General features: G+C 55.6%; 88 protein-coding genes, 1 tRNA gene and 1 pseudogene (1 of these 90 cut by a window edge). 33 read left to right on the top strand and 57 right to left on the bottom strand.

Going from position 1 to position 115,343, the window contains the following annotated elements:
- Window positions 1–26 precede the first annotated feature (26 nt).
- Window positions 27–1,256 carry an acyl-CoA dehydrogenase gene (locus tag PMYSY11_RS10870; protein WP_069900347.1) on the top strand — a complete coding sequence of 410 codons (1,230 nt, stop codon included), beginning with the start codon at window positions 27–29 and terminating at the stop codon, window positions 1,254–1,256.
- Window positions 1,257–1,313: 57 nt separating this feature from the next.
- Here the strand turns inward: PMYSY11_RS10870 and PMYSY11_RS10865 are convergent, their stop codons facing one another.
- From PMYSY11_RS10865 to xthA, 3 genes are all read right to left on the bottom strand, one after another.
- Window positions 1,314–1,499 (bottom strand): hypothetical protein, encoded by a 186-nt coding sequence (locus PMYSY11_RS10865; protein WP_150549189.1) that lies wholly within the window; start codon window positions 1,497–1,499, stop codon window positions 1,314–1,316.
- Between the two features lie 103 nt (window positions 1,500–1,602).
- Window positions 1,603–2,976: a phosphate ABC transporter substrate-binding/OmpA family protein gene (locus PMYSY11_RS10860; protein WP_150549188.1), complete on the bottom strand. Its 1,374-nt coding sequence runs from the start codon at window positions 2,974–2,976 to the stop codon at window positions 1,603–1,605.
- Window positions 2,977–3,189: 213 nt separating this feature from the next.
- Entirely contained in the window at window positions 3,190–4,002 is an 813-nt protein-coding gene (gene xthA, locus PMYSY11_RS10855) for an exodeoxyribonuclease III (protein ID WP_150549187.1), read from the bottom strand.
- A 197-nt stretch (window positions 4,003–4,199) separates the two neighbouring features.
- Here xthA and PMYSY11_RS10850 point away from each other — a divergent pair, with 197 nt between their 5' ends.
- From PMYSY11_RS10850 to tpx, 6 genes are all read left to right on the top strand, one after another.
- Window positions 4,200–4,841 carry a GNAT family N-acetyltransferase gene (locus PMYSY11_RS10850; protein ID WP_069900351.1) on the top strand — a complete coding sequence of 214 codons (642 nt, stop codon included), beginning with the start codon at window positions 4,200–4,202 and terminating at the stop codon, window positions 4,839–4,841.
- Between the two features lie 140 nt (window positions 4,842–4,981).
- On the top strand, window positions 4,982–6,712 hold the full coding sequence (locus PMYSY11_RS10845; protein WP_150549186.1) for an autotransporter assembly complex protein TamA: 1,731 nt from the start codon (window positions 4,982–4,984) through the stop codon (window positions 6,710–6,712).
- Complete coding sequence (locus PMYSY11_RS10840) at window positions 6,709–10,374, top strand: translocation/assembly module TamB domain-containing protein (protein WP_150549185.1); 3,666 nt, start codon at window positions 6,709–6,711, stop codon at window positions 10,372–10,374. Before PMYSY11_RS10845 ends, PMYSY11_RS10840 begins: the two co-directional genes overlap by 4 nt.
- 226 nt (window positions 10,375–10,600) lie before the next feature.
- The gene (locus tag PMYSY11_RS10835) at window positions 10,601–11,941 is read left to right on the top strand and encodes an alanine/glycine:cation symporter family protein (protein WP_150549184.1); all 1,341 of its coding nucleotides are present in this window, start codon (window positions 10,601–10,603) and stop codon (window positions 11,939–11,941) included.
- 125 nt (window positions 11,942–12,066) lie between these two features.
- Window positions 12,067–13,398 carry an IS4 family transposase gene (locus PMYSY11_RS10830; RefSeq protein ID WP_150547251.1) on the top strand — a complete coding sequence of 444 codons (1,332 nt, stop codon included), beginning with the start codon at window positions 12,067–12,069 and terminating at the stop codon, window positions 13,396–13,398.
- A gap of 98 nt (window positions 13,399–13,496) precedes the next feature.
- Window positions 13,497–13,994 carry a thiol peroxidase gene (tpx, locus tag PMYSY11_RS10825; protein WP_069900355.1) on the top strand — a complete coding sequence of 166 codons (498 nt, stop codon included), beginning with the start codon at window positions 13,497–13,499 and terminating at the stop codon, window positions 13,992–13,994.
- Between the two features lie 568 nt (window positions 13,995–14,562).
- Here the strand turns inward: tpx and PMYSY11_RS10820 are convergent.
- Window positions 14,563–15,558, bottom strand: coding sequence for an aldo/keto reductase (locus PMYSY11_RS10820; protein WP_150549183.1), 996 nt, complete (start codon window positions 15,556–15,558; stop codon window positions 14,563–14,565).
- A 114-nt stretch (window positions 15,559–15,672) separates the two neighbouring features.
- On the opposite strand from PMYSY11_RS10820, the gene PMYSY11_RS10815 reads away from it, so the two are divergent.
- From PMYSY11_RS10815 to PMYSY11_RS10790, 6 genes are all read left to right on the top strand, one after another.
- The gene (locus tag PMYSY11_RS10815) at window positions 15,673–16,587 is read left to right on the top strand and encodes a LysR family transcriptional regulator (protein WP_150549182.1); all 915 of its coding nucleotides are present in this window, start codon (window positions 15,673–15,675) and stop codon (window positions 16,585–16,587) included.
- 182 nt (window positions 16,588–16,769) lie between these two features.
- On the top strand, window positions 16,770–18,032 hold the full coding sequence (locus PMYSY11_RS10810) for an MdtA/MuxA family multidrug efflux RND transporter periplasmic adaptor subunit (RefSeq protein ID WP_069900358.1): 1,263 nt from the start codon (window positions 16,770–16,772) through the stop codon (window positions 18,030–18,032).
- On the top strand, window positions 18,029–21,127 hold the full coding sequence (locus PMYSY11_RS10805; protein ID WP_150549181.1) for an MdtB/MuxB family multidrug efflux RND transporter permease subunit: 3,099 nt from the start codon (window positions 18,029–18,031) through the stop codon (window positions 21,125–21,127). The genes PMYSY11_RS10810 and PMYSY11_RS10805 overlap by 4 nt, the downstream gene beginning before the upstream one ends.
- Window positions 21,124–24,231 carry an efflux RND transporter permease subunit gene (locus PMYSY11_RS10800; protein ID WP_150549180.1) on the top strand — a complete coding sequence of 1,036 codons (3,108 nt, stop codon included), beginning with the start codon at window positions 21,124–21,126 and terminating at the stop codon, window positions 24,229–24,231. Before PMYSY11_RS10805 ends, PMYSY11_RS10800 begins: the two co-directional genes overlap by 4 nt.
- The gene (locus tag PMYSY11_RS10795) at window positions 24,228–25,721 is read left to right on the top strand and encodes an efflux transporter outer membrane subunit (RefSeq protein WP_150549179.1); all 1,494 of its coding nucleotides are present in this window, start codon (window positions 24,228–24,230) and stop codon (window positions 25,719–25,721) included. Before PMYSY11_RS10800 ends, PMYSY11_RS10795 begins: the two co-directional genes overlap by 4 nt.
- Before the next feature lie 214 nt (window positions 25,722–25,935).
- Window positions 25,936–26,670, top strand: coding sequence for an SDR family oxidoreductase (locus PMYSY11_RS10790; protein WP_150549178.1), 735 nt, complete (start codon window positions 25,936–25,938; stop codon window positions 26,668–26,670).
- A gap of 5 nt (window positions 26,671–26,675) precedes the next feature.
- On the opposite strand, the gene PMYSY11_RS10785 is transcribed toward PMYSY11_RS10790, so the two are convergent.
- Window positions 26,676–27,608: a YeeE/YedE thiosulfate transporter family protein gene (locus PMYSY11_RS10785; protein ID WP_239655573.1), complete on the bottom strand. Its 933-nt coding sequence runs from the start codon at window positions 27,606–27,608 to the stop codon at window positions 26,676–26,678.
- A gap of 211 nt (window positions 27,609–27,819) precedes the next feature.
- On the bottom strand, window positions 27,820–28,743 hold the full coding sequence (locus PMYSY11_RS10780) for a LysR family transcriptional regulator (protein ID WP_069900364.1): 924 nt from the start codon (window positions 28,741–28,743) through the stop codon (window positions 27,820–27,822).
- A gap of 475 nt (window positions 28,744–29,218) precedes the next feature.
- Here PMYSY11_RS10780 and galU point away from each other — a divergent pair, with 475 nt between their 5' ends.
- Window positions 29,219–30,058, top strand: coding sequence for a UTP--glucose-1-phosphate uridylyltransferase GalU (galU, locus tag PMYSY11_RS10775; protein WP_069900365.1), 840 nt, complete (start codon window positions 29,219–29,221; stop codon window positions 30,056–30,058).
- 74 nt (window positions 30,059–30,132) lie between these two features.
- Here galU and PMYSY11_RS10770 read toward each other — a convergent pair whose 3' ends face one another.
- Window positions 30,133–31,092: a hypothetical protein gene (locus tag PMYSY11_RS10770; protein WP_150549176.1), complete on the bottom strand. Its 960-nt coding sequence runs from the start codon at window positions 31,090–31,092 to the stop codon at window positions 30,133–30,135.
- 288 nt (window positions 31,093–31,380) lie between these two features.
- Between PMYSY11_RS10770 and gorA the strand changes: the two genes are divergently transcribed.
- Genes gorA through PMYSY11_RS10755 form a run of 3 tightly spaced genes read left to right on the top strand, consistent with a single transcriptional unit; the run spans window position 31,381 to window position 33,770 of the window.
- On the top strand, window positions 31,381–32,739 hold the full coding sequence (gene gorA, locus PMYSY11_RS10765) for a glutathione-disulfide reductase (protein ID WP_150549175.1): 1,359 nt from the start codon (window positions 31,381–31,383) through the stop codon (window positions 32,737–32,739).
- A gap of 7 nt (window positions 32,740–32,746) precedes the next feature.
- Window positions 32,747–33,370, top strand: a complete 624-nt coding sequence (locus tag PMYSY11_RS10760; protein ID WP_069900368.1) for a trimeric intracellular cation channel family protein — start codon at window positions 32,747–32,749, stop codon at window positions 33,368–33,370.
- A 22-nt stretch (window positions 33,371–33,392) separates the two neighbouring features.
- The gene (locus tag PMYSY11_RS10755) at window positions 33,393–33,770 is read left to right on the top strand and encodes a VOC family protein (RefSeq protein WP_150549174.1); all 378 of its coding nucleotides are present in this window, start codon (window positions 33,393–33,395) and stop codon (window positions 33,768–33,770) included.
- A gap of 72 nt (window positions 33,771–33,842) precedes the next feature.
- Here the strand turns inward: PMYSY11_RS10755 and PMYSY11_RS10750 are convergent, their stop codons facing one another.
- Entirely contained in the window at window positions 33,843–45,326 is an 11,484-nt protein-coding gene (locus PMYSY11_RS10750) for a VCBS domain-containing protein (RefSeq protein WP_150549173.1), read from the bottom strand.
- 218 nt (window positions 45,327–45,544) lie between these two features.
- The gene (locus PMYSY11_RS10745) at window positions 45,545–45,775 is read right to left on the bottom strand and encodes a hypothetical protein (protein WP_150549172.1); all 231 of its coding nucleotides are present in this window, start codon (window positions 45,773–45,775) and stop codon (window positions 45,545–45,547) included.
- 637 nt (window positions 45,776–46,412) lie between these two features.
- Between PMYSY11_RS10745 and PMYSY11_RS10740 the strand changes: the two genes are divergently transcribed.
- Both PMYSY11_RS10740 and tyrS read left to right on the top strand, forming a co-directional pair.
- Window positions 46,413–47,027: a TetR/AcrR family transcriptional regulator gene (locus PMYSY11_RS10740; RefSeq protein ID WP_150549171.1), complete on the top strand. Its 615-nt coding sequence runs from the start codon at window positions 46,413–46,415 to the stop codon at window positions 47,025–47,027.
- 94 nt (window positions 47,028–47,121) lie between these two features.
- Window positions 47,122–48,357 carry a tyrosine--tRNA ligase gene (tyrS, locus tag PMYSY11_RS10735; RefSeq protein WP_150549170.1) on the top strand — a complete coding sequence of 412 codons (1,236 nt, stop codon included), beginning with the start codon at window positions 47,122–47,124 and terminating at the stop codon, window positions 48,355–48,357.
- Between the two features lie 199 nt (window positions 48,358–48,556).
- On the opposite strand, the gene PMYSY11_RS10730 is transcribed toward tyrS, so the two are convergent.
- The 16 genes from PMYSY11_RS10730 to PMYSY11_RS10655 all read right to left on the bottom strand — a co-directional run bounded on the left by PMYSY11_RS10730 (window position 48,557) and on the right by PMYSY11_RS10655 (window position 64,348).
- Window positions 48,557–49,147: a hypothetical protein gene (locus PMYSY11_RS10730; RefSeq protein ID WP_150549169.1), complete on the bottom strand. Its 591-nt coding sequence runs from the start codon at window positions 49,145–49,147 to the stop codon at window positions 48,557–48,559.
- A 224-nt stretch (window positions 49,148–49,371) separates the two neighbouring features.
- Window positions 49,372–50,094 carry an LrgB family protein gene (locus PMYSY11_RS10725; RefSeq protein WP_150549168.1) on the bottom strand — a complete coding sequence of 241 codons (723 nt, stop codon included), beginning with the start codon at window positions 50,092–50,094 and terminating at the stop codon, window positions 49,372–49,374.
- Window positions 50,081–50,449 carry a CidA/LrgA family protein gene (locus PMYSY11_RS10720; RefSeq protein WP_090515931.1) on the bottom strand — a complete coding sequence of 123 codons (369 nt, stop codon included), beginning with the start codon at window positions 50,447–50,449 and terminating at the stop codon, window positions 50,081–50,083. The genes PMYSY11_RS10725 and PMYSY11_RS10720 overlap by 14 nt, the downstream gene beginning before the upstream one ends.
- A 105-nt stretch (window positions 50,450–50,554) precedes the next feature.
- Window positions 50,555–51,577: a hypothetical protein gene (locus PMYSY11_RS10715; protein WP_150549167.1), complete on the bottom strand. Its 1,023-nt coding sequence runs from the start codon at window positions 51,575–51,577 to the stop codon at window positions 50,555–50,557.
- 34 nt (window positions 51,578–51,611) lie between these two features.
- A complete protein-coding gene (locus tag PMYSY11_RS10710; RefSeq protein WP_239655572.1) occupies window positions 51,612–54,149 on the bottom strand; it encodes a fimbria/pilus outer membrane usher protein in 2,538 nt (845 codons plus the stop codon).
- Between the two features lie 132 nt (window positions 54,150–54,281).
- The gene (locus PMYSY11_RS10705; RefSeq protein ID WP_150549166.1) at window positions 54,282–55,019 is read right to left on the bottom strand and encodes a fimbrial biogenesis chaperone; all 738 of its coding nucleotides are present in this window, start codon (window positions 55,017–55,019) and stop codon (window positions 54,282–54,284) included.
- A 37-nt stretch (window positions 55,020–55,056) separates the two neighbouring features.
- Window positions 55,057–55,596 (bottom strand): fimbrial protein, encoded by a 540-nt coding sequence (locus PMYSY11_RS10700; protein ID WP_150549165.1) that lies wholly within the window; start codon window positions 55,594–55,596, stop codon window positions 55,057–55,059.
- Window positions 55,597–55,885: 289 nt separating this feature from the next.
- On the bottom strand, window positions 55,886–56,416 hold the full coding sequence (locus PMYSY11_RS10695) for a fimbrial protein (RefSeq protein ID WP_172970684.1): 531 nt from the start codon (window positions 56,414–56,416) through the stop codon (window positions 55,886–55,888).
- Window positions 56,417–56,610: 194 nt separating this feature from the next.
- The gene (locus PMYSY11_RS10690; protein WP_150549163.1) at window positions 56,611–57,363 is read right to left on the bottom strand and encodes a fimbria/pilus periplasmic chaperone; all 753 of its coding nucleotides are present in this window, start codon (window positions 57,361–57,363) and stop codon (window positions 56,611–56,613) included.
- Between the two features lie 66 nt (window positions 57,364–57,429).
- A complete protein-coding gene (locus PMYSY11_RS10685; protein WP_150549162.1) occupies window positions 57,430–57,972 on the bottom strand; it encodes a fimbrial protein in 543 nt (180 codons plus the stop codon).
- A 161-nt stretch (window positions 57,973–58,133) separates the two neighbouring features.
- Complete coding sequence (locus PMYSY11_RS10680; protein WP_150549161.1) at window positions 58,134–58,685, bottom strand: fimbrial protein; 552 nt, start codon at window positions 58,683–58,685, stop codon at window positions 58,134–58,136.
- Between the two features lie 60 nt (window positions 58,686–58,745).
- Entirely contained in the window at window positions 58,746–59,303 is a 558-nt protein-coding gene (locus PMYSY11_RS10675; protein ID WP_150549160.1) for a fimbrial protein, read from the bottom strand.
- 366 nt (window positions 59,304–59,669) lie between these two features.
- Entirely contained in the window at window positions 59,670–61,325 is a 1,656-nt protein-coding gene (locus PMYSY11_RS10670) for a UvrD-helicase domain-containing protein (protein ID WP_338051128.1), read from the bottom strand.
- A 402-nt stretch (window positions 61,326–61,727) separates the two neighbouring features.
- Window positions 61,728–62,909, bottom strand: a complete 1,182-nt coding sequence (locus PMYSY11_RS10665) for an acetyl-CoA C-acetyltransferase (RefSeq protein WP_150549704.1) — start codon at window positions 62,907–62,909, stop codon at window positions 61,728–61,730.
- Window positions 62,910–62,942: 33 nt separating this feature from the next.
- Window positions 62,943–63,602 (bottom strand): CoA transferase subunit B, encoded by a 660-nt coding sequence (locus PMYSY11_RS10660; RefSeq protein WP_069899727.1) that lies wholly within the window; start codon window positions 63,600–63,602, stop codon window positions 62,943–62,945.
- A gap of 47 nt (window positions 63,603–63,649) precedes the next feature.
- The gene (locus PMYSY11_RS10655; protein WP_150549158.1) at window positions 63,650–64,348 is read right to left on the bottom strand and encodes a CoA transferase subunit A; all 699 of its coding nucleotides are present in this window, start codon (window positions 64,346–64,348) and stop codon (window positions 63,650–63,652) included.
- Window positions 64,349–64,487: 139 nt separating this feature from the next.
- Here PMYSY11_RS10655 and PMYSY11_RS10650 point away from each other — a divergent pair, with 139 nt between their 5' ends.
- Complete coding sequence (locus PMYSY11_RS10650; protein WP_150549157.1) at window positions 64,488–65,372, top strand: LysR family transcriptional regulator; 885 nt, start codon at window positions 64,488–64,490, stop codon at window positions 65,370–65,372.
- A gap of 66 nt (window positions 65,373–65,438) precedes the next feature.
- On the opposite strand, the gene PMYSY11_RS10645 is transcribed toward PMYSY11_RS10650, so the two are convergent.
- The 5 genes from PMYSY11_RS10645 to PMYSY11_RS10625 form a co-directional block, all read right to left on the bottom strand.
- Window positions 65,439–66,194, bottom strand: a complete 756-nt coding sequence (locus tag PMYSY11_RS10645; protein WP_079235560.1) for a MipA/OmpV family protein — start codon at window positions 66,192–66,194, stop codon at window positions 65,439–65,441.
- Window positions 66,195–66,496: 302 nt separating this feature from the next.
- Entirely contained in the window at window positions 66,497–67,432 is a 936-nt protein-coding gene (locus PMYSY11_RS10640; protein WP_090511735.1) for an autotransporter outer membrane beta-barrel domain-containing protein, read from the bottom strand.
- A 143-nt stretch (window positions 67,433–67,575) separates the two neighbouring features.
- Window positions 67,576–68,997: an MATE family efflux transporter gene (locus PMYSY11_RS10635; protein WP_150549156.1), complete on the bottom strand. Its 1,422-nt coding sequence runs from the start codon at window positions 68,995–68,997 to the stop codon at window positions 67,576–67,578.
- A 195-nt stretch (window positions 68,998–69,192) separates the two neighbouring features.
- The gene (locus PMYSY11_RS10630; protein ID WP_150549155.1) at window positions 69,193–69,846 is read right to left on the bottom strand and encodes a DsbA family oxidoreductase; all 654 of its coding nucleotides are present in this window, start codon (window positions 69,844–69,846) and stop codon (window positions 69,193–69,195) included.
- Between the two features lie 204 nt (window positions 69,847–70,050).
- Window positions 70,051–71,175 (bottom strand): HDOD domain-containing protein, encoded by a 1,125-nt coding sequence (locus PMYSY11_RS10625; RefSeq protein WP_150549154.1) that lies wholly within the window; start codon window positions 71,173–71,175, stop codon window positions 70,051–70,053.
- Between the two features lie 642 nt (window positions 71,176–71,817).
- Here PMYSY11_RS10625 and PMYSY11_RS10620 point away from each other — a divergent pair.
- Entirely contained in the window at window positions 71,818–72,600 is a 783-nt protein-coding gene (locus PMYSY11_RS10620) for a LexA family transcriptional regulator (RefSeq protein ID WP_150549153.1), read from the top strand.
- Window positions 72,601–72,902: 302 nt separating this feature from the next.
- Here the strand turns inward: PMYSY11_RS10620 and PMYSY11_RS10615 are convergent.
- The 3 genes from PMYSY11_RS10615 to PMYSY11_RS10605 form a co-directional block, all read right to left on the bottom strand.
- A tRNA-Leu gene (locus PMYSY11_RS10615) sits at window positions 72,903–72,989 on the bottom strand.
- Window positions 72,990–73,262: 273 nt separating this feature from the next.
- On the bottom strand, window positions 73,263–73,952 hold the full coding sequence (locus PMYSY11_RS10610) for a GNAT family N-acetyltransferase (protein WP_150549152.1): 690 nt from the start codon (window positions 73,950–73,952) through the stop codon (window positions 73,263–73,265).
- A gap of 140 nt (window positions 73,953–74,092) precedes the next feature.
- Entirely contained in the window at window positions 74,093–74,590 is a 498-nt protein-coding gene (locus tag PMYSY11_RS10605; protein ID WP_150549702.1) for a hypothetical protein, read from the bottom strand.
- A 386-nt stretch (window positions 74,591–74,976) separates the two neighbouring features.
- On the opposite strand from PMYSY11_RS10605, the gene PMYSY11_RS10600 reads away from it, so the two are divergent.
- Window positions 74,977–77,529: a bifunctional diguanylate cyclase/phosphodiesterase gene (locus tag PMYSY11_RS10600; protein WP_150549151.1), complete on the top strand. Its 2,553-nt coding sequence runs from the start codon at window positions 74,977–74,979 to the stop codon at window positions 77,527–77,529.
- A 100-nt stretch (window positions 77,530–77,629) separates the two neighbouring features.
- On the opposite strand, the gene PMYSY11_RS10595 is transcribed toward PMYSY11_RS10600, so the two are convergent.
- Window positions 77,630–78,394 carry an SDR family oxidoreductase gene (locus PMYSY11_RS10595; protein WP_150549150.1) on the bottom strand — a complete coding sequence of 255 codons (765 nt, stop codon included), beginning with the start codon at window positions 78,392–78,394 and terminating at the stop codon, window positions 77,630–77,632.
- A 163-nt stretch (window positions 78,395–78,557) separates the two neighbouring features.
- On the opposite strand from PMYSY11_RS10595, the gene PMYSY11_RS10590 reads away from it, so the two are divergent.
- Window positions 78,558–79,463 carry a LysR family transcriptional regulator gene (locus PMYSY11_RS10590; protein ID WP_150549149.1) on the top strand — a complete coding sequence of 302 codons (906 nt, stop codon included), beginning with the start codon at window positions 78,558–78,560 and terminating at the stop codon, window positions 79,461–79,463.
- A gap of 98 nt (window positions 79,464–79,561) precedes the next feature.
- Here the strand turns inward: PMYSY11_RS10590 and pcaC are convergent, their stop codons facing one another.
- The 6 genes from pcaC to PMYSY11_RS10560 all read right to left on the bottom strand — a co-directional run bounded on the left by pcaC (window position 79,562) and on the right by PMYSY11_RS10560 (window position 85,081).
- On the bottom strand, window positions 79,562–79,957 hold the full coding sequence (pcaC, locus tag PMYSY11_RS10585; RefSeq protein ID WP_150549148.1) for a 4-carboxymuconolactone decarboxylase: 396 nt from the start codon (window positions 79,955–79,957) through the stop codon (window positions 79,562–79,564).
- A gap of 15 nt (window positions 79,958–79,972) precedes the next feature.
- A complete protein-coding gene (gene pcaD / locus PMYSY11_RS10580; protein WP_150549147.1) occupies window positions 79,973–80,761 on the bottom strand; it encodes a 3-oxoadipate enol-lactonase in 789 nt (262 codons plus the stop codon).
- A gap of 9 nt (window positions 80,762–80,770) precedes the next feature.
- On the bottom strand, window positions 80,771–82,132 hold the full coding sequence (locus tag PMYSY11_RS10575; protein ID WP_150549146.1) for a 3-carboxy-cis,cis-muconate cycloisomerase: 1,362 nt from the start codon (window positions 82,130–82,132) through the stop codon (window positions 80,771–80,773).
- Window positions 82,133–82,248: 116 nt separating this feature from the next.
- Complete coding sequence (gene pcaF / locus PMYSY11_RS10570) at window positions 82,249–83,454, bottom strand: 3-oxoadipyl-CoA thiolase (protein ID WP_150549145.1); 1,206 nt, start codon at window positions 83,452–83,454, stop codon at window positions 82,249–82,251.
- On the bottom strand, window positions 83,451–84,233 hold the full coding sequence (locus PMYSY11_RS10565; protein WP_069899743.1) for a CoA-transferase subunit beta: 783 nt from the start codon (window positions 84,231–84,233) through the stop codon (window positions 83,451–83,453). The genes pcaF and PMYSY11_RS10565 overlap by 4 nt, the downstream gene beginning before the upstream one ends.
- Window positions 84,233–85,081: a CoA transferase subunit A gene (locus PMYSY11_RS10560; protein ID WP_069899744.1), complete on the bottom strand. Its 849-nt coding sequence runs from the start codon at window positions 85,079–85,081 to the stop codon at window positions 84,233–84,235. Before PMYSY11_RS10560 ends, PMYSY11_RS10565 begins: the two co-directional genes overlap by 1 nt.
- A gap of 414 nt (window positions 85,082–85,495) precedes the next feature.
- Here PMYSY11_RS10560 and PMYSY11_RS10555 point away from each other — a divergent pair, with 414 nt between their 5' ends.
- Together PMYSY11_RS10555 and PMYSY11_RS10550 are read left to right on the top strand one after the other, a co-directional pair.
- Complete coding sequence (locus tag PMYSY11_RS10555) at window positions 85,496–86,431, top strand: LysR family transcriptional regulator (RefSeq protein WP_150549144.1); 936 nt, start codon at window positions 85,496–85,498, stop codon at window positions 86,429–86,431.
- Between the two features lie 125 nt (window positions 86,432–86,556).
- Complete coding sequence (locus PMYSY11_RS10550; protein ID WP_150549143.1) at window positions 86,557–86,817, top strand: DUF2790 domain-containing protein; 261 nt, start codon at window positions 86,557–86,559, stop codon at window positions 86,815–86,817.
- A 236-nt stretch (window positions 86,818–87,053) separates the two neighbouring features.
- On the opposite strand, the gene PMYSY11_RS10545 is transcribed toward PMYSY11_RS10550, so the two are convergent.
- From PMYSY11_RS10545 to pcaH, 4 genes are all read right to left on the bottom strand, one after another.
- Window positions 87,054–87,896 (bottom strand): IclR family transcriptional regulator domain-containing protein, encoded by an 843-nt coding sequence (locus PMYSY11_RS10545; RefSeq protein ID WP_090511690.1) that lies wholly within the window; start codon window positions 87,894–87,896, stop codon window positions 87,054–87,056.
- Window positions 87,897–88,104: 208 nt separating this feature from the next.
- The gene (zapE, locus tag PMYSY11_RS10540) at window positions 88,105–89,265 is read right to left on the bottom strand and encodes a cell division protein ZapE (RefSeq protein WP_150549142.1); all 1,161 of its coding nucleotides are present in this window, start codon (window positions 89,263–89,265) and stop codon (window positions 88,105–88,107) included.
- Window positions 89,195–89,800 carry a protocatechuate 3,4-dioxygenase subunit alpha gene (gene pcaG, locus PMYSY11_RS10535; protein ID WP_090511685.1) on the bottom strand — a complete coding sequence of 202 codons (606 nt, stop codon included), beginning with the start codon at window positions 89,798–89,800 and terminating at the stop codon, window positions 89,195–89,197. Before pcaG ends, zapE begins: the two co-directional genes overlap by 71 nt.
- Window positions 89,801–89,812: 12 nt before the next feature.
- Window positions 89,813–90,529: a protocatechuate 3,4-dioxygenase subunit beta gene (gene pcaH, locus PMYSY11_RS10530; protein WP_069899761.1), complete on the bottom strand. Its 717-nt coding sequence runs from the start codon at window positions 90,527–90,529 to the stop codon at window positions 89,813–89,815.
- A gap of 484 nt (window positions 90,530–91,013) precedes the next feature.
- Here pcaH and aroQ point away from each other — a divergent pair, with 484 nt between their 5' ends.
- Together aroQ and PMYSY11_RS10520 are read left to right on the top strand one after the other, a co-directional pair.
- Entirely contained in the window at window positions 91,014–91,454 is a 441-nt protein-coding gene (gene aroQ / locus PMYSY11_RS10525; RefSeq protein ID WP_150549141.1) for a type II 3-dehydroquinate dehydratase, read from the top strand.
- Between the two features lie 5 nt (window positions 91,455–91,459).
- Window positions 91,460–92,317 (top strand): shikimate dehydrogenase, encoded by an 858-nt coding sequence (locus PMYSY11_RS10520; protein ID WP_150549140.1) that lies wholly within the window; start codon window positions 91,460–91,462, stop codon window positions 92,315–92,317.
- Window positions 92,318–92,381: 64 nt separating this feature from the next.
- On the opposite strand, the gene PMYSY11_RS10515 is transcribed toward PMYSY11_RS10520, so the two are convergent.
- From PMYSY11_RS10515 to PMYSY11_RS10505, 3 genes are all read right to left on the bottom strand, one after another.
- Window positions 92,382–93,053, bottom strand: a complete 672-nt coding sequence (locus PMYSY11_RS10515) for a TetR/AcrR family transcriptional regulator (protein ID WP_150549139.1) — start codon at window positions 93,051–93,053, stop codon at window positions 92,382–92,384.
- A 106-nt stretch (window positions 93,054–93,159) separates the two neighbouring features.
- On the bottom strand, window positions 93,160–95,073 hold the full coding sequence (gene quiC, locus PMYSY11_RS10510) for a 3-dehydroshikimate dehydratase QuiC (protein WP_150549138.1): 1,914 nt from the start codon (window positions 95,071–95,073) through the stop codon (window positions 93,160–93,162).
- Between the two features lie 149 nt (window positions 95,074–95,222).
- Window positions 95,223–95,471 (bottom strand): hypothetical protein, encoded by a 249-nt coding sequence (locus PMYSY11_RS10505; protein ID WP_150549137.1) that lies wholly within the window; start codon window positions 95,469–95,471, stop codon window positions 95,223–95,225.
- A gap of 184 nt (window positions 95,472–95,655) precedes the next feature.
- Here PMYSY11_RS10505 and PMYSY11_RS10500 point away from each other — a divergent pair, with 184 nt between their 5' ends.
- Window positions 95,656–96,999 (top strand): MFS transporter, encoded by a 1,344-nt coding sequence (locus PMYSY11_RS10500; RefSeq protein ID WP_150549136.1) that lies wholly within the window; start codon window positions 95,656–95,658, stop codon window positions 96,997–96,999.
- A gap of 350 nt (window positions 97,000–97,349) precedes the next feature.
- Here PMYSY11_RS10500 and PMYSY11_RS10495 read toward each other — a convergent pair whose 3' ends face one another.
- From PMYSY11_RS10495 to PMYSY11_RS10485, 3 genes are all read right to left on the bottom strand, one after another.
- Complete coding sequence (locus tag PMYSY11_RS10495; protein ID WP_150549135.1) at window positions 97,350–98,165, bottom strand: sugar phosphate isomerase/epimerase family protein; 816 nt, start codon at window positions 98,163–98,165, stop codon at window positions 97,350–97,352.
- Window positions 98,166–98,202: 37 nt separating this feature from the next.
- On the bottom strand, window positions 98,203–99,252 hold the full coding sequence (locus PMYSY11_RS10490; RefSeq protein ID WP_150549134.1) for a Gfo/Idh/MocA family protein: 1,050 nt from the start codon (window positions 99,250–99,252) through the stop codon (window positions 98,203–98,205).
- A 179-nt stretch (window positions 99,253–99,431) separates the two neighbouring features.
- Window positions 99,432–100,211, bottom strand: a complete 780-nt coding sequence (locus PMYSY11_RS10485; protein WP_150549133.1) for an IclR family transcriptional regulator — start codon at window positions 100,209–100,211, stop codon at window positions 99,432–99,434.
- Between the two features lie 475 nt (window positions 100,212–100,686).
- On the opposite strand from PMYSY11_RS10485, the gene PMYSY11_RS10480 reads away from it, so the two are divergent.
- The 3 genes and pseudogenes from PMYSY11_RS10480 to PMYSY11_RS10470 all read left to right on the top strand — a co-directional run bounded on the left by PMYSY11_RS10480 (window position 100,687) and on the right by PMYSY11_RS10470 (window position 104,773).
- Window positions 100,687–101,937, top strand: a complete 1,251-nt coding sequence (locus PMYSY11_RS10480; protein WP_150549132.1) for an OprD family porin — start codon at window positions 100,687–100,689, stop codon at window positions 101,935–101,937.
- A 245-nt stretch (window positions 101,938–102,182) separates the two neighbouring features.
- Window positions 102,183–103,919 carry an FAD-dependent oxidoreductase gene (locus PMYSY11_RS10475; RefSeq protein ID WP_150549131.1) on the top strand — a complete coding sequence of 579 codons (1,737 nt, stop codon included), beginning with the start codon at window positions 102,183–102,185 and terminating at the stop codon, window positions 103,917–103,919.
- Window positions 103,920–103,942: 23 nt separating this feature from the next.
- Window positions 103,943–104,773: pseudogene (locus PMYSY11_RS10470) on the top strand (aldo/keto reductase).
- A gap of 160 nt (window positions 104,774–104,933) precedes the next feature.
- Here the strand turns inward: PMYSY11_RS10470 and PMYSY11_RS10465 are convergent.
- The 5 genes from PMYSY11_RS10465 to PMYSY11_RS10445 form a co-directional block, all read right to left on the bottom strand.
- Window positions 104,934–106,442, bottom strand: a complete 1,509-nt coding sequence (locus PMYSY11_RS10465) for a tripartite tricarboxylate transporter permease (RefSeq protein ID WP_150549130.1) — start codon at window positions 106,440–106,442, stop codon at window positions 104,934–104,936.
- Between the two features lie 15 nt (window positions 106,443–106,457).
- Window positions 106,458–106,934, bottom strand: a complete 477-nt coding sequence (locus tag PMYSY11_RS10460) for a tripartite tricarboxylate transporter TctB family protein (protein ID WP_150549129.1) — start codon at window positions 106,932–106,934, stop codon at window positions 106,458–106,460.
- A 62-nt stretch (window positions 106,935–106,996) separates the two neighbouring features.
- Window positions 106,997–107,998: a tripartite tricarboxylate transporter substrate binding protein gene (locus PMYSY11_RS10455; protein WP_150549128.1), complete on the bottom strand. Its 1,002-nt coding sequence runs from the start codon at window positions 107,996–107,998 to the stop codon at window positions 106,997–106,999.
- Window positions 107,999–108,238: 240 nt separating this feature from the next.
- Window positions 108,239–109,171 carry a pca operon transcription factor PcaQ gene (gene pcaQ, locus PMYSY11_RS10450; protein ID WP_150549127.1) on the bottom strand — a complete coding sequence of 311 codons (933 nt, stop codon included), beginning with the start codon at window positions 109,169–109,171 and terminating at the stop codon, window positions 108,239–108,241.
- A gap of 12 nt (window positions 109,172–109,183) precedes the next feature.
- Window positions 109,184–110,053 (bottom strand): helix-turn-helix domain-containing protein, encoded by an 870-nt coding sequence (locus PMYSY11_RS10445; RefSeq protein ID WP_069899763.1) that lies wholly within the window; start codon window positions 110,051–110,053, stop codon window positions 109,184–109,186.
- A gap of 140 nt (window positions 110,054–110,193) precedes the next feature.
- Between PMYSY11_RS10445 and pobA the strand changes: the two genes are divergently transcribed.
- Together pobA and PMYSY11_RS10435 are read left to right on the top strand one after the other, a co-directional pair.
- On the top strand, window positions 110,194–111,378 hold the full coding sequence (gene pobA / locus PMYSY11_RS10440; RefSeq protein WP_150549126.1) for a 4-hydroxybenzoate 3-monooxygenase: 1,185 nt from the start codon (window positions 110,194–110,196) through the stop codon (window positions 111,376–111,378).
- Between the two features lie 341 nt (window positions 111,379–111,719).
- Window positions 111,720–113,177 (top strand): MDR family MFS transporter, encoded by a 1,458-nt coding sequence (locus tag PMYSY11_RS10435; RefSeq protein ID WP_150549125.1) that lies wholly within the window; start codon window positions 111,720–111,722, stop codon window positions 113,175–113,177.
- Between the two features lie 228 nt (window positions 113,178–113,405).
- On the opposite strand, the gene PMYSY11_RS10430 is transcribed toward PMYSY11_RS10435, so the two are convergent.
- Together PMYSY11_RS10430 and PMYSY11_RS10425 are read right to left on the bottom strand one after the other, a co-directional pair.
- Window positions 113,406–114,263, bottom strand: coding sequence for a cache domain-containing protein (locus tag PMYSY11_RS10430; RefSeq protein ID WP_150549124.1), 858 nt, complete (start codon window positions 114,261–114,263; stop codon window positions 113,406–113,408).
- Between the two features lie 75 nt (window positions 114,264–114,338).
- On the bottom strand, window positions 114,339–115,343 hold the 3' portion of the coding sequence (locus PMYSY11_RS10425) for an arylsulfatase (protein ID WP_150549123.1). 648 nt of this gene lie beyond the right edge of the window; only the last 1,005 of its 1,653 coding nucleotides appear in the window; its start codon lies beyond the right edge, outside the window; its stop codon occupies window positions 114,339–114,341.

Here is a 115,343-nt window from a genome sequence, read left to right as displayed (position 1 = left end):
CACACACTCGTCAGAAGGTAGTCTCTATGGATTTCGCCTACTCCCCAAAGGTTCAGGAATTACGTGAACGTGTAACGGCGTTCATGGAAGCACACGTTTATCCCGCTGAAGCCGTGTTCGAGCAGCAAGTGAATGAGGGCGATCGTTGGCAGCCAACCGCCATCATGGAAGAGCTGAAGCAAAAGGCCAAAGCCGAGGGTTTGTGGAACCTGTTCCTGCCGGAGTCTGAGCTGGGTGCTGGCCTGACCAATACCGAGTATGCGCCGCTGGCAGAAATCATGGGCAGCTCGCTGATTGGCCCAGAGCCATTCAACTGCGCCGCGCCGGATACCGGCAACATGGAAGTGCTGGTGCGTTATGCCAACGAAGAACAAAAGCAGCAGTGGCTGATGCCGTTGCTGAGCGGCGAAATCCGTTCTGCCTTCGCCATGACCGAGCCGCAGGTCGCGTCTTCCGATGCCACCAATATGCAGGCAACGGCGGTACGCGAGGGTGATGAGTGGGTGATCAATGGCCGCAAATGGTGGACTTCGGGCGCTTGTGATCCGCGCTGCAAAATCCTCGTGTTCATGGGCCTGACCAATCCTGACGGTCCGCGCCATCAGCAGCATTCGATGATTCTGGTGCCGATGGACACGCCTGGGGTCAAGGTGATTCGTCCGCTGCCGGTATTCGGTTACGACGATGCGCCGCACGGCCACGCCGAGATGGTATTTGAAAATGTTCGCGTGCCTTACGAGAACGTATTGCTGGGTGAGGGTCGCGGTTTCGAGATCGCTCAGGGCCGTCTGGGACCAGGCCGTATCCACCACTGCATGCGCTCTATCGGCATGGCAGAACGCGCGCTTAAGTTGATGTGCGAACGCTCCATTGAGCGCACTGCATTCGGCAAACCTCTGGCACGTTTGGGCGGCAACGTCGACCTGATCGCCGACTCGCGCATGGAAATCAATATGGCGCGATTGCTGACCCTCAACGCGGCCTACATGATGGACACCGTTGGCAACAAGGTAGCCCGTAGCGAAATCGCCCAGATCAAGGTTGTGGCACCGAATGTGGCCTTGAAGGTCATCGACCGTGCGATCCAGATGCACGGCGGCGGCGGTGTTTCCAACGACTTCCCGCTGGCTTACTGGTACGCCATGCAGCGCACATTGCGCCTGGCCGATGGCCCGGATGAAGTGCACCGCGCGGCAATCGGCAAGTTCGAGATTGGCAAGTACATCTCGCGCGAGCAGATGAAGGCTTCACGCTAATCAGCCTGTAGAACGCACAAGGCCCGCTAAATGCGGGCCTTGTGCGTTATCAAGTGACTATTCTGATTCAGGGTTCAGCGCGGCTTGTTGTTGCAGCCAGACACGGCGCATATGCAATTGATTGGCAAAGGTGCGCGCCGCCAGTTCTTCATGAAAGGTCAGGGCACGACGGCCCAGACGCACGCGCCAGAGCGTTTGACGATTACGCTCGATGGTTTCGATCTGGATGACAGCAGGTTTCAAAACGGAGTTCCTTGCTACATATTGGCAATGTGCCACTATCGCTAAGGTTACGCTATTCAACCTCCGTCGTGAATATCCGCGTGCGCATCACTGAGCATTTCACTCAGTTATAAACCCAGACCTCAACCCGCCGATTCTTGATTCGGCCCTCATCCATATCATTGGCCGCGATGGGCAGTTGTTCACCCATGCCAAGAATATCGGCGAATGATACCTTGCCTCTGGCCAACTCCCTGCGCACGGCCATTGCACGCAGCTTGGAGAGTAACTCGGCGCGTGCCGGGTCTGCTTTGGGGTCGCCAAAGCCTACCAGTACCGCCTTGCGGTTCATTTTGTCCTGCGTTTGCAGGTAGTCGAGTACCCGTTGCAGATCGCGCTGAGCCTTGTTGTCGAGAGTGGCGCTGCCTTGTTCGAAGCGAAAATTCACCGATAAGCGTTGCGCCTGTTTGGCCAGTTGCTGATACGGCTCGGGCATATTTGGGTTAGGTGTCACCTTGACCGCTTGTACGGTCTGCGCGATGAAACCGTTTTGCGCCACAACCTGCTGGCCTTCTTCGCTGTGCGCAAACGCCAGCAGTTGCCTGGCCCAGTTGTTTTCGAGGGTGGGCGGCGCGTAGATGAACAGCCGGCGCGACAACGGATAGTCTTCGGTGGCAATCAGCGTGCGGCTTGGCAGCATGGGTTGTGAATCACCGGCGGCGATGGCTAATGCCTTGGCCTTGAGGATGTATGGCAAACCAATGAAGCCGATACCTTGCGGATCGTCACTGACAAGTTGCGAGAGCTTGTTGCTGTCTTCATAACGCTTGGCAGCGCTACTCAGGCTTTTACCGTTGGCGGCTAACACCAATTCCTTGAAGGTGTCGTAGGTGCCCGAATTGTCATCACGTGCATACAGATTGATCGGGCCAGGCTTGCCGCCGACATCGGCCCAGTTGCGGATTTCCCCGGCGTAGATTGCTGCCAGTTGATCGGTGCGCAGCGCGGAAATCGGGTTTTGCGGATTGATGATAATCGCGAGTCCGTCGATGGCGATGATCTGTTCGGCAGCCGGGCTTTTCATGTCGCCGCGACTGGCCAGCGCGCTGACCTCACTGGACTTGATCGGCCGTGACGCCGCTGCAAGATCGGCCGTGCCATCGAGTAATGCTGTAAAGCCGGTGCTGGAGCCATGCGCGGCCAGGTCGAAGTGCACGGTTTTGCCGTTGGCCGTGGTGGCGCTGATTTGTTGCTCGTTTTCGATAGCACCCGGCGTGCTGCGGATATTGCTCAGGCCTTGTTGTGCAAGCAAGCCCTTGATCAATGCAGGACCGAGCGCAGCACCGATGGTGTTCGAGCCCTGAATGCGCAATTGCGGGTTATCCGCATCGGCGGCGAATACCGACCAGGGCAGGGCATAACAGATGAATCCCAATACCAGCAGGGATGTAGTACGACTCCAGACTTCGCGTTCACTATCGAACAGGGAGCGAGACATTCAGCAGACACCTTGAATAGACCAGTTTGGGTGCCGCGACGATAAGACAATCAGATGACTGCAATATGACAAGCAGTAGGAAGGTTGGGGTGAGTGCAAAAACCTGTGCAGCCGTTCACGTGAGCGGGCGCAGTGCACGCCGGGCTCAGCGCTGTGTGCATATAGCTTCAGCAATAAGCCCGGAGTAGCAAGACTTGTGGCCGTTCGGTGGGTCTAGTCCAGTTTCAGCCAGATAGGCGCGTGGTCGGAGGGTTTTTCCAGTGCGCGCAGTTCATAGTCGATACCCGCATCAGCGATGCGTGACTGCAGGGCTTGCGAGGCCAGGATTACGTCAATGCGCAGGCCGCGCTTGGGTTCGTCCTCAAAGCCGCGGCTGCGGTAGTCGAACCAGCTGAAACGATCATTAATTTCGGGGTGCAAATGACGGAAGCTGTCGACAAGGCCCCAGCCTTTCAGGGTCGCGAGCCACTCGCGTTCTTCCGGCAGGAAGCTGCACTTGCCGGTTTTCAGCCAGCGCTTGCGATTGACTTCGCCGATGCCGATATCCTGATCTTCTGGCGAGATATTGATATCACCCATCACGACAACCGCTTGCTCAGGGGTAAAACGCTCGAGCAACAGCTGTTGCAGGTCCGCATAGAAGCGCTGCTTGGCCGGGAACTTGGTGGGATGGTCGCGGCTTTCACCTTGCGGGAAGTAGCCGTTCATGACGGTCACTGGCTGGCCATTTGCATCGGCGAAGGTGGCGTAGATGAAGCGCCGTTGCGACTCTTCGCTATCGCCCGGGAAACCTTTATGCACTTCTAATGGTTCCTGACGCGACAGGATGGCAACGCCATAGTGGCCTTTTTGGCCGTGGTAATGCACGTGATAACCCAGTGCGCGAATATCGGCTTCGGGAAATTGTTCGTCGGCTACTTTGGTTTCCTGCAGGCCGATAACATCCGGCTGATGTTTCTCGATCAATGCGGCCAGCTGATGAGGGCGTGCGCGCAGGCCATTGATATTGAAGGAGACAATCTTCATGACAGGCTGTCCTGGATTTTTGGCTAGATGAAGCGCAGATGCTAGCTGATCTGGCGGGCGCACGGCCAGCAATCTAGCGATTGCACTGCAGCGGTGCTAGTGTGAGGACAGGTGTTACCGATTAGCTGCAAGCCTGCCCGACGCCTTATTGACCCGCATGCAATTTCGACCCATGAGATAACTAAAGGTCATCGATTATGCCGAACAGTCCTGCTGAAATTCGTTTACTAGACCACGGCTACTCGCGCGAAGCGCGCTCCTTGTTGTATCAAGCCTATCGGCATGATCCAACATTCGCCCATATATTCGAGGCGGATCGTCCCGGATTCGATCAGCGGGTTCGCGCCACTATTCGCGAGCTGATTCATCAGCACTTTAATGAAGAGCTGCCAGCGCTCGGGTTGTTGATTGAGGATCGGCTCATTGGCATGGTGCTGATCGCGCCGCCGCAACGTCGGTTCGACCTGACAGAAAGTTGGGCCTGGCGCATGCGCATGCTGCTCACCACCGGTTTTCGCTGCACTCGGCGTTACCTTGAATACCACGACGCCGTCATGGCTTGCCTGCCCTCAGACAACTACCACGTGCTGCCTTTAATCGGCATACACCCCGAGTTTCAAGGCCAGCATCTGGGTGAGCAACTGCTCGAAGCCTTGCATGACTGGTGCGCCGAAGATCCGCACTCGAAAGGCATTGTGCTCGATACCGGCAACCCGCATTACCTGAGCTTTTATAAGCGCAAAGGTTATGAGGAAATCGGTGAAGTGGCGGTAGGCCCGATTATCGAGCATGTGTTTTTTCACCCCAATCCTCAGGTCAGTGTCAAAGCCAGCGCTTGAATCGCGCTGCGAAACCCCCGCTGAGTCTGCAAAGGAGTTGAGGTTTATTGCCTGACGCACGGATTTGCATTCATCCAAATGCATCGGCTGTACCCACTGTCAATGCTGAACGTCTACCTGCTCGTGCTAGCATCCGCTCTATGACAGTGGTTTTTAAGTATTTAACCTCCTTTTTGCTCGCACTCTTCAGCTCGGTTCTGCTGGCGGAAGAGCGCTTGGTGGTAAACATAGAGCCGGCCAACAAAGCGCTGAAAGCCAACGTGGAAGGCTACGTCGGCGATCTTGGCGAGCGCGATGAAAAAGCCCTGTTGCGCTTTAGTCACATTGCTTCCGGTCAGGCCGAGAAAGCGCTGCAGGCCCTTGGCTACTACCAGAGCACGATCAACACCGAGGTCACTGACGACTCGCCGGCCAAGCTGATTATCAATATTGAGCCCGGTGAACCGGTGCACTTGCGCAATGTGCTAGTACGGGTTGAAGGCCCGGCCGCCGCGATGACAGCGTTTCGCCCGCCAAAGAGTGCGCGCCTGCAAACCGGCGACGTGCTCAATCACGGCACCTACGAGGCGGCCAAGCGCCACATCGAGAACCAGGCATCGCGTTACGGTTTCTTCTCCGGCAAGTTCACCGAACAAAGCCTTGAGATAAACCCCGAAACCGGCACGGCTGATATCAGGCTGATTTACAGCAGTGGAGAGCGCTATCAGTTGGGCGCAGTGACCTTCAGCGGTGAAACCATTCTCGATGAAGATTTGCTGCGCCGGATGATCCCGTTCGAGGCAGATTCTGAGTACGACTCAGACAAGATCGCCCAGTTGTATCAGGCATTGCGCTCCAGCGGCTACTTCGAAAACGTGCAGGTTGATGCCAATCCCGCGCAAGCCAATGATCTGACCATTCCGGTCAATGTCGGGCTGGATATGCGCAAACCGCGCAGCGTGGGGTTTGGTCTTGGCTTCTCAACAGACGTCGGGCCACGCGGCAAGGCCAACTGGACACGGCATTGGGCCAACTCCAAAGGCCACAGCTATGGCACCGAGATGGAATTGTCGGCACCGCGTCAGAACGTCGGCCTGTTCTATGACGTGCCGCTTGATCCGCCGCTGACGGACAAATTCCGCTTTGCCGGTGGTTACCAGTACGAAGAGTTGGCCGATACCGACACCCTCAGTAAGCTGCTCACGGTGGGCCCGGAATGGCACCGCCAACTCGACAGTGGCTGGCAACGGGTGATTTCCCTCAAGTACCAGCACGAGGAATATCGCCTGGGTGATGATGAAGGCCTGAGCACGCTGCTCATGCCCGGCATCAGCTTTGCCTACCTGAAAAGCGACAGCAAGATCGACCCCAATCAAGGTTATCGCCTGCAGTTGGATGTGTCCGCTGCCAAGGAAGGGCTGCTCTCCGACTCCGACGTGGTGCACGTTAATGCCTTGGCCAAGGGTTTATACACACTGGCTCAACGTCACCGTTTTCTGGGCCGCATACAGCTTGGCGCGACCGAGTCGAACGGTTTCGGCAATGTGCCGCCATCGCTGCGTTTCTTTGCCGGTGGCGACCAGAGTGTCAGGGGCTACGACTATCAGACGTTGTCACCGGAGAACTCCGATGGCGACAAGATTGGCGGCAAGTACATGGTCAGCGGCACCGCTGAATACCAATACAGCGTCGCCGATAAATGGCGGATTGCCGGCTTCTATGACGCCGGTAATGCGTTCAACAATCTCGATCTGCCGAGCCTGAAAAGCTCCGTCGGTTTTGGCCTGCGCTGGGTATCACCCGTCGGGCCGTTGCGCTTTGATTTGGCCTTCCCGTTGAACGATGACGATTCTGGCGTGCACTTCCATTTCTCGATGGGGCCAGAACTATGAAACGGGTATTACGCTGGGCGCTGGGCGTGATTGTTGTGTTGCTCCTGCTCATTGCGCTGGCCGTTCTTGGACTGTTGGGGACTCAAGGGGGCAGCCGCTGGATATTGCAGCAAGTGCCCGGCCTAATTGTCAGCAACTACAGCGGTCGGCTGGGCGGTCAGTGGCAGGCAGATGAAATTGTCTGGCAGCAGGATGCCACCAAGGCGGTGGTAACGCGCCCGGCCTTCAACTGGTCGCCCGGCTGTTTGCTAAAGATGACGCTGTGCATCAAACAACTGCATGTCGACAACATTGTTCTGGAATTGCCGCCATCCACCGAGACCAGCAGCGAGCCGTTCAGCTTGCCCGATGTGCAACTGCCGATAGACCTGCAAGTTGAAGACGTGCGCATCGGCGCGCTCGAGCTCAATGGCGCGCAGCAACTGAAAAGCCTCAATCTCAATGCCCACTGGGCCAATCAGGGGCTGCAGATTGATAGCCTGGAGGTGCTGCGCGAAGATTTAAGCCTCAATCTCACCGGCCATTTGCAACCCAGTGGCAATTGGCCGTTAACGCTCAGCGGTGATGCAACCTTGCCTGCGCCAGATAAACAGCCTTGGGCTGTGCAGATAAAGGTTGGCGGTGAACTGCTTAACAGCCTCAACCTGGACATCGCCAGCAGCGGTTATCTCAATGCGCAACTGACCGGAGCGGTACAGGCATTGGCCGAAGACTTGCCGCTGCAGGCACAAATCAAGGCCGATGGCTTTAAAGCCACTGCGGATCTGCCAAACACGCTGACGCTTAACCAGTTAGTGCTCGACGCCAAGGGCGACCTCAAGTCGGGCTACACCATTACCGGTAATGCTCAGCTGCCGGGTGAAGAAGGCCCAGTGGCACTGTTGCTCAATGCGTTGGTAGACGCCAGTGGTGCGCAGATCAGCACCTTGCGCCTTGAAGATGAAAAAAAGCAGCATCTGCAACTGAGTGCGGATCTGGACTGGAGCGATGAGTTCAGCGCCGACAGCAAGGTCGAGTGGGACAACTTCCCGTGGCATTCGCTGTATCCGGCGGTCGATGAGCCACCGGTCAAGCTCAACAAACTCTCCGCTGAGGTCAGCTACAGCAAGGAGCATTATCTGGGCTCGCTCGACGCGGCGCTCAATGGTCCGGCAGGCGCTTTCACGGTGGTCACGCCATTCAGTGGCGACTTGCAGCAAGTGTTTCTGCCGCAGTTGCAGGTCGATGCCGGTCAGGGCAGTGTCTCTGGCGGAGTCAAAGTCGGCTTTGCAAGCGGTGTGACGTGGGATGCCCAGCTTGAGCTGAAGCAGTTTGATCCGGCGTTTTGGGTCGCCGAGTTGCCGGGTTCACTTGGCGGGCCCGTGCGTACCACCGGCAGCTTTATCGATGACAAGCTCAAGCTGGACAGTGATATCAAGATAACCGGTCGATTACGCGGGCAACCTGCGCTCATCAGCGCCAAAGCCCAAGGCGAGGGCGAGCAGTGGCGCGTCAATGATATTGAGTTGGGGCTCGGCGATAACCGCATCAAGGGCAATGGCAGCCTGAACAAAACGCTGGCGGGGCAGCTCAATTTGAATCTGCCAAAACTTGGCCAACTGTGGCCGGGCTTGCAGGGCCAGGTTCAGGGCAACGTTGCTGTTTCCGGCACCCTCCAAGCGCCGCAAGGCACGCTCAAGCTCGACGGCAAGGCGCTGGCTTTTCAGGACAATCGCGTACAAAGCTTGCAGGCAAATGCCCGACTGGATGCTAATCAGCAGGCCAAAATTGATCTCTTGCTGAACAAGATCATGAGCGGTGGCAACGTCATCGGTGATCTGGCGGTCGCGGGCAGCGGCGATATCAAGCGTCAGCAAGCGACCATCGACCTCAAAGGCCCGCAACTCAATACCCAGATTGCCGCGGATGGCACGCTCAACCAAGGTGCATGGCGCGGACGTTTGGCCAAGTTGGGTATTCAAGCGGGCGGGCAGGATTGGAAGTTACGCGCACCGGCGAGCGTAGAGCGCCTTGCCGATGGCAAGATCACCCTGGGCGAGCATTGTCTGGTATCGCAGGGAGCAAGCCTGTGCGGCGACAAGCAACGGCTGATCCCCGATACACAGGTGCGCTACAAGCTGCGCAACTTCCCGATGGACAGCCTCAAGCCCTGGCTGCCTGACGACTTTGAGTGGCAAGGCGAACTCAGCGCGGACATAAACCTTGATCTGCCTGCCAGCGGCCCGAAAGGCAAAATCAGCATTGATGCGGGGCAGGGCGTCTGGAAGGTCAGGGATAATCAGCAATGGGTAGATTTCAACTACCAGCGCCTGCGCCTAGATACTGATATTGGTGCCAAACAAATCAGTACGAGACTGGACCTGCAAGGCCCGAAAATCGGCCAGCTCAATGTGCAGGCCGCGTTTGATCCAAGGCCTGGCAGTCGGCCATTGTCCGGCACGTTCAGGCTCGCGGGCGTTGACCTCTCGGCCGCACGGCCTTTTGTGCCAATGGTCGACCAGTTGCAGGGCCAACTCAATGGTAGCGGCAGCATCAGCGGCACCTTGCTCAAACCACTGGTTAACGGCCAGGTACAGCTTAAGGATGGCCACATCGCCGGCGGGCAATTACCGACCAATATCGAAGCGTTGCAGCTACAGGCACTGATCAACGGCGAAAGCATGACACTCAGCGGTGACTGGCGCAGCGGAGAAACCGGCAGCGGCAAGATTAATGGCAATCTGGCCTGGGGCGGCCCGCTGGCCGGACAAGTCAAACTGCAAGGTACGCGCCTGCCCATTGCAGTTGAACCCTTTGCCGAGATCGAAGTTGAGCCGGACCTGACGTTGGTAGTCGGCAACGAGGCTATGTCGATCAAAGGCCGGGTGGCGGTGCCGCGCGGCAAGATCGAGATTCGCGAAATTCCGCCGTCAACCGTACGGGTATCCGAAGATGCGCGCATTGTCGGTGCCAAGGAAGAGGCCAAGCAGCCTGTGGCCATCGCCATGGATATTGATGTGGTTGTTGGCGAAGACAAACTCACTTTCAAAGGCTTCGGGCTGCGGGCCAACATTGCCGGCAAGGTGCATATCGGCAACGACCTCGATACGCGCGGGGTGCTTGATCTGAAAGACGGGAAATTCAGCAAGTTTGGTCAGAAGCTGACCATCCGCCGCGCGCGCGTGCTGTTTGCCGGGCCGATTGACCAGCCGTACATCGATGTCGAGGCCATACGCGAAGTGGACGACGTTACCGCCGGTATCCGCTTGTCCGGGCATGCCGAGCAGCCGACGACTGAGGTTTTCTCTGAGCCGGCCATGAGCCAGAGCCAGGCGCTGTCCTATTTGCTGTTGGGCCGACCACTGGGTGAGGAGGGCGACAGCAATCTGGTCGGTCAGGCCGTTCTGGCCCTTGGTCTGGCCGGTGGCTCTCCGATGGCGAGCAATGTTGCCAGCAAACTCGGCATCAGTGATTTCCAACTCGACAGCGAAGGCAGCGGTAGTAACACCAGCCTGGTGGCGAGTGGCAAACTCACCGATCGCCTGAGCCTGCGCTACGGCGTGGGGGTGTTCGAGCCAGTCAATACTGTTGCCTTGCGCTATATTTTGACCAAACGCATCTACCTTGAGGCGGCCAGCGGACTGGCCAGTTCTCTGGATATTTTCTATACCCGTGAGTTCTAGTCGAGCAAATACCCATCGTTATGGCTGTAAATGACGCTGCCAGTTGAAAAAAGACCGTGGTAGCATCCACCGCCGCTGGCGACTTTGTTGCCAGATGCTTCTGGAAATCTGTATGGCGCTACCCGACACACAGATCAAAAGTCCGCAATACAGAACTGTTATCGCAGTTCGACCCTAATCAACGGCCCGGTCACGATCCGGCTGTAAAAATAATAAGGAGCTACAGATGGAATTCATCAACACGCTGGTTAACCAGATAAACGGGCTCGTCTGGGGACCGCCCATGTTGGTGCTGATTCTGGGTACGGGCCTGTTCCTGATGCTGCGGCTGAAGTTCATGCCGCTGACCCATATTGCTGCAGGTTTCCGTTTGATGTGGCAAGGCCGCGTCAAGGGCGACAACGAAAGCGGCGAGATCACACCGTTCCAGGCACTGATGACCACACTGGCGGCCACCGTCGGTACCGGTAACATTGCCGGTGTTGCCACCGCCATCTTCCTCGGTGGCCCGGGCGCGTTGTTCTGGATGTGGTGCACGGCACTCGTCGGCATGGCCACCAAATACTGCGAAGTGGTCTTGGCTGTTCACTACCGTGAAAAAGACGCCAATGGCGAGCACGTTGGTGGCCCGATGTACGCGATCAAAAATGGTCTGGGCAAGAAGTGGGCTTGGCTGGGCACAGCATTCGCCATCTTCGGCGGCTTGGCCGGTTTCGGTATCGGCAACATGGTCCAGGTCAACAGCATGGCTGGCGCTCTGGAAGAAACCTTCGGCGTGACCCCGTTGATCACCGGTGCCGTCAGCATGGTGCTGGTGGGCATGGTAATTCTTGGTGGTATCCGCCGCATTGGTAAGGTTGCCGCCTCGCTGGTTCCTTTCATGTGTGTGGCCTACATCATCGCGGCCATCGTGGTTCTGGTGGTAAACGCTGCGCAGATTCCAGCGGCATTCAACCTGATCTTCACCCACGCGTTCAGCCCGATTGCAGCCACTGGCGGTTTCGCCGGCGCGGCAGTCATTGCTGCGATTCGTTTCGGTGTTGCGCGCGGTATTTTCTCCAACGAAGCCGGTCTGGGTACTGCGGGTATCGCACAGGCGGCTGGCACCACTGATAGCCCAATTCGCTCCGGCATGATCGGTATGCTCGGGACGTTTATCGACACATTGGTTATCTGTACCATGACGGGTCTGGTGATCATCTGCTCCGGTGTATGGACCAGTGGCACCAGTGGCGCGGCGTTGTCTGCTGCTGCGTTCGACTCGGCGATGCCTGGTATTGGTGGCCCGATTCTGACTATCGCGCTGGTGGTGTTCGCCTTCACCACCATTCTGGGTTGGAGCTACTATGGCGAGAAGTGCTGGGAATACATGGTTGGCACCAAGTCGAACATGCCGTTCCGGATCGTCTGGGTATTGGCTGTACCGTTTGGTGCAATGGCCCACCTGGACTTCGCATGGCTGGTCGCTGATACGCTTAACGGCCTGATGGCGATTCCAAACCTGCTGTCGCTGCTGCTGCTTAGCCCGGTGGTGATCAAGCTGACCAAAGACCATTTCGCCAAGTAACCGGCAAAGTGTCGATGGTTAAAAAAGCTCCCGTTTAGGGTAATGCCAGTCAGTTAAGCGCTACAGCTTGACCTTCTGCGTGCTGAAACGAAAATCCGATGCTTGTTTTGAGCATCGGATTTTTTATGCGACTTTCCCGCGCCTTGGCACTGACTCACGAAGCGGCTTCTGCCACCCACTCCCTTGACGAGCTGGGGGCGCTGCTTGATCCAGACCTAGTTAGCACCGCACTGGAAACGGCGGGAGTGGCGACCCTGCGTAAGCGACGTCTCCCTCTTGAAGCCATGATCTGGTGCGTGATCGCCATGGCGTTGTTTCGCCGGATGTCGGCCTGGGATGCCGCGAGCCGTATGGGCATCATGCTGCCTGGGCAGAAGCCATTGGTAGCACCCAGTGCAATCGTGCAAGGTCGCCAGCGTTTGGGCAGCGCTGCGGTGCGAGAAGTCTTTTCCCTGACTCAACAACGCTGGCATGCCAGCGCCAATCACCCCACTTGGGCCGGTTTGCGCCTGCTCAGTGTCGATGGCGTGGTCTGGCGCACGCCGGATACGGACGACAACCGCAAGCACTATGGCAGCGCCAGTAATCAGCATGGCGATACCGGCTATCCCCAGGTTCGCATGGTCTGCCAGATGGAGCTGACCAGCCACATGCTGGTGAATAGTGCTTTTGCCGGCTACCACAGCAACGAGATGAAACTGGCCGAACAACTGATCGACAGTACACCCGATCACTCGCTGACCTTGTTCGACCGTGGCTTCTATTCACTGGGGTTACTTTATCGCTGGCAACAGACAGGCACTCAGCGCCATTGGTTACTGCCGCTGCGCAAGGATGCTCAATACGAGGTGCTGCGTAAGTTAGGGCGCCACGATGCCATCGTCTCGCTAAAGACCTCGCCGCAGGCGCGTAAACAATGGCCCGACCTGCCAGACACGCTACAGGCTCGGTTATTAAGCAAGACCATCAAGGGCAAAGTGCGGCAGGTACTGACCTCAATGATCGATCCTCTGCGCTTCCCTCCAGACGAAATCGTGGATCTGTACAGCCAGCGTTGGGAAATCGAGCTGGGCTATCGAGAAATGAAGCAAGGCATGCTCGCGGGGCACTACACACTGCGTAGTAAAACGCCGGAGATGATTGAACAAGAACTGTGGGGCGTACTACTGGGGTACAACCTGCTGCGTTATCAAATGTTGGAAATGAGTCGCCACTGCCCTGGCATCTACCCCTGCGAAATGAGTTTTACCGCTTGCACCTGGGCGATTCTGGGCTTCTTGAACGGGGTCTCTTTGAATCATCCAGGCAACATCCCTCGCTACCTGGCCGAACTACAGGCCTCGGCCATGCACTACGTCCTACCTCATCGCCGTGAGGATCGCAGTTATCCGCGAGCGGTCAAACCCAAGCCGTCCAAGTATCCGACCAGAAATAAAAATGCCAGTCAGCTTAACTGACTGGCATTACCCGTTTAGGGAGCTTTTTTTTGCGTAGCCTGTTTAAATCAGGCAACGCTTGAAGATGTACACACTCACTCAGTAAAGAGGTTATTTCCATGGCTCAAGTAACTCTGCGTGGCAACCCGGTAACAGTTGATGGCCAGCTGCCACAAGTCGGTCAGCAAGCGCCTGCGTTCCAGCTGGTCGGCACTGACTTGTCTGACATCAGCCTGAGCAGCATGGCTGGCAAGCGTAAAGTACTGAACATTTTCCCAAGTGTTGATACCCCGACCTGCGCGACTTCGGTACGTAAATTCAACACCGAAGCCAGCGGCCTGGATAACACGGTGGTGCTGTGCATCTCGGCTGACCTGCCATTCGCCCAAGCCCGCTTCTGCGGCGCTGAAGGTCTGGAAAACGTGGTGAGCCTGTCGACCATGCGCGGCACCGAGTTCCTCAAGAACTACGGCGTTGCTCTGGTAGACGGCCCATTGGCGGGCGTTGCAGCTCGCGCCGTTGTCGTACTCGATGAAAACGACAAAGTCCTGCACAGCGAACTGGTAGCTGAAATCGGCACCGAGCCGGACTACAGCGCCGCCCTCGCAGCCCTGTAACAGCGCTTCTTGCTCAACGCATAACGGCCTCTTAATGAGGCCGTTATTCGTTACGCCGCCAGATTGTAGGCAGCCGCAAAATCGCAATGACGGATTTTGATTTATCCGGTGCTCGCAAATCCCAACCGGAGGATGGATAGCCCCGGGGGCAATCCGTCATAACGCAATCACGCCGAACGAATCACCGCCGGATTACAAACTCAACACCGCCATCGACCCGAACGTTATCTCGGAAATCGCAATGACGGATTAACCTGCGGTTTATCCATCCTCCGTGTGGGTTTTGTATATCCGGTGTCCGCCAAACCCAACCGGAGGATGGATAGCCCCGGCGGGGCAATCCGTCATAACGCAATCACGCCGAACGAATCACCGCCGGATTACAAACTCAACATCGCCATCGATTCGTGGGTTATCCCGGAAATCGCGATGACGGATTAACCTGCGGTTTATCCATCCTCCGTGTGGGTTTTGTATATCCGGTGTCCGCAAATCCCAACTGGAGGATGGATAGCCCCAACGGCGCAATCCGTCATGACGTAATCACGCCGAACGAATCACCGCCGAATCACAAACTCAACATCGCCATCGACTCGGCGCTGTATCGATCTCCGGCCACGGCGTCGGCGGGGAAGATGGCGTTTATCGCCGATAGCTCATCTGCGCTCAGGGAAATATCCAGCGCCGCACAATTGGCTTGCAGATAACGCCGGCGCTTGGTTCCGGGGATCGGCACGATGTCATCGCCTTGAGCAAGCACCCAGGCCAATGCCAGCTGGGAAGGTTGCACGCCTTTATCCGCCGCCATTTCCTCGATTTGCGCCACTAATTGCAGATTTCGCTGGAAGTTCTCGCCTTGAAACCGCGGCGTAAAACGCCGGTAATCGTCTTCAGCAAAGTCTTCCGGTGATTTAAGTGCGCCGGTTAAAAAGCCACGCCCCAACGGGCTGTAGGGAACAAAGCCAACGCCCAATTCCCGGCATTTTGCCAAAACCCCATTACTCTCGGGATCGCGCGTCCACAGTGAATATTCACTCTGCACGGCGGTAATCGGGTGCACCTTGTGCGCCCGCGCAAGCGTTGCAGGGGCAACCTCACTCAGGCCGATGTAACGCACCTTGCCTTCACTGACGAGTTGCGCCATTGCACTGACGGATTCTTCAATCGGCACTTCGGGATCAATCCGGTGCTGGTAATACAGATCTATATAGTCAGTGCCAAGACGCTGCAGGCTGCCTTCGATCGCTTTACGAATATATTCGGGACGACCACTGACGCCGCGCTTATGCGGGTTTTCAGCATCGCGCAGCAAGCCGAACTTGGTGGCGATAAAGGCTTGCTCACGCTTGCCTTTGAGGGCTTTGCCCAGCAGCAGCTCATTAGTATGTGGGCCATACGCATCAGCGGTGTCGAGCAGGTTGATGCCCATTTCAAGCGCCAGATGCAACGTGGCGATCGACTCCTGTTCATCCAGGCCTGTGACATAGAAATCGCTCATGCCCATGCAACCCAAACCCAGCGCCGAGACCAGCGGACCGTTGCTACCCAATTGTCGTTGTTTCATCAGAGACTCCAGTGGTTGGATGCGATGGAGTCAGTTTCAGTGTTTTCATAAGCAGGATAAACCCGCAAAAATTACATACACTGTTTGCCATTATTGAATAATAGGTAGTCCGCTGTGGACCGCTTTCAAGCCATGCAAGTGTTTACCCGCATCGTTCAGGTTGGCGGATTCGGCAAAGCGGCTGACAGCCTTGGGTTGCCGCGAGCCACAGTCACGCAGTTGATCAAACAACTGGAGAGGCACCTCGGCGTTCAGTTGCTGCAACGCACCACTCGCCAGGTCAGCACCACGGCCGATGGGCAGGCGTATTACGAACACTGCATCCGGCTGCTGGCCGACCTGGAAGACACCGAAAACTGTTTCGCCCACGCCCGCAGTCATCCGCAGGGCAAGTTGCGGGTGGATCTTCCCGCGTCAGTTGGCCACCGGATTGTGATTCCGCGGTTGGGTGATTTTTGTCAGCGCTATCCGCAGATCGAGCTGGAGATCGGCACTGGTGATCGCCCGGTCGATCTGGTCCGCGAGGGCATCGATTGCGTGGTGCGCGCCGGTAACGTACACGACATCAATCTGGTCTCGCGCCCTTTGGCGCAGTTACCGCAAATCACCTGCGCCAGTGCCGACTACATTGAGCGCTACGGAGAACCGCTGGACCTCGCACAACTGGCTGGTCATCAGGCTGTAAACTTCTACTCGGCATTGAACGGCAAAACCTTTGCTTTCGAATTCACTGAGGCTGGGGAGATCAACGAGCGGTACCTGCCGGGTGCAGTGAGTGTGAACAATGCTGAAGCTTATGTGGCCGCCAGTGTTGCAGGGCTGGGGATTATTCAGGCGCCTTACTATCACCTGCACCAACATGTGCAAGCAGGCAGGCTGCGTGAAATTCTGCCCGAATACCGGCCGCCAGCCATGCCTCTGACTGCGCTTTACCCTGCGCAACGCCAGTTATCGCGACGGGTTCGGGTCTGGGTAGACTGGCTGGTAGAAGTCTTTACCGATGCCGAGCTGTATCAACCGAAAATCTAGAAACCTGTTTACCCCGTTCTGCGACATGATCTGTAACCTTGTCAGAAACGGCCTGCGGGCTTTTTTTCGCGCTGTCTCATAGGCTTAGCGAATGATGGCAAAGGTAAATCTCCGGTAAAGAGACTTTCCAATATTAGTGATAGTGCTTATCGTTCAGCATCTTCATGGAAGCGACCTGACTTATGTCCGATACAAATTTGACCACCCGTTCCTCTAATCAACGCAGGCAATGGCTGATTGGTGTTGTTTTACTGGTGGCAATCATTGCCCTTATCTGGTGGTTCTGGCCGGCTAAACCGGCTGCCAAAGGCGGCGGCGGTCGCTTTGGTGATATGGGCCCGGTGCCGGTTCGCGTGGCGACAGTCGAGCAGGGCGACTACCCGGTAGAACTCAAAGCGCTGGGCACGGTGACGGCCTACAACACGGTCAACGTCAAAAGCCAGGTTGACGGGCAACTGGTCAAACTGCTGTTCAGCGATGGGCAAAAGGTCAAGCAGGGCGATGTGCTCGCGGTGATCGATCCGCGCAGCTACGAAGTGGCGCTGCAACAAGCTCAGGGCGCCCAGCAGGAGAATCAGGCGCTACTGAAGAATGCGCAGATCGATCTGTCCCGCTACACCGGCCTTTATGCAGAAGACTCGATTGCCAAGCAAACCCTCGACACCCAGCAAGCGCTGGTCAATCAGTATCGTGGCACGCTAAAGACCAATCAGGCCGCTGTCGCTCAGGCCAAGCTGGATCTCAGTTTCACTCAGGTACGTGCGCCGATTTCCGGTCGTTTGGGCTTGCGTCAGGTCGACGTCGGGAATTTGATTACCTCGGGCGACACCACGCCGATTGTGGTGATTACCGAAACCACGCCGATAGCCGTGGTGTTCACCTTGCCCGAAGGCGATCTGCCAGCCGTGCTCAAACCTTACCGTGCCGGTCAGCAGCTGATGGTCGAGGCCTGGGACAGAAGCGAGAAGACCTTGCTGGCCGAAGGCAAGCTCGAAAGCCTGGATAACCTGATTGATACCACCACGGGCACGGTGAAACTCAAGGCGCGCTTTACCAATGCTGACGAGATGCTGTTCCCCAATCAGTTCGTCAACGTGCGTTTGCGCGTCGATACCCGCAAGCAGGCCACGCTGATTCCAGCAGCCGCGTTGCAGTTTGGCTCAAAAGGCCCGTTTGTTTACGTGGTCGATGGCGAAGACAAGATTCAGATTCGTCCAGTTCAGGAAGGCCCGAGCAATGGCGAAATCACCCTGATCGAGAGCGGTGTCAAAGCCGGTGAGCGTTTGGTGGTAGAAGGCACCGATCGCTTGCGCGAAGGCAATGTGGTTGAGGTGATCAGCGATGATCCTCAAGCCGCTGCCGCCCAACCCAAGGCCGATGTGCCACGCAATAAAGCGCGGCGTGACGGCGAAGAACGTGGCAATCGGCAGAAGAAAGACGCATGAATACCTCGCGCCTGTTTATCCTCAGGCCGGTCGCCACCACGCTGATCATGCTGGCGATTTTCCTCAGTGGCCTGATCGCCTATCGCTTGCTGCCGGTGTCCGCACTGCCGGAAGTGGATTACCCGACTATTCGGGTGATCACCCTGTATCCGGGCGCCAGCCCCGATGTGATGACCAGCGCCGTGACCGCGCCGCTTGAACGCCAGTTCGGGCAAATGGCCGGGCTCAAGCAGATGTCTTCGACCAGTTCGGGCGGCGCCTCGGTGATTGCCTTGCGCTTCAACCTTGAGATTAAGCTCGATGTGGCCGAGCAAGAAGTGCAGGCCGCGATCAATGCGGCCACCAACTTGCTGCCGAATGATCTGCCGGCACCGCCGGTGTACAACAAGGTGAACCCGGCCGATACGCCGGTGATGACGCTGGCAATCAGCTCGAAAACCATGCCGCTGACCGAGGTCAACGACCTGGTTGATACGCGCCTCGCGCAAAAGCTCGCACAAACCACAGGGGTTGGCCTGGTCTCGATGGCAGGCGGCCAGCGCCCGGCGGTACGGATTCGGGTGAACCCCGAAGCGCTGGCGTCTTACGGCCTGAACTTATCGGATATCCGTTCGCTGATTACCGCCAGTAACGTCAATCAGCCCAAGGGCAACTTCGATGGTCCTACCCGCGTTTCGCAGCTTGATGCCAACGATCAACTGATCTCGGTAGACCAGTACCGTAACCTGATTCTGACCTACGCCGACGGTGCAACGCTGCGCCTCAAAGATGTCGCCTCGATTGTCGACGGTGCCGAGAACCAGCGTTTGGCGGCGTGGGCCAACCTGAACAAGACCATTCTGCTCAACGTGCAACGCCAACCCGGCGCTAACGTGATTGATGTGGTCGACCGCATTCAGAAGCTGCTGCCCAACCTCACAGAAGGGTTGCCGGCCAGTGTCGATGTGCAGGTGCTGACTGACCGAACGCAAACCATCCGCGCAGCTGTTACCGACGTTCAGCACGAGATGTTCCTGGCCATCATGTTGGTGGTGCTGGTTACATTCCTGTTCCTGCGCAAATTATCGGCCACCATTATTCCGTCGATAGTGGTGCCGCTGTCGTTGATCGGCAGTTTTGGCGTGATGTACCTGGCCGGTTTCACCATCAACAACCTGACGCTGATGGCGCTGACCATTGCCACGGGTTTCGTGGTTGATGACGCCATCGTCATGCTCGAAAACATTGCCCGTCACCTGGAGGCGGGCGAGACGCCGCTGAATGCCGCGCTGAAAGGGGCCAAGCAAATTGGTTTTACCCTGATATCACTGACCATCTCGCTGATTGCAGTGCTGATCCCGCTGCTGTTTATGGCCGATGTGGTCGGGCGTTTGTTCCGTGAGTTTGCCATCACCCTGGCGGTGGCCATTCTGATCTCGTTGGTGATCTCGCTGACGCTGACGCCGATGATGTGCGCGCGCCTGCTTAAACATGAGCCAGAGGAGAAGCAGGGGCGTTTCTACAAGGCCAGCGGCCAGTTCATCGACACGTTGATCGCGCATTACGGGCGTGGCCTGCAATGGGTGCTCAAGCATCAGGCGCTGACGTTGCTGGTGGCGATTGGCACCCTGGTGTTGACCGTGTTGTTGTATCTGGCAGTGCCTAAAGGTTTCTTCCCGGTACAGGACACTGGCGTCATCCAGGGAATTTCCGAGGCGCCACAAGCGGTTTCATTCAGCGCCATGAGTGAACGTCAACAGCGTTTGGCTGCGGTGATTCTGGAAGATCCGGCGGTCAGCAGCTTGTCTTCTTATATCGGTGTGGACGGTGACAACCCGACGCTGAACAGCGGTCGCATGTTGATCAACCTGAAACCGCACGGCGAGCGCGATCTCACGGCCAGCCAGGTCATCAACCGCCTGCGTCCCGAGCTTGCGAAAGTGCCGGGCATTGAGCTGTATCTGCAGCCGGTGCAGGATCTGACCATCGAAGATCGCATCAGCCGTACGCAGTATCAGTTCAGCATGGAGTCTCCGGATCTGGCCCTGCTTGAAGAGTGGGTGCCGAAACTGGTGAGCGCGCTGCGCGAACAGCCTGAGTTGGCAGATGTTGCCAGTGACCTGCAAAACCGTGGCCTGCAAGTCTACGTCGATATCGACCGCGATATAGCCGGACGCCTCGGCGTCAGCGTGGCCGACATCGACGATGCTCTCTACGACGCCTTCGGCCAGCGCCAGATCTCGACCATCTATACCCAGGCCAGCCAATACCGCGTGGTGCTCGAAAGTGCCAACGCCGGCAGTATCGGCCCAGCCGCGTTACGCGAGATTCATGTGGCGACGAGCGATGGCCAGCAGATTCCGCTGTCATCACTGGCACACATCGAGCAGCGCGCCACCAGCTTGCTGATCAACCACATAGGCCAATTCCCGGCGGCTACTCTGTCGTTCAACCTTGCTGAAGGCGTTGCCCTTGGCGATGCGGTGAAAGTGATCGAGCAGGTCAAAGCCGATATTGGTGTCCCGGCTGGCGTGCAGATCGAGTTTCAGGGCGCTGCGCAGGCATTCCAGGCGTCGCTTTCGAGCACCTTGCTGCTGATTCTGGCGGCAGTGGTAACCATGTACATCGTGCTTGGCGTGCTCTACGAGAGTTATATCCACCCGATCACGATTCTCTCGACATTGCCATCGGCCGGCGTGGGCGCGTTGTTGGCGCTGCTATTAACCGGCAATGACCTGGGCCTTATCGCGATTATCGGCATCATTTTGCTGATTGGTATCGTCAAGAAGAACGCGATCATGATGATCGACTTCGCCCTCGATGCAGAGCGCAATCAGGGCATGGGGCCGGAGGAGGCGATCTATCAAGCCGCTTTGCTGCGTTTCCGGCCGATTCTGATGACAACCTTGGCGGCGCTGTTTGGTGCTGTTCCGCTGATGTTGGCCACAGGGTCCGGTGCAGAACTGCGTCAGCCACTCGGGCTGGTGATGGTCGGTGGTTTGCTCCTGAGCCAGATACTGACGCTGTTTACCACGCCGGTTATTTACCTGTACTTCGACCGGATGGCCCGACGCTTTACCGGTCGTAGCGCTGCCGGAGCGCCGGCGGCACTATGAATCTATCGGCCCCGTTCATTCGCCGCCCCGTGGCGACCATGTTGCTCAGCCTGGCAATCATCCTGCTCGGCGGCGTCTGCTATGGCCTGTTGGCTGTAGCGCCACTGCCGGACATGGATTTCCCGGTGATTACCGTCGACGCCACATTGCCAGGCGCCAGCCCGCAAATCATGGCATCAACCGTGGCCACACCGCTTGAGCGTTCGCTGGGTACGATTGCCGGCATCAGCCAGATGAACAGCCGCAGCAGCCAGGGCAGCACGCGGATCATGATTCAGTTCGATCTGGGCCGCGACATCAACGCTGCCGCGCGTGAAGTGCAGGCGGCAATCAATGCTGCGCGTGACCTCTTGCCAAGCGGGATGCGCAGCATGCCGACGTACCGCAAGATCAATCCGTCGCAAGCGCCGATCATGGTTTTGGCGTTATCGTCGGATGTGCTCAGCAAAGGCCAGTTGTATGACGTAGCGTCCACCGTGATCGCGCAAAAGCTCGCGCAGGTTATCGGCGTCGGTGAAGTGCAGATTGGCGGCAGCTCCTTGCCGGCAGTACGGGTATCACTGGAGCCACGCCTGCTCGATCAGTACGGCCTGGCACTGGATGATGTGCGCACTGCAATCACCAGCGCCAACGCCAAACGGCCCAAAGGCTCGGTTGAGGATGCAGACAAGCACTGGCAGATCAAGGCCAGCGATCAGCTCGAAAAGGCTGCTGATTACGTGCCAACCATTATCCGTTATCAAGACGGTGCCGCAGTGCGTTTGGGTGACGTTGCGACCATCAAGGATGACGTCGAAGACCGCTACAACAGCGGCTTTTACAATGATCAAAGCGCGGTGTTGCTGGTGGTCAATCGCCAGACGGGCGCTAACATCATCGAAACCATCGAAGGCATACGCAGTGAATTACCCGGCTTGCGCGCGATCATTCCGGCCAGCGTTGATCTGCAGGTCGCGATGGATCGCTCGCCAGTCATTCGCGCCACCTTGCACGAAGCTGAACGCACGCTGCTGATCGCCGTGGCGCTGGTGATCATGGTGGTTTACTGCTTCCTCGGGCGGTGGCGCGCGTCGCTGATTCCGGCGCTGGCTGTACCGGTTTCACTGGTTGGCACATTTGCCGCGATGTACCTGCTTGGCTTCTCGCTGAACAACCTGTCGTTGATGGCGCTGATTCTGGCCACGGGGCTGGTGGTGGATGATGCCATCGTGGTGCTGGAGAATATTTCCCGGCATATCGAAGCGGGCGAAAAGCCTATGGCCGCTGCGTTCAAGGGCGCGCGTGAAGTCGGCTTCACCTTGCTGTCGATGAACCTGTCGCTGGTGGCGGTGTTTATTTCGATCTTGTTCATGGGCGGTCTGGTCGAGAGCCTGTTCCGCGAGTTCTCGATCACACTGGCGGTGGCGATTGTCATCTCCCTGATCGTCTCGCTGACACTGACGCCAATGCTCTGTGCCCGTTGGCTGCGCGCCGAAGACACCGAGCCAAACAACGGCCCGTTGCAACGTATGTTCGAGCACTTCGGCGCTTGGATATTGGCCATTTATCAGCGCAGTCTCGACTGGGCGCTGCGCCATTCGCTGCTGATGCTGTTCAGTTTGTTTGCCACCATCGCCCTGAATATTTTCCTGTTTGTCAGCGTGCCGAAAACCTTTCTGCCTCAGCAGGATACCGGCCAGTTGATCGGCTTTATCCGCGGTGATGACGGCCTGTCGTTTCAGGTCATGCAGCCGAAGATGGAAGTTTATCGCCGGGCGATTCTCAAAGACCCGGCTGTCGACAGCGTTGCGGGTTTTATCGGCGGTTCGGGTGGCATCAACAACGCCTTTATCATCGTGCGCCTGAAGCCGGTAAAAGAGCGCAAGATCTCCTCGCAAGCGGTGATCAACCGGCTGCGCAAGGATGTGCCGAAAATTGCCGGTGGCCGCCTGTTCCTGATGCCGGATCAGGATTTGCAGATTGGCGGGCGTCAGGGCCGTAGCTCGGATAACGAGTACATGCTGCTCTCGGGTGATTTGGATCAACTGCGTACCTGGATGCCAAAAGTGCGAGACTCCTTGCGTGCCTTGCCCGAACTGACCGACATCGACGCCAAAGAGAACGAAGGCGCGCAGCAAATTCGTCTGGTGGTGGATCGCGACATGGCCAAACGCCTTGGCATCGACATGAGCCTGATTACCAGCGTTCTGAACAACTCGTTCAGCCAACGCCAGGTTTCGACCATCTACGACAGCCTCAACCAGTACAGCGTGGTGATGGAAGTCAAACCGCAATATGCCCAGCATCCCGAAGCGCTGGATCAGGTCAAGCTGATAACCAGTGACGGCCAGCGAGTTCCGCTTTCGGCTGTAGCTCGCTGGGAGCGCAGCCTGGAGGAAGATCGGGTAAACCATCAAGGCCAGTTCGCCTCGGAGAATATCGGTTTCTCGCTCGCAGAAGGCGTGACGCTTGAGCAGGCAACAGTTGCGATAGACAGAGCCGTCTCGCGGCTGAACTTGCCGACAGAAGTACAGGGCATGCTTAGCGGGACGGGCGCAGCGTTTCAGGAGACGCAGAAGAATCAGCCGCTGATGATTCTGTTGGCGCTGGGCGTGGTCTATATCATTCTCGGCGTGCTCTACGAGAGCTATGTGCACCCATTGACCATCCTTTCGACGTTGCCGTCGGCGGGAGTCGGCGCGCTGTTGGCGCTGGAGTTGCTGAATACTGAATTCAGCCTGATCTCGCTGTTAGGCCTGTTCCTGCTGATTGGTGTGGTCAAGAAGAACGCGATTCTGATGATCGACATGGCGCTGCAACTGGAGCGCCAGAATAACCTGAGCCCTTACGAGTCGATCCGCCGCGCCTGTTTGCTGCGCTTTCGGCCAATCATGATGACCACGCTCGCGGCGATCCTCGGCGCTTTACCGCTGGTAATGAGCAGCGCCGAAGGATCCGAATTGCGCAAGCCGCTCGGGATTACCATCGTCGGTGGCCTGATTCTCAGCCAACTGCTGACGCTGTACACCACGCCGGTCGTATACCTTTATTTTGATCGTCTGCGTCACCGGGTTAACCGCTGGCGGGGCGTGAAGACAGATGCTGCCTTGGAAACACCACTATGAGCCTGTTGCTGAACACTTGCCCCGCATTGCCGCGCGCCCTGAGCTTACTCACACTGAGCCTTGCATTGAGTGCGTGCGCCATTGGCCCGGACTATGAACGCCCGGAAATCAACACGCCTGCTCAGTTCAAGCAAGCCGTTGGCTGGAAGGCCGCGACGCCGAGTGATGCCTACAGTCGTGGTGAGTGGTGGCAGATTTATGGTGATGCAGAGCTGAACCAGTTGGTGGGTCGGCTGAACGTGTCGAACCAGAATCTGGCGGCCTCAGAGGCGCAGTATCGTCAGTCCCAGGCTTTGGTGCGCGGTGCGCGTGCCTCGTTCTACCCAACCATTGGTGCCGGCGTTGGGCTTACGCGTGCGGGGCAGGGCGGCGGCGACAGCGCGCTGAGCACATCCGACGGCATCAGTGTCAGCGGCGGCAATGCTGCCACCATTTCGAAAACCCATAGCGCCACCTTGAATGCTGCCTGGGAACTGGATATCTGGGGCAAGCTGCGCCGCCAACTGGAGTCGAGCAAGGCTGGTTTTGAAGCCAGCGCCGCCGATTTGGCCGCGCTGAAACTCAGCCTGCAAGCCGAACTGGTGCAAACCTACCTGCAAATGCGGGTACTGGATGAGCAGCAGCGTTTGCTTGATCAGACCGTGAGCGCTTATGCCCGCGCGCTCAAGCTCACGCAAAACCAGTACAACGCCGGGATTGTGCCGAAATCGGATGTCAGCCAGGCACTGACCCAGCTGAAAAGTACAGAGGCGCAAGCCATCGACTTGAAGTGGCAACGTGCTCAGCTTGAGCATGCCATTGCGGTGTTGGTAGGCGTTACCCCGAGCGAGTTGAGCATCGCCAGCCGTGAGAATGCGGTGCCGCAATTGCCGATGGTGCCAACAGTGATGCCTTCACAGTTGCTTGAACGGCGCCCGGATGTAGCCGCTTCTGAACGCCGGGTCATGTCGGCCAATGCCGACATTGGCGTAGCCGAAGCGGCGTGGTTTCCTGATCTGACAATCTCGGGATCTGGCGGTTATCGCAGCAGCAGCTATGCCGACTGGTTCACCATGCCCAACCGCTTCTGGTCGATTGGGCCGCAACTGGCGGTGACCTTGTTTGATGCCGGCGCTCGCAGCGCCGAGGTGGATCGCAGTGAAGCGGTGTATGACCAGACTGTGGCGCAATACCGGCAAACCGTACTCGACAGTTTCCGCGAGGTTGAAGACTATCTGGTGCAACTGCGGGTGATGGAGCAAGAGTCGGTGGTGCAGCAGCAAGCGCTCGATGCGGCGCGTCATGCACTGCGTTCGCTGGAAAACCAGTACAAGGCAGGCACCGTTGATTACAACAGCGTGGTTACCGTACAGGCCACGGCGTTGAACAACGAACGTAACAACCTGACCTTGCTGGGCAGCCGCCTGACTGCCAGCGTACAGCTGATCGCAGCCCTAGGCGGTGGCTGGCAGGTTGAGCAATTGCAAGCAGAGCAGAAGGCGGAGGAGTAATCCTCAGCTCATGCCCGCGTCTGATTAGCCATTTGGAAGTGTCTGTAGCCACTGGTTAATGGCCGCCCGACTTAATGACGGCCCATTTCGACGATTTCTGGATAGTCGGTCGTAAGCGCTCTGTGGTTTCGGGCTATACCGATCACAGTGAGCACTTACATATTCTGAGTGTGCAGCGGCCGTGCTCACGCCAGGCTGCTGCGTTGGAGTTGTCATGAGCAGAGTTGCTATTGTCACCGGTGCATCGCGCGGCATCGGTGCGGCTATCGCCAAACGTCTTGCCGCCGATGGCATGAGCGTAATCGTCAATTACGCCTCGAACCCTGAGGCAGCAGAATCTGTTGTCAGTGAAATTCGCAGCGCGGGTGGCCATGCTTATCCGGTGCTGGCCGATGTCAGTGATAGCGCCGCGGTGGAGGCGCTATTCGATCAGGCGCAAGAGGTTTATGGGGCGGTGGATGTGCTGGTCAATAACGCCGGGATCATTCAGCCCGGCAATGTAGCGCTCGGCGAAACCGACGACGCCTTGTATCAGCGGATTTTCGCGATCAATACCAAAGGCACATTCAACACTCTGCGTCTGGCAGCCAAGCGTATGCGCGATGGTGGCCGTATCGTTAATTTCTCGACCAGCGTGGTCGGCTTGGCACTGCCTGGCTACTCGGTCTATGCCGCTTCAAAGGCGGCAGTTGAGGCCTTCACGCAGATATTTGCCAAGGAGCTGCGCGGGCGCAACATTTGCGTCAATGCAATCGCCCCGGGGCCGACCGCCACCGAGTTGTTCTTCGATGGCAAGACAGATGAGCAGATTGCCGCACTAACGGCGCAATCCCCGCTTGAGCGGCTGGGCAGTCCTGATGACATCGCCAATGCAGTCGCATTTCTGGTGAGCGATGAAGGGCGCTGGATCAACGGCCAAACTTTGCGGGTAAATGGCGGGATTGTATAAGCGGCTCAAACTGCGGCTTTGTCACGCAGATTGCGGCGTCGATTGAAGCCCTTTTTGACCTGTAGCGCCAGCACGATACCGACACACACGGAGGCGAGGGGCAGGGTGGTTGTCAGTGTCAGGGTTGGGAATACCAACAGTATCTGCGAATCATTGCCGCCGATCATCATCGAGGCACTCGCGCCCATGATGATTCCCGCGAGCAGGTACTGGCCGCCACGCCCCGGATTCAGGGCCTGATAATCGAAGGTTTTACGGTAAAGGGTGAAGCTGAACATGCCCAGCAGCATGACGCCGAAAACGCCGATTCGCAGCATGCTGATCGGCCATGTGCCCTGGCTCCAGATGCCATGGGCAATGTCGTAGAACAATAGACTAGGCGCCCATTGCGGCTCGAAGGTAAACAGGCTGCTGGTCAGTAAGCCAAGCAGGATGCTCAGGCCGACAAAGTGTTTTTCGCGCTGATAGCGAATCAAAATGCTCAAACTAGCCACGACTAAAGCAAAGGCCAAGAGGTAATTAGTCGCGGTCGGTGAAGGCATTTGCGCCATCTTTTCTGCGGGGAACTGGCTCAACGTACGCCAAAGAACAATGCCAATCACCCAGCCGATGATGGTCATGATCTTGCTGATATCGCCACGCGCCAGCTTGGTCAATGTGCCGACGCTGCAGCCGTCGTTGAGCACTGAGCTGATGCCAAACAGCAGGCCACCGATAATCAGCAGATACAGCGGCGTGACCGGCTGGTAGTAAGGCTGCGACACGTTGAGCAGATGGAACAACGGGGTCAGCAGCAAACCGAACAAACCACAGGTAATCAATGCGACGAACAGCGTGGGCCGGCGATACAGCAGCATGGTGATAGCTGCGACCAGGCATAAACCCATGCGCTGTGAGATCCAGCCGATAAGGAAGGCCAGGGTCAGGGGGATAAGCACAATAAACCTCGGCGTTCTGGCGGCTATCTGATTTAGGTGACTCATTGGAGTAGGCCGCGGCTCGGCCGTTACAAAACCGGCCAAGCATGAGCAGTTTCAATCGATAACTGCCGAGGTAAAACCCAACTAAAGGTGGTAATTTTTCGCGCAAAACGCCAGTTTCAACCGGCGATTACGCCAAACAGTGCGCCCGCGAAGCTTTAGGCGATAATCAGGAAGCGTCCTGCAGGTCCGCGTCGCCACAGAACATTTGTATACGCGAACGTAACCAGCGCTCAGCCGGATCGTTGTCCTGCGCGCCCCGCCAAGCCATGTGCAATTCTATTGTGCGCGTTTTGAACGGCAGGTCTTCAGTGCGCAAACCACCTTGGGCCGTCAAGACATCTGCGGTGTAGTCGGGCACGGTGGCGACGATGTCTGTACCGCTGAGTAACGCGCCCAATGCGTTGAACTGCGGCACGGCCAACACCACGCTACGTTTGCGATCGAGCGCCTCGAGGTCCGGATCGATAAAGCCGATGGTGTCACCTGCATACGACACCATCGCCTGTGGGCGGGCGCAAAACTCATCCAGGCTCAAACGGCCAGGCGCTGAATCGGCGCGCAGCAATTTGGCCTTGGTAACCCGCAGCACTTTGCGTTTGGCATTGGCCGGTAATTCATCGGTGTAACTCACGCCAACCGAGATTTCGCCTGAACTGAGCAGGCCCGGCATCAACAAGTGATTGGTCCTGCGAATCACCAGCACCACGCCCGGCGCTTCGGCGCGCAAGCGTTTGATCAGCGGCGGCATCAGCGCGAATTCGACATCATCGGACAGGCCAATGCGAAACACTGCATTACTAGTGGCGGGGTCGAAGTCGGCGGCGCGGCTCACCGCGGTCGAGATTGAATCGAGGGCCGGCGAAAGCAGCGCAAAGATTTCCTGAGCACGCGCTGTGGGCTCCATGCTGCGACCCGTACGCACAAATAACGGGTCATCAAACAGCCCACGCAGCCGCCCAAGTGCCGCACTGATTGCGGGCTGGCCAAGAAAGAGTTTTTCAGCGGCTCGGGTTACGCTGCGTTCATGCATCAGCGTTTCGAAAACAATTAGCAGGTTGAGGTCGACACGGCGTAAGTCGTTGCGATTCATCCAAAATCCATTGGTCAGGGCTGCATGCCTATTATTATAACTGCAGGCTAATGCGCAGGGCGTTGTATCGATAAGCCTAGCAGGCCGATTGTGCAACAAGAGGTTTGAAAGAACCGTGAGCCGAGCCGGTTATTTCTGTTGCCAGCACAGCAGACGCAACTGCACTTTATTGCACGAAAGTACTTCGCTCTGTTGGCCTGTTGAGCTGCAACTTCTCAATCGATGGAGTGAATAGATTGGGCAATACGCTTGCAAAGATTTTGCGGCGATGCGGTTATAAGTTGTTTGATGTAACCAATGCGCGCCTAATAGCTTCTCTACAGCGCCCGCCCTAGAGGCGTTACATGCAGAAAGCCGGGGTCTTTGGCAAGTAGCCTGCGCAGAAATATATCCGCTGTTTCAGGGCTTTAAGGCGTTGTAAGCAATCATCAGCCTGCTAGACTGGTCCGGTATTTGTAATCTTTCGAGGACCCTCATGATTAAAAAATGCTTGTTCCCAGCAGCCGGTTACGGCACTCGCTTTCTACCTGCAACCAAGGCTATGCCTAAAGAGATGTTGCCGATAGTGAACAAGCCTCTCATCCAGTACGGCGTCGAAGAAGCGCTGGATGCAGGTCTCTCGCAAATTTCGATGGTGACGGGTCGCGGCAAGCGCGCACTGGAAGATCACTTCGACATCAGTTACGAGTTGGAACAGCAAATTCGTGACACAGATAAAGAAAAATACCTGGTAGGCATTCGTCGCCTGATCGATGAGTGCACGTTCTCGTACACCCGTCAGGTTGAAATGAAAGGCCTCGGCCACGCCATTTTGTCTGGCCGCCCGTTGATTGGTGATGAGCCATTTGCTGTGGTGCTGGCCGATGACTTGTGCATCAACACCGAAGGCGACGGCGTACTGACCCAGATGGTCAAACTGTACAACCAGTTCCGCTGCTCCATCGTAGCGATTCAGGAAGTGCCGGAAGATGAAGTACACAAGTACGGCGTAATCTCTGGCGAGATGATTCGTGATGATATTTTCCGGGTTAACTCGATGGTCGAGAAACCCAAGAAGGAAGATGCACCGTCTAATCTGGCGATCATCGGCCGCTACATCCTGACTCCGGACATCTTCAAGTTGATTGAAGACACCGAGCCGGGCAAGGGCGGCGAAATCCAGATTACTGACGCCTTGATGAAACAGGCGCAGGAAGGTTGTGTACTGGCGTACAAGTTCAAAGGTAAGCGCTTTGACTGCGGCGGCGCCGAAGGCTACATCGAAGCAACCAACTTCTGTTTCGAGAATCTGTACAAAGCTGGCAAGAGCGTTTGAATACAGCGAAATAGCGTTAACTCAAAAGGCCATTTCATAAACGAAATGGCCTTTTTTGTATGGTTTGTCCCGTCTTAATGAGCGTGTTGAGTGTGATCTGCTTCGTCGTGGCTATCCATGCCATGCTCACTCATCGCTTTGACTCGTTCTTTTTGCACAGGGCTCAAAACACGCTGCCACGTTTCATCAAAGTGCTGCCAGGCGGACTCTCCCGCGCTATTCACTTGCGCTTTATTCTGACTGCGCAGGGCTGTCCGTACTTCTTCAGCAGAGCGGGCGCAGGCCTGCTTGATTGCATCTTCTTGCTCGCTTTCAACGTCTGCAATCCAGAGCGTACCGTTCACTGCCTCGCAGCCACCTCCCGTTGCCAGGTTCAAGCCACGCGCAGCTTCTACAGATGCGCCTTGCCAGTATGATTCGGGTAAGCCCAGCTTAATGTAGGCAAGGCAGCGGTTGACGCTGGCAAATACACCATCCGGATTAGGCAGAGTTACCCAGGCGTGGACCATTGCCAGGCGGCCGCGATTATCGCCTTTGGATCGATAATTCTTGTCGATCCAGCGATCGGCCAGCCAGCCAATAAAAGGGCGCTCCTCGGTAGCGGCATCGATTGCACGAATAAAGTCGTGCACGTGCCAGTGGTCCTGGTTTCCGGCAAACCCTTCGGGCAGGGGCTCACCGTCTCCGATTCGCACAACAAATGCGACACCTGTCAGTACCTTCTTGCCGTTGATGTCTGTGTACATGAGGTTATTGGGTTGGCTGAAATCGAGTTGATCGCCCGACACGTAGTCAGGGGCGGGGCCCGAGTAGTGGTAACCCATAAGTGGAGCATCATCACCAAAGACCTTCCAGCCTTCGCGCTCGGCGACAGAGAAGTCCCGGTACTTGTCTGCAGCAGCGCGGACCACGGCAAGCTGGCTCTCAACCGTTTGCGGCTGATTGGCGAACACCAAGGGTTCACGCGGGGTTTGCGGTGCTGAGGTGCAGCCCGTAAGAACTGCTGAGAGGGATAGGAAAAGCAATGCACGCATATTAGGTTTACCTACTTAGAGCAATAAACGTTTAGCTCGCGCAGGCTACGATCTGACTGCCAGTCATTATAAGTTCAAAGCCATTGCGCTTGTTTACAGGTAGAACCGCTCATCTTTCTGTTAGTTCAATTGCTGAACAGCCAGTAACGTGTCTGGACCGCTGCACGCCGTTTAACGCGGCCTGTAAATGATTCGATCACTCAATATGTTGCTCAATACCCAGCATAGGTTAGCGCGTGTTAGCAGGGTGATCTGGGTTATGCTAACGCCTTTATCAGGGAGATAATCATGTCTTACGATTTTGACCTATTTGTGATCGGTGCAGGTTCCGGTGGCGTCCGTGCTGCCCGTTTTGCTGCAGGTTATGGTGCGCGCGTAGCGGTAGCTGAAAGCCGTTATCTGGGCGGTACTTGCGTGAATGTGGGCTGTGTGCCGAAAAAGCTGCTGGTGTACGGCGCGCATTTTTCCGAAGAATTCGAGCAGGCCGGTAACTTTGGCTGGACGCTTGAACCGGCCAAATTTGACTGGCCGACGCTCATCCGCAACAAAAATCGTGAGATCACGCGGCTCAATGGTATTTATCGCAACTTGCTGATCAACAGCGGCGTAACGCTGCTCGAAGGCCATGCAAAGATGCTCGATGACCATACCGTCGAGATCGATGGCACGCGTATTACTGCGGCCAATATTCTTATTGCCACCGGCGGCTGGCCGGTTATTCCGGATATTCCGGGGCGCGAGCACGCGATCGGCTCCAACGAGGTGTTCTTTCTCGAGCAACTGCCCAAGCGGGTAATTGTCGTGGGCGGCGGCTACATTGCGGTCGAATTCGCCTCTATCTTCAATGGCCTCGGCGCCCAGACGACCCAGTTGTATCGCAGTGAACTGTTCCTGCGTGGTTTTGATGGGGCAGTGCGTGAACACCTCAAAGATGAGCTGTTAAAGAGCGGTATCGACCTGCGCTTCAACAGCGACATCAGCCGTATCGACAAGCAGGCCGATGGCAGTTTATTGGCCACCTTGAAAGACGGCAGCACGCTTGTAGCTGATTGCGTGTTCTACGCCACAGGCCGCCGTCCGATGCTGGATAACCTCGGTTTGGAAAACACCTCGGTGACACTCGATTCACGGGGTCACATCAAGGTCGATGAACACTATCGTACCGAGGCCAAGTCGGTTTTCGCGATTGGCGATGTGATTGGTCGTGTCCAGCTCACGCCGGTTGCGCTGGCTGAAGGCATGGCGGTTGCGCGTCAGTTGTTCAAGGCGGACGAGTATCGCGGAGTCGATTACCAGATGATCCCGACTGCGGTATTCAGCTTGCCTAACATTGGCACCGTGGGCATGAGCGAAGAACAAGCGCGCGAAGCAGGGCACACACTTAAGGTTTACGAGAGCCGTTTCCGGCCAATGAAACTGACCCTTGGTGAATCGCAAGAACGCACCCTGATGAAACTGGTGGTTGACGCAGAAACTGATCGTGTACTGGGTTGCCACATGGTTGGGCCAGATGCCGGTGAGATCATTCAGGGCCTGGCGGTTGCGATTAAAGCCGGCGCGACCAAAGCTATTTTCGATGACACCATTGGCGTGCATCCGACTGCCGCTGAAGAGTTCGTCACAATGCGTACCCCTGTCGATCGCTGAGGGGCGTATGGCGCAACTGTTCTACTTCGCCGACCTGTTCGGCGTAGCGGTATTCGCTATCACTGGCGCACTGATGGCAGGTCGCAAGTCCATGGATCTGTTTGGTGTGCTGGTGATTGCGATCATTACGGCATTGGGTGGCGGCACGCTGCGTGATGTGATTCTCGGCAACCATCCGGTCAGCTGGATTCGCGATGACACCTATATTCTGATCGCCAGTTTTGCCGCATTAGGCACCGTGGCCTGGGTGCGCATGACGCAGCCGATCCACGAAAAAGGCCTGTTGATCGCCGACGCCTTCGGCTTGGCGGTCTTCACTGTGTATGGCACAGAAGTGGCGTTGCAGCACAACGTGCCGATGAGCACAGCAGTAATCATGGGCGTAATGACCGGCGTGGCCGGTGGAGTGATGCGCGATGTGATCTGTAATGAAATCCCGCTGATTTTCAAAAAAGAAATCTACGCGACAGCCTGCATGGCCGGTGCCACAGTGTTTATCGTCATGCGCTTGCTGGCGACGCCGCCTTGGCTCGATACCAGCGTGGCGATGTTGACGGTGCTGGGTATTCGCCTGGCGGCTATCCGCTGGCACTTGTCGTTGCCGCAATTTCATTTGCTCGACCGCGACTGACAACTAGAGGGTGGGAATAAGCATGATCGAGCGACTGGATCATCTGGTATTAACCGTAAAGGATGTCGAGGCAACGGTGGCCTTTTACTGCCGCGTGCTGAATATGCAGCATGAGGTTTTTGGTGAAGGACGCCATGCCTTGGTGTTTGGCCAGCAGAAATTCAACTTGCACCAAGCAGGTCGCGAGTTCGAACCCAAGGCGCAGGTACCCACGCCAGGTTCCATCGACTTGTGTCTGATCACCCGCTGGAGTAGCGCTGAGGTGCTTAAACATCTGGCAGAGCAGGGCGTGGAAATCGAACAGGGGCCTATTGCACGAACAGGTGCGATTGGGCCCATTGAATCGGTGTATATCCGCGATCCGGATAATAATCTGATAGAAATCAGCCATTACAGCTGATTTCGGCTCGCGCTTTCCCTCTCAGCTTCCAAGCGTAAAAACCCATGCGGGCAGCACCCGCATGGGAATGGCCTAGGCGTCTCTGCGTGCGAATGGATAGCGCGATTGCGCCGCCGCTCGTAGTTGCTCGCGGAAACCACTGGCGACTTTAGGCGCAACGCCGTAGTCATCACTCTGCTCCATCTCAGTTGGCTGCGCTGGTGCATCAGCAATACGAGACTGCTCAGTGGGCTGGTCTGTCTGAGCGCTGCGCGGGTTGGCCGCCTCACTCTGATACGGACCTTTGAGCATCTGATCAGCACTTTCGGCAAACAGCGAAGGGCTGCTGAGCAAACCATTTGCCGACAGACTGATGCGCCCGTGACGCGCAAACATTGCATCCGTCTCGACCTGATTGATCTCCTGATTGCGCTGGACTTCTTCGCCAACGAATTGGCCATCAACCAGGCCCAGGCCTGCGCCAATAGATGGGCTGTCGAAACGCATCGGTGTTGCCAGGCGTACATTGGTACCTTGATTGAGCAGGTTGCTTAGCCGGTTAGCCGTGCTCGAACGCTCAACAACCGGGCTGACGAATACAATCGGCTCACGGTCCGGAATCCCTTCATAAGCATTTGAGTTCGAATAGCCGTAATCAAAGTGCGGGCCATTGCCTGCTGGAATGTATGGCGCTGAGATATTCAGGTTAATCACCAGCTCGGCCTGATCCGTAGCACCGTTGAGGTCGGTGATGGTGTAGGTGAATACATCATCAAGGACTTGGCCGAGCCCGGCCGCCGCCAGCACGGTCGGATTGGTCAGGTCGATGGTGTAGGTGTAGCTGCCGTCTGCGTTGAGAATCAGGGTGCCGTACAAACCCTGAATTGGCTGGCCGATTACACCGGCTGTACCGCTGCCACTTTCAGCGCCCGTGCGCACGCCACTCACGACGATTTGATCGCCGCTGTCGACATCGCTGTCATTGGGCAGCACATTACCAGTGGCTTGCGGGGCAGGGGTCTGGTCGGTTGCAGTAACACTGTCGTTGACCGCTACCGGGTTGTCATCCGCGCCTTGGATGGTGATGCTCAGGCGCGCATCAGAAGTAGCGCCTGCGGTATCACTCATGCGATAGGTAAACACCTCATTAAGCGTGTTGCCCGCCGTGCGTAACGCCTGAACCACCGGGTTATTGTTATCGAGAACGTAGGTGTAGCTGCCATTGGCATTGATTGTCAGGCTGCCATACAGTCCCTTGACGACTTGCCCGGCCGCAGCGCTGTTGCCGTTGCTGCTGGTGAAGAGCAACACCTGTTTGCTTTCACCATTGGCAACACTGTCTACATCGTTGTCGTTGTCGAGCACGTTACCGCTCGGATTCAAACCTGGCGTGCTATTGGCCACGCCACCGGCTTCGACTGCCACGGCTGCATCATCGCTGGCAATCGGCGTGTCGTTACTGCCACGCACTGTGATTTGCAGCTCGGCGCTGTCACCTGCACGGAAAAAGTCCTGGACTCTGTAGGTGAAGACATCGGTCAGGGTCTGGCCGTTGGTGCGTAACGCCTGCACGGCTGCCAAGCTGTTGTCGACGATATAGGTCCAGGTGCCGTCACTGTTCAGTTGCAGATCACCGTATTGGCCGCGCAGCACCGTACCCACGGTGCCTGCCGTGCCAGTGCCCGATTCTGTACCGGTGCGAATGTCGGTGACTGTCAGTACGTTGTCTTCAAGGTCGGTGTCGTTGCTCAGCACGTTGCCACTCGGGTTAACGCCGGGGCTGGCGTTGTTCAAGCCACCAGCCTCTAAAGCCTCGGCGGTATCGGTGTTGGCCACTGGCGCATCATTGCGCCCGAAGATGACGATCTGGATCTGCGCCAGATCGGTCAGGCTGCCGCCGTCGGTGACTTCATAGGTGAAGGTTTCCCTGAGTGTCTGGCCTAACGGAAGGGCCAATACAGCAGGGTTGGCCGTGTCTATCACGTAGGTAAAGCTGCCGTCCGCGCCAATGATCAGTTGCCCGTAAAGCCCATCAACCAGGGTGCCGTTGCTGGAATCGGTTCCCGCAGTGACGCCAGCCAGCGTGCCTGCAGAGGTTTCTGCGCCGAGGCGGATGCCGGTGACCGTTTTGCTGTCGTTGTTATCAGCATCTGTGTCGTTGGTCAGCGCATTGCCTGTCGGATTGATGCTGTTGCCGAGGCCGTTATCGGCCACGCCACGGGCGATATCATCAACTGCAACCGGTGCATCCCATGCGCCCTGAACAGTGATAGTCAACTGGGCAAGGTCAGTGGCTCCAGCGGTGTCGCGCATGCGGTAGGTGAATACCTCAACGACTTGTTCACCGGCCTTAAGCGCCTGCACGCTGGCCAGGTTGTTGTCGACGGTGTAGGTGTAGCTTCCGTTGGATGCAATGGTCAGGGTGCCGTAAATCCCTGTCAGGGTATTACTGGCGATCACAGTATTGAGTGCACCGCCCGCAGCTTCGGTGCCCGTGCGAATACCGGTCACGATCTTGGTGTCGCTGGCGTCGACATCGGTGTCGTTGTTCAACACATTGCCGCTAGGGTTTATCCCAGGGACAGCGTTGAGCGTGCCGCCTTGTTCTCTGGCGGTCGCGGTATCATTGTTAGCGATCGGCGTATCGTTTGCGCCCTGAATGGTAATCGTCAACAGTGCAGTGGTGGTTGCACCAGCCAGATCGCGTACGCGATAGGTGAACACATCGGTCAGTGTATTGCTGGTGGTGCGCAGCGCTTGCACCTGAGCGTTGTCGTTATTAACGACATACTCATAACTGCCGTCAGCATTGAGCCTGAGCGTGCCGAAAGTGCCGATGAAATCAGTGCCAGCAGCCCCTGTCTTAGCGCCCTGGCTGACCTGAGTTACGCTCAGCACATCGCCCGCGTCGACATCCCGGTCATTAGTCAGCACATTGCCTGTCGGGTTGATGCCCGGTGTGGCGTTGCCCGTGCCGCCGGCCTCAAGCGCGGTATTTGCGTCGTTGACGGCAACCGGCGTGTCGTTAGCCCCCTGGATAGTAATTGTCAGGGTTGATGCACCTTCGGCTAGCGCTCTGTCGATCACTGAGTAGTTGAACACATCAGTCAATTCATCAGTTGTACTGCGCAACGCTTGCACGGCAGGCAGATTGTTATCGACTCGGTAGGTGTAGCTGCCATCGGCATTGAGTCGCAACCAGCCGTACAGCCCTTTGAGTTCAGAGCCCAACGTGCCGGCAGCGCCACTGGAGTTACTGAATTGGGAGACTGCTGCGGTTTCTCCGTAGTTAACGCCGTCTTCGTCGGTGTCATTGGTGAGCACATTGCCGGTTGGGTCGATCCCTGCCTGATTGTTATTGACGCCCCCCGACTCCTTGGCGGTAGCAATATCTGGCGTACCCACCGGGTTATCGTTTTTGCCGCTGATAACCACAATTATCTCGGCGACGTCGATTTCGCCTTGACCATCACTGATGGTGTAGGTGAAGCGTTCGGTGAGCATTTGGCTGGGAAGGCGCAGCGATTTCACTGCATCCAGGCTGTTATCCAGCGCATAGGTGTAACTGCCGTCCGCATTGATGGTCAGGGTGCCGTAAGTACCCAAAACAGACGTGGGGGTGCCGTCAACTACTGGGTTCTCAGTGCCTGCAACGCCGCCAGTTTCGGGGCCGGTGCGCACAGAAGTCACGGTAATGGGATCGCCATCCGGGTCGAAGGCATTGGTGGTTACATCGCCAGACGGCACACGACCGAGATCGGTGTTATTGAGGCCGCCATTCTCAACGGCCAGTGCAACAACATTTTGCGCAACGGGTGGATCATTAACGCCTTTCACGGTGATAACCAGTTGGCCAAGGTCGGTTAAGCCGCCCGTGTCGGTAATCTGGTAAGTGAACGTCTCAGTCAGGGTTTCACCTGCCGCCAAACCTTGTACAGCGGTATTGGTGCTGTCCACATCGTAGATGAACGAGCCATCAGCACCGATTGTCAATGTACCGTAGGTGCCGACAATTACGGTGCCATTAGCGGTTGAGGTGGAGCCGCTGGAAACGTCAGAAAGGTTACCGGAACCCGTTTCGACGCCTACTCTTATCCCGGTTACGATCAACTGATCGCTAGGTTGATCGGTGCGATCAACATCCAGGTCTATACCGTTGCCCCCCGGTTGATCTGAGTTTCCGGGACGGCTTGGAAAGGTAATGACGTTTCCGGTTGGGTTACTTTCCTGAGCATTGTTATTGGTTGATGCGGCTTGTGCTTCAGCCGCATCATCACTGGCCACGGGGTTATCATATGCGCCGGTGATGATGACGGTCAGTTGCGCGACGGTATCCAGTGCGCCCGCGTCAACCAACCGATAGCTGAAAATCTCCTGCAGGGTATCGCCGGGGACCATTTGCTGGACGTCCGCATTATCGTTATCGACGACATAGGTGTATGAACCGTCCGCACCGATTGTCAGCGTGCCGTACAAACCAGTGATAACCGTGCCATTACTTGCGCCGGTTGAACCGGCAGTGACCGCATCGAAGTCGCCCGGTAAGTCCTTGGCTCCTACACGGATACCCGAGACACTCAAAACCTCACCATTTGCGGCGGAGTCGACGTCGGTGTCGGGACCAGAAACGTCGGTGATGGCACCAGGGCCGTCGATCACGCCAAGTATTACGTTGCCGCTTGCAGGCCCGGAATCCTGGCCATTATTAACGCCCCCAGCTTCTGCGACAGTGACAACATCATCGACGCCAACCGGCGTGTCGTTGGCACCCTGTATGGTTATAAATAGATTCGCTGTGGAAGAGGCGCCGGCGATATCTTTGATGGTATAGGTGAACGTTTCAGCCAATGTTTGGCCGGATATACGCAGCGCTTCTACAGCCGGATTGTCATTGTCTACCACGTATATATAACCACCGGCCGCATTTACGAACAGAGTGCCGTAATTGCCTTGAATCCCCCCGGATCCAGTGCTTGGCAGGCTGATAGGTGGGTTGCCACCAAATCCGATACTAGTCACACGCAGCTCATCGGCATTGGTGGCGATGTCGACATCGGTATCAGCGGGCGCGTCAGTAATCAGATTGCCGCGCGGGTTAACCCCAGTCACGCTGTTGTTAGTGCCGCCAGCCTCTACCGCCGTTGCGCTGTTGTCATTGGCTTGCGGAGCGTCATTGACTGCCTCCAGCACAATGCTCAGCGTCTCTGTGTCGGTCAATGCATCAGTCAAATCATTGGGAATACCGTTACCGTCTGCTTCACCGAAACTGCCGAGGTCACTGGTGACTACCGTCAGGGTGTCCGTGCCGTTGAAGTCTTGGTCACCCAGATACTGCAGGGTTTTCAAGGCCTCATTGAGATCAGCCTGAGTACCCGTGAGAATCAACGTTTTGCCAGACCCCGAGACGGTTACACCGGTTGGAGTTGGATTGCTTAACGACAAGGTGCCGCTGACCACACTCAGCGTCACTTGCAGATCATGACTGCCTACACCCTGATACCTGTCGGCATCCACGTCGGCAATACTGATCGGGTCGATGGCCAGCAATACATCCTCCTGGCCATTTTGCGTGCCGGGCAGGGTGATGACGGGGGCATCGTTGAGTTCAACGTAACCAGCATCAGCCTCGCCGGTATCGCCCTCACCGAGCGTCACAACAACCTGGCCCAGCGTACCCCCGGTTCCATCGCTGTCGATACGTACGCGCAAATCACCAATGGGTTGTGCATAGCTGATCGTGCCTTTTGGGGTATCAATCTGGAAAATACCCGCCGGCAACACGCCAAACTGATAGAAACCGTTGGCATCCGTTGTGGCCTGGAACGTGAGGTTATCGGCCGTTGTGGTCAGATCATCGTCGGTACCTGCCCACGTCAACGTGACGGTTTGACCGGCCAAACCTGCGCCGTCCACCGCTACACTATCGTCAGCTGAGCCTGTGTCGTTCCACAGTGTGCCGCTGATAACGCCGATGCCGGCACCACTGGTGAGAATGTAGTTGTTGGCACCGGTCTGCTCGCCGGTACGCTCGCCTCGTTCTGTGCCGTCGGCCCCGACACTGGAACCGCCCCAGCTGGTGAAGTCTTCTGGCAAACTGGTCCAGGTCAGCGTCGCATCAGACGTTGCAATCACCACATCGTTTGGCAGGGTCACCGAGTACAGCACTTTGATGGTGACATTCGGGTCGATCTGGGTGAAGTCGACGCTAATCGAGCCGCCATCGGTGAAGCTCACACCAGCGGGTAAAGCGCCTGGCAAATAGGTTGTGCCGCCGATCTGGATACTGATTAAGGTGTAATTACTGGCGTTTGCATTGGCAAAACTGTCCGTCAGTTGCGCATCAAACGCTGGTATTTGACCGTTTTGAGTGAAACTCACGGCAACGGTTGCTGTGCCGGTATTGGTCGCACTGGCGGTGTCTGGATTGAAGCTGACAACTTCCTTAACCATCCCGGTGAAGGAAGACTCAACAATCGTTTCAGTGAGCGTTGGGCTTTCTGAAAGTGGGGTAGGGCCGTCGCCTGAAAAATCTGCGGCTCTTGCAGAAATCGATGCGCCTGCCACGTTTGTGCCGATGTTTTGCACCTTAGCATTGAACTCGATGGTGATCAGCTCAAAGTCGACATCGCGATCATTAACGGTTATGTCCCCAAGGTGGAATATGACCAGAGTCTCGCCAGTGGTCGGGTCTTTGATGACTTCAATCTGCGCAGCGTTGAGCAAGCCTTGCGGTGCCGGACCGGAAAGGTTGGGATCAATAGGACCGACCTCACCTTGAGTCTGATTGCCAATCACAATGCCGTCAGGCGTTACGACGCCCGTCACCGAACTGGTGATGCCATCGTTTGATGTGAAAGAAATCCTCACCGTACCGTCGTTAAGAAACTCGAGCCCATCGCCGAGGCTTACGCGAATGCTGTAGTCATCGGTTGTTCCTTCAGCCAAAACCGCGCTGACCCGATAGCGGATGATTTCGCCAACCGCGACATTTTCGTTCTCGCTGAATGTAGGGTCTGGCGCCGCGGTGTCGGGTAATCCACCGACACGTGCAATGCCAATTTTTTGGGATACCGGGATGTTGATTGTTGAACTGCTGCGATAGTCATTGAGCGCCCCTGAATTCAGGAGGCCATCAGCGCCTGTTCGTTCTCCGGCCGGATCTGCAGTGGTATTGGTGGTGCCGTCCAGGCTCGTCCATTGCACAGTTGCAACGTTATCAAAGCTGGGCACACTTGCAGCCGTTGCATTAACAATACCGCCAACACGGATGTTAATAACCCCGCCTTTGACGATATCAATATTGGCGCCGTCTACCGTTTGCAGGACGTTGCCTGTAAGCGTGAACTGGCTGGTTATGTTGGTGGTTGTAGTGCCGTCGTTATAAACGACGCTGATTAACGTGACATTGCCGAGCTGGCTGGGCAGGTTGTCGAGAAAGCTGATATCAAACGCGTCAAAATCGTTTGAAGACGTGCCGTTGCTGATGGAGATGATGTACTCGACAAGGTCGCCTTCATCCACTTGGCCATCGCCACGCACTACCGTGGTTTGATCAATGGTAAGGGTCGGTTCGCGGATAACCACCGAGGGCTGCCCACCGGTTAATGCGACAGTGCGGTCGACAGGCGTTGTGCCATTCGGAATATCACCATCTGCATCGCTGTAAATCAGTTGTGCATTATTTTGCAGGGTCTTATTGGCTTGGTTGTCGCTGATATTGCTGGCCACGAGCCGAACACGCAAAACGAAACTGTTATTGCCGGTGTTGTTATCCGCCGACGTGGTCGAAGCCGTGAAAGTGAAACGCACATCGCCGCCATCGTCCCCCAACGCCCCGGTTACGGCGGTAAATGTGCCGACGACAACATTGCCGGCAAAGTCGGCGCTGAGTGCGCCACTGTCGGCCGCCAGTAAAATCAGCTCATAGCCGCCGGTGCCAAAGCTGGTGTCCAGTCGCATCCCCTGCGGAATGAGGTCTTCAATTCGCAGGTTTTGTGTGCCGCCCTCTGGCAGCGTCACAACGATGTCGTAGAGCATGCTTTCGCCAATCACCAGGTCGTTACCGCTGGTGTGAGTGGCACTTGAGTCGGAATCATCAAGGCTGCCATCGGCAAATACCTTGCGTATTTCGGGTGCGGCAATCTGCTGGCCAGCTACTTCAGTCAGGTCGTTCGGAGTAAAGTCGGTGCCGCCATCAACACTGGCGTAATTGCTCAGGGTTGCCGTGCTTTGCAGCGTGCTGCTGGCGGTAATCGCGGTGTCGACCGTCGCGTCGTAAGTGATAATCACCACGTTGGCGCCGCTGGCATCGGCAGCTGTTCCTGCGCGCCCGGCGAGCAAGCTGGCGGTGCTTCCGGCATCAAGGAAAGTAATGGCATTGCCATTGACACTGTAATCGGTGCCCAACACCAACAGGGTGCCATCGCCGCGATAAATTTGCAGATTGGCCGCCGCTAAACTGCCGCCGACAAAGCTCAAGCCGGAGGGCAGGGTGATGCTGGTGGTGACATCAAATGCACCGCCACCGCCGGTGTTCTCAATCGCGGTGGCAAGGCGCAGCGTGTCGCCGGCGTCGATACCGGTTACATCGCCATTAACTGCCAGCGGATCAGTCACGCTACCGGTAAACGGGGCTCCGGTCGTGTCGGGCGCTTGCCATGTACCTGTTGTCCCGCTGATGGTGCCGTTCGAACTCGAAACAACACCGTGGGTGATGCTCAACTCAGGCTCGGCAACCGAGACAATCGCCACAACATCCGAGGAGACCAGTGTTTGCTGGGTCGCCAGCGTGGTTTGCTGGCTGGACTGCGCCAGAACATCCAACGAACGCTGGTCGGCAAACGGCTGATTACCGACCAATACAGTGAATTGAACAACTATGCGCGTGCCGCCAACATCACTGGTTGCATAGTCGCCGAAATCGAACACAACGGAGTTGCCGGGACCGGTTGTTACACTCACGAGCGCACCGTTATTGGTGTTATCAGCGCCCAAAGTCCAAGTACCAACGCCTGTGCCTTGTGTCCAGGAAACGCCGCTCACATCAAGCAGTGGTTCAGGCAGGTAGGCAGTGAGGATGAAGTTTTCATAGTCGCCGGTAACAAGGTCATAACTGAGCTCAAACGTAACGACATCGCCGGGGCGTATTTCACCATTTGCCGGCGGTGTGCCGTTATTAACCGAGGCAATGGATATATCGACGCGGTTGGTCGGCACGGTCACACTGGCGCTGGATGTATCGGTTTGTGCGACATCGCTGCCGACGTTGAAACGGTCTGTCAGCACTGTGCCGGAAAGAATCGCACTGTTACTGAGGCTGTCGCCTTCGTTTATCTCTTGCTGGTCTGCTGGGCTGGTATAGGCCTGGCTGATCAAGCTGCTGTAAGTGATAACAGCGCGGGTTGCGCCTTCCTGTACATCATCAAACGAGAGATCGCCGTTGAGCCAGCCGCTGACACCGCCAAAAGCGTCTCTCAACGACTGGGCGATGTCGAAAACAATAGTGCTGATGCCTGTAGTGGAGTCTGTAGTGACTGTGCTGACCAACGCTATCGACTGAGTAACGCCAGCAATAGTTACACTCATGGTGGCGCTGCCCGGCACCAGAGATTGGCCGTCACCGAGTGTGTCAGTGACGAGCAGACTGCCTTCGTTGAAAAAATCTCGGCCGTAGGCAAAGTAGTCGGATATTTCAATGTCCAGCGTGTATTGCAAGGTATCGCCAGGGCTTACGCCAGATGCACCTTCGTCGATCTGAATATCGACTTGTTTTTCCAGAGTTAACGACTTGGCAATGAAGGTTGAAGTATTACCGGTGCCGCTGAACTCGATTGTTGTTGCGGGCGCAGTTACATCACGGGGGTCAATCGGCACCCAGCTTCCCTCCGCAGTTGGAGGGCCAATGGTGATAGTGCGTGGAGCGCCCGTAGCGGGGTCAAGTACAGAAAGCCCACTGCTGTCGACTTCTGGTACATAGAACGAAACCACCGTATCGGTTGACCCGGTCAGGTTGGCATATTCAACACTGAATGAAGAAATATAAACGTCATCCGCCGCGATAGCAGCCTGGATTTCCGCAGGATCGGTAACAGTGGTGCCGTCATACAGTGTTAACGAGGTAATCACGCCGCCAGCGCCCGGCGTAATGGCGGTGACTTGTATGTTATCGGGTAAGGGTTGAGTGATGACTACATTGGTTAATGTCTGGCCGGGCGCTGGAATTACGGTGGCTGTGTAGCTCTGGTTATGATTGGGGCCAGTAACTGTTTCGCCTTCAGGTGTGCTCAGGGTTTGATCGAAAGTGATCACCGTTGGGTGGATGACAAAATCGACGAAGCCGGGCATGACGATGCTGGGGTCATCAGTCGGGTTGTCGAGTGAATCATTACCGAGCTCAAAGCCGCTACTGACTTGGATGGTCAGGTCGGGGGCGCCGTCTGAGAAATCGGTGTCTGCCAGATTGCTCAGGCTGCCCGTAATCACAATCGGCAGCGCTGGCTGGTTCCTCGAAATACTGGCAAAGGGCAGGGCGATGACTACCAGTTGATCACCTGGATTGCCGGTGATGATCAATGGGTTGCCACTGGCATCTTTAGCCAGTGGGTGCGTTGCGTTGCCGGATGCATCAAAGGTGATGACGGTCGCTGAAAGTGACTGGCCTAGGTAAGTAGCCGAAATGAAAGTAGCGCCATCGTCGCCATCAACGCCGGTCGCCGGCATGATCACGTTCAAAAATGGGGCGTAACCCAAGGCTGTGTCGTCTGTTGCGTTGTTTGAGAAATTGACCGTGAAAGTAAATTGATCGCCGAGCAGTACATCCTGACCCGTAGAGCTAAGGGTAACTGTTGGACTTGCATCCGCCAGCAAGTTGGCGTAGCCGTCAATCACATCGGCGCTGAGCACTAAAGCCTTGTCGATATTGCCACTGCGTACTTCTAGGTCCCAGTCACCGCCCAGCGCAGCACTGCCAGTGTCATCACTTGAGGCGCCAACATCCGCGCCAGTAATGCGTGCAAGCTCGCTGACCAATACCCGACCGGCTTCACCTGAACCCACGTTACAGCCGTACAACTGGATATCTGCGCCTTGGTTGAGGGATGCACTCCAACTGCTCAAGAGACCGGACAGTTGACCGACGTTGTCACTGGAAAGCGTGCGATTGCCCAGCGTGAATTGTCCGCTGGAACCGTGGGAAAGGATCTGGATTGAATCGACTTTGCCCATTTCGGTAAGGGCTGACGAAATCGCGGCGAGGCCATCTTCCGAGGTGTTAACCACCAACACCCTCACATTGGCCGGCAACTGCGCAGTTAGCTGATTAGCATTCTCGACCCGGCTGTCGACCACCAGTAACTCTTTGGCTGCTGAATAGTCAGTAGGCTTGGCCGTGGCCACTTCGCTCGGGGCCGCATAATTAGGCGCCGTGTCGTTCGATTCATGGGCGTCGGCCGTGTTGTTGTGCTGCTGGTCTACAGCTGCCGCCGCCGCACCGTCGAACAAAATACGCTGTTCGAGGGCTAACGCCTGACTCCGCGGGCGAAAAACGTTTAGAGCAGAAGAGCTCGGCTTGCTCTGCATATCCATATCCCCAAGTGTTCGCGACACTCAACCAGTCCAGTATTGTGTGGCTTTTTATCAAGGCCAATTCACTGAAGAATAGACTCACTTTTCAACTGCTGCACAGGCTCGCCTGTCGAAAAGATGGGTCTAGCACGGCTTTTTGGGGATGACTGGTATGGGGGAGGTCTAGCAGTACTTCATCGGCAGGCGGGCTTGAACCTACAGCAACTGATCAACTAAAAGTGCACCTCAGCAATCTTGAGGCCCATCGCGGACAGCTCGGCGATAAGCAGATTGAGATCTGCAAATGACTCGACTTGCTCTTGGTCATCAACCAGGAAAAAACTTCGCCCGGCATTTTTCTTGAAGAAAACAATCCATTCCTTGGTATTGCTTGGGTTCGCACTGATGTGGGTTTCGAGAGAAACGCCTTCAGCCAGCCTTGCTTTTACATCCTGACGCCTCATGGGAGCCTTCCTGGTTGGTCGGGTGAGTTGGCAGTCTATCTCCGGTTGCACCTGTGCAGATAGCGCGGCTGCAAGAGGGGATTTGACATGCGGGGCAGATTCGATCAGTGACAGGCGTAAAGGTTCGATGCGGTTTAGTCCGAATCGCAACCTAATCGCGATGTAGCTGTGGCCTGAGTGAAGAGGACTTAATTTTTACTGTGCGTCTCGCCGTATGCTCTTATACATAATTTAACATAATATACATTATGCGTAGTAATAGGTATTACATTCAAAGCATCCCCTCATGCAATTGCCCACAGAAAATCACAATTTCTTGCCTGATCAGGCAACCACGGCTTGCCGCTTGTTAGCTCTGATTCCTGCAGCCTATGCGTTAATCAAGCTGCAATCTATACGGTGCGTGAAAGCTGGCCCGTTTTGTATGTGGAACCAAGTAGTCAGGATAAGCCAACAACATGCACCATCACACAACCATGCAGAACCAACAGTACCTTCGCGGCTGAGTTCCGTCTTGCTTCGACCTCAATGGTCGCCGCTAACGGGAAAACCGACCAAATCCATTGACCCATGAAACCGGCGACTTTATGATTTGCACCAAAACCTACCGACCGATAGGAAGTTTAAAGAGTAAATCATGGCTACCAATTCCCTAACCCCAGCAGCCGAGCGCATTGTTTTGCATGCCTTAGAGCATTTTGCTGAACGCGGTTATGACGCGGCGTCTCTGAACGATATTGCAGGCAGCGCTGGGATCAAGAAGGCATCGCTCTACGCCCACTTCACCGGCAAAGATGATCTCTACAGCGCGGTGCTGAACCTCGCGTTGCAGCACGAGCGAGACTACGTTGCGGCACAGTTCAAGGCCGAGAACTCTGCTGAGGTGCCCGGTGAGTGTTACGTCACTAATCTTCAAACACGGTACGCACAAAGTGCGGCGTTACGATTTCTGCTGCGGGCAGCCTTTTATCCGCCGGCACCGCTTGAGCACAAAGTGAAAGCAGATTTTGGCGAGTATCTAACCTTCATCCGTGGGCATTTTCAGGCGTGCCTTGAACGCTCGTATGCAGGGATATCTGCACCTCGTGCGGACTTGCTCGCAGAGGCCTATTTAGCCTTGATCGACAGTCTTAACGTCGAGCTTATATACGGGAACGACGCCGCCTATTTACGGCGCTTTGATGCGATACGCCAACTGCTTAGCATCATTGGCCTGCCGTTAGTTGAGCGCTCGGCCCCGGATATGCGTTAACCAAAGACGCCGCAACCAGCGGTCAGGTTCCCAGCTTTTTACATTGTCGAATGCAATGCGCAACCCGCATTGAACGTTGTTTTGGATAGATACGATGAACTCAAACATTGATCTGGTTGCGACACTCGCAAGCCGTGGTTTTATTCACCAGTCCACTGATCTCGAAGGGCTTCGTACTCACTTGGCTACCGGCTCGCGAACCGTGTACCTGGGTTTTGATGCGACAGCGGATAGCCTGCATGTCGGGCATCTTCAGGGGATTATGCTTATGCGCTGGATGCAAAAAGCTGGGCATCGGCCGGTTCTGTTGATTGGCGGTGCTACCACACGCATCGGCGATCCGAGCTTTCGCGATGAGAGCCGCCCTCTCCTCACCAATGAGCAAATTGACGCGAATATTGCCGGCATTACACGCACTTTTTCGCGCTATCTAACCCTTGGCGAGACGGCCGGTCAGGTCGTTGATAACGCAGAATGGTTGGATCAGATCGGCTACCTGCAGTTCTTGAACGACGTGGGCCGCTACTTCTCGATCAATCGCTTGTTGACCTTTGACGCTGTGCGTCAGCGCCTTGATCGCGAAAACTCGTTGTCGTTTCTGGAGTTCGGTTACACGTTGCTCCAGGCACATGACTTTACCGAACTGGCCAAACGTCATAACTGCACGGTGCAATTGGGCGGCGCAGATCAGTGGGCAAACATAATCAACGGTGTCGAGCTCGGTCGCCGCCGTGATGGCCGTGAACTGTTCGGTCTTACGATGCCGCTGCTGGCAACGGCGGATGGCAAGAAGATGGGTAAATCCATGAACGGAGCTGTGTGGCTGGATAGCGAGCGGCTTTCGCCCTTCGACTTCTGGCAGTTCTGGCGCAATTGTGACGACCGTGATGTTCGACGGTTTCTCGCTCTCTTTACCGAGCTGCCACTCGACGATATCGACCGTTTAGCCAACGTAGACGGCGCCGCGCTGAACCAAGCGAAAATTGTGCTCGCCAATCACGTGACGGCCCTAGCTCACGGCGAAGCAGCGGCCGAGCAAGCCAGCGCCACGGCCTTGGCTTTGTTTGCGGGCGGCAAGCATGGAAATGATTTGCCTTGTTTCTCGGTAGATCGATCTCAGCTGACTGGTGGCCTCACCGTCGCTGCTGCATTGGTGACGTGTGGAGTGGAGCCTTCACTAAGTGCCGTGCGGCGCTTGGCCAAAGGCGGTGGCCTGCGTGTGAACGGAGAAGTAATGCAATCCGGAGACGAACTATTGAGCCCTGACGATTCGCGCTGGCATGTTGCGCTGGGCAAGAAACGTCACATCCAGATTGAAGTTTCGCAGTGAATTCTTTCTATCTGGCATTGTAAAAATTGATGCGTAACAGCACAGAGCAGCCGCTACCTGCATAGCGGCTGCTCTGTTGCGCAAAACGTTCGGCGGACATGGGCTGACTCAAATCGAGGCATTCTGTTGATCGCTGAGCGGCGAGTTTGCGCGAGCGGTTGTGAATGCAAGCGCTACGATCAACAAAGCCTGAGCCTGCTCAGGTTAGAACATTGAACTCACTGACGATCCACCAGACTTCTGCTGCCAAGGCGATGATGACAAACGCCTGATGATAACGGTCATTGGCGACGCGGGTGCCGATAAGCGACATAGTAATCAAACACGCCTGACGTATTTGATACTCGATTCCCAACGCACGGAAATGCTCATCACCTTTCAGTGCACTGTCGATCATGTCGACTGCGAACAACGCTGCAAGCAGGCCATAAAACCAGGTTCGGCGTGAATGGAAATACGCTTTGAACCCGGAGTATTCATCGAGGTTGTCTGGAAACAAGATGGCGCAAATGAAGAAATACAGCGCGGCATAACAGATAACAAAGAAGTACAGCTCAAAGGTCCAGCGCGTTATTTTGACCAGCGCAAACTCGAACCACCAAAAATGCACGACAGCGAGCAGCAAGAAAAATACCCAGGCCAAATGCACGCTATAGATGTATTCACGTTTTGGGTGCTGCACGAAACGCGCAAGGCCATTGAGCAGCCTTGCCACGCTGAGGCCTGTTACCATGCCGATGATCACTCGAACGTGGAAAAACGAGTCCGGATTGAGTACCTCTGACTCCATACACGATCCTTAGAAGTGGAACCCATTGACCCATCTATGATGGCTACTTGCTGAGTAAATCATCTGTGAAACGCCATATGCGTTTGTGCACAGGCTTATGCGGTTGGACGTGCGCAAAGTTGTTTCGAGTGTAGAAGAAAACAGCGGTTTATCACTCCCCTGCCCTTGATCGCTTCGACTCCAGTGAACCCGACGCCGTTTACGCCGGGCTGTAGCAAATGCAGCTAGTCGAGAAAGAAATTCGCGGCCAGCGGTAGCAATACGGCAGTGAAAACGCCAAGCAAACTCATGGCCAGTGCTGCAAATGCGCCAGTTTCGCTACTTTCTTCCAGGGCGCGGGCGGTGCCGATGGCGTGTGCATTCATGCCATAAGTCATGCCGCGTGCAGCTGGATGCACAACGCCAACTCGACGCAATAACATTGGCCCGAGCGCTGTGCCGATAACCCCGGTGAGCATGACGAACACTGCCGCCAACGATGCGATACCGTGCAACTGATCCGTCACCAGCATGGCAATAGGCATGGTTACTGATTTAGATGACAGCGTAATCATCACGGGCAGGCTGGCACCCAGCAAATGGGCAATCAGCACGGTGAGTACCACGATCAAAATTCCACCGACCAATACCGTGATAAGAATTGGCCATAGCAGCAGACGTATACGCTTCATATTGTTGTAAAGCGGTACGGCCAAGCCAACTGTTGCCGGGCCTAACAGCATTGCAATGGGTTCTGCGCCTTGGCGATAGGTTGTGTAATCAAGGCCGGTAATCAGCAAGGTCGATACGATCAGAACCATTGCAACCATGACCGGCTGCAGCACCAACCAACCACTACGACGGTAAATCACGACGGCAATTTGAAACGCAACCAACGTCACAACCAACGAGAATACCGGATTGAATATGAAGTTGTGCCAGGCGGCTGAAACGTCACTCAGGCTCATTGGCAGCCTCGGCTTTGCGTTCAAGGCGCACGGTGAGGTACTGCATCAGCAGGCCGCAAAGCGGTACGGTAATAATCACCGAGAGCACTAGCGCCGCTGCAATGGCCACTCCTTCGTCGAGTAAGGCGGTGCCGGAAACCATGATTCCGGCAGCAGGCACTACCAGCAGCAAGGGTAGATAGCTCAACAGCCAGTTAGCCGCTTGTTGCAGTGACTCATCAATCCCGCGTATGGCCAAAATAACCACCAGCAACAACATGCCGATAATGGCGCCGGGCAACATCGGCAGCCACAGGGTGCTTATCAAACTCCCCAACAATTGCAGCGCTAACAGTAAGGTCAGTCCTTTGAGCATGAGATTTTCTCGACGGAAAAACTCTAACTATGCCTCGCAGTAAAGCGACTGCATAGCATCAGTCGTGAACACAAAAACCATATCAGTCAGTTGAAAACCCAGGATTCACTTATAAAAAGTCGTGTAGATCACATCAAAGCCGAACTCACCGGGGTTTAGTCGCTCTAGTTGGGACAGTTCGGCGGTGAAGGAAATGTCGGTTCCGCCCGAGGGGATTTGTTTAGCCTGTTCAGTACCAAAGGGAATGTAGGCGCCCGTCTCGGTATTTTTCAGCTTGAGGATGACCCGGGTCTTTTCATCCTGAATGCCCTCCCCGCCGCTCACAGGCACATAGCCAGGCGCAGAGAAACTAGTTGTGGTGTTGGCGATTGAGCTGCACGTCCATGAAAACTTGAAGTCCTTGCTGGGCTTCGTATCCCCCAACCGCGTAGGGATAGTGGGAAAAACCACATTGGTCGGCGCAGTCATGGTGCAGGTTGTCGCTGCAGCATCGATGGTGGCAACTGACGGCACCACGCGCAGGGTCTTGGTGTTTGTCGCAGCGTTGGAATAACGCGCCGTCATGAAACTGACCGTGCGCGGGAAATCCAGGGCGATGTGGGTGGTGTCGGTAATCTGACCGTCCTTGATTACATCAAAAACCTTTACGCTATTGCTGCCTTCAACACAGGTATCGGCATTTCCGTTAGCAGGTCTTATCGCGTCAATCTGAACCCGATTATTGACGCCACCCAGTTTGGTCAGGAAAGGATCGGAACCAACACTCACACCCCCTGCGACCCGATAGGTGAGTCCATCGACATTGGTCAGAAGATCGGCGCCACTTCTCACATTGTTTTCAGTTGCCATACCGAAGCGAATGGTCCGGTCACCCGAACTCATGGGGATTGAGCATGAGTACTGATAATTAACGGTCACATTGCCGATCACAGTGCCCGCGACGATGTCGTTGTTCACCGCAGTCATGCCTGAGTAAATTGTATTCAAAGCAGAGAAGCGGCATTCCCAATTCTCAACGCCGGAACACGAGGCAAGCGCATCGCCGGTAAACAACAATCCTGTCAGTGCACTGAGAGTCGTGGGCACGAGCAACGCCCGTGCATTTGCAGCTAAAAATGAAGTCTTCATGAATATAAGATCCTTTTATCATCATGATTGGCAATTAGCTGGCTTCAGATATGCACTGCGCCTGAACCTGCACATAATTACCGTCGGGCGCGTCTTCGGGCCTGTCGTAAACCAGCGTACAAGACTCGTCTATTCCTTGTCCCCACACAACGCGCAGTTCGGGATATTCCCCACGAATAAAGATAAGACCACCCTGCCCCACAAGGCTTACCTGCTCGCCGGCAGCATCTAAAACCTGAGCGCCGAAAGGAATCTTAGGGTCGCGCTTAACGCGCAATAACAATGGGCTACCGGTAACTGTAGGGTATTCAAGCTTAACAACGGCCCCCCGACGCGGCACGGTTTCTTGAGAAGTCAGTGACAACTCAACATCACGTGAAAGCCCTTTAGGGTCGAGTGCAACGGTATTTTTGCGATACGGGGTCAGGTTGGTCACCGCCGCATATCCGCCAGCGTTGACTTTAGTCCCTAATCCGCCCCTGATCGCCGCGCCTTCTGCGCCCTCTGCCTCGATCAAGGCCATGGTGTCGCCCTGCTCCGGCGACGCGACTAAACCGCCGCTGTGTGCCAACAAGGTGCCGGTTGCAGAGACTGTATATTGGCTGAAGTCTTCACCTTGACTGGTGCTCGTACCTAACTGGGTCAAGCTCGTACGGTACTGCAAATCGCCACCGTAGTTTTCAGTGTTACCCGAGCTGTCCAAGTCGGCAGCGCCGTAAACACCATAATTGAGCTGATCGTTAGCACCGCCGGTGCCATTCAAACTGGTACGAAAACCATGCTTGTCGTCACCGTCCGACGACACACTGGTATTGATATAGGCGCGATCGCTGCCAAGTTCAAAAGGCATGCTGATAGTGAGCAAGAACGAATCACTGGACTCATCACTGTCATCCTCAAGATCACGGCTGGCAGTAAGGTTGACATTGCCCCAACTGAAGCTCTTGTTCAGACCGATTTGAAACGTCGTGGTGTCTTGCTCCGAGTCCCAATAATTCTGCACAACACCAGACATATAAATGCTGCCGTAGTCGCCTATGGGTTGATCTAAATTGAATTGATAACGACTTTTCTCTCGGTTGAAGTCGTTTAACGGATTATCACTCAACTGCACGAAGTCCGAGAACGCCAAATAGTCTTCATTGGAAAAGCGCGATGCCGTAATTGAAATATTCGTTTGGCTGTAGTCAATAAAGCGGTTGTAACTGAGTCGATAACTTTCACCCGAGAATTTGTCGTCTTCGGGGCGGGCATCAACAGAGAGATTACTGGCTTGAGTGTGCGTAACATCCAACGAAATCGCGCCCAGTGGCGTACCGACTGCTGCACCGGCAAGAAATGCATAATAATCCTGCGCGCCAGTCGCACCGGTATACAGCGTCAAATCATTGGTGATACCACGGCGGTATGTGCCTTGAGCGAACTCGGGCTCATCAGAAATATTATCGTCTCGGAAACGGCCCAGCGTAGTACTGAAGCGTGAAGTGCCGGGCCGCAGCATTTGGATTACCGCCGAGAAAGGCACAGTGAAACGTTTAACCCTGCCATCGGCCTCGGTGACTTCTACATCAAGATCGCCCGAGTTGCTGTTGGGATAAAGATCATTGATAGCAAAAGGGCCTGGAGCAACGGTTGACTCGTAGATAACGTTATCACCCTGAGTAATAGTTACCTTCGCATTAGTGTCTGCCGTACCACGCACAACCGGAGCGAAACCACGCTCAGTCTCAGGCAGCATTGACTCATCGCTGGCTATCTGGATGCCCGTAAACGAAAAGCTATCCAGGGTTTCACCTGGCGTAAAGTACTCTCCCACGGTGAACTGAGACAGCGCCCCAGTTACATCGGTCTGCACATAGGTCTTTTGCGAGTCGTAGTCTGATGCCTCATCATTTTTATTCTCGTACCGGCCATCGTGTCGAAAGCGCCAGCCTGCGATATTGATGCCGGTGCGCAAGTTAGCGCTGAAAGAGGATGAATCATCCGAACCAGTTTGCTTATTGAGGAACGCATTAGTTGAGTAGTTAATGTAACCGGCAGTGATACCCGCATCCCAATCTTCTGGATCGATGTAATCCGGTCTGACCATGCCTACATACGCTTGGGGAATACTCAACTGGGCATTGAGTTTTGCTAAGTTCATGCTGAATGTAGCATCGGGAATGAGCATCTTGGCTTCGATGCAAGACTCTTGCAGAAGCTGCTTGACCTTTTTCTGGTTGGGCAAGCTTGGAATGTCGACACCCCATTGTGCGACGTCTGACGCCGTGAAACAGAAGCGTTTCTCGCCCTCTTCTGCCTCATCTTTGATTACTGTAACGGTCTGGCGAAGCGACGACTGACCATTAACAATAACATCGATCCGATAAGTGCCAGCATCAATCGCCCCTGCTTTAGCAAAACGAGACAGGTCTATGTTCTGGCCCATCCCCTTAAGCAGGCTACTGTCGAACATCTGATCATCATCGACCGGGTTCTCATCTACTTCAGTTGTTTTCTGTATATCGCTTTCTGATGTCGATTGACTCTCTGACAGAGGTGTTTCCTCAGCAAATACAGCTTGAGGCGACATTAGAAACAGCACAACTATAAGCAAATTCGACTTTGAAAAAATAGACTGAGTGCAGAAGTCATAAGATTGCCAGCGCACAGTTACACCAATTTATTATGAAAAATCAAACAAAGCTAGATGTTAGCGATGCACTCACTTAAGTTTGGTGACTTGTGTTTGGGCGATACCAAAATCATTGAGCCAGCGGAAGGTAATGGTTCCACTTTTTAATGGTCCGGGTGAGTCAGTGAGGGGGTAATCCTTGCTTGCCATAGGACTAATCATCCCACCATTCTTGTTGTTGTATTCCTTACCCGCAGATTCTAACTTCACACCACTAATACTTGTGTGGTATGGACTATCATTCGTAGCGCGAAGTACATAGTGGTCCGTATCTTTAACCATGGACCACGTTATTGCCTTAGCAGCGTCATAGATTGTGCCGTGTAAACCGACAGGTCGATAAAACAACTTTATGCGAGACCTGAAAGCCATCCGCATAACGTTTTTGCCTTCGACATCCTTCTTTTTCGCCGGGATTTCAAGTACGTTCAACCAGTACACAGACTCTTTATCGTTGGGCAGTGGCTCTCCTGTATAGGCGATTCGAAGTGTCTGGCCTTCTTTCGGTTCAATACGGGTAAGCGGCGGCGTTATGATAAAAGGCAGTTCTTCAACGCCTGGAGCCACTGCTGGATCACCACTGTCGAGCCATGCTTGTATGAGTGCCGGGGTGTCATTCTGATTGGTCATATCAACTGTAATCTCACGCGCATCGCCTGGATAAACAGCCCGCGTACCAGATAAAGTAACACTGGCATTGCTGGCAACAGACACGCTCATGAGAACAACGACTAAACCAAAATTACGAACACAATCTTGCACAAACATACACTGTCCTTAGTGATGACCAGCAGCTAATTACTGCTTATTGATACTCAAGGGTGTAAACGAGAGCAGTGTTAACCAAACCTGCAATAACTTGACCGTTGGTGCTAACATACTGAGCCTTATACGGCAGAGATGCTGCATCGTTGGTAATATCGATGTATGGGTTATTTGTTTGTGCCTCACTGGCGAGGTCAATACGGGTACCATCGCCATCAGTGATTTGTACTTGTACGTTAGCTGCGCCACCGTCGACTGGAGCAGTGTTGTTTTGAAGGTTGCCAGTACCGGTATTGACGTTGTCAGTTTCGAAGTAAGCACGAACCTTGCCGCCAGCGCTGCAACCAGTAAGTGCGAAGATGAAGTCTTCTGCGCCCGCTACATCACCTGTTGCGGCCAACTGAGACGAAGAAACATCAGGCAGGGTCAGAGTGGCATCGCCCGTGCCGCCATTAACTGATACATCACAAGAGTTGGTGGTAACCAGACCGTTGATTGTGATAGTGCCGTCAGCAGCAACAGCCATACCAGACGAGAGGATGCCCATGCCAATAACAGCGGTTGCGATAATCTTCTTCATAAATTCCTCGATGCTTTCAGATGTTAGAGTTGTTGTTACTCACGTGCATGAATTTGCCCAGAGCAACAACTGCACAATAGCCAAAGTTTGAAAATTAATATGTAGGAAAAGTCCGACTTATATGGGTTATGATAAGATTTTTTGCATAAAAAAAGCTGTGCAAGTGCACAGCTTCTATACTCAGGATTTCGAGTGTGTGACAAGATGAATCTGAACCAAGCCCCAGCTAGAACTGGTGGGTTAACAAGCCAGGCAATTACATCAGATTGATCCAGACACTGTTATTTGATCAACGATAGTCAATCGTATAAACCAACGCGGTGTATACGTGACCAGCCGATACCTGCCCATCATATGCAAAGTATTGGGCTTGATAAGTTACACTCGCATTCCCGTTTTCTATCGGCACATACAAATTAGCATCGCCGTTGGCGGTCAGATCAATAGCGTTGCCTAATGCATTGGTAATTTGGACTTGGACTTTGGCTGCACCGCCAACTTCAACGGGAATCAGGTTCACCAGATTGCCCTCGGTTGGAGAAACATTATCTTGCTCAAATTTAGCGCGAACACCTTCTACCTGTGGGCAAGCAACCATATCAAGAGTAAAAGGACGCGCGCCTGCAATATCGCCCGTATTGATGAGCAAATTTTCACTCACGGTTTCAAGCTTGATGTTTGCATCAGTGCCCTGCCCATCTACGACTACGTTGCATGAGGTGTTATTAACACCTCCATTGATTGTAATGGTTCCATCAACTGCAAAAGCAGGTGAGATGTAACCAATAGCAATGACTGCAGATAAGATACTTTTATTCATATTTTCCTCCAACGCTATCATTGAGGCTCCAGGTCTCTGGAGCGAAACCGTTTATGCACATTACCGAAGTGGCAAAATGATAGCTGTAAGAGGTTTCCGATCTACCGAGGCATTATGTAACAGAGCAGAAGACAAATGCCGAGCTAAGTGCTCGCAACCAAGTTCGATAACGGACAAGAGCAAATGGAATCCATTCAGTCAGAACTCAGTTTAGACTCTGTAGTGGTAATACTGCCGAAGTCATTAATCCACCTGTATGAAACTTTTCCGCCTGCAACAGGTTTGTTTAGGCCTTCAAGCTTATAGTCGAAAGTTGACTTGGGGGGGATCATGCCACCTTGCTGATTAGGGTAATCCTTACCACCTACAGTGAGTGTGGCTCCCGCGATGCTAATGTGAAACGCAGAGTCATTGGTTCCACGCAGTACATAACCCTGGTCTGCTTTGGCTATCGACCAACTTACATTTACACCTGCTGCTTTAGGATTGCCGCTCAACCCTTCTGGACGAAAGAAGAACTTTAATTGTGAGCGGTATGCCAACTGGATATAGTTATTACCTTTGGCATCTTTTCCGATCGGCGGCACCTCCAGCATGTTGAACCAAAATACCGACTCTACATCTTCAGGAAGCGGTTCACCTGTGTATGCAATGCGCAGCGACTGGCCCTGATTGGGCTCGATTCGTGTAAGGGGTGGCGTAACGATAAATGGTAGCTGCTCCTCGCCGGGCCCGACTTTAGAGTCGCCAGTGCCAATCCAAGACTGAATCAGTGCAGGCGTATCATTTTTATTATTGAGGTCTATGGTGACTTCGCGCTCTTGCGCGGGGTAAATGATACGGGTACCACTGATGGTTACACTGGCTAAGCTGCTGATCGAAAGGCTCAGTAGAAGAGCGGTAAAAACAAACTTGCTACGCATTGTCATAATATCTGAGTTATCCATTCAATGGTCATATGGATTTGATTCATATGACAACTTCGAGAGCAATTTCAATAAATTCTAGCTAACTTACTGATAAATCATGTTGTAGACTAGTGCGCTGGTTACTTTACCGACGCCAACATTCCCAATAGCCAAATAACCTGCTTTGTAAACAAAGCTAACCTCTCCATTGTTGTCAATTTCTTTGAAAGGATTATCAGCTACCAGATTGGTATTGAGGTCGAGCCGTGTTCCTTGATCATTAGTAATCGCTACATTTATGTTTTCAGCACCACCAGCGGATGGCAAAGTAGAATTACCCAATGCGCCAGTGGGCACGTACACATTATTCGATTCAAAAAACGGACGGACCATCAAGCCCGGCGTGCAGTCTTGCAATGCAATAGTGAAAGGTGTCTTACCTGCTTCGACTCCAGGACTATCCAGTTCTGAAAGTAGTACGTTTGGCAATGTAACCGTGCCATCGCCACTGCCACTGCCATTAATCGAGAGATCACAAGATTGGTCTTGCACCAATCCGGAGAAATGAATCGTGCCGTCATCCGCGCTGGTAAACTGCGCTGAAAGCAGACTTACCCCTAATGTAATCGCAGAGAGCGTATATCTCATAGCCAGCAACATCCATGTTGAAGATTCATCCTCGTACTGCCCTGCACAACTCACTGCTTGGCGTTGTGCAGTTTGCTTTTAACAGTACTCTCTAGGCCACAACCATATTCATGTAAATTCTGCTTAACATCAATAAGCATGAACAAGGACCAGTTGTTCTCTTACTTGTACTCTATGCTGTACACCAAGGAACTGGTAACCAGACCAACAGTTGCAGAGTTTGGCCCATCACCTACAACGCCAGCGACTGCCGCGTTGTAATAGAATACTGTTTCTCCATCCACTGAAACTGGCTTATAGGGATTCCTATCATCTGCGTTGTATCCACCGGCATTCAGCGGTGTACCTTCTTCGTTATAGAGCGCAATATGAACATTCTCAGCACCACCACTTTCGGGCGGTGTCGTGTTTACCAAGAAACCCGAAATTGTGTTGTCTGCTTCAAAACGCGGGCGCACTGTCAATGCGGTATTACAGTTTCTGAGAGCAATGGAGAATTGGGTTTGTTGTGCATCCTCATGAACTGTCAATTCACTCAATGGTACAGGCGGCAAAATTACCATCCCATCGGAATAGCCATTGCCATCTACTGACAAATCGCAAGATTCTTCGGTCAACATGCCGTTAAATTGGACTATCCCATCAGCCGAATAAGCAAAACCAGAACCGATGAATCCAAAACCCAAAACCGTACAAGCCAAAAACTTTTTCATAAAAACCTCTTAATAGTCAAACAGTATGTAACCAATTTCCAGTGTGATTACTGCCAAGGTTTATCTGTATTGAAGTGTGTAGGTCAACGCACTGCTAACGGCACCCGAAGTCGGATTTGCACCTGCTGAATATTGGACATAGTATTCGAACACCGTCGACCCTGAATCGGTTATATCTCGGAAAAAGTTTACGCTTTCGGGATTCGTTCTCAAATCAATTGATTCATTATCTACGTTCAATATCTCCAGTTCTACGCCAGACGAACCGCCGTTGGTTGTTGATACTGTGTTTAGCAGGTAGCCACTTGAAGGGTTTACATTTGATGACTCGAAGAACGGCCGTACCGTTGCTCCAGGCATACAATCAGAAAGAAGCAATAAGAAAGATGTGCTGCCAGCTTTTGAGCCTTCACCTGGCAATGCAGAGATACCCAACGTAGGTAGTGTCACCAAACCGTTAGGGCCAGTACCATTTACAGCTTGGCCTTGTGAAATATCGATATTGCAGCTTTCTCCAATTACGCTGCCTACGAAGTTTACGGTGCCGTCCGACGCTGATGCGATACCTGCCGTCATGACGCCTACGCTGAATAAAGCTGAGCTCAATATAGTCTTCATCGTTCCCTCGATGTTTGAATTTTAGATTACTTGTAGAAACCCCGACATTGCTCTCGCGCTCTGTTACGAATTAAGCACTGCTGAGCAAATTCGATACTAGCCAATGGCCAAAGGCAAATATGTAGGAGTTTTCTGATGAGCCGCAGTGTAATTGAACTTCGAGTTTATGTACTTGAAGTAATAGACACTTTCGTAACTTCTCTTAAGGATGCAGAAACGTTCTGCAGGTGCTTTCTGTTCAGAGCCTACTTACTATATATGTAACTCAACGTTTCATATTAAACTGCGACGACAAATCGTGTTTATTTCATTTGTGTGAATTACAACCAACCTATTGATGGTTCTGTAATTAATAAAGGATAATTATCACTTATTTGAGTACCAGTACGCCCGACTTACCGCTCGGGTGATCGCGACATAACCAAGACGTTGCACCTCATCGTTCATGGTTTGGTCGTAGCTGCTGCTAAAGAACCCGGAATATTGATACAGCGCATTACGCAATGGGTAATGCATCGCAGAGGCGCCGTCGTCCAGAATGATCGCCACTTGCGCTTGCAGCCCCTTGGCGCGGTGGATGGTCATGCACTTGACCGCCAACCCTTTATCCAGCTGGGCCTTTATGCGCTTTAGCGGTTCATTGCGCCGGCTGAGCAGCAACACCGCTGTGGCCTCAGTGGAGTTGCATTGCGCGGCATAGTCGCACTGTTGGGTGATCTGCTTGATCAGTTGCGGCATTTGCTGGGTAAGGTCGAAACCGCGAATCTGTTTGAGCCCGTGATCGCCAGATTGAGCCTTGCGCACGGCCGTTGCAGCTTTATCTTGCTTGCAGGCCACTGCCTGCAGATAGTTCTGCGCATCCTTCACAATGGGGGCGATGGAACGGTAATTGGTTTCCAGCATCAGCACTTGGCTTGTGCGGGTTTTCGGTTTGCACGGGAAGTGCACGTCGAAGTTCATGAACAATTCAGGCGAGCTGCCCCGCCACGCGTAAATCGACTGCCAGTCATCACCAATGGCCATCAAGCTTACGTGCTGTTTATGAGTGCTTAAGTGCCGATGCAAGGCTTGGAGCCACTGAACGATTTGCGGCGAGATGTCCTGGAACTCATCGACCAACAAGTGGCTGTAAGCACTGGCAGCTGACTGCGCAGTGCCCTCCTCCGGCGCCATAAGCATGGCACTGAGCTGAGCAAATGCGCAGTTGAAGGTCATGAGCCCATGCGCCTGTAGAGTGGCCATGAAGTAGCCGTTGAACTGCTGCAAGGCTTTGATGAAGGTGCGTTCTTGCTCTGCGCATTGGAGTTTTTGCAGCTGGATGTCGGCAATCGTGATGCCGATGCTTTCAATAAACAGCGCCTGAGCATAAAACGCCTCAGGCAGCGGCGTTGGTTTGAACTCGCCATTAAGCTTGAAACCAGCCATGGGCGCCTTGCCTGGCGCGTCTGTTTGCTGCGGTGCTGGCAGTTGCAGCAGTGAATGAACCAACTCGCGGAATTCTGCAACCTCTGAATAGCACTGCTGATAGGCATCGTTGAGAAGATTTAACTGTGCAGATTGCAATCTTGCGCCCGTTAGCGGGTTATCCAGTTCACCAGCGCTGGCACCGCGCGCGCCCAACTGTTCAAACCATTGCGGATTACCCAGCGAGGCCTTGGCCATAACGCCCATTGCGGAATGGAATGTGCGTACGGTTGCGCGGGCTTGTGTTGCATCGAACGGGTATTGCCAGAACCGCAGTAGCTTAATCAGGCGCTCACGCAGCTCTGCGCACGAGGCGCTGGTAAACGAGATGACGCAAAGCTTGTCTACTTCTATGCCCATATGACAAAGCATGAACACAACGCGCAAGACCAATGTGGTCGACTTGCCTGAACCTGCGCCGGCAAAAATACGCGTGAGCGGGCTCTCACAGACAATCATCGCCCACTGCTCGTCTGAAGGCTGGCTGATCACGCCAGCTTGAACGGCGGCAGCTACTTTGTCGCGCATGGCTTGAACATGGGCCGGGGTAATGTCCATGGGCTTTGCGGAGTAAATGCCGGGTGTTGCGCGCTTTCGCCCGGCACTGGCTGGCTTAGTTTTATCCGTTACGGCTTTGCTTGCTGAAGCCTTGACAGATTTCTTGCCCGTACGCGGTTTTGAAGTTGGCGCTAATGGACTGTGCAGAGAACCTTGCTCACGCAGGTATTCAGCCGTCCTTGGGAAGTAACGGGCTAATGCGCCGGATAAACGAAACCTGTAGCGCTTGACAGCAGAGAGCATTACCAACGTCCATCGGGTAGATGTATATCGTTGATATCATATGTTTTTTTAGGCTGCTGCGGGAAATTTGCAGATACGCGCAAGTGTTTGTGGGGGCTCTGCGACTCAAAAAAAAAGCCCCTTATGCGTGGTAAGGGGCTTTTGCACACGGGATAGGGATTACGCTCGCTCGATAGCCAGCGCTACGCCCTGCCCGCCGCCAATGCACAAGGTCGCAAGGCCTTTATGGGCGTCACGCTTGAGCATTTCATGGAGCAAAGTCACCAGCACCCGACAGCCTGATGCGCCAATCGGATGGCCGATAGCGATGGCACCGCCGTTGACGTTGACCTTCTCTGCGTCCCATTGCAGCTCTTTACCCACGGCCAGCGCTTGCGCGGCGAAGGCTTCGTTCGCTTCGATCAAGTCGAGGTCAGCCAAGGCCCAACCCGCTTTGGCCAGGCAGCGTTGCGTGGCACTAACCGGGGCAATCCCCATGATTGCCGGGTCTACACCTGCGTTGGCATAGCTTGCGATGCGCGCGAGCACCGGCAAGCCCAACGCTTTGGCCTTTGCCGCGCTCATCAACATCACGGCAGCCGCGCCATCGTTGAGGCTGGAAGCATTACCGGCGGTTACGCTGCCGTCTTTCTTGAATGCAGGGCGTAATTTGCTCAGGCTTTCTGCGGTGGTTGCGCCCCGAGGTTGTTCATCGGTCGCAAAAGCCACTGGCTCGCCTTTACGCTGCGGAATCATCACCGGGGTGATTTCTGCAGTGAAGCGGCCCGCCTCGATCGCCGCGCTGGCCTTGGCTTGCGATTGAGCGGCAAATGCATCTTGCTCTTCACGGCTAATAGCGTACTTGTCGACCAGATTCTCGGCGGTGATGCCCATGTGGTAGTCATTGAATGCATCCCACAAGCCATCGACAATCATGCTGTCGAGCATTTGCGCGTGGCCCATACGCAAACCGGTGCGTGCGCCCGGCATTACATAGGGCGCCAGGCTCATGTTTTCCTGGCCGCCGGCAATAATCACCTCGGCATCGCCACAGCGGATGGCTTGCGCGCCCAGGTGCAGTGCTTTAAGGCCACTGCCGCAGACTTTATTGAGGGTTAGCGCCGGCACGGCGTTGGGCAGGCCCGCCTTAATTGCAGCCTGGCGGGCGGGATTTTGCCCTGCGCCTGCGGTCAACACCTGGCCCATGATCACTTCGTCTACATCTGCGCCGTCGATACCGGTTTGTTCCAGCAGCGCGCGGATCACCACCGCACCCAATTCAACGGCGGGTACTTGCGCCAACGCGCCCTGAAAACTGCCGACAGCCGTGCGGGTGGCGGCGACGATGACGACGTCCTGAATGGTTTGTTCGGTCACTTGTGATTCTCCGTAGACTCAGGCGAACTGCATTTCTGGCACGTGATCCGGCACGATCAATTTGCCGGCTGTCTTTTCAATAATCTCCTCGACGCTCACGCCGGGTGCGCGTTCTTTGAGGATGAATGCGCCATCGCTGATTTCAAGGTAAGCCAGATCGGTGAGCACGCGCTTGATGCAGCCGGCGCCTGTGAGTGGCAAGGAGCAGCGCTCCAGCAGCTTGGACTCACCATTCTTTGAGGCGTGGGTCATGGTCACGATGATGTTCTCGGCCCCTGCGACCAGATCCATCGCGCCACCCATGCCTTTGACCAACTTGCCCGGCACCATCCAGGACGCGATATTGCCGGCGACGTCGACTTCGAATGCCCCGAGTACGGTGAGGTCAATGTGGCCGCCGCGAATCATCGCGAATGATTCTGCGGAGGAAAAAATTGAAGCACCGGTGCGCGCTGTAACCGTCTGCTTGCCGGCGTTGATCATGTCGGCATCGATTGTGTCTTCAGTCGGGAACGCGCCCATGCCAAGCAAGCCGTTCTCGGATTGCAGCATGACTTCCATGCCTTCCGGCACATAGTTGGCGACCAGCGTCGGGATGCCGATGCCAAGGTTGACGTAAAAACCATCTTGCAGCTCACGGGCAACGCGCTGCGCCATTTGTTCGCGGGAAAGGGCCATTTCTTATCTCTCTCTTATCTGAAATATCGCGGTTTCGACGCGGGTGATTAGCAGCGCTCAGTGCGTTGTTCGATGCGTTTCTCGAACTGGCCAAGTATCACTCGGTCGACATAAATGCCGGGTGTGTGAATCTGGGTAGGCTCCAGCTCTCCCGGTGCGACGATTTCTTCAACTTCAACCACGGTGATCTTGCCCGCAGCGGCCGCGAGCGGGTTGAAATTCTGTGCCGTGTGGCGGTAGATCACGTTGCCATACCAGTCGGCCTTCCAGCCTTTGACGATGGCGAAGTCGCCAACGATAGAGGTTTCCATCAGGTAATCGCGGCCATTGAACTGACGGGTTTCTTTGCCCTCGGCGACCGGCGTACCGACACCCGTTGCGGTAAAGAACGCCGGAATGCCAGCGCCGCCGGCGCGCATTTTTTCAGCCAGGGTGCCTTGCGGCGTGAGTTCGACTTCTAGTTCGCCGCTGAGCAGTTGCTTTTCAAACAGCGCGTTTTCGCCAACGTATGAAGCGATCATTTTGCGGATCTGGCGGTCTTCGAGCAGTACGCCGAGACCAAAGCCATCGACGCCGCAGTTGTTCGAAACAACTGTCAGGTCGCGTGCGCCCATGCGCTTGATTTCGGCGATGAGATTTTCAGGGATGCCGCACAGGCCAAAACCACCGGCGATGACGGTCATGCCATCACTCAATCCAGCCATTGCCTCTGCGTAGGAGTTAACGCGCTTATCAAAACCTGCCATGTGCACTGTCCTCTTTATTATTGGGCCGCAAGCGGCTGTATGGTTTGAGTCTCGGCGCAATAGCGTATTTTGTTAAGTTGATTTTTAAGCATGATTAATTAGAAAATCGAAACAATACGATCTCAGGAAAACACAACGGATGACCATCAAACAGCTGCGGGCCTTTTTAGCAGTGGCGCAAAGCCTGAGTTTTGCTCAGGCTTGCGAACGACTGCATCTGTCGCAATCCGCGCTGAGCCTGACGATTAAGGCGCTGGAAGACGGCCTCGGTGGACGCCTGTTCAGCCGTACCACCCGCAACGTCAATCTGACGCCCGAGGGCGAAGCGCTGCTGCCAATGGCACGTCGGCTGCTGGCAGACTGGGAGAATGCCGAGGAACAACTTCGCCAGCGTTTCACCTTGCAGCAAGGGCGCGTAACCCTTGCGGCCATGCCCTCCTTCGCCTGCAACTTACTGCCCGATGTATTGATGAATTTCCGGGCGCGCTACCCCAACGTCAACGTGACCGTTAACGATGTCATCAACGAGCAGGTGATTGCGATGGTGCGCGACCGCGAAGTGGAGCTGGGCATTGCTTTCGAGCCGGATGGCGATACATCGTTGCAGTTCACCGCGCTTTACCGTGACCGTTTTATCGCCGTGGTGGGCACCGATTCACCCTTGTCAGCGCAGCACACCGTCAGTTGGCCAACCCTTTTGCATCAGCCGTTTATTACATTGCAACGGCCTTCTGCCGTGCGGGTAATGCTTGAGCAGCATCTGGCGCGCCACGCGATGCAATTGCCGGTGGTGTTCGAGAGCCATCAATTGGCGACAGTGGGCCGGATGGTTGCCAGCGGCCTTGGCGTGAGCGCGGTGCCGGCGTTGTGCAGGCAACAAATGCGCGAGTTGGGCGCGCATTGCCTTGAGCTGGAAGCGCCTATTGTCGAGCGAAATATCGGCATTCTTACCAAGCCGGATAATCAGCTATCGGTATCAGCGCAGGCCTTGTTCGACTCTTTACGGGCAATGCATGTGGCCTGAGTTGCATCACCAGACTGCAGCAAGACGGCTGGCGAGTTGACCTGCGCCAGCCGATTTAACGCGTATTTACCAGGTATAACCAGCGCCTATCAGGAAGGTGGTTTCGCCTTTGGTATCGATCAACGGGCTGTCGGCAATATCGCTGTCGTAATGCTCATAAGCCAGCGAGGCGGTGCCGATCCAGTTCTTGCTGATGCGGTACATGGTAATCAGCGAGACCATCGGCGAAACCGTTGCGCCTGTCGAATAGCTGGGGCGCTCGAAAGTGGCTTCATCGTCCGATACGCCACCAAAATAATAATTGGCCATTTTGCTTGAGCGCCAGACAACGCCCATTCCCGGCATCACCAGCCAGCGATCATGCAGCCAGGGGAAGTCAGCCCAGAGCAGCATTTCCTGGCCGTTACTGGTGCCAGTTATATCCGTCGATGCCCGGGCGGTCAGCAAGGCATACGGGGTAATAATGTTGGCGCCTAAACCTGCTTCAAGCTGCGAATGGCGTTTATCCATGCCTTCAAACTCGCGTTCATCGTCCGGGTCGAGATTACCGAAGCGAACACGGCCATAGGCGAATGCGGCGAAGTTTTCATTACGGTGAAAGTAATAGCGTCCCCGGTCGCCGACATACAGTAAATCGTCGCCGAAGTAGACAAAGCCCGGAATCACATAACCCTGGCTGCCCGATGCTTCGTAGCGGGCACTTGTGCCGAGTGCGACGCCGCCGACGGCAAAGCCACGCGGAATCGGCGATGTGTCGTTATCTTCAGATAACAATTGCAGCGAACCGAGCTCAACGTCGGCAAGTGCAGATTGTGTGGTCATTAGCGCGCCCATACTGGCAGCAATCGACCACATTGCGATTTTGCGAAGTGCACTTACCATCAAGAATCCCCATGATGTATTCGAAGAGTCGAATCTTTTGTATTTGGCTACTGTCTTAAGGTTGGTTATAGCTGCTAGCCAAGTTATTGCTTCATTCCTTTCGCAGGCTCACAACTGGTAAGTCGATTTCCTCAACAAAAATAGCATTAATTAGCTGTTTGTATGGCTTAGGTGAACGCTATTTACTGTTGCTGAAACGCATATTGTTGGCAGTCATTCGGTTTACGTTGCAGCGACTATGTTTAAAAACTCACGGCCAGCCCCAGCGATAAGCCTGAGAGGTTATCGCCCAGTACGTGACGCACGACCAGGCGTGTGCGCGTGATAAACAGGTCATACGCACTTGAGTCGAACTCAAGGCCAACACCGGCTGTGGCCAGGCGGTCAAATCCCAGCACTCCACGTTGGTCGCCAAGGTATTCCGAGTAAGAAAACTCAAGCACATAGCGCAGCGGCCGGTGCATGACATTGAACGGGGTTGGCGCGCGCCAGCGTGACCAGAGGTTGGCGGTTTCGGCGTTGGCACTGCCCTGCACCACATCCGAGCCGCCGATGCTTTTGAGATGTATGTAGCTGTAGCGCAATTCTAGATCGACTTCATACTCAGGGCGCACACGCTCCCAGTCGATCATCATTGAACCACCCAAACCGGCTGCACTCATGTGGCCGTCATCAAGAAAGTCGATTTCCTTGTCGAACTGACTGTTGACGAATATCCGCGCGGTGTTCAGGTCGCTGGTGACATAGCCGAGCGATACGTTGCCGATCGGCCGCAACACCACCTCATCTGACAACGGGAAGTCCCAGCCGATACCACCTGTGGCCGAAACCGAGGTCCATTTAGCGGGCACCCTGCGAGACTCGTTACCGGCTGAGGCGACAAACCTTGGGTCGTAACGGCTGTAAGCGGCTGCACCTTCGAGGTACAGCGGCAGTTCTTTGCTGATGGTGGCGCCGCCACCGAACTGGGTCATGTTGATTTCAGGATTGCCGGCGCTGTTGTCATCCACGCTGATTGAGCTGGAGGCCAGATCGGGCACGACTGAGTAGGCCATGAGCGCCAGAATACCGTTGGCGCGATCCTGAATATTGCCCTCTGGGAGTATAAAGCCTTCTGCAGCTGCATCTGCTGCCAAAAACATACCGATCAACGGAACGGCATAGCGAGCATGTGGCATGAAACGACTTCCCTGTTAGAAATTAAGCATCATTCTAGACGCTGATCAGCCAAGGGTAGTGAATCTCATGTACTTTTGTTGCCCGCCTCTCATCGCGCGTAATAGCCCGCGAAAATTATGGCTTTAGCGAGCAAATTACCGGGCTAGCGATAGCCCTCCTCAGTCAACGCGCCATCGGTAACCTTGATGGTCTGAATGTCTTCTTCAGTGATGCGGGTCTTTTTCCAACTGCCGCGCGCAAACCAGCACAGCGCAATTATCGCCACCAGAATGTTGGTGACCGGAAACGACCACCAGATCCCGGCCGAGCCAAGGGTGGTGTGCTTAGCCAGAACGTAGGCCAACGGGAACTGGATCATCCATTGCGAGACCATGGCAATAATCATCGCGCTGAGCATGTTGCCTGACGCCCGAAACGCCGACACCACGCACAGCTGAACGCCGATTCCTCCCCAAGCCAGACACATGGTGCGGATGAACTGTGAGCCTTCACGAATCACCGCTTGGTCGGTTGGGGCAAATACCGCAACGATCAGCGGCGCCAGCCAGTATGCAATGCAGCCCACCAGCGTAAGGGCGGTAAAACCGTAGGCCGTGCCGAGCAGAGTAATGGTTGAAGCACGCTGGATATTTCCGGCGCCGATGTTCTGCCCGACCAGTGTCGAGACGGCCATCGACAAGCCCATGGCCGGGATCATTACCACCTGCAGGACATTCGAGCCGATGCCGTAAGAGGCAATGGTTGTGGTGCTGAAACTGGCCACCAAAAACGACATCACGATCAGCCCGAGGCCGCGTGTCGACAGTTCAACAGAACCGGGAAAACCGAGAAAAAACGCTTTCTTGATGTAATTGAAGTCAGGCTTGAAACCGCTCCATTTGAGCTTGATGCCATGCCGGCCGCGCAGAAAAATAATCATGCCGATGCACGCGGCAATGCCCTGCGTCACCAGCGTTGCCATTGCCGCGCCCATCACGCCGTGCCCTTTGAACGGGCCGTAGCCAAAGATGAACAACGGGTCGAGGCCAAAATTGAGGATAACCGTGGCCAATACGATAAACAGCGGCACGCGTGTTTGGCCAACGCCGCGCATTAACGACTGGAACATCACATAAATGAAGACGAATATCACCCCGATAAACGAGACGCGCATGTAACCGAGTGCGCCCTCCTGAACCTCAGGCGTTACGCCAAGCAGGCCGAGCAAATGCGGAGACAGGAAATAACCGAGCGCCCCCAGCACAACCGAGGTAATAGTCACCATTAACATCGACTGCGCGGCCACATGGTTGACCATGTCTTGCTTGCCGGCGCCCATGTATTGCGCCGTGAGTGTGGCGCCGGCCATCGCCAGCCCCGAACCCATGGCGATCACCAGGAATGTGACGGGCGCGCTGACGGCCACAGCCGCGATGGCATCGGCGCCGACACGGCCGACCCAATACGCATCGGTGAGTTGGTAACCAGCCTGAAGAATGTTGGCGAGAATTATTGGAAATGCCAGCGTTAACAATGCACGCGGAATCGAGCCATTAATGAAAAGATCTTGGCGAGATTTAGCCACATGGACTCCTGTCAGCACCGAAGGGATTAAGCGGTTTGGGTCAAAGTGTAGATGCTGTTGGCAGCCGCCAAACTGGAAATAAACCGCAGCACATCAGCAACACAACAACAGGGGCGCGCTGTGATGGGTGAACCACGGTTATTTATTACCCGCGAGATCGAGGCAGTCAGATGTTGAGCTGCCTCGCTGCGTTGATCAGTCCTGCATCTCGCTCAATTGCTTGAGCATTGAAGTGTAGTTAGCTACGCCCTGCGCACCCGTGACCAGATGCCGGCGATTGAAGATAACCGCAGGCACGCCGGTGATTTGCTGCTGGACCCAGAACTGCTCGTTCCCGCGCACCTCATCGGCGTAGCGCTGATCCTGCAACACGGCAAGTGCCTGCGCCCGGTCCAGGCCAATTTCAGCGGCGATATCGGCCAGCACGTTGATATCGGACAGGTTACGGCGATCGGTAAAGTGAGCCGTGAACAGCGCCATTTTCAGGTCGTGTTTGCGCCCGCCCTGCTCGGCCCAATGCAACAATTGATGGGCGTTGAAGGTGTTGTGCATGCGCATGTCTTCGCTGAAACGAAAATCGATTCCCAACTCATTACCGATTTCGGTCATGCGGGCACGGTTTTCTGCCGACTCGGCGTCGGTACTGCCGTACTTCTCTTTGATGTGCTCGCGCAGATTTTGTCCCTCGGCGGGCATTTGCGGATTCAACTCAAACGGCTGCCAGTTAATTTCATAGGCCGTACCGGTGGCTTGCAACGCCTGAGCGAGTTGCTTGTAGCCGATCACACACCAGGGGCACATCACGTCAGAGACAATGTCGATCTGCAATACAGGGGTTGAGCTGCTCATAGTGGCTCCAAAGCTTTTATCCAAACACTTGCGTCATAGACTGCCACAGACCGGTTTAATTCACCGGCGTAGTGGCGAGGTGCTGATTGCGTGAATAGCGCGTCATGCCATCAAAACGTTTTGCAAAGCACGTACAGCTGAGTCAACGCGTGCCGACGCCAAGCAATTGTCAACTAAGCAGCACTCATGCTGCGACTGAAACGATCAGGTCAAACCAGCCATGCGCCTTAACCGCTCGATGCTGGCAGGTTCTTCATCCCGTTGTTCTGCCGCCGCCAGACGCATGATTACCTGCTTGCGGCGGATTTGAGTCTTGGGCAGCGCGTAGACCGCGCCAATCAACTCACGCAGCGGCATTGGCAACTGCCAGTTAACCTTGAGGCTGTTGGCAAAATTCTCGCTGAACAGGTTGATTGCTTGCAGCAATTCATCTTCACCCAGGCTCGAGCCACTGTTGACCCAAACCTGCGCATGATAAAGCACACAGAGTTCGCCCATGCGGTGCAGTAACGCGGCGGTATGCAGCAGAGCTGGTTCTTTATTGCACTTTACGGCCAATGCGACCGCCTTTTCAGCGAGCTGATCTGTGGCGAGAAGCTGGCGTTCAATCATCTCTTTAACCGGCCCCTCAGCCTGTTGTGTAAATTGGCGTAGCGCCATACCGAGAGCGATATTCAAACTCGTTTGCACACCAAGTTTGCGCAATGCCTCAAGGTGGCTGAGGCACGCCCGCCCATCGGTGTTGTAGGCCGTACTGTTGGCAACCGCGACCAGCTTCGCGCACAGCGCAGGATCATGTTTCATCGACTCGGCTAATTTGCGCAGATCGAATGGCTGACCATCCAGATAGTTGAGTAATTGCGTACGCACCGTGGCTATCACCGGAAGGTCCAGCGCTTGCGCCGGTAACGTGGCCAGATGCTCCTTGAAGCTTGTGCTGTGCGCAGGCGAGCTATCTGTGGCGGTACCGGCAGGCAGCAGTTTGCTCAGGCAGTCGAGCACATGACGCACCTGAAACGGCTTGGTGATAAAGGCGCTGATACCCAACGGCCGGACGGCCATGATGCTAGACCGATCCGCTTGTCCGGTAATAATCACCAGCGGTGTAGTGCTGTCGGTTCGCCGGATCTGTTTGAGCAAGTCGCTGCCTGGCGCATCGGGCAGGCTCAATTCACTCATCACCAGTTGATAGTCGCCTTCGCGGTGCGCAGCAATCGCTTGGTGCACGCGGCTGTATATATCGACTTTCAGATTGGGGCTAATGCTCAGGATGATCTTCTCTAGAACCTCCGCATTCCATCGGTCGTTATCCAGAATCATCACACGCATAACATTTCCTTATCAGCCTGAACTCGCACCTTACACCTGCAATCACTCAACACACTGCCCTCTGCGCTGCAGTTAGCTCAGGCGATCACTTCCGTGCGGGCTCAGATCGCAATAATGCCAATCGGTGGCACGGGTTGAGCAGGCAAGTCTTATTACACATTATAAATGTAAGGTTAATTGGCGTCAGCATGATTGCCCTTTCAGCACTGGTTTGGCTGCCGCACAGTATTCTGTGCGCGTTTGGATTGATGGAGGCGACGAAATGTGCGGTCGGTTTGCGCGGTACTAGGTGCATCTGTTTATTTGCGTCAGTTCGATAGCGAGCACTACGTGGTGAGTGGCTACCTGCAAAAACTCCGATAAATTAAGGGCAAAGCTGTGCCGCTCTATCAACGTGATAACACGCAGCAATAATCGGTCGAACCCATTTGGCTGGTACACCTCTGATCTTCTATTGTGAAACCGCCATAAACGCCACCCCGAGCTTTATGGCTAAAGCCCTCGCAGTGCCGGGTTCTTCAATGGCCCTATCAAGCATTGAAAGTACTGAACTGGATATGAAAACAGTGCATCTTCGCTTTTATCTGTTACCACTAATAAGTTTATTTCAGAAATCTCACAAGGCGCATAAGCTATTTGCTTATGACCAAATCAAATTCTGGCGATCGACTTCGTAAAGTAATACACGACCTGGACCTGAGCAAAACCGCGGCTGCAGCTAAACTAGGTATCGTCCCTCAAAATCTACAAAACTGGTTTGTTCGAGGTGTGCCGGCCAGGCAGATGAAGCGCGTCAGTGCACGCTTTGGGATCTCTCGAGACTGGCTTGAGTGCGGGACCGGACCTGAACGCGCAGACCAACTCAGTTACAACACCGGTAAAACAGAAAATGCTGGAGACTCTGCAGCCCTAACACCTACGCCAGAGCATCAACAGCTTAATATGGTCGGGCTTGACAGCACCTGGCTGGAAAAAAACGACTTATCTTCCGACATCATCACCGTGCCATTCCTGGTTGAGATTGAAATGTCGCCACGGATGGAGGGCAGAATGCCAATTGCAGTCAACAATGAGAAAAAGTTCCCGTTTAGCAGATCGCAGCTCGCGGCAGAGGGCATAAAACCAGACGTTGCACGCTGCGTCCTAGTATCCGACAACAGCATGGGTCCCGTAATCCCCAAGGGCTCTGTAGTCGGGATAGACACGTCCACAATCCGCGTCAACAACGGTGATATATACGCGGTCGATCACGCAGGCCAGCTCAGAGTGAAACAACTCTACAAACTCCCCGGTGGTGGACTTCGACTGCGCAGCTTCAACCGCGACGAGCATAGTTCCGAAAAGTTCTCACACCAAGTTGTGCTCGATCCAAACGACGGAATAACCATAATAGGCCGAGTGTTTTGGATAAGCGCGTTCCGCTGACCCTCCTTCATTGAGAGCCATTGTTTAAACCCGCCCGCCCAAGGAAATCGCTCAAGCAGTCGGTCTTTCCCCCGAGTCATTCAAGAAGCGAAGGTTCTTTGCGATGGCCCGGCTCGGCGGACGGCGGTATCGCAAAGCGGCATAAGTACATCTCAAGTCCATCGAATTCAGATGTACTTAATAATGTACTTAAAAATGCGGTTGGCAGAGAACTGATGCGAAAGCCAGAGGAAGTGAAATGTTGCGAAGTGCTTGGTTTTGCTGGGCTTGCGGCGTTTAGCGGAACCCAGCGAAACCTGAATTGGTGCCCGAAGCCGGAATCGAACCGGCACGGGGTTACCCCCGAGGGATTTTAAGTCCCTTGCGTCTACCGATTTCGCCATTCGGGCGGCAGAAGCAGTGCGTTTAAGCGCTCGGCATTTAACCTTAAATTTAAAGAGTTATCAATCACTTGGGCCGACAAAAATGTCGGCATAAATCAATTCAAGGAAAAAAGATTGATGTCACTCACAGCTAAGGCTCAGCGGTGCGTGCGACTAATAGGCCAATGAAACGGTGTGCATATGTCGCCGTTTCAATGTAGTTAGTGTTGAACAAGCCAAGCCTAGCGAGACGCCATTATCCCCGTTCAGCAACATGCAAAACAAACAGCATGCCCCGCATCAGTGAATCGTCGGAAAGCGCTCTTTAACCAATAATTCAGCCTGATAAGCCACTTGGTCGAGTACCCGATCACGCTTACTTTCGGCGTCGCTCATGGCCTTTTTGCCGTGTTGTTTGAGCAGGTACGCATGGATCTGCCGCACTTCAGTCGCCTGGAATATCGGGGCCAGATCCTGCACGGCAACCATGCCGGCCGAACGGTAATTACGTGTACTCATGACAACATGTGGCCCTTGCGCGGCCAGCACCTGAAAACCTAAAGCCTCAAAGGTTGGCACCTTGTCGGCGGCGCACGCCAGCTCGGCATGCGGGCGATGCGCAATCATCTTCTTTAGCATGGCTCTGGCAATTCCGCTGCGCCGATGATCTGCCTGAACAGCCATGTAAGCCAACGTGCACGCCTGCTCATCATCCTCGCTGGGCAGGTACAGGGCAAAACCGAGCACCTGCGAGGGATCTTCATCATCGAGAGCCAGAATCAACCGGGCGCTGCTCTGCTGATCGCTGTTCATGGCTTGCAGATACAGGTGTACCTCGTAGCCAATCACGTACTGGTACAACTGATACAGCGGATTACTTGGCGTCAGCGAAACCGGGCTGATGTCGCTGAAGTAGTCCACCACCATTTGCAGAACCTGGCTTTTCAGGTCTTCGGGTGGCGGTGTTTCCAAGTGCACAAGGGTGAACATCGAGAAGCTGGCTCCGGGCGTGCCCGATCGGGGCAATCGGCGCTGACGCTATTGTAACGCCCACAGCCACCACACCCAACACACTCTCGCCGCGCAAAGGGGCATCGCATTAATGTGCGCGGCAAACAAGCGCCCCGGCTTTATCCGCGTGCGGGCGTCGTGGCGCGAGCGTTCTTTTTCTGCAGGATTATCGAGGCTTCGTTGTAGGCATTCTGGAAGGATTCACCACCGATCCAGTTCACTGCCGCTTCTTCGTCTTCATCATGGAAAATGCCGCGGTAGGTAATCAGCAGGCCCATCATGAAGTCGGTGGCTGCGTCTTCCGACTCTTCAGCGACCACCAATTCCAATACCGGGTATTGCAGGAACACCAGGCACATTGCCAACAGACTGATGCCTTCGCCGACTTTCATCGCCTGAAACAAGTCGTCGAAGTGCGCCGGGTCGAAACCATTCTCTTCAATATCTTTGAAGTCGAAAGTGCTCAAGTCGATCTCGACATCATCGAACGGCTCATCAATCAGCGGATTGGCCAATACCGGATGCACAACATTGACCTTGGACTTGCCGGAGCGGTTTTGCTTGGCCTTGAATTTGGCGCGCTTTGCACGCTTTTGCTGTTTCTCTGCGGAGGCCATAGTGGCGAGTTCCTTGTTCGGTACAGCCATGGGTATGGCCCGGATTATCAGCGCATAGTGTAATCATTACCGGCAGAATTCGCTGACCAAGAATAAACCGCAGGCAAGCAAACACCTCTGACTACCTGATGAGTCAACCAGAATAATTTAGCCGGTTACCTTCAGTAGCCTGTAGAGCCCCGCCACGCACGGGCTTCAACGTACCATCAGGCGAGTAAGAGCCGTGAATTGATCAACTGCCGGCTGCAAACAAACGGCTTGGCGGCTCAATGCTGTCTACTATTGGCGAAGGTAATGCTGCGTTGCGCGATACGTGACTCATTATTGCGCGCATGCAGCCGATACGTAATTGAGCCACTCCGTGCCTGAGCCGACCGCGAGACGCTATGCCGAGCAACCCTCTCTCCCTTGATGACACCCAGCCAAATCACTCAAGCGTGGCGCTGATACGCACATCCTTGTTCAAATTCGTTTGCCTGCTTGTTGGATTATTCATGCTTACCGGTGGTCTGCTGGCGTATATCGCCCATACGCTGGATGCCCGGGAGATCAAAGAAGGCCAATTTCACACTGCCAATGCGCTGAAGTCATTAGAAAGCTCGATGGATTCTTACATCCGGGATAACGCTAGCTGGGGAGATGCGTATGAGCATTTGCACCTGCAAGTAGACACGGACTGGGCTTACGTTAAGCAGAATCTCGGCGCATCACTTTATAGCGACTTTTTTATTAACGGGGTGTTTGTCATTGATCCGCAGGGACGCACGGTTTACTCGGTCATCAATGGCAAGCTTGCACAAATTAATGCCGAAAAGTGGCTGCAACAACCCGCTCTCCCACTGGTAGAACAGGCACGCGCCCGTGCGGAAGCAGAGATACCGGTAGCCACTTACACGCAGGTTGCTGGCACGCCAGCCTATGTAACCGCAATGGCGATTACCACGGGCGATGATCCAACGATAAAAAATGATGGTCGCTCGCCATCGGTGATGGTATTGGCGACCTTGTTGAATAACAGCCGACTCAAGGCGCTGGGTCAGGACTATGGCGTCAACGACTTGCGCTTAGCAAGCACCTCGCAAGCCGTTGGCTCGAATGTTATGGCACTGGGTGAAGACGGCAATGCAGGAAAGATACAGTGGAATCCCGAAGTGCCGAGCCAAGGAATATTGATTATTGGCATCCCCTTAATAGGCTGTGCTGCGTTGGTTGTATGCCTCATGGCGTGGGTCATATTGAGACGCACAACCGTCGCTGCCAAAGCGCTTGATAACAGTTACGAGTCGCTTAAACACAGTGAAGCTGCGCTTAACACCAGTGAGAAGCGATTTCGGGATGTCGTTGAAGCAAGTTCGGATTGGGTGTGGGAAATCAACCGTGACATGCGCTTCACCTTTTTATCGGAGCGATTTGAAAGCGTCACAGGATTGCCTGTAGCGTCGTGGATTGGCCGGAGCATGGACAGCTTGCTGTACAGACAGGCCGGCTCGATGTCTGATTATCTGAACAACCCCGATCGAGATCCGCATCCAAGCATCCAATGCCACTACCGCGATACGCAAGGGCAGGAACGTATTACCCGGCTTTCTGCGCGGGCAATGGTGGATGGCGGTTTCCGGGGCACGGCGACGGATGTGACTGAGGAGGAAGAAGCGCGTCGGCGGATCGAATTCCTCTCGCTACACGATGCGCTTACCGGCCTTGCCAACAGAACGCGACTGTTGGCGTTTCTCGGTGAGAAACTCAAATCCAAGCGCTCGATGGAACAACCGCTGCTGGTGCTCAGCGTCGACCTGGATCGCTTCAAGCCGGTCAACGATCTCTTGGGGCACGCCGCGGGTGACTTGGTGCTGAATGAAATATCCAGCCGGCTGATTAACTGTATCCGCCACGGCGATCTGGTGTCGCGTGTGGGCGGCGATGAGTTTGTCTTGGTTCTCGAGGGAATCAACAATGAAGAGGCCGTTGAAGAAGTGTGTCGCCGGCTGATCATGGCAATCGAGCAACCCATCAAAATGGCTGAACAGGGGGTGTTCGTCGGCGCCAGCGTGGGTATCGCAATGGCGCCCAACGATGCCGATAATGTCACCGAGATACTGCGCTATTCAGACATAGCGCTGTATGAAGCGAAAGCTGCCGGGCGCAATACCTGGCGCTTTTATGCCAGTGACATGAATGACAAGATCATTGAGCGTCGGCGCATGGAAAGTGACCTGCGCTATGCGATCAATCACGACGAGTTAAGGCTGCATTTCCAGCCGCGCTATCGCATCTCGGACGGTCAGATGGTCGGCGCCGAAGCACTGGTGCGCTGGCAACATCCGACGCGGGGTTTAATTGCGCCAGACACCTTCATCCCGATTGCCGAGGACACCGGCTTAATCGTGCATCTGGGCAACTGGGTACTGGAAAACGCCTGCATCAACGCCGCGCGCTGGCCCGATAACCTATTTGTATCGGTCAATCTTTCACCCAGCGAATTCAAACGCGGAAACTTGGCCGAGCGGGTTAAAAACAGCCTCATTAGCAGCGGAATCGACCCTGCCCGACTGGAACTGGAAATAACCGAAAACGCCACACTGGACGATGCCGTCGGCACCCTCGAGGTGATGAACGAGCTGAAAAACCTCGGTGTTCGTATCACCATGGACGATTTCGGCACGGGTTATTCTTCGCTGAATAACCTGCGCACCTTTCCATTCGACGGACTAAAAATTGACCGGGGCTTTTTAAATCGCCTGGTTGACAGCGAAGAAGATAAATCCATCATCCAGGCCATGATCAGCCTCGGCCGCGCGCTGTCGCTCACCGTTACAGCCGAAGGCATTGAAACCACCGAGCAACTCAGCTGGCTCGAGACAGTGGACTGCCATGAAGGCCAGGGATACTTCCTGAGCCGGCCGCTGGACGCCAAAGTGTTCAACGCAATGCTTGAGTAACCGCGCCAACCTTGTCGTGACCACAACACAAATCCAAAAACCTTGATAACGCCACCAGGCGGACAATAACCAGACTGAGTCGGGGCATTGTCCGCCAACCTTAACTGCGGGTAATCGAAGCGCCGCCATCAACCAGCGAGGCAGTTCCGGTGACGAACGATGAATCGTCCGATGCCAGATACAACACCGAACGCGCCAGCTCATCGACGGCGCCTACGCGTTTAAGTGCGTGCAGCCCGGTGATGAAGGCTTGTGATTGCGCCGTATTGTTCATGCTGCGGTACATATCGGTATCAACTGCGCCCGGCAGAATGGCGTTCACCCGGATGTTGTTGGGGCCGTATTCGGACGCCAGCGCTTGCGTGAGACCGATCAGCCCGGATTTACTCGCGGCATAAGCAGCAACGCCAGGAAACGCGAAGGTATGGCCGACAAAGGTCGATGTGAAGATCACCGAGCCGCCACCATTATTGAGCATTTGGGCGATTTGATGCTTAGCGCCAAGAAACGATCCGGTCAGGTTGATTTCTACGGTATCGGTCCAGCCTTTTTCCGACACGTCGGTGCTTGGGCCGCCCTCACCCAGTGTTCCGGCATTGTTGAAAGCCACATCGAGACGCCCGTATTGCTCGACTGCAAGCGCCACCAGCGCTTTGGCGTAATCTTCTGAACGCACATCGCCGGCCAGAGCCAGCGCCTCGCCACCGGCAGCGCGGATTTCTGCGACCAGATCATTGAGCTCACTTTCTCGGCGTGCGCCGACAATCACCTTGGCCCCTTCGGCGGCGAACAATTTGGCGGTTGCGTAACCGATGCCCGAACTTGCGCCTGTGACGATGGCAACTTTATCTGCTAAACGTTTCATGTCTCTTCTCCTGAGTAATCCTTAGCAGCTGTTGGCTGCCTGAGTGAAAGGCTTGGGTTATCAGCGTGCTCGACTGGGCCTGGCTGGTGAGGCGAATTTGGGCCGTGGTGAGTGTTTGGACTAGCCGGCAATTACCGGTTCTACCTTTCGGAAAACCAGAACAATGCTAAAGCTCGACGGAATCGCCAGTTTTGTCGCCGTGGCCGAATCAGGCTCGATCAGTGAGGCCGGCAGACGGCTGAATCTGTCGAAATCGGTGGTCAGCGAACGGCTGGCAGAGCTTGAGCGGATGCTCGGCACTCGCCTGCTGCATCGCACCACACGCAAGGTCAGCCTCACCGAAGATGGTGCCGTGTTTCTGCAGCAGGCCACACGGATAATTCGTGATGTCGAGGCGGCAACGGCGGACATGGCTGAACGCCGTGGCGGATTGTCTGGCCCGCTGCGTATTTCGGCGCCCGTCACCTTTGGCCGTATGCATTTGGGCCCGGCGCTCTACCCGTTCATTGCTGCGCACCCGCAACTTGAGGTGACGCTTGATTTGAATGACCGGCGCATCGACGCCTCATCCGAAGGCTTCGATGCAGTGATCCGCCATGGCCCGCTGCAAGACTCGCGCTTAGTGGCCTGGCAATTGGCGACCAGCCAGCGGTTGTTGGTCGCAAGCCCGACTTATCTTGAACAATATGGAAGCCCCGCTTCGGTCGATGACTTACCCAACCACAAGGGTATTTTCTACACCAACCGCGGCACTGCAGATTGGCGCTTCGATGGCCAGCACGGCGCGCGAATCGCCCGCGCCAAAAATGCATTCAGGGTCAATAACGGCGACATGATGCTCGACGCAACACTGGCGGGATTAGGCATCGCGCTGTTGCCCACATTCATCGCGGGCGCGGCTATCCGTTCGGGTGCATTGCACGTGGTCGATATTGGCCTGAGCACCGCCACCGAGTACATATACGTAGCGCACCCGGAAGGTCGCCACGCATCGGCCAAGCTAAGGGCGTTGGTTGACTGCCTGAAGCTGGCGTTCGGCAGCCCGCCGTACTGGGATAACCAAAGCTGATAAGAGCAGATGACTCACTGCACTGTGTTTGCTTGATGGCTACACAGGTAAAAAGCAAAAAGCCCCGAAATACGGGGCTTTGCAGGTCAGGCAGGCGTTTAGTCGGACATCGATTCCACGCCCATCTCGTCCCACACTTCTTCTGCGAGGTGGAACGTAGCGTTGGCTGCCGGAATGCCGCAGTAGATCGCGCTCTGCATCAACACTTCCTTGATCTCTTCGCGGCTCACGCCATTGTTCTTGGCGGCCTTGAGGTGCAGCTTCAATTCACCCTCGCGGTTCATGCCAATCAGCATGGCGATGGTAATCAGGCTGCGCGTGTGGCGCGGCAGGCCGGGACGCGTCCAAATATCGCCCCAGGCATGACGGGTAATCATCTCCTGAAACTCCTGGTTGAATGGCGTCAGCTTTTCCAGGCTGCGGTCGACGTGGGCATCGCCCAGTACAGCGCGACGCACTTGCATGCCGTCTTCATAGCGTTGCGTCTCATCCATCTGAATAGCTCCGGGTCAGGCTTGCAGGAAGGTCATAACGCACTGGGTAAACAGCTCGCCAGCTTCGACGTTGGACAAATGCGCAGCGTGAAATTCGATCATTTGCGCGCCTTCAATGCGCTCAACCATAAACCCGCCATCCGCCGGTGTCGTCACAGCATCCTGCGTACCGCACACCACCAGAACCGGCAGGCGAATGCTGCCCAGTTGCTCGCGGAAATCAGCATCGCGTACCGCCGCGCAATTGGCGGCGTAGCCCTGCGGGGAAGTCTGCGCGAGCATGCCGACAATGGGCTCGACCTTGGCCGGTTCGGCCTTGGCGAACTCAGGTGTAAACCAGCGCGCAATCGAGGCGTCACGCAGGGCAACCATGGCTGCTGCGCCGTCGCGCAGCACGGTTTCGATACGCGGATTCCACACATCCGGATTGCCGATCTTCGCCGCGGTGTTGCACACCACAACCTTGTGCAGGCGCTCAGGTGCATTAATAGCCAGCCATTGACCAATCAGGCCGCCCATCGACAGCCCGCAGAAATAGGCCTTATCAATGTGCAGCGCGTCCAGCAGAGCCAGCACATCACGGCCATTTTGCTCAATGCTGTAAGGGCCTTCGGTGACCAGCGATTGACCATGGCCACGGGTGTCGTAACGCAGCACGCGAAAGTGCTCAGAGAACGCCGCCACTTGCGCGTCCCACATGTGCAAATCGGTGCCCAGCGAATTCGACAACACCAGCACTGGCGCATCTGAGGGGCCTTCGAGCAGATAATTCAGTTCGCCATCGGCGAGTTGTACGGCAGACATACCGCGCTCCTATCGGGAGAAATTTTGATGTTCGGCCACAGCGCGCTCGACCCAGCGACGGGCTTGACCAAGATAAAATGCAGGATCCAGCAGGCGATCGAGTTCTGCCGCACTCAAGTGGGCGCTGACTTCATTGTTGTCGCCGAGAACCTGGCGTAAATGCGCGCCCTGCTCCACGGCTTGGCGGCAACAGCTTTCGAGCAAATGATGAGCCGCGTCGCGACCGATTTTCTGCGCCAGCGCAATACTGACTGCTTCGGCCAGAACCAGCCCCTGAGTCAGGTCGAGGTTGCTGCGCATCCGCGCCGCTTGCACTTCAAGCCCGGGCACCACCAGTAATGCTTGTTGCAGCGCGCCCGAGACCAAACAGCACAACTCGGGCAAGGTTTCCCACTCGGCATGCCACAAACCCAGGCTGCGTTCGTGTTCTTGTGGCATCGCGGCGAGCATGGTTGCCACCAGCCCCGGCGCTCGTGTTGCTGCGCCGATCAGCACCGCAGCACTCACCGGATTGCGCTTGTGCGGCATGGTTGATGAGCCACCCTTACCCGGCGCTGCGGGCTCGAATACTTCACCCGCCTCGGTCTGCATCAGCAGGCTCAGGTCGCGGCCAAGTTTGCCAAGGCTACCAGCGAGCATCCCGAGCAGGCTGGCGAACTCCACCAGACGATCACGCTGGGTGTGCCACGGCTGATCCGGCAGGCTCAGTTGCAATTCACTCGCCAGCGCCTCGGACACCGGCCAGGCCTGTTCGCCTAATGCTGCCAAACTGCCGGAAGCGCCACCAAATTGCAGGCACAGCAAACGCGGCTTTATTTCAGTCAGCCTCTGACGATGGCGTGTGATCGCGCCGAGTACACCGGCCAGCTTCATGCCCAGCGTCACAGGCGTTGCATGTTGCAGCCATGTGCGTCCGGCCATTGGCGTGTCGGCATGGCGCTCAGCTTGCTCGGCCAGTGCATCAGCCAGACTGGCCAGATCATGTTCCAGCAACTCAATTGCGCCGCGCAGCTGCACCACCAAGCCGCTGTCCATGACATCCTGACTGGTTGCGCCAAGGTGCACATAGCGTTCGGCTTCGGGGTTGCGGCTGGCAACTTGTTTGCCCAACGCTTTGACCAACGGAATGGCTGAGTTGCCCGCGATCACAATGGCCTGAGCCAGGCTGTTGTAGTCGTAAAGTTCAGCGCGGCAAGCGGCCTCGATGGGCGCCACCAGCGCCGGTGAAAACAGGCCGACCTTGGCTTCAGCGCGGGCCAGCGCGGCTTCAAAATCCAGCATGCCTTGCACACGCCCATCATCAGAGAAGATAGCGCGCATGGCAGGCTGGGTGAAGTAGGCGTCAAAAAGTTGATTGCTCGGGCTATTCAAGCCGTTACTCCAGCAAAAGAACAAACATCAGTTGTATAACAGCGCGCCGTTTGCGGCCAGCTTTTGCTAACTGCAAACGGCGCTTGCTTCAGTAGTTACAATGGCACAGGTGCAACTCAGACGCGTTCGATTGCCAGCGCCAAGCCCTGACCGACGCCTACGCACATGGTTGCCAGACCCAGCTTGCCGCCAGTCTTTTGCAGCTGGTGAACCGCAGTCAGCACCAGACGATTTCCGCTCATGCCCAGTGGGTGACCCAACGCAATTGCCCCCCCATTGGGATTGACCTTGGCGCTGTCGTCCGCCAGCCCAAGCTCGCGGGTGACCGCCAAGCCTTGCGCGGCAAAAGCTTCGTTGAGCTCGATAACATCGAAGGCGTTGATATCGAGATTAAGACGCGCCAGCAGTTTGCGCACAGCAGGCACCGGACCAATTCCCATGACTCGCGGCGCCACACCCGCGCTGGCCATGCCAAGCACTTTGGCGCGCGGCGTGAGGCCGTACTTCTGCACCGCTTCTGCCGAGGCCAGAATGATTGCGCTGGCACCGTCGTTAAGACCCGACGCATTGCCTGCTGTGACGGTTTTATCAGGGCCGTTAACCGGCTTGAGCTTGGCCATGGCTTCAGCGCTGCTGTCGGCACGCGGGTGCTCGTCGGTGTCGACTATGGTCTCGCCCTTGCGGGTCTTTATCACCACCGGCACGATTTCCTCGGCGTAGTAGCCGGACTCCTGCGCAGCAGCGGCGCGTTGTTGGCTGCGCAGCGCGAAAGCATCCTGATCCTCACGGCTCACGGCATATTCCTGCGCCACGTTGTCGGCGGTCACCGGCATGGCGTCTACACCAAACTGCTCTTTCATCTGCGGGTTGATGAAACGCCAGCCCATGGTCGTGTCTTCGATTTTCTGGCCACGGCCAAACGCGCTGTCGGCTTTACCCATCACATACGGCGCGCGGGTCATCGACTCGACGCCCGCCGCAATTGCCAGGTCCATCTCGCCCATCGCTATGGCGCGGAAGGCTGAGCCGACCGCATCAAGACCCGAGGCACACAAACGATTGAGGGTCACACCGGGAACGGTTTCCGGCAGGCCGGCGAGCAACAGCGCCATACGCGCAACGTTACGGTTGTCCTCGCCAGACTGGTTTGCGCAGCCCATGAACACTTCATCGAGCGCGTTCCAGTCGACGTTCGGGTTACGCTCGATCAGCGCCCGCAGCGGGATCGCTGCGAGATCATCTGCACGTACCGCCGAGAGAGCGCCGTTCAGGCGCCCAATCGGTGTACGCACTGCGTCGCAAATAAATACATCGCGGCTCATTCCTCACCTCCGGCCTGGCCATGAGCGGCTGCAGTACGCGCTTCAAGTGCGCGCAGTGCTTCCAGCTCAACAGATGTCGGGGCATCGGTTTCACCGACAACCGCGGCAAAACGAATCTGCCAGCCAGTCGCTTCAATCACCTGCTCACGGGTAATCCCGGGATGCAGCGAGGTCACGATGAATTCGTTGGTGCCCTCTTCCGGTTCCATGATGCACAGGTCGGTGATGATCGCGACCGGACCGGCACCTGGCAGCCCGAGTTGCTTACGGCTGTCGCCGCCTTCACCGTGGCCGACAGAGGTAATGAACGCCAGCTTGTCGACGAAGGTGCGATGGCCTTGCTTGAGAATGATCAACACTTTCTTTGCCGAACCGGCAATTTCCGGCGCGCCACCAGCACCTGGCAAACGTACTTTCGGCTGATGGTAATCACCGATCACCGTGGTGTTGATGTTGCCGTATTTGTCGACTTGCGCAGCACCGAGGAAGCCGACGTCGATGCGCCCGCCCTGCAGCCAATAGCGGAAGATTTCACCCGTTGGCACCACGGTATCGGCGGTTTCGGCCAGCTCACCGTCCCCGATGGACAACGGAAGAACCGACGGCTTGGCACCGATCGGGCCGGATTCGTAGATCAACGTGACATCCGGCGAATGCGTAAGGCGCGCCAAGTTGGCGGCCTTGGATGGCAGGCCAATGCCGACGAAGGTCACATCGTTGTTGCCGAGGCGGCGGGCAGCTGCCACGGTCATCATTTCATTGGTGCTGTAGGCGCTCATTATTTGGCCTCCGCGAGCTTGGCTTGAAACTCGGAAAAATCGGCAGTGCCACGGATGAAGCTATCAATCCAGGCGGTGAAAGTGTCACGGTCGCGGGCAATCGGGTCCCACGCCTGATAGAAACGGTTGTCGCGCTCGTAATAACCATGTGCATAGGAAGGATGGGCACCACCCGGCACTACGCAAACGGCGGTAAGTGCCCAGGCTGGCAATACGCAGGCATTCATTGGCGCTTGCAGATCGTCGACAATCTCTTCAACGGTGACGATACAACGCTTGGCTGCCAACGCCGCTTCTTTCTGCACACCCAGAATGCCCTGAATCAGCACGTTGCCTTTGCGGTCGGCTTTTTGCGCGTGAATAACGGTTACGTCCGGACGTACGCTCGGCACGGCCGCCAGCTTCTCGCCGGTAAACGGGCAGTTGATGAACTTGATTTGCGGATTGACCTTGGCCAGATCCGAACCCTGATAGCCGCGCAATACTGCGAACGGCAGGTTCGAGGCACCGGACACATAAGCGTTGGCCATGGCAGCATGGCTGTGCTCTTCAATGGCCAACGGCTGTGGCCAGCCCTTCTCGACCGCATCACGCAAGCGGTGCAGAGAACCCACACCCGGATTACCGCCCCAGGAGAAAATCAACTTCTTGGCGCAGCCGGCACCGATCAACAAGTCATACACCAGATCGGGCGTCATACGCACCAGCGTCAGGTCCTTTTTACCCTGACGAATCAGTTCGTGCGCGGCAGCAGTCGGGATCAGATGGGTGAAGCCTTCAAGGGCAACCGTGTCGCCATCATGTACAAAGCGCTCTACGGCCTCGTGCAGGGAGATAATTTCAGCCATGGTGGTTCTCTTGTTGGTTTTGGGCGGCGGGGAGCCACGCCAGTTGCCGCTAAATTACGCCTGCCACCGAGGCCAAACAATCCGATAATCGACTATGCGTGCGATTATCGAACGCTAGATAATCAGCAGGTATAAACCGCAAAAATAGCTACGCCCCAGCAATCCCGGGGCGTAACGATGCAAACACTGTGCACGTGCGCAAGGCCAAGCAACTCTGCACTACAGCGTGCCGTGCAAGCGCTGAAAACTCAGAGCAGATTCCAGGTGTAATTGAGAATCAGCCGGTTCTCGTCGATATCGATGCGCTAATTCGAGCCCGCCGCCACAATGCCGCGTTTGTGCGCATGAAGACGATCTTTTCATTTTGCGTAATAATCTCAGCCGCGCGCATGCGCATTATTCAGGCGAGGGTTGATGGACGTCCTACAAGCAATGCGAGTATTTGTTCAGGTGGTTGATTGCGGCACGTTCACCGCGGCCGCCAACTCGATGAATATATCGACCGCGCAAGTCTCGCGCCTGGTCAGTGAACTTGAATCCGATCTGCAAGCCAGACTGCTCCAGCGCAGCACCCGACGCCTCGGTTTAACCGAGGTGGGAGAGCGTTATCTGGAGCGCTGCCGTTCGGTATTGGCCCAAGTCGATGAGGCCTCGGCGGAAGCCAGTGGCGCGCATCTGGTACCCAAAGGCCGCCTGCGCATTCACTCCATCACCGCCCTCGGCACGCAGTTGTTAGGACCTCTGGCGGTGCGCTATGGCGAGCGCTTTCCTGAGGTCAATATTGAAATGAGCCTCTCGCAGCGTCATCCCGACCTGCTCGAAGAAGGCCACGATGTAGTCCTGACACTGGCGCGTACATTGCCGGATTCAGAACTGGTCGCGCAGCAAGTGTGCGACATTTACAGCGTGGTTTGCGCGGCGCCCGCCTACCTCGACAAGTACGGCATTCCAAAGAGTATCGGCGACCTGGAGAACCATCGTTGCCTGCAACTGATTGACCCGGTATTCGGCGAAAGTTGGCTGTTTAACGACAACGGGGTTGAGCAGCGCGTGCAACCCGGCAAGATCTTTCAGGTCAATGTGGCCGAAGCCATGGCGCAAACCGCAGCGGCCGGGATGGGCATTTGTCTGTTACCCGACCTCGTTGCGGCCAAGGCATTGCAGCAAGGCACACTGGTGCGGGTGTTGCCCCAGCACCGCCTGCATGAGCGCAGCCTTTACGCGCTATACCCCTCACGCAGGTATCTGGATGCCAAGGTGCGGACCTGGATCGAGTTCCTCAAGGAGGAGTTACCCAAGGCGATGCGCAGCCATCAGGCCATTCTCGAAAACGCGCTGTTCTGGGCCTGATCAACTCCAGCGCAACGCCCCGCAATTGTTACGTATCAGGCAAAAGTTCTTCTCATTTTCACTTCTGTTTAGCAGGGACGGCGACTTTTAAGCTTGCCCCGTCGTTAACCAACAGAGGTAAAAAAATGAAAATTTTAGCGTTGGCGGTCTGCCTGGGTCTTGTTGCTCCGTGGGCTGCTGCAGCCACCACTCCAGCCGCTGCAGATGCTCCGGTAAAACCTGAAACTTATCAGTACGGTGACACACTCGATGTGGCCCGGGTTATTTCACAGACAGCGACCGATGAAGGCTGCGGCGTGGTTGACGCGACCATGGTGTATGAGGATTCCAAAGGTGAAACGCACCGTCTGCAATACGAGCGTCTGGGCAACAACTGCGCCTATTGAAACCTAACCCAACAAAGCGTTTGTCGGCGCTGGCGGGTTGATAAAACGGCGCCGCAAACAGGGAATTCGGGGATGGTTCGCCTGCCGAACCCATCCCATGGTTTCGTCCAATTTGGCGTAAGCTCAGCCTCTCATACCCGCTGATGACAAAAGATCGATTGCTCCTGCAATTGCCCATCTCACGCCAATCCAAACCGTGCAACACCAACGGCGCATGTTTCCGTTAGCGCCATTACTCAGTGGAACAAGCGCTCGCTAAGCTCTTTGCTGGCTTCAAGTAAGACCGGCAAAAAGCGGGTTTCCAGTTCTTGGCGGGAGGTGCGACCAACATGCGTGCCCACGTTCAGAGCTGCCAGAACCTGGCCAGCTGAGTCCTTCAGCGGCACCGCGATTGAACGTAAACCGACCTCCAGCTCCTGATCGATAATCACCCAACCCTGCTCACGAATCTGCGCCACGCTGTCACGCAAGCCCTGTGCGGTGTGCACCGTGCGGCTGGTTTTGATTTGCATGTCGGCATGCGCCAGATAGTCATCCAGCGCCGGATCGGTCAGGCCTGCCAGCAAAATTCGGCCCATTGATGTGCAATACGCCGGCAAGCGGCTGCCCACACTGAGATCGACCGAGATCAGGCGTTGCGGAGTGGCTGAACGGGCGATGTAGAGAATCTCGTCACCTTCGAGCGTGGCCATCGAACAGGCCTCGTGCAGTTGCTCGCTGATGCGGTCGAGTATCGGCTGCGCCGTGACCGCGAGTGGCGTCGATGACAGATAAGCATGGCCGAGAGTCAGCACCTTGGGCAGCAGTGAGTAAGTGCGCCCGTCGGTGGTTGCATAACCGAGCTTCATCAGCGTGTGCAGGCAACGACGAACTGCCGCGCGCGGAATTTCGGTGCGATGACTGATCTGTGCAATCGTCAGTTGTCGCTTACGCTCCTGAAACGCATGAATCACGGCTAATCCGCGCGCCAGAGAGGTCATAAAGTTAGGGTCGCCCGTCAGCGCCTCAATGCGCTTGGCTGGGGAAGCCACGATGGGCGGTGCCAGTGTCGCCAGCGGTAAGTGTTGATCGTCACTCATTGTTATTGTGTCCTGAACAGCTTTGGCAGTTTTGATCGATTATCGAACCAAAGTTCGATAATCGCAATTGACCTATGCATTGCTTGCCACTATTTTGCGCTGCCGCTGCGCGCAACCGGGTTCTATCAGGCTTTGTTGGGTGGCAGCGGTATAACCCTGCCCACAAGGCATGGCTATTCCCCCACACGCGGCACCCTCCTCCGTCACACTACCCGTGTGACTGGAGGACTGCTTGGGGTGCAGCCGAATCGACAGTTTCCACTACAGGGCAAGGCTGCAACTGCATCAGGCGGCTGCGGGTGCGATTGAAGTCGACATGGCTGGCGACATTGCACAGTTGATCGAGGCCTGCGCTGCAGCCCAGCAGCAACTCAATACCGCTGTCGTAAGCGATGTCGATGAAATTGAGAAAGCGCTGTTGTACATCAATGCCCTCGTTCTCCAGCGTGCTAACTCCGCCCAGCGCAACCTGCTGGAAGTGCTCGCACAACCAGAGAAAATCAGCGCTTGAGCGCGGGCTGCGGCACAACTCGGTAAAATCGACCCAAACCCGTTGCCCTTCGCGATTGCGCAGTTGCAGTGGCCGGTGATTGACCTCAACACAATGCACGCCCGGCGCTTGCGCAGTGAAGCCCAGCACGTCGCCGAGGCGCTCGCTGCCCTCCTCCAATGGCCAATACAGGCGGCCCCAGCAATAGTCAGAGGCTTGGCGATAATCCGTAGCGCCGCCTAGCTCCAGCACATCAAAGCGCTTGTTGAGCAGGTCGATCGCCGGTTGGAAGCGGTCGCGATACAAGGGATTGGGGCACAGTTTTGCCGGCGGATAATTGGAGGTGCAGATCAACCCGACACCGGCATCCACCAACGCTTTAAGCATGCGCCCGAGCAGCATGGCGTCGCCAATGTCGTGCACATGGAATTCGTCAAAACATAGCAGACGAGTTTCGCTGGCAATCTGCTCAGCAACCCGTGCCAACGAATCTCGCTGACCGGCGAAAGCGCGCATGCGCAGTTGCAGCTCTTGCAGGAAGGCGTGGAAATGCACGCGACGTTTTTCTGCCAGCGGCGCCGCATTGAACACCGCATCCAGCACAAAGCTCTTGCCGCGCCCAACGCTGCCCCATAAATAAACGCCAGCGGAAGGTCGTCGTAACCAGCGCTGGCGACCCTCCATAAACGCGCAAAGCCACTGACCGAGATGATCAATGGCTGCTTGTTGCGCTGGGTCCGCGTGATAGCCACGCGCGCCCAGTAACGCTGCAAAGTGCTGCCGGACCAGGAGGTCCGGCGCGGTTGAATCAGAAGTCAAAGAACACCGTTTCGCCTTCACCCTGAATGCGGATATCAAAGCGATAAGCCGTTTTGCCATCGACCTCACAACGCTGCGCGATCAGGGTCTCACGGCGCTGCGGTTGCTCGATCAGGTTAAGCACCGGATCAATTTGATTGGCCTCGGCCTCATCAGAGAAATACACACGGGTTTGCAAGTGAATATTGATGCCACGGGCAAACAACGACAGATTGATATGCGGCGCCATCGCCACACCCGCCGCGTTATTGACGACGCCCGGCTTGATCGTGTGCATGGTCCATTCGCCCGCATCGAACGTAGTGGCCGTGCGGCCAAAACCGTTGAACGGCTTTTCCAGATCGTAGGCGTTGTCGTAGCGACCCTGATGGTCAGCTTGCCACAGCTCGATAAACGAGTCGCGGACCAGATGGCCATTGCCATCATAGACATGACCAATCAGCACAATGTGCTCACCTTCAGCTTCTGGCTTAGCCATCTGGTTCCAGATTTCCTGCGGGCGCGGCGGATTACCGGCAGCCGCTAGCGCCAAGCCGATATGCACATACGGGCCAGCAGTTTGAGATGGCGTTTCCGGCAGTAATTGAATAGGCATTTGCAGGTATCCTCAACGATTCTCGAAATGGGTCTGACGCTGGCCACGCAGCACAATATCGAACCGATACGCCAGGCAATCCATGGGATTGGCCGTTGCCATGTCGAGCTTGGCAATCAGGGACTGCACCGCATCGGGGTTGGCAATCGACTTGACGATGGGGCACATCGGAATCAGCGGGTCACCTTCAAAATACAGCTGGGTAATCAGGCGGCTCGAAATTGAAGGCCCGCTGATCGACACATGCACATGCGCCGGACGCCAGTCATTCGGGCCATTGCGCCACGGATACGGGCCGGGCTTGATGGTGCGGAAGCTGTAGAAGCCGTCGCGGTCAGTCAGCGTACGGCCGACACCACCAAAATTCGGATCTAGCGGAGCCAGATAACGGTCGTTCTTGTGGCGATAGCGGCCACCCGCGTTGGCTTGCCAGATTTCCACCAGGGTATTCGGCACCGGCTTGCCGTACTGATCGCAGACACGACCGGCAAGGATGATGCGCTCGCCAACCGGCAAGCCACCATTGTTGAAATTGAGCAGCAAATCGTTGTCGTGCTCGCCACGCTTCAGGTGGCTGAAATCCGGGCCAGTGGTTTCGGAAATCGACTGTGGAATGCTGACCAGCGCCTGACGGGGAGAACGTGCAATGGAAGTTTTGTAATCCGGGGTCAGCGCCTTGGGGTGCCAGTTACGGTCGCGAATGACGAAGCGGCTTTGCGCGTCAGACATGACGATTTCCTCTTATTGGAATGGATGAATCAATCTGCCGGCCCAATCAGGCCAAGTTCGGCGCAGTGTCCATCAGAAGTTCCAGCCTGAATAATGAAAAGATTGCGCCTATCCATAACCATATAGTTATGGATAGGCGCTTCAGTTGCACTCCACGCGGATAAACCTGAGTGCACGCAAGCGCTTTTCGCTTTCAATCTCCACAACCCCAGCCTCAGGCCTTGCAAAAATTACTGCTGGCAGGCGACCCGTTGCGCTAGATGTGGTCGATTATCGAACAGCAATTCACCCGCCACCTATCGCTGCCTGTACCTTCAAAACGCCTCTGCCATGGGCCTTTCGGCCCTGTTCGACATGTATATAGAGCCTTGCACCAGATACTGAACAGCGGTTCTGTCGTGACCGTCAGTTGACCAAACTAACTATTTAGTACATTTTTATCGCAGATGCTTTTTGCCAGATTAAAATAATAGAGGTCGTCGCAATGACGCGTACTGTTCTGATTCTTAACGGGCCTAATCTCAATATGCTGGGCACCCGTGAACCTGCTACTTATGGCCACGAAACCCTGGATGATATTGCTGACATGTGTCGTCTCACCGGCGAACGCCTTGAACTGCAGGTTGAGTTCCAGCAAACCAATCATGAAGGCCAGATGATCGACTGGATTCATCAAGCGCGTGGCCGTTGCGCCGGAATCATCATCAACCCTGCGGCCTGGACACATACCTCGGTTGCTATACGCGATGCATTGGTTGCCAGTGAAGTGCCGGTCATTGAAGTACACCTTTCCAACGTACACGCACGAGAAACCTTCCGTCACCACTCGTATGTGTCCGCCATCGCTGTTGGTGTGATGTGCGGTTTCGGCAGCAACGGCTACCGCCTTGCGCTCGAACATTTTGCCCAACTGATCAAAGCCTGATGACCATGAATACTCCAATTCCCTCAATACTTGCCGGCCTGATTGGCGCAGGCATACAGGCCTCACGCACGCCCGCACTGCATGAGCACGAAGGCGACGCTCAAGGCATCCGCTATCTTTATCGCCTGATCGACCTCGATGCCCTGAAGCTTGACATGAGCGCCCTGCCCGACCTGCTTGAATCGGCACAGCGCATGGGATTTACCGGCCTCAACATTACCTTCCCGTGCAAACAGGCCGTTATTCCGCTGCTCGATGAGCTTTCTGATGAAGCACGCGGTATTGGTGCGGTTAACACCGTGGTGTTCAGGGATGGCAAGCGCATCGGCCACAACACCGACTGTCTGGGATTTGCCGAAGGGTTTCGCCGAGGTCTGGGGGATGTTGACTGCAGCCAAGTCGTGCAGATGGGCGCGGGCGGTGCGGGCGCTGCCGTGGCACACGCCTTACTCAGTGAAGGCGTTAAACGCCTGATCATTCACGAAGTTGATCCGCTCAAGGCGCAAGGCCTGGTTGATAGCCTCAATTGCCACTTCGGTGAAGGTCGCGCGCAAGTTGGCCAGAACCTGGCTGCAGATGTTGCGGGCGCAACGGGCCTGGTCAATACCACACCGGTTGGCATGGCCAAACTGCCGGGCACACCATTACCACCCGAACTGTTGCATGCGGGCTTATGGGTTGCCGAGATTGTTTATTTCCCCTTGGAAACCGAGCTGCTCAAGCAGGCCCGTGCGCTGGGCTGTCGCACTCTGGACGGGGGCACCATGGCAGTGTTTCAGGCGGTCAAGGCGTTTGAACTGTTCTGCTCGCGTCCTGCCGATGCCGAGCGTATGCAAGCGCACTTCCATAGCATGAATGGCTAAGCGCTGGATGCGGGGTTATGTCGCCGGATGACACAACCCCGCAGCTCGAACACATATCAAATACTCAGGCTTTCAGGTAACTCAACACAGCGTCACAAATCATCTGCTTGTGGCGCTGTTTAACAGCGGCATCTTCTGCCAGATCAATCTGAAAGATCTCGCTGAAGGTATGGCGGTTCGAGACACGATAAAAGCAGAACGAACTCATCAGCAGGTGCAAATCTATCGCCTGTACACCCTTGCGAAAATCCCCACTGGCTTCACCCCGGCGCAGCGTGTCATCGAGCATGTCCAGCACATTACTGCTCAATGAGCGTATCGTCGGCGACTGCTTAACGTACTCGCCACGATGAATGTTTTCGATGCTGACAATGCGCACGAAGTCTACATTGCGATCATGGTGATCGAAGGTGAACTCGACCAGTCGCGCAATAGCTTCAGGGGCCGGCAGTTCTGCCAGATGAAGCTGCGCTTCGGTGCGACGAATGTCGCCATACAGCTTCTCCAGTACCTCGACATATAACTGCTCCTTGCTTGAGAAGTAATAGTAGATCATGCGTTTCGAGGTATGCGTGCGCTCCGCAATGGCATCGACCCGAGCGCCCGACAGCCCCTGATTGACGAATTCATGAACCGCCGCCAGAAGAATATCCTCACGGGTTTTCTCAGGGTTGTTCTTGCGGCTTTTTCGCGGAGTTTCGGCCAATGGCTCGGTAATATCGATACTTGTGGTCATGTAGAGCTCGTGCCTGTTTCTTGTTATGCGATTATGAGCTGGCTGACCTGCAGATAAAAGTGCCAGCCTGGTTGATCAGACGGGCACTTTTAACACATTGCAGCAGTTACAGGTTTACCTGACGCGGCGCCCCACCACTGCGCGCCTTGGCCATAGCCGCCAGCCGCACTGCAACGTTGGCCGCGCCGTATCCGACATAGTCGTTCTTGCGCTGGATGATTTCGAAGAAAAAGCGTCCATCGAAAGGCTCGGTGTACACGTGAAACAACTCACCACCCTGTGCATCACGGTCATAAAGAACATTGTAGTAAGCCAGTTCGCTGAGAAACTCGTCGTCGAAATCGAAGCGTGCGGCGAGGTCATCGTAGTAATTAAGCGGGATTTCCAACAACGGCACCCCCGCCTCTTTGGCGCGGCTGACTTCGGCGAAAATGTCGGTGCATGAAAAAGCGATGTGGTGAACACCCGAACCACGGTAGCTAGACAGCGCATGTGAAATGGCCGTATTACGATTTTCCGAGACGTTCAACGGCAGGCGCACAGTACTGCAACGGCTGCGAATCGCACGGCTTTTAACCAGGCCATAAGGATCTGGCAACACGACTTCGTCGTCCGCCTGAAAGTCCAGCACACCTTTATAGAACAGCACCCAGCTGTCGAGGCTGTCGGCTGGCAGTGCCATGGCCATATGATCGATACGTTCAAGACCGCCTACAGCCAGCGCATCCGGATCCAACTTGAAGTCGGAGTCATAAATGGTGCTGCCAGGCTCACCCGGCTCAACCAGATAGATCAGGCTGCCATCCGGTGCGCGAACAGCCGAAAGCTCACGTTCATTGGGCCCAGCAAGACCGCGATACGGCTGAGCCTTGTAAGCGCGTGCACGCTCCAGCGCAGTGTCGGCATCCTTCACCCGCAAGGCAGTCGCACAGAGCGATGGCCCGTGTGCTTCAAAGAAACTGTGTGCGAACGAATACGGTTCGGCGTTAAGCACAATTTTTATATCGCCCTGAGTTAGCAAACTAACCGCCTTTGAGCGATGCTCTCCGGTTCGGGCAAACCCCATACGTTCAAGCCAGCCCGCCAGTTTTGCGCCCTGCGCTTCATTGACGGCAAACTCGAGGAACTCGACGCCGTCATAGCGGCTGGCAGGTGTCGGCGCGAACAGCAACGCCGGATCCGCCGGCATTGCATTCTCTTTTTGCAGCAGCTTACGGGTGTTTTCTTCGAGGTAGAGCAGCGAGCGCAGACCATCTGCAGCATTGGCGCGTGGCGGCGCAGCGCGGAAACCGTCGTTGAAGATCTCGAGCGACAACGGACCGGCGTAACCGGTTTTAAGAATCGGTGCGAGGAAACCCGCAAGGTCAAATTCCCCCTGGCCTGGAAAGCAGCGGAAATGACGGCTCCACTCGAGGACATCCATCGTCAGAATGGGCGCATCGGCCATCTGCACAAAGAAGATCTTGTCACCCGGAATCTGCGCGATACCGCTGGGATCACCCTTGATCGACAAGGTATGAAAACTGTCGAGCAATACGCCCAACGCTGGATGGTTTGCCTGGCGAACAATACTCCAGACCTGTTGCCAAGTATTTACATGACGCCCCCAGGCCAGCGCCTCATAGCCGATTCGCAGATTACGCGCCCCGGCCCGTTCTGCCATCTGACGCAGGTCGTCGATCAGAATCTCTTCATCGCCAAGCGAGTCGGCAGCAACGTTGCTGCACACCAACACCAGATCAGTGCCGAGTTCCTGCATCAGATCGAATTTACGCTCGGCACGGTCGAGGTTCTTGCTCAGGCGATCACGGCGACAGCCTTCAAAGTCGCGAAAGGGCTGAAACAAGGTAATTGCGATGCCCAGATCAGCGCAGAGTTTTCGCACATCGCGAGGGCTGCCGTCGTAGTAGAGAAGATCGTTCTCGAAGATTTCGACACCATCAAAGCCGGCTGCGGCGATGGCTTCGAGCTTTTCCGGCAGAGTACCGCTCAACGAAACGGTGGCAATAGAACGCTGCATGCTGCAACTCCTTGTGGGAGGCGATTCGACATGTACGCATGGGCAAAAACCACACTGTTTATCGACCGCCCGAACGGAGACTAATTAGAGTTTTGATTATTAGCCGATGTGTAGGTCACAGCAATTTAAAACGTACCATCCAGTTAGTTTTATGTTCGATTATCGATCAATTCGGCCTTAATCGAATTGACCTGTTCAGCGATTGTGCGCAACATCTTCTCCATGTTGCATCCAGCATCGCTGCCAAGACTGCCCTGTAATGCGGCTTCGATGACTTTACCCAGTGACATGTTGCTAACAATTTCAAGAAACAGGTAACCGCTATGACCCCCATTACTGCTCTGCTTTCCTATCCGTTTGTGTGTGGCGCCCTGCCCGCGCCGGCTGTTGTTCAGCATCTGACTGAACTTGCAATCGCCTAACACAAACCCGGCGTGCACAGATAAAGCCCGCTCAACCTGCCAGCATTCCAACGTCCGGTTACCAACATTCGGTGTACTGCGTCGTTCTGTCTGTGCGGTCTTTATGTGCACTTGCTGACTGACTGCTGCCCTTGCGCAGTCCCGAACGGATGGCCCCACCATGATCCAGTCTCAAAGCAAATCACATCCGCTTGCCAGCTTGGCAAGCCCAGCCAGCCAAAGCGGCATCGGCAGTAAAATGCGCAACGCGCTGGCAGTCGGCAAAACCCGCTGGGGCATGCTCGCGCTGGTATTTTTAGCCACTACGCTGAACTACATCGACCGCGCTGCGCTGGGCATCATGCAGCCAGTGCTCGCCAAGGAAATGAGTTGGACGGCGATGGATTACGCCAACATCAACTTCTGGTTTCAGGTCGGTTATGCCATCGGTTTTCTGCTGCAAGGCCGGTTGATCGACAAGATAGGCGTCAAACGTGCGTTCTTCTTTGCAGTCCTGCTGTGGAGCCTGGCTACCGGGGCACATGGGCTGGCCACCTCAGCGGCAGGTTTCATGGTGTGCCGGTTTATTCTGGGCCTCACCGAAGCGGCCAACTACCCGGCATGCGTCAAGACCACTCGCACCTGGTTCCCGGCGAGCGAACGGGCAATGGCCACTGGTTTCTTCAATGCAGGGACTAACGTCGGCGCGATGCTTACCCCGGCGTTGTTACCTCTGATTCTGAGTGTTTGGGGCTGGCAGGCAGCCTTCATGTGCATGAGCGGTCTGGGTTTGTTCTGGGCGGTGCTCTGGGCGATCAAATACTACAACCCGGAAGATCATCCGAATGTTAAGCAGTCGGAACTGGATTACATCAATCAGGACGTGGAACCAGAACCGACCAAGGTGCCGTTCTCGGAGATCCTGCGCATGCGTGGAACCTGGGCGTTTGCGATTGCTTTCTCGCTCACCGCGCCGGTGTTTTGGTTCTACCTCTACTGGCTGCCACCTTTCCTTAATCAGCAATACAACCTGGGCATCAGTGTCAGTGAGTTGGGCCTTCCGTTGATGGCGATCTGGCTGACTGCAGACTTCGGCAGTATTGGCGGCGGGATTCTTTCTTCCTGGCTGATCGGTCGTGGCATGCGCGCAACCACCGCGCGGCTGGTGTCGATGCTGATATTCGCCTGCACCATTATCGGGGTGATTTTCGCGGCACACGCAAGCAGCTTGTGGATCGCAGTCCTGGCTATTTCGCTGGCGGTAGGCGCACATCAGGCCTGGACATCGAATATCTGGAGCCTGGTGATGGATTACACCCCCAAGCACATGATGAGCACAGTGTTTGGCTTTGGCGGCATGTGCGCGGCCATTGGCGGGATGTTCATGACGCAGGTGGTTGGTGCAATCCTCACAGCGACCGACAATAACTATTCGGTGCTATTCACCATCATCCCAACCATGTACTTCATTGCGCTGGTCTGGCTGTATTTCATGGCACCGCGAAAGCTGCCCGAATCTAACTGATGCATTGCAAGCAAAGGCCCCGATGAGGGGCTTTTGCTTATCTGCCCCGCCATCGCCGGATTAATCCAAGCCAGTTAGATCGCCCTGTCACAAGCCCCGCTGCGGATTCCAACCTCCACGCAACCATCACACACTCCGCACCGTCCACAAACCAACAAACCAACAAACCAACAAACCAACGGAGGATGGATAGCGGCGCGAAGCAACGCAATCCGTCATAGCAATTTCACGGCATCGAAGAGTTAAGCCGTCCAGTCAAACATCTGTGTCACAAGCCTCGCCGCAGATACAAGCCGTCGCCACCCAACCTACACAAAGCTCCCTAATCCCCCCAAATACGCGTCCGCCGATCACTGCCTGGCCAATACCGCTTTCGCAGCACGCAACGCCATTTCGGCGCGCTGCAACGCAGTAACGCCTTGCTTCAGCAACTGCTGGGTCGGTACTTCCAGGCTGAGTGGAATCGCACTTGGCAATGCGCGCAATAAGCCTTGCAAATCGCAATCTCCTTCCCCGGGAAAACGTCGCTCGCTGCGCGCCTGACGGAGTATTTCCTGCATGTCTGCAGGTCGCGGTCCGGCCACATCACAGAGTTGCGCATAGCGCAGACGCGCGGGCGCCACCTGCGCCAGTTGTTTGAGGCTTGAGGTCGAGCGATCAAAGTGGAATGCATCGACCAACACGCAACCATTACTGCGCCCCGCCGATTCGACAATCCGCAGCGCCTGATCCAGATTGCGCACATCGGTCCATGGCATAAATTCGAGATGCGGATGGATGCCCAATGGTTTGGCCAGATCGCAAAGCTGAGCAAATTTGTCGGTCAGCCTTACTTCATCGGGGTCATTACCGGCCACCAGCAACTCTGTGGCTTCAAATTCGGCACAAACCTCAAGCAGCGTGCGCAGATCTTCAACCTGAGTCTGCGGCTGCAAGCGCACTATTTCGGCGTCGAGCACACGCACGCCACAATCGCGAAGTCGCGCTTGTGTCTGACGCCGCAGCCCGGCATCGGTCATCAGTGCAAAGTGATGCTCTTCAACTGTTGCAGGCAGTAAACGCAGACCGACATGGCTATAACCGGCGCGAGCCGCTACCTCAACCATATCGACGGGCGACAGTTCGAGCACAGTAAGCGCGGCCAGAGAAAACAATTGTTCAGTCATGAAAGGGTTCCAGCAGTGGGTCGGTGAAGGCCCGCAGTCATATTTTTGCAGGCGCACAGGCCTGCCCGGTTTCGGCGGCAATGCGGATTGCCTCAATCAAAGCCAAGGTACGGCCTGCATCGGCAGCACTGACGATAGGCTCGGCCTGGCCACGAACAACCTCTATGAAATGCTGTAACTGACGTGTCAGAGCCTCGGCGGCGGTGAACGCTTGAACATCACTGAGAAGTGGCTGATGCCAACCCGCATCGGCCTGCTCGAAGTACCAGTGTTTGAGTTGCGGCAGGCTCAATGCGCCACGTGTTCCGGCGAGCATATAGCAAGGCTGGTCTACCTGACTTGGATACACAGGGTTCTCGCCGGAGCACAATTCCCAGCTCCAGGGAGCGGCTACTGCATCGGAACCTGTCAGGCTGCCCAGCGCCCCACTGGCGAACTGCAACAACACAGCGACGCTGTCTTCATTGGCAAAACCACGGACTTCATTGCGCGTAATGGCCTGAACGGATTCAACCTCGCCACACAGATAACGCAGCAGGTCGAGGTCATGAATCAGGTTGGTCAACAGCATCCCCGCGCCCGGTTCACGGCGCCATGGAATATCGAAATAACTGTCGGGTTTACGCACTTGCCACAAGGAAGTCACGTTGGTCAGCCGGCCCAATATGCCGCTTGCCAACAGCTCACGAGCTTTGGAAATCAGCGGATTATGCCGTCGATGATGGCCCACCAACACTGCAACCCCGCGGGCCTCAGACGCCCTGACCAGTTCACGCACTTCATCAAGGTGCACACCCACCGGTTTTTCCAGCAACACCGCAACGCCCGCCGCTACACAGTCAAGCGCTGTCTGAACATGCTGGGTATTGGGATTGGCGATGATCACAGCGTCTGGTCGGACTTCGTCAAGCATTACCAGGTGATCGGCGAAATAAGGCACCCCACGCGCTGCAGCGAGCATTGCAGCTGGCGGCGCCGGATCGGCGATTGCGCAGAGGCGCGTCTCACTCAAGCCATCCAGATGCTCAAGGTGTTGCTGGCCCATGACCCCAGCACCGATCAAGGCGATATGCAGTGGCGTTGGCAAAGTTGAGTCCTCTTGTCTGATTCGAACGGGTCTGATTGAAGTAGATTTTCTGCTCTCTTTTAATATTTAGAACCTAGTTCTATTTTTAAATCAAGAGGGCAAAGCAATCCACCAATCATCCAGTAGTGAAAGGACGAGAAAACACTGAAGATTGATAGGCCGCGAATGCGGCCGCAGGATCAGACGAACAATTCGGAGGCCGGACTCGCTTGCGCCAACTCCCCGGCAGCACTGAGTAACACTGGCGCCAGTGCGTGTATGCGCGCTTCATTCAAGCGTGCGCTTGGCCCAGCGATACTTAACACACCAATGATGCGGCCGCCGTCAGGGCTCTGCACTGCTGCCGCCATTGCCGAAGTACCGACTGCCGAGCTTTGTTCAACCCAGGCATAACCAAGCTTGCGAGCAAGCGTTAAACGCGCGAGCAAATCGGCCGTATTGCGCGGTGCATTGGGGCCCAACTCTTGCGGAGCAATGACCGCGCCCTGACGCTCGACCAACGTAATGGCGGCAGAGTCTTCCATGCTCGCCAACCAGGCATGCCCGGATGCGGTATAGAACAAGGGGGCATCGCGCCCCATGTCGGGGTCATAGCGCAGGCCGCCCTTGGCACCTTGCGCCTTGGCAATCCAGGTCAGGTTGTCTCCATCAATAACGCCCAGTCGCACTAGCTCGCCACACTCCTCGGCCAGACGATCGAGAATCGACTGCACGATATCCGCTCCCGCATTGGACAAATAGCGAAAACCCAACGCAACCAGCTTGGTCGACAGTTGATAGCGGCTGTTATCCGGATTCTGGCGCACGTAACCCAAGCGGATGAGCTCAGCGAGCATGCGGTGGGTGGCGCTTTTGGGAATCTGCAAGTCGTCCGCAAGGCTCTGCATCTGCAAGCCTTGCGGCTCGCCAGTGAGGCTTTCGAGAAGCCCGAGTGCGCGTTCTATCTGACTGCCGGCCATAGTGCTGAATCCACATTGAGTTTGGCGTGGATTCTAACGGGATACTTATGCACGGGGAAACTTAGCGCAGCGTTTAAGCAGAAGTCGCAACAATGAGAATGTACGAACTGGTTAATTACTGTTCGTTAACCGAACAGTACAGCGTACACCGCATTGCGCGAGGTATTGGCCGAACACACAATCAAGCACAGGGAATCACGGCTCAGTCCACTCAAAGACAACACAGCCGCCCACAATAAATATAAAAAGGTTATCAAAATGCCTCAGCCAATGACTCATCTAGCGACCCCTTCAGCCCACTGCTCTGCAATCACATACTTGCCAGATATGCGATGTCACATGAGGCATACCTGCGCGCCAGCCTAGGCCACACAGCCCCCCATTCATTCGTAAAAAACCAAAGCCTGTTGTCGTCCGCATGAAGCGGAGGGCCTTGCTCGTACCCAACAAAAACAAGTAACGGGAGTAAATCCGCATGAAGCACTATCCACGTATCAGCGCACTGGCCCTCGCCTGCTCGACTGCCACCGTGATACCAACCGCCGTGCATGCAGCAGGTTTCGTAGATGACGCCAAAGTCACACTCAATTCGCGTAACTACTACATCAATCGTAATTTCGTAGACTCCAACGCCTCGCAGAATTACGCCGAGGAATGGACCCAGAGCTTTATTCTTGACGCTAAATCCGGCTTCACTGAGGGCACTGTCGGTTTTGGTCTCGACACACTGGGCATGCTTGCAGTGAAACTCGATGGCGGCCGCGGAACGGCTGGCACAGCATTGCTGCCAGTGCACGATGATGGCCGCCCTGCCGATGAGTTTGGTCGCTTGGCTGTTGCTGCCAAGGCCAGAATATCGAGCACCGAGTTGAAAGTTGGTGAATGGATGCCGGTCTTGCCGATTCTGCGTGCAGATGATGGCCGCTCTCTGCCGCAAACCTTTCAGGGTGGCCAGCTGACGTCGCAAGAGATCAGCGGCCTGACACTCTATGGCGGCCAGTTCCGCAAGAACAGCCCGCGCAACGATGCCAGCATGGAAGACATGTCCATGAACGGCAAAGGTGCATTCACTTCCGACCGTTTCAACTTTGCCGGTGGCGAATTCACCTTCAACGATAAGCGCACTGTAGTCGGCGTTTGGTACAACGAACTCGAAGATATTTATCAGCAGCAATTCTTCAATCTGGTTCACAACCAACCTATTGGCAACTGGGTGCTCGGGGCCAATCTTGGATACTTTACCGGCAAGGAAAACGGCAACGCACTGGCAGGTAACCTCGACAACGACACGGCCTACGGGCTGTTCTCAGCCAAAACCGGCAGCCATGGATTCTATGTAGGCCTGCAGCAACTCAACGGGGACAGCGCGTGGATGCGGGTTAACGGCACCAGCGGCGGTACCCTTGCCAACGACAGCTTCAACAACAGCTACGACAATGCTGAAGAGCGTTCGTGGCAGGTTCGCTATGACTTCAACTTCGCAGGCGTTGGCATCCCAGGCCTGACCCTGATGAACCGCTACATCAGCGGTGATCATGTAAAAGTTGGCAGCATCGATAACGGCAAGGAATGGGGCCGTGAATCCGAACTGGCCTACACGGTTCAAAGCGGCTCGTTCAAGTCACTAAACGTCAAATGGCGTAACTCCAGCCTGCGCCAGGACTTTGCCAGCCGTGACATGGATGAAAACCGCATCATCATCAACTACCCGTTGAACCTGCTGTAACGCAACCCAACGGCTGCCTCGGCAGCGGCCGTAAACACCGCACGCTCCTTTGGCCCATCCACGTGATGGGCCTTTTTGCACATGACTGGCCGAGTCCAAGCCCACGTTAGCCGCCTGTACATCCACTAATGACTCACAAGGAATGCCTTGCCTGAGCAATTGCTGCTTGGCGGTTGATATCAAGCAAAATACAATATGGAACCAAGTTCCATTTTATAAACAAACATCTTTCGAGGGTTACTGCCATGTCTGACACCCAGCAATCACAACCTCAAACGGACGCACAATTGCAGTGCGACTTGCTGGTTATCGGCTCTGGGGCCGCCGGTTTGTCTGCAGCGGTGACCGCAGCCTGGCATGGATTAAAAGTGATAGTCGCCGAGAAGGATGACGTGCTTGGCGGCGCTACCGCCTGGTCCGGTGGCTGGATGTGGCTGCCGCGCAACCCACTGGCGCGACGTGCAGGAATTGATGAAGCAATAGAGCAACCGCGCACTTATCTGCAGAACGAACTGGGTAATCAATTCAATGCCGAACGGGTAGATGCCTTCCTTGGAGCCTGCCCTTCTATGGTCAGGTTTTTCGAGCAGCACACGGCACTGCAATTTGTCGACGGCAATGCAATTCCCGACATGCATGGCAATACGCCGGGCGCTGCTACAGGCGGCCATCAGGTGATTGCTGCACCTTACAACGGCGCAGAAATCATCGACTTGCTGCCACGGTTGCGCAAGACCATGGCCGAGACCTCATTCATGGGCATGCCGATAATGGCGGGCGCGGATCTGGCCGCGTTCATGTCGATGACGCGCTCACCCAAAGCCCTGCTACATGTCAGTAAACGCTTTCTCACCCACCTCTATCACCTGGCGCGTTTTGGCAGAACCTTGCATCTGGTCAACGGTGTTGCGTTGATCGGCCGATTGGCGAAATCCGCTACCGACCTTGGCGTGCAGTTAATAGAATCCGCCCCTGCCGTACAGTTGCTGCATGAACCGTCAGGTGTACGTGGCGCCGTGCTCGCGGGTAAGAATGGTCAACAGATCGTCAGCGCCCGCGCCGTCCTGCTGGCCGCTGGCGGCTTCCCCAACGATCCGGTCAGACGTGCACAGCTGTTCCCGCGCGCAGACCATGAGCATCTGGCGCTTCCACCCAAGTCTTGCAGTGGCGATGGCCTGCGCCTTGGCGAAGCTGTTGGTGGGCAAGTCAGCACCCAGTTGCAATCCCCTGTGGCGTGGGCGCCTGTCTCTAAAGTGCCCTATCGCGACGGCAGTTTTGGCCATTTCCCGCACATTATCGAACGCGGCAAACCGGGCATTATCGGTGTATTGCAAAACGGCAGACGCTTCGTCAATGAAGCGCATGGTTACTACGACTATGTATCAGCAATGATCGAACAAGTTCCGGCTGATCAAGAGGTCTGTTCGTGGCTGATCTGCGACCACAGATTTCAGCGCCGCTATGGGCTGGGCTTCGCCCGACCTTCGCCGTTGCCGGTCGGGCCGCATGTACGTAATGGCTATCTCAAGCGCGGTTCCACACTCGAACAACTGGCTGCGCAATGCGGCATTGATGCCCACAATCTGACGCAGACGGTTGCGCAGTTCAATCAGCATGCGCGCAACGGTGAGGACCCTGAGTTTGGTCGCGGCTCCACTCCGTTCAATCGCAAGAATGGCGACCCGTTGCACAACGGCACAAACCCTTGCGTTGCGCCGATAGAGCACGGGCCTTTTTACGCCGTCAAGGTACAGCCCGGGTGCTTTGGCACCTTTGCCGGCCTGAAAACCGACGGCAGCGCCCGTGTGCTCGATGCCAACGGTGATGCGATTAACGGGTTGTATGCAGCCGGCTCAGACATGTCCAGTGTCATGGGTGGGTTCTATCCCTCCGGCGGCATCAACCTTGGCCCGGCGATGACATTCGGCTACATCGCGGCTTGTCATCTAGCAGGCGTATCACCGAGCAATGAGCTTAAGTAGTTCCATGGAAACGGAGGTTTCACATGCAAAAAATCATCACCCGTCACGGACTTAAATTACCGAAAATCGGCCTCGGAACATGGCCGATGCTCGGGGATGAATGCACCCGCGCCGTCACACAGGCACTTGAGCTGGGCTATCGGCATATTGATACGGCCAGCGGTTATCACAACGAGGCCGCTGTGGGTGCCGCGCTAAGCAGTACTTCAGTACCCCGCGAGCAGATACATGTAACCAGCAAGGTCTGGTGGGACAAACTGACACCCGCTGCCATGCGCCAATAGATGGATGACAGCCTAAAGGCACTCAACAGCGATTATCTTGATCTGTTCCTGATTCACTGGCCGGGCGGGAAAGACTGGAGCCTCGAACACAGCATCGAGGCACTGGTCGAGTTGCAACAACAGGGCAAAGCCAGGGCCATTGGCGTGGCTAACTTCACCCTGCCCCTTCTGCATCAGGCAGTTGTAGAACTGGGCGCGCCGCTGGCGGCCTTGCAGGTTGAATACCACGTGATGCTCAACCAACAACCACTGCTGCAATTCGCCCGCAAACACGATATGGCGCTAACAGCATATACGCCACTGGCACGCGGGCAGGCTGGCGAGTCGCCAATCATTCAGGCGATTGCCCGTAAGCATGGGGTTTTACCCAGCCAGGTTGCGTTGCAATGGTTGCTTGAGCAGGACGGCGTCGCGGCTATTCCGAAAGCGACCGGCCGGCAAAATCAACAAGCCAACCTTGAGTCGCTGAAAGTAAAACTGGATGAAGAGGATCGCGCCAGCATCGCCACGCTGCGCAAAGACTTGCGCGTTGTCAGTCCCAATTTCGCCCCGCAATGGGATGTGTGCTAAACAGCCGTCTTTGTCGCAGACATGAAAAAGCCGGGGCTTGATGCCCGGCTTTTTCATGTCTCAGATAACCAACTTATGGTTCGATTTTTAACACTCTATTCATCCAGCAACCCCACCAAAAGCACCGCCCCTTACGTAACTATTGGTGAGCGGTCTGCGGTTATACCGACACCGCTGCGCTGCGCTTGAACAGTCGCTTGAAACCGGGAACACGACTCAACAGCAAGAGCAGCAATACGCTGCACAGAATCAACGACAACGGATTACCGACCAACTCGTACATCAGCGCCGCCGGGCTGTCGCCCACCGCAGACATTGCCTGACGATACGACGTGTCCATCAGCGGGCCGAGAATCACCCCGAGTATCACCGGGCCCATCTGGAACCCGAATATCTTCAGCAAGTAGCCGAAGAAGCCGAAACCCAACATCCAGGTGACATCGCTCATGTTGCTATTGATCGAGTAAGTACCGACCACACAGAGCACCAGAATCACCGGCACCAGTATCGCTTTGGGCAGCTCAACGACCTTGGCGAATAGCTTGATGCCCATCAGTCCGAACACCAGCAGGAAGATGTTCGCCAGCGCCAGATTGCCCACGGTAAACCAGAAGATGTGCGGGTTTTCGACCATCATCAGAGGGCCCGGATTGATACCGTGAATCACCAGCGCCCCGAGGATTACCGCAGTAACCGCATCGCCCGGCATGCCGAGGGTCAGCATCGGCATATAAGCCCCGCCTACCGCTGCACTATTGGCAGTTTCCGGGGCAACCAGGCCTTCATAAGCGCCCTCACCAAATGGCCGCGATGGATTCTTGACCGTGCGTTTGGCGTGGTCATAGGCGAACAGTGCGGCGATATCACCACCCGCGCCAGGCAATGCGCCGACCAGTACACCGATCAATGAGGTGCGTACCGACAACGGCAGAAACTTCAGCACCAGACGCAGTGGCGGCACGATCTTACTGACATCCTGGCGCACCGGTACTTGCTTGAGGTTGTGCAGTTGATACAAGGCCTCGGACACCCCGAACAGGCCGATCATCACCGCCACGTAATTGATCCCGCCCATGAGTTGCATATTGCCCATGGTGAAGCGACCCTGAGCGGTCACCGGGTCCATGCCGACCATGCTAATTAACACACCCAATGCAGCAGCAAAGACACCTTTGGCCAGCGAATCAGTGGCCAGACTCCCGACCAGCAACAGGCCCAAAACGGCAATCAGAAAGTAATCCCTTGGGGCGAACTTCAAGGCAAAGTCAGCCAGATAAGGCGCAACGAGCGCCAGCACCAACACACTGATCAAGCCACCGATGACTGACATCACTGTGCTCAGGCCAATCGCCCGCCCTGCTTCGCCGCGTTTGGCCAGCGGATAGCCATCGAACGAGGTCGCGACTGATGCGGGTGTGCCGGGCATATTGAGCAATATCGATGCTCGCGAGCCACCATACACCCCGCCGACAAATATCCCGACGATCAAGGCCAACGCATCATTGACCTCCCACGAGAATGTGAATGAAACCAGCAGCGACACGGCCATGGTCACAGAAAGCCCTGGCATGGCACCGATGTAGATTCCGGCGAATGTGCCCAACGCGGTGAGCATGAGCAACTGGGGATCAACCCAGGCCATGCTCAGGAAAGCAAACATATCAGTCATTTCAGCAGTCTCGACTCAGGGCAGGTAGACACGGAAAACCAGAGAAAACAGCGCGTAGATAAACAGCAGCGAACCGCCGGCAATCAACAGCGCGTAAAGCACCCTGCCGCGCATCAGGTAAATCATGCTGCACGCGAGGAAAATCAGTGTGCAGGGATAAAAGCCCAGGTATTCCATGCCAATCACGTAAGCAATGCACAAGGCCGAGAAAACCAGCACCTCACCGGGTAAGTGACGTTCGCGAAATACCCGCAATTGATCGAGCAGACCGCTCAACTGCGGTGGCTGACGGCGGTAAGAGCCAATCAGGATCACCAGCGCCGAAATACCCAGCGCGAGGCCCGCGCCAATAGGCATCGAACCCGCAGAGTTGAGTGACTCGACACCACTGATGTTGACCGCCTGATAAATCACGGCGCCACTAAAGATAAGCAGCAGCCAGTAAAAAAACCGTTCCAGCGGTTGCAGCGGATTGTTTGATGCAGCTTTCATAACAAGACCTCCTGAACCGGGCAGGCAAACAGGCCCGTCCGGTTCACCCAGCTTAGGAACGATCAGGGCTTGGGAATGCCCAGCGACTCGGGAGAAACCTTCACTGCACCGGCCGTATACATCGACCAGGTGGTCACTGACTGCCAGCGGTCTAGATAGGCCTTGGCTTCAGCGCCACTGAGGTTCAGCGGCGTAGCACCAAAGTTCTTGATGAAGGTTTGCGCCTCTGGGGTGGCCAGGGTCTTGGTAAATGCGGCTGTGAGCGTCTGCTTGATTGGCTCTGGCGTGCCTTTGCGTACCCAAACGCCCCAGAACGGACCCCATGGCAGGTAGGAAGCGATTTCCGGCAGCGCTTTGGTAATCGGCGGAACACCTGGCAGGCTTGGTAATTCTTCAGCACCAAATACTGCCAGACCTTTGAGCTTTCCAGCCGCAATTTGCTCACGCGCAGCCGCCATACTCAGCGGCATGAAATCGATGTGCTTGCCAAGCAATGCAGCAACACCTGGGCCATCACCGGCGAAGGTCACTTCACGCACATCCAACGGTTGAATCGAGCTGATCATGGCGTGCACGCTGCCCGGCAAGCCGCCAGGACCCGTGCTGCCCATGCGCAGCGTACCCGGATTCGCCTTGGCTTCTGCCAATAGCTCTTCCATGCTGTTAAACGGGCTGTCTGGCGAGGTGGCGATAACAGCCATGTTCTGACCGATCAAGCTGATCAGATCAAGCCCGCTGTAGTCGAAATCGGCAAGCCCCAGCAGCGGATACAACTGCGGATTCTCAGCGCCAATCAGAAGGGTGTAGCCATCGGGACGCTGCTTCATGACGAAGCTGGTACCTATTACACCGGTGCCGCCCGGGCGGTTGGAAATGATCAGGCTTTGACCCAGATCTTTCTCGACCAGCGCCGCCAGGCTTCGCGCAACGTTATCCGTGGCGCCGCCCGGGCTCCATGGCACAACAGCCTGAATATTGCGTTCGGGGTAATCGGCATGAGCTGGCAATGCAGCCAGTAGAGAACTAGAAGACAGCAGGAAGCCTGCGACAAGGCGTTTAAACATGGGTGAACCCTCTGAGCTTTTTATGTTTGTTGTGCTCTGCCCGTCCGACTCCATAGGGTCGTTCGTAGCAATCCGGTTGCAATCTGTTAATTGCGTATTAACCAGTTAGTACAATTTATGACTATGGGATCCCCTCGTCAAATACCTGTTCATGCAGTCGGTCGATTATCGCACGGTTTACAAACGTAAGTGCCCCACTGCAGGCAACAAGCGGCGGCCTCGCTCCCTGCTCACCCTGGTTCAGGCCTCATAGCGTTCAAGGTACTCAACCGCACTCGCCCGCAGGGCATCGCGACACCATTGCGCGGCCAGTGTGTCGGCGGTTGATGGATTGCTGCAGATACCCACGGAGCCGCCGGGCTCTTTGAGGCCCAGATCCAACAGCACCAGTTGCCCGCGCGCCAGATCCTCGCGGACGGCATCTTGAGGTGCAACCCACACCGCCTCGCTGGACTGCACATAGCGTCGGCTCAGGGCTATAGACAAGGTTTCCAGGCGTTGTTGTGGCAAGCCAATACCACACTGCACATAGAGGCTATCGGCAAAACGGCGAATGGTTGTGCCGGCCAGTGGCAACACCACCGGGTATTCGCCAAGGCGGCTGCGGTCATCCAGATTAACCTGCAATAACGGATGCCCGGGGCTGACCACCAACACCATCGACTCACTGTATAAATGCTCGAATGTCAGCCCGGCAATTTGCGGGCTGTCGGTCATTCGGCCCACCACAAGATCCAGCGCACCCACGCGCAGCTGATCGAGCAAATATGCACTGGGGCCGGTCTCGACGCTGACCACCAACGCCGCGTGTTCCTCGTGCAGCCGCTTAATCACATCTGGCAGCAGCGAACTCTCAACCGTCGACAACACACCAAGTCGTACGGTGCCCGCCTCATGTTCACCGCTGCGCAGGCTGCGTACACCCTCGCGCAGTGCCTGAACACTTGGCCCCGCGTAGCGTTGGAACGCCAGCCCGGCGGATGTGAGTGTCGCGCCCTGCTTGCTGCGCTCGAACAGACGGGTTTCGAGCATGTCTTCAAGCTCTTTGAGGGTCTTCGACACCGCCGGTTGGCTGATCGCAAGCTCGCTGGCAGCGCGCGCCAGACTGCCGCGCCGGGCGACTTCAAGAAAGCACAGCAGGTGGCGGTACTTGATCCGGTTATCAATATTCATTTGAACTCGCTGTCAGCGTTGCAGACGGAACACCTTGGGCGTAACCCCGGTGCTGCGCTTGAAGAATCGGGAAAAGTAAGCCGGCTCGGAAAAGCCCAGACTGTCAGACACCTGATTGACCGTCATTGCGCTATACACCAGGCAACGCTTGGCCTCCAACAGCAGGCGCTGATTGATTATCTGCAGCGCAGATTGACCGGCAAGGCGCCGACACAGGGCATTGAGGTGCGCGGCACTGATGCCCAACTCGCCGGCATAGTGCTCGATTGAACGATGCTCGCGATAGTGCGCCTCTAGCAGTCGATGGAAGCGCTGCAAATGCTCACGACCCCGGTCCGGCAGCAGGTTTTCTGCATGCGTGACGGCCTGCTCACGGCGGGCCACCCACACCAGCAGCGCGCTGATCAGCGACTGCAACATCAAATCGCGGCCCAGCGCCGGCTGGCTGTATTCAGAAGTAATGGTCTCGAATAACGCGTCGAGGTAGTGCTTCTGCCCGCCCACCGGATAGCACGCCGCTCGCGCCAACGGCGTCTGCTCAAGCACGCTGCTGAGCTGATCGACCAGAGGCTGCGCCAGGCTTAATACATGCCCGCAAATGTCCTCGGAAAAGCGAAAGCCGTGCACGCTGAGCGCCGGTACAACTTGTAATGCAGCCTGCTCAACCACCACCAACTGATCCTCGACCAGCAACTCGGCACTCCCCGATTGCACGTAGAGCAACTGCACCAGATCGGCGTGACGGTGCGGTTTGATCTCCCAGTCGTGGGGCTTGCTGCGCTCGGGAATCGACTCGCAATGAATCAGGTCCGGCGTCGGCCATGCCGCCGTTTCACCGTACAGCTTAAACACCGGAACCACGCTGCCCGAGGTTTTTGTCATTTGCGCGGCAACCTACGAAAAGTCCAGAAAATTAAATCAATAGTGCCTTCAAACCCACGCTTAATCCACCAAAAATACAGAGGACTTCATCACTAAAGCACGCGCGCTCTGACGTTCGGGCAATAACAAGGACAACAATAATGAAGACTCAAGTCGCCATTATCGGCGCTGGCCCTTCGGGTCTGCTGCTCGGCCAACTGCTCACTAAAGCGGGCATTGATAACATCATCATCGAACGTCAAACCCCGGATTATGTACTTGGCCGCATCCGCGCCGGCGTGCTTGAACAAGGCATGGTCGACTTGCTGCGCGAAGCCGGGGTCAGTGAACGCATGGACCGCGAAGGTCTGGTGCACGACGGTTTTGAACTGGCCTTCGACGGACGCCGTGAACGTATCGACCTGAAGCAACTAACCGGCGGCAAAACGGTGATGATCTACGGCCAGACCGAAGTGACCCGCGACCTGATGGCCGCCCGCGAGGCCAGCGGCGGCAAAACCTTTTACGGGGTCACCGACGCTCAGTTGCATGACCTCAAGGGTGAAAGCCCTCACGTCACCTTTACCTACAACAATGAACCCGTGCGCCTGAACTGCGAGTACATTGCCGGCTGCGACGGTTTCCACGGCGTCTCTCGCCAGTCGATTCCCGAGGGTGTACTTAAAGAATTCGAGCGCGTTTACCCGTTCGGCTGGCTGGGCATTCTGGCCGACACGCCGCCGGTTAATGAAGAACTGATTTACGCCAACCACCCTCGCGGATTTGCCCTGTGCAGCATGCGCTCCCCCACTCGCACCCGTTACTACGTGCAGGTGGCCAGCGATGAAAAAGTTGAGGACTGGTCGGATCAACGCTTCTGGGATGAGTTGAAGTGCCGCCTGCCAGCGGACACGGCCGAAAAGCTGATCACCGGGCCGTCTATTGAAAAAAGCATCGCGCCGCTGCGCAGTTTCGTGGTTGAACCCATGCAATACGGCAACCTGTTTCTGGTCGGCGACGCAGCGCATATCGTTCCGCCAACCGGAGCTAAAGGCCTCAACCTCGCCGCCAGCGATGTCAGCACGCTATACAACATCCTGGTCAAGGTGTACCGCGAAGGCCGCACCGAGCTGCTGGAGAATTACTCGCAGGTGTGCCTGAAGCGCATCTGGAAAGCCGAGCGTTTTTCCTGGTGGATGACCTCAATGCTGCACAAATTCCCCGACACCGATAACTTCAGCCAACGCATGCAGCAGACCGAGCTGGATTACTTCGTCGGCTCCGAGGCCGGGCGCAGAACGATTGCCGAGAACTACGTTGGTTTGCCCTACGAGCCAATCGAATAAGCCCCCTGCACACTCAAACAGTCGCGTGCCTGCTGCCAATTGTGGGCGCTGATCGCACCTGATCGGCCTGCGCAATTGCCACAACGGCAGGCATGCTTCAGGATTCCACGCGGTGGAATTCAGGCTGTCAGCAATCCGCCACAAGCGGGTTGCTGCCTTTATCAAGTTGCGCCCGTCAAACGCACGGGACTATCCGCCTCGTTGCTGATGACCCCGACCCTGGGCAATTCCAGGGTCGGCACCGCGCTTAGCAGCAAACCTTCGACGTTACTTATGGTCAGTTGTTGCAGCGGGCTCTGCGCCCGTGAAGACTGCGCCCATCCTTATAAAGAAACCCATGCATGAATGACCTAGCCACTGCCGCGCCGCTGTCCCCTGCTCAATTACGCCATATTCTGATGGGCCTGATGCTCGGCGTCTTTCTCGCAGCGCTCGATCAAACAGTCGTTGCTGTCGCCCTGCCCACCATCTCGCAGCAATTGCCAGGCAGTGGCCTGCTTGCATGGATCATGTCGGGCTATATGCTCGCGTTGACGGTGACCACACCCATCCTCGGCAAGCTCAGTGACCTGTTTGGCCGCAGACGTTTGCTGATGCTTTCCATCGGGCTTTTTGTTTTGGCCTCTGTACTGTGCGGGCTCGCACAAAGCATGCAGCAACTGGTCGGCGCGCGCGTGCTGCAAGGCATTGGCGCAGGCGGGATGATGGCGATTATTCAGGCGCTGGTCGGGGATCTGATTGCACCGGCAGAACGCGGCCGTTATCAGGCATGGTTCAGCGGCATGTTCGCGCTTGCAAGCCTGCTTGGCCCCTCTCTGGGCGGCTTTCTCAGCAGCCAGTTGTCGTGGCGCTGGGTGTTCTGGATCAACCTGCCGCTGGGCGCTATTGCGATGTGGCTGTGCTGGAACCGACTCGCCGGCCTGGTCGAAATTCGTCGTCGGGCGCGCATCGACTACTTCGGCTGTGCACTGCTGATTATCGGCTTGAGCAGCCTGCTATTGCTGATTACCGAATTGGGCGAACAGCCCGTTCAAGTAGGGCCTTCATTGGCTGTTACAGCACTGCTTGCACTGGTTGGCCTGAGTGTTTTCATCTGGCATCAGCGGCGCACAACTGATCCGTTGATTCCACCACTGTTGCTGCGCATTGCCGCGATTCGCAGCGGTTGGTCACTGCTGTTTTTCGCTAACTTTCAGGCAATTGGCCTGGCCGTAGTTGTGCCGTTGCAACTGCAAGGCGTGGGCGGCATGGGCGAAAGCGCCAGCCAGTTAATGGCACTGGCGTTTGGTGCCCCAATCGGCGCCTACATCGGCGGTCGTTTAAGCGCCCACCTGGCCCGTTACAAGCCTCCGATCATCAGCGGCGCGCTGTTAGTGCCAGTGGCCCTGACATTGCTCGCGTTCGTCGATCCAGGCTCATTTTTTCTGCGCCTGCCGGTGTTGCTGCTGTGCGGTATTTCACTTGGCCTGCAATTCCCAACTTCACTGGTTGCTGTGCAAAACGCAGCACCGAAAACCCATCTTGGCGTGGCGACCGGTGTGTGCGGCCTGTTTCGAGGGTTTGGCGGTGCGGTGGGCGCGGCGCTGTTGTCGAGCCTGCTCTGGCATCTGCTGCCGAGCCTGGCGCTTGGTCAAGCAGCCTTCAATGCAGATGACTCCGGGACAGTTGGACTGGCCTTCCGGCATCTGTTATTGATTGATGCCGCGATTGCCCTCATCCCGCTGGTAATCGCCCTGCGCATGGAAGATCGGCCTTTAAGCCTGCACCAAAGCAAACCGGCAGAAAGCCAAGCCACTTGAGCAAGAAATAGTGTGGTTGGCGACTGTTGCAAGCAACAATATTGCAAAACCGGAGGATGCTTAACCCATCAGGTTAACCGTCATGGGGCCAGCGCAATCAGCACATAATTTGGCCATGGTTAAACGCAGAAGCCCACGAAACCATCGGACTATTGCTGCATTGTCCGATGCTTTCGCAGGCTCCGACGGTTTGTTTTCTATCCGAAATATTCCGACTTCAGATGACCGCTAATCACGAGGTTTGCGGTAATAACCCACAGCCACCAGATAGTTGCCGACCTTGCGAATCAAGGCATGCTTGTCCTCGACTTTACCGGTCACCGGGTTCTTCCAGCTGTAGTCGTAGCCGCCGCGATCCGCTGTTTCCATGAGTTTGAGAATGGGCACGCCAACCGGCTTTCCTTGCGGGTCCTCAACAGTTGCGAAATCGACGCCAATCAGGCGTTTGTTGTAACCATGGGCAAGATAGCGATGATTGCTCTGATCGACGACAAAGGCGTAGAGATCATCCTCATGAAATTGCGGCGAGAGATCATTGATCGCCCGTAGCGTTGCCTCTGGATCTTTCTCGACAGCCGTCGCCACGCGGTCCAGAAATTTCTCGGCCTGCTCCGGCGTGGCGCGCGGCAGATACAGGCCAACAGCAATGACCCTGTCACCTTCACGCTGGAAGTAGACCTTCTTGCGCTCAACCCGCCCGTCACGTGCGTTCATCCAGCGGTACTCGGCGCTATGAATCTGGCCAACGTTCGAACCTGCCAGTGCCTGCGATAATGCATCACGCAACTCAGGCTCCAGCGTGTTGAGTACGTTGCGGCCGATCAGCACAGCAGAGGTGCCGCCACTGGCAAGCATGGTGCCGTCGTCATCAATGACAAACACATAGTGCTCACCATCAATGAATTCGCCCTGACGACTAAACGCTGCAAACGCCGCATCGCCCTGCATCCGGTAATACTCGACAGCATTACTCAACAGGTTTTTGGCAGCGGTTTCCTGCTGTTCGGTTTGCGCGCTGGCGCCTGCGGCACCCAACACGCCCAAGGTCAGTAATAAAGCGCAACTGATCCGGTTAATGATGTGCATGATGTCACTCCTGTAAGCGGCAACAGATTGTCCTGTCGCCGCGTATAACTGGTGCGCGCGCAAGCCCGCAGCACGTTAGTCAGCTTTGGCCTGTGCAGCGGGTGGGAATACAACGCCAACCTGCTTGGTGTAAGCCCCCCAGGCCTGTTGCATACGCTTGACCTGCTCTGGCTGAGCGGCGGCAAGATCATTGGTTTCGCCACGGTCTTTGGAGAGATCATAGAGCGTCCATTTCGGCGGCTGCGGTGCGTCGCCAAAACCTGCCCGAGGGCGCATCCCGAGCAGTTTCATATTGCCTTCACGGTAGTAGGCGTTGCCGAACAACTCCCCGGCCAGCACAGGCTGTTGAGCTTGCTCTTGCTTGCCAGAAAGCATCGCCAGCATCGACTTGCCGGTAATGGCGTGCTTGTCAGCATCAGCCGCAGGCAGTGGCAGGCCTGCAACCGCCAAGAAGGTAGGCAGTAGATCATCTACCCGCGCGACTTCGCTCAACCGGCCCTGACGCGCCATGGCTTTGGGCATTTTGACGATGGCCGGAACACTGATTCCGCCCTCGGCCGTGGTGCTTTTGAACAGGTGGAATGGCGCGGCACTGACCTCAGCCCAGCGCACGCCGTAATCGACTTCCGAATTGATTCGGCCGAGGTTCGCCAGGCTGTTATCGGTGTGCTTGCCGTTTGGATACCACTGGCTGTGGTTTTCGCCTGCGGCGCCGTTATCCGACATGAACACGATGAGGGTGTTGTCGTACTGGCCGCTTTCACGCAGGTAGTCCAGCAACCGGCCGATGTTATGGTCGAGGTTATCGACCATCGCCGCGTAGATTTCCATCTTGCGCGCCTCGGCTTGCTGTTGCTCAGGCGTCAGTTGCTCCCAACCAGGCAGGTGCGGATTGGCCGGAATTGGTCTGGCGGCAGTAAAATCAGCTGGCAGCAAGCCGAGCTTTTTCATCTGCTCAATACGTGCCGTGCGCACGCTGTCATAGCCTTTGTCGTAACGCCCCTTGTACTTGTCCAGATAAGCATCCGGGGCTTGTAACGGCCAATGTGGCGCCGTGTAGGCTGCGTAGGCGAAGAACGG

It is taken from the genome of Pseudomonas marincola (genome assembly GCF_900682675.2).
Lineage (GTDB): Bacteria > Pseudomonadota > Gammaproteobacteria > Pseudomonadales > Pseudomonadaceae > Aquipseudomonas > Aquipseudomonas marincola.
The sequence above is the reverse complement of the archived record's forward strand: the minus strand, read 5'-3'. Positions and strand labels throughout refer to the sequence as shown.

Bases quoted from the DNA above. Each gene is read 5' to 3' on its own strand.
- PMYSY11_RS10870 (WP_069900347.1), top strand. From the start codon at position 27: ATGGATTTCGCCTACTCCCCAAAGGTTCAGGAATTACGTGAACGTGTA.
- PMYSY11_RS10860 (WP_150549188.1), bottom strand. From the start codon at position 2,976: ATGTCTCGCTCCCTGTTCGATAGTGAACGCGAAGTCTGGAGTCGTACT.
- xthA (WP_150549187.1), bottom strand. From the start codon at position 4,002: ATGAAGATTGTCTCCTTCAATATCAATGGCCTGCGCGCACGCCCTCAT.
- PMYSY11_RS10850 (WP_069900351.1), top strand. From the start codon at position 4,200: ATGCCGAACAGTCCTGCTGAAATTCGTTTACTAGACCACGGCTACTCG.
- PMYSY11_RS10845 (WP_150549186.1), top strand. From the start codon at position 4,982: ATGACAGTGGTTTTTAAGTATTTAACCTCCTTTTTGCTCGCACTCTTC.
- PMYSY11_RS10840 (WP_150549185.1), top strand. From the start codon at position 6,709: ATGAAACGGGTATTACGCTGGGCGCTGGGCGTGATTGTTGTGTTGCTC.
- PMYSY11_RS10835 (WP_150549184.1), top strand. From the start codon at position 10,601: ATGGAATTCATCAACACGCTGGTTAACCAGATAAACGGGCTCGTCTGG.
- PMYSY11_RS10830 (WP_150547251.1), top strand. From the start codon at position 12,067: ATGCGACTTTCCCGCGCCTTGGCACTGACTCACGAAGCGGCTTCTGCC.
- tpx (WP_069900355.1), top strand. From the start codon at position 13,497: ATGGCTCAAGTAACTCTGCGTGGCAACCCGGTAACAGTTGATGGCCAG.
- PMYSY11_RS10820 (WP_150549183.1), bottom strand. From the start codon at position 15,558: ATGAAACAACGACAATTGGGTAGCAACGGTCCGCTGGTCTCGGCGCTG.
- PMYSY11_RS10810 (WP_069900358.1), top strand. From the start codon at position 16,770: ATGTCCGATACAAATTTGACCACCCGTTCCTCTAATCAACGCAGGCAA.
- PMYSY11_RS10805 (WP_150549181.1), top strand. From the start codon at position 18,029: ATGAATACCTCGCGCCTGTTTATCCTCAGGCCGGTCGCCACCACGCTG.
- PMYSY11_RS10800 (WP_150549180.1), top strand. From the start codon at position 21,124: ATGAATCTATCGGCCCCGTTCATTCGCCGCCCCGTGGCGACCATGTTG.
- PMYSY11_RS10795 (WP_150549179.1), top strand. From the start codon at position 24,228: ATGAGCCTGTTGCTGAACACTTGCCCCGCATTGCCGCGCGCCCTGAGC.
- PMYSY11_RS10790 (WP_150549178.1), top strand. From the start codon at position 25,936: ATGAGCAGAGTTGCTATTGTCACCGGTGCATCGCGCGGCATCGGTGCG.
- PMYSY11_RS10780 (WP_069900364.1), bottom strand. From the start codon at position 28,743: ATGAATCGCAACGACTTACGCCGTGTCGACCTCAACCTGCTAATTGTT.
- galU (WP_069900365.1), top strand. From the start codon at position 29,219: ATGATTAAAAAATGCTTGTTCCCAGCAGCCGGTTACGGCACTCGCTTT.
- PMYSY11_RS10770 (WP_150549176.1), bottom strand. From the start codon at position 31,092: ATGCGTGCATTGCTTTTCCTATCCCTCTCAGCAGTTCTTACGGGCTGC.
- gorA (WP_150549175.1), top strand. From the start codon at position 31,381: ATGTCTTACGATTTTGACCTATTTGTGATCGGTGCAGGTTCCGGTGGC.
- PMYSY11_RS10760 (WP_069900368.1), top strand. From the start codon at position 32,747: ATGGCGCAACTGTTCTACTTCGCCGACCTGTTCGGCGTAGCGGTATTC.
- PMYSY11_RS10755 (WP_150549174.1), top strand. From the start codon at position 33,393: ATGATCGAGCGACTGGATCATCTGGTATTAACCGTAAAGGATGTCGAG.
- PMYSY11_RS10750 (WP_150549173.1), bottom strand. From the start codon at position 45,326: ATGCAGAGCAAGCCGAGCTCTTCTGCTCTAAACGTTTTTCGCCCGCGG.
- PMYSY11_RS10745 (WP_150549172.1), bottom strand. From the start codon at position 45,775: ATGAGGCGTCAGGATGTAAAAGCAAGGCTGGCTGAAGGCGTTTCTCTC.
- PMYSY11_RS10740 (WP_150549171.1), top strand. From the start codon at position 46,413: ATGGCTACCAATTCCCTAACCCCAGCAGCCGAGCGCATTGTTTTGCAT.
- tyrS (WP_150549170.1), top strand. From the start codon at position 47,122: ATGAACTCAAACATTGATCTGGTTGCGACACTCGCAAGCCGTGGTTTT.
- PMYSY11_RS10730 (WP_150549169.1), bottom strand. From the start codon at position 49,147: ATGGAGTCAGAGGTACTCAATCCGGACTCGTTTTTCCACGTTCGAGTG.
- PMYSY11_RS10725 (WP_150549168.1), bottom strand. From the start codon at position 50,094: ATGAGCCTGAGTGACGTTTCAGCCGCCTGGCACAACTTCATATTCAAT.
- PMYSY11_RS10720 (WP_090515931.1), bottom strand. From the start codon at position 50,449: ATGCTCAAAGGACTGACCTTACTGTTAGCGCTGCAATTGTTGGGGAGT.
- PMYSY11_RS10715 (WP_150549167.1), bottom strand. From the start codon at position 51,577: ATGAAGACTTCATTTTTAGCTGCAAATGCACGGGCGTTGCTCGTGCCC.
- PMYSY11_RS10710 (WP_239655572.1), bottom strand. From the start codon at position 54,149: ATGTCGCCTCAAGCTGTATTTGCTGAGGAAACACCTCTGTCAGAGAGT.
- PMYSY11_RS10705 (WP_150549166.1), bottom strand. From the start codon at position 55,019: ATGTTTGTGCAAGATTGTGTTCGTAATTTTGGTTTAGTCGTTGTTCTC.
- PMYSY11_RS10700 (WP_150549165.1), bottom strand. From the start codon at position 55,596: ATGAAGAAGATTATCGCAACCGCTGTTATTGGCATGGGCATCCTCTCG.
- PMYSY11_RS10695 (WP_172970684.1), bottom strand. From the start codon at position 56,416: ATGAATAAAAGTATCTTATCTGCAGTCATTGCTATTGGTTACATCTCA.
- PMYSY11_RS10690 (WP_150549163.1), bottom strand. From the start codon at position 57,363: ATGGATAACTCAGATATTATGACAATGCGTAGCAAGTTTGTTTTTACC.
- PMYSY11_RS10685 (WP_150549162.1), bottom strand. From the start codon at position 57,972: ATGAGATATACGCTCTCTGCGATTACATTAGGGGTAAGTCTGCTTTCA.
- PMYSY11_RS10680 (WP_150549161.1), bottom strand. From the start codon at position 58,685: ATGAAAAAGTTTTTGGCTTGTACGGTTTTGGGTTTTGGATTCATCGGT.
- PMYSY11_RS10675 (WP_150549160.1), bottom strand. From the start codon at position 59,303: ATGAAGACTATATTGAGCTCAGCTTTATTCAGCGTAGGCGTCATGACG.
- PMYSY11_RS10670 (WP_338051128.1), bottom strand. From the start codon at position 61,325: ATGGACATTACCCCGGCCCATGTTCAAGCCATGCGCGACAAAGTAGCT.
- PMYSY11_RS10660 (WP_069899727.1), bottom strand. From the start codon at position 63,602: ATGGCCCTTTCCCGCGAACAAATGGCGCAGCGCGTTGCCCGTGAGCTG.
- PMYSY11_RS10655 (WP_150549158.1), bottom strand. From the start codon at position 64,348: ATGGCAGGTTTTGATAAGCGCGTTAACTCCTACGCAGAGGCAATGGCT.
- PMYSY11_RS10650 (WP_150549157.1), top strand. From the start codon at position 64,488: ATGACCATCAAACAGCTGCGGGCCTTTTTAGCAGTGGCGCAAAGCCTG.
- PMYSY11_RS10645 (WP_079235560.1), bottom strand. From the start codon at position 66,194: ATGACCACACAATCTGCACTTGCCGACGTTGAGCTCGGTTCGCTGCAA.
- PMYSY11_RS10640 (WP_090511735.1), bottom strand. From the start codon at position 67,432: ATGCCACATGCTCGCTATGCCGTTCCGTTGATCGGTATGTTTTTGGCA.
- PMYSY11_RS10630 (WP_150549155.1), bottom strand. From the start codon at position 69,846: ATGAGCAGCTCAACCCCTGTATTGCAGATCGACATTGTCTCTGACGTG.
- PMYSY11_RS10625 (WP_150549154.1), bottom strand. From the start codon at position 71,175: ATGCGTGTGATGATTCTGGATAACGACCGATGGAATGCGGAGGTTCTA.
- PMYSY11_RS10620 (WP_150549153.1), top strand. From the start codon at position 71,818: ATGACCAAATCAAATTCTGGCGATCGACTTCGTAAAGTAATACACGAC.
- PMYSY11_RS10610 (WP_150549152.1), bottom strand. From the start codon at position 73,952: ATGTTCACCCTTGTGCACTTGGAAACACCGCCACCCGAAGACCTGAAA.
- PMYSY11_RS10605 (WP_150549702.1), bottom strand. From the start codon at position 74,590: ATGGCCTCCGCAGAGAAACAGCAAAAGCGTGCAAAGCGCGCCAAATTC.
- PMYSY11_RS10600 (WP_150549151.1), top strand. From the start codon at position 74,977: ATGCCGAGCAACCCTCTCTCCCTTGATGACACCCAGCCAAATCACTCA.
- PMYSY11_RS10595 (WP_150549150.1), bottom strand. From the start codon at position 78,394: ATGAAACGTTTAGCAGATAAAGTTGCCATCGTCACAGGCGCAAGTTCG.
- PMYSY11_RS10590 (WP_150549149.1), top strand. From the start codon at position 78,558: ATGCTAAAGCTCGACGGAATCGCCAGTTTTGTCGCCGTGGCCGAATCA.
- pcaC (WP_150549148.1), bottom strand. From the start codon at position 79,957: ATGGATGAGACGCAACGCTATGAAGACGGCATGCAAGTGCGTCGCGCT.
- pcaD (WP_150549147.1), bottom strand. From the start codon at position 80,761: ATGTCTGCCGTACAACTCGCCGATGGCGAACTGAATTATCTGCTCGAA.
- pcaF (WP_150549145.1), bottom strand. From the start codon at position 83,454: ATGAGCCGCGATGTATTTATTTGCGACGCAGTGCGTACACCGATTGGG.
- PMYSY11_RS10565 (WP_069899743.1), bottom strand. From the start codon at position 84,233: ATGAGCGCCTACAGCACCAATGAAATGATGACCGTGGCAGCTGCCCGC.
- PMYSY11_RS10560 (WP_069899744.1), bottom strand. From the start codon at position 85,081: ATGGCTGAAATTATCTCCCTGCACGAGGCCGTAGAGCGCTTTGTACAT.
- PMYSY11_RS10555 (WP_150549144.1), top strand. From the start codon at position 85,496: ATGGACGTCCTACAAGCAATGCGAGTATTTGTTCAGGTGGTTGATTGC.
- PMYSY11_RS10550 (WP_150549143.1), top strand. From the start codon at position 86,557: ATGAAAATTTTAGCGTTGGCGGTCTGCCTGGGTCTTGTTGCTCCGTGG.
- PMYSY11_RS10545 (WP_090511690.1), bottom strand. From the start codon at position 87,896: ATGAGTGACGATCAACACTTACCGCTGGCGACACTGGCACCGCCCATC.
- zapE (WP_150549142.1), bottom strand. From the start codon at position 89,265: ATGGCAAAACGGCTTATCGCTTTGATATCCGCATTCAGGGTGAAGGCG.
- pcaG (WP_090511685.1), bottom strand. From the start codon at position 89,800: ATGCCTATTCAATTACTGCCGGAAACGCCATCTCAAACTGCTGGCCCG.
- pcaH (WP_069899761.1), bottom strand. From the start codon at position 90,529: ATGTCTGACGCGCAAAGCCGCTTCGTCATTCGCGACCGTAACTGGCAC.
- aroQ (WP_150549141.1), top strand. From the start codon at position 91,014: ATGACGCGTACTGTTCTGATTCTTAACGGGCCTAATCTCAATATGCTG.
- PMYSY11_RS10520 (WP_150549140.1), top strand. From the start codon at position 91,460: ATGAATACTCCAATTCCCTCAATACTTGCCGGCCTGATTGGCGCAGGC.
- PMYSY11_RS10515 (WP_150549139.1), bottom strand. From the start codon at position 93,053: ATGACCACAAGTATCGATATTACCGAGCCATTGGCCGAAACTCCGCGA.
- quiC (WP_150549138.1), bottom strand. From the start codon at position 95,073: ATGCAGCGTTCTATTGCCACCGTTTCGTTGAGCGGTACTCTGCCGGAA.
- PMYSY11_RS10505 (WP_150549137.1), bottom strand. From the start codon at position 95,471: ATGCTGAACAACAGCCGGCGCGGGCAGGGCGCCACACACAAACGGATA.
- PMYSY11_RS10500 (WP_150549136.1), top strand. From the start codon at position 95,656: ATGATCCAGTCTCAAAGCAAATCACATCCGCTTGCCAGCTTGGCAAGC.
- PMYSY11_RS10495 (WP_150549135.1), bottom strand. From the start codon at position 98,165: ATGACTGAACAATTGTTTTCTCTGGCCGCGCTTACTGTGCTCGAACTG.
- PMYSY11_RS10485 (WP_150549133.1), bottom strand. From the start codon at position 100,211: ATGGCCGGCAGTCAGATAGAACGCGCACTCGGGCTTCTCGAAAGCCTC.
- PMYSY11_RS10480 (WP_150549132.1), top strand. From the start codon at position 100,687: ATGAAGCACTATCCACGTATCAGCGCACTGGCCCTCGCCTGCTCGACT.
- PMYSY11_RS10475 (WP_150549131.1), top strand. From the start codon at position 102,183: ATGTCTGACACCCAGCAATCACAACCTCAAACGGACGCACAATTGCAG.
- PMYSY11_RS10465 (WP_150549130.1), bottom strand. From the start codon at position 106,442: ATGACTGATATGTTTGCTTTCCTGAGCATGGCCTGGGTTGATCCCCAG.
- PMYSY11_RS10460 (WP_150549129.1), bottom strand. From the start codon at position 106,934: ATGAAAGCTGCATCAAACAATCCGCTGCAACCGCTGGAACGGTTTTTT.
- PMYSY11_RS10455 (WP_150549128.1), bottom strand. From the start codon at position 107,998: ATGTTTAAACGCCTTGTCGCAGGCTTCCTGCTGTCTTCTAGTTCTCTA.
- pcaQ (WP_150549127.1), bottom strand. From the start codon at position 109,171: ATGAATATTGATAACCGGATCAAGTACCGCCACCTGCTGTGCTTTCTT.
- PMYSY11_RS10445 (WP_069899763.1), bottom strand. From the start codon at position 110,053: ATGACAAAAACCTCGGGCAGCGTGGTTCCGGTGTTTAAGCTGTACGGT.
- pobA (WP_150549126.1), top strand. From the start codon at position 110,194: ATGAAGACTCAAGTCGCCATTATCGGCGCTGGCCCTTCGGGTCTGCTG.
- PMYSY11_RS10435 (WP_150549125.1), top strand. From the start codon at position 111,720: ATGAATGACCTAGCCACTGCCGCGCCGCTGTCCCCTGCTCAATTACGC.
- PMYSY11_RS10430 (WP_150549124.1), bottom strand. From the start codon at position 114,263: ATGCACATCATTAACCGGATCAGTTGCGCTTTATTACTGACCTTGGGC.